General features: G+C 68.4%; 87 protein-coding genes and 2 tRNA genes. 42 read left to right on the top strand and 47 right to left on the bottom strand.

Features of this window, described 5'->3' with window-relative positions; all coding sequences use genetic code 11:
- The first annotated feature begins 207 nt into the window (after positions 1–207).
- Positions 208–711, top strand: a complete 504-nt coding sequence (mobB, locus tag G398_RS0106515; protein WP_026852998.1) for a molybdopterin-guanine dinucleotide biosynthesis protein B — start codon at positions 208–210, stop codon at positions 709–711.
- Positions 712–727: 16 nt separating this feature from the next.
- Here the strand turns inward: mobB and G398_RS0106510 are convergent, their stop codons facing one another.
- Genes G398_RS0106510 through G398_RS16755 form a run of 3 tightly spaced genes read right to left on the bottom strand, consistent with a single transcriptional unit; the run spans position 728 to position 3349 of the window.
- The gene (locus tag G398_RS0106510; protein ID WP_052571602.1) at positions 728–1516 is read right to left on the bottom strand and encodes a sulfite exporter TauE/SafE family protein; all 789 of its coding nucleotides are present in this window, start codon (positions 1514–1516) and stop codon (positions 728–730) included.
- 40 nt (positions 1517–1556) lie between these two features.
- Positions 1557–2705: an ABC transporter substrate-binding protein gene (locus G398_RS0106505; protein WP_026852996.1), complete on the bottom strand. Its 1149-nt coding sequence runs from the start codon at positions 2703–2705 to the stop codon at positions 1557–1559.
- Between the two features lie 59 nt (positions 2706–2764).
- On the bottom strand, positions 2765–3349 hold the full coding sequence (locus G398_RS16755; RefSeq protein WP_052571600.1) for a HutD/Ves family protein: 585 nt from the start codon (positions 3347–3349) through the stop codon (positions 2765–2767).
- Between the two features lie 30 nt (positions 3350–3379).
- Between G398_RS16755 and asd the strand changes: the two genes are divergently transcribed.
- The 3 genes from asd to G398_RS0106485 are packed head-to-tail and all read left to right on the top strand — an operon-like array spanning position 3380 to position 5234.
- Positions 3380–4312 carry an archaetidylserine decarboxylase gene (asd, locus tag G398_RS16750; RefSeq protein ID WP_043483981.1) on the top strand — a complete coding sequence of 311 codons (933 nt, stop codon included), beginning with the start codon at positions 3380–3382 and terminating at the stop codon, positions 4310–4312.
- A 5-nt stretch (positions 4313–4317) separates the two neighbouring features.
- Positions 4318–4983 carry an SMC-Scp complex subunit ScpB gene (scpB, locus tag G398_RS16745; RefSeq protein ID WP_245576280.1) on the top strand — a complete coding sequence of 222 codons (666 nt, stop codon included), beginning with the start codon at positions 4318–4320 and terminating at the stop codon, positions 4981–4983.
- Entirely contained in the window at positions 4980–5234 is a 255-nt protein-coding gene (locus tag G398_RS0106485; RefSeq protein ID WP_026852995.1) for a zinc ribbon domain-containing protein, read from the top strand. Before scpB ends, G398_RS0106485 begins: the two co-directional genes overlap by 4 nt.
- A 72-nt stretch (positions 5235–5306) precedes the next feature.
- Here G398_RS0106485 and G398_RS0106480 read toward each other — a convergent pair whose 3' ends face one another.
- On the bottom strand, positions 5307–5537 hold the full coding sequence (locus tag G398_RS0106480; RefSeq protein WP_026852994.1) for a hypothetical protein: 231 nt from the start codon (positions 5535–5537) through the stop codon (positions 5307–5309).
- Between the two features lie 74 nt (positions 5538–5611).
- Complete coding sequence (locus tag G398_RS19425) at positions 5612–7579, bottom strand: protein kinase domain-containing protein (protein ID WP_052571596.1); 1968 nt, start codon at positions 7577–7579, stop codon at positions 5612–5614.
- A 146-nt stretch (positions 7580–7725) separates the two neighbouring features.
- On the opposite strand from G398_RS19425, the gene rpsU reads away from it, so the two are divergent.
- Both rpsU and G398_RS0106465 read left to right on the top strand, forming a co-directional pair.
- Entirely contained in the window at positions 7726–7932 is a 207-nt protein-coding gene (gene rpsU, locus G398_RS0106470) for a 30S ribosomal protein S21 (protein ID WP_026852993.1), read from the top strand.
- A gap of 103 nt (positions 7933–8035) precedes the next feature.
- Positions 8036–10456 carry an endonuclease MutS2 gene (locus G398_RS0106465; RefSeq protein WP_026852992.1) on the top strand — a complete coding sequence of 807 codons (2421 nt, stop codon included), beginning with the start codon at positions 8036–8038 and terminating at the stop codon, positions 10454–10456.
- A gap of 62 nt (positions 10457–10518) precedes the next feature.
- Here G398_RS0106465 and G398_RS0106460 read toward each other — a convergent pair whose 3' ends face one another.
- The 5 genes from G398_RS0106460 to G398_RS0106440 form a co-directional block, all read right to left on the bottom strand.
- Positions 10519–13605, bottom strand: a complete 3087-nt coding sequence (locus tag G398_RS0106460) for a TonB-dependent receptor (protein ID WP_026852991.1) — start codon at positions 13603–13605, stop codon at positions 10519–10521.
- Between the two features lie 183 nt (positions 13606–13788).
- Positions 13789–14193: a bacteriohemerythrin gene (locus tag G398_RS0106455; protein ID WP_157492308.1), complete on the bottom strand. Its 405-nt coding sequence runs from the start codon at positions 14191–14193 to the stop codon at positions 13789–13791.
- 198 nt (positions 14194–14391) lie between these two features.
- A tRNA-Leu gene (locus tag G398_RS0106450) sits at positions 14392–14477 on the bottom strand.
- A 34-nt stretch (positions 14478–14511) separates the two neighbouring features.
- Positions 14512–16221, bottom strand: coding sequence for an NAD(+) synthase (nadE, locus tag G398_RS0106445; RefSeq protein WP_026852989.1), 1710 nt, complete (start codon positions 16219–16221; stop codon positions 14512–14514).
- Between the two features lie 20 nt (positions 16222–16241).
- On the bottom strand, positions 16242–17384 hold the full coding sequence (locus tag G398_RS0106440) for a sensor histidine kinase (RefSeq protein WP_026852988.1): 1143 nt from the start codon (positions 17382–17384) through the stop codon (positions 16242–16244).
- Positions 17385–17407: 23 nt separating this feature from the next.
- On the opposite strand from G398_RS0106440, the gene G398_RS0106435 reads away from it, so the two are divergent.
- Positions 17408–18235, top strand: coding sequence for a pyruvate, water dikinase regulatory protein (locus tag G398_RS0106435; protein WP_043484030.1), 828 nt, complete (start codon positions 17408–17410; stop codon positions 18233–18235).
- A 137-nt stretch (positions 18236–18372) separates the two neighbouring features.
- On the opposite strand, the gene pap is transcribed toward G398_RS0106435, so the two are convergent.
- The gene (gene pap, locus G398_RS0106430) at positions 18373–19848 is read right to left on the bottom strand and encodes a polyphosphate:AMP phosphotransferase (RefSeq protein ID WP_026852986.1); all 1476 of its coding nucleotides are present in this window, start codon (positions 19846–19848) and stop codon (positions 18373–18375) included.
- A gap of 88 nt (positions 19849–19936) precedes the next feature.
- Between pap and G398_RS0106425 the strand changes: the two genes are divergently transcribed.
- Positions 19937–20842: a DUF7544 domain-containing protein gene (locus tag G398_RS0106425; RefSeq protein WP_026852985.1), complete on the top strand. Its 906-nt coding sequence runs from the start codon at positions 19937–19939 to the stop codon at positions 20840–20842.
- A 241-nt stretch (positions 20843–21083) separates the two neighbouring features.
- Here G398_RS0106425 and G398_RS16735 read toward each other — a convergent pair whose 3' ends face one another.
- Positions 21084–22727, bottom strand: coding sequence for an NAD(P)/FAD-dependent oxidoreductase (locus G398_RS16735; protein WP_211229053.1), 1644 nt, complete (start codon positions 22725–22727; stop codon positions 21084–21086).
- 113 nt (positions 22728–22840) lie between these two features.
- Here G398_RS16735 and G398_RS0106415 point away from each other — a divergent pair, with 113 nt between their 5' ends.
- Complete coding sequence (locus tag G398_RS0106415) at positions 22841–23758, top strand: TIGR01777 family oxidoreductase (RefSeq protein WP_211229052.1); 918 nt, start codon at positions 22841–22843, stop codon at positions 23756–23758.
- 66 nt (positions 23759–23824) lie between these two features.
- Here G398_RS0106415 and G398_RS21900 read toward each other — a convergent pair whose 3' ends face one another.
- The 3 genes from G398_RS21900 to G398_RS0106400 all read right to left on the bottom strand — a co-directional run bounded on the left by G398_RS21900 (position 23825) and on the right by G398_RS0106400 (position 28008).
- On the bottom strand, positions 23825–27229 hold the full coding sequence (locus tag G398_RS21900) for a UvrD-helicase domain-containing protein (RefSeq protein ID WP_026852983.1): 3405 nt from the start codon (positions 27227–27229) through the stop codon (positions 23825–23827).
- Between the two features lie 9 nt (positions 27230–27238).
- Positions 27239–27613 carry a c-type cytochrome gene (locus tag G398_RS0106405; RefSeq protein WP_026852982.1) on the bottom strand — a complete coding sequence of 125 codons (375 nt, stop codon included), beginning with the start codon at positions 27611–27613 and terminating at the stop codon, positions 27239–27241.
- 65 nt (positions 27614–27678) lie between these two features.
- Positions 27679–28008, bottom strand: coding sequence for a c-type cytochrome (locus tag G398_RS0106400; RefSeq protein WP_084512112.1), 330 nt, complete (start codon positions 28006–28008; stop codon positions 27679–27681).
- 40 nt (positions 28009–28048) lie between these two features.
- Here G398_RS0106400 and G398_RS0106395 point away from each other — a divergent pair.
- Positions 28049–28134: transfer RNA gene (locus tag G398_RS0106395), tRNA-Leu, on the top strand.
- A gap of 9 nt (positions 28135–28143) precedes the next feature.
- Here G398_RS0106395 and G398_RS19415 read toward each other — a convergent pair.
- Complete coding sequence (locus tag G398_RS19415; protein WP_052571594.1) at positions 28144–28686, bottom strand: hypothetical protein; 543 nt, start codon at positions 28684–28686, stop codon at positions 28144–28146.
- A gap of 66 nt (positions 28687–28752) precedes the next feature.
- Here G398_RS19415 and G398_RS0106385 point away from each other — a divergent pair, with 66 nt between their 5' ends.
- Positions 28753–29652: an aldose 1-epimerase family protein gene (locus G398_RS0106385; protein WP_043483978.1), complete on the top strand. Its 900-nt coding sequence runs from the start codon at positions 28753–28755 to the stop codon at positions 29650–29652.
- Between the two features lie 40 nt (positions 29653–29692).
- On the opposite strand, the gene miaB is transcribed toward G398_RS0106385, so the two are convergent.
- Positions 29693–30997: a tRNA (N6-isopentenyl adenosine(37)-C2)-methylthiotransferase MiaB gene (gene miaB, locus G398_RS0106380; protein ID WP_043483975.1), complete on the bottom strand. Its 1305-nt coding sequence runs from the start codon at positions 30995–30997 to the stop codon at positions 29693–29695.
- Positions 30998–31157: 160 nt separating this feature from the next.
- Positions 31158–31784: a hypothetical protein gene (locus G398_RS0106375; RefSeq protein ID WP_026852978.1), complete on the bottom strand. Its 627-nt coding sequence runs from the start codon at positions 31782–31784 to the stop codon at positions 31158–31160.
- Between the two features lie 90 nt (positions 31785–31874).
- On the opposite strand from G398_RS0106375, the gene G398_RS19410 reads away from it, so the two are divergent.
- On the top strand, positions 31875–32744 hold the full coding sequence (locus tag G398_RS19410; protein WP_052571592.1) for a GspE/PulE/PilB domain-containing protein: 870 nt from the start codon (positions 31875–31877) through the stop codon (positions 32742–32744).
- Here the strand turns inward: G398_RS19410 and lepA are convergent.
- Positions 32741–34558, bottom strand: coding sequence for a translation elongation factor 4 (gene lepA, locus G398_RS0106365; protein ID WP_026852977.1), 1818 nt, complete (start codon positions 34556–34558; stop codon positions 32741–32743). The two genes, G398_RS19410 and lepA, sit on opposite strands and share 4 nt — an antisense overlap.
- Before the next feature lie 135 nt (positions 34559–34693).
- Here lepA and G398_RS21175 point away from each other — a divergent pair, with 135 nt between their 5' ends.
- From G398_RS21175 to G398_RS0106335, 6 genes are all read left to right on the top strand, one after another.
- A complete protein-coding gene (locus G398_RS21175) occupies positions 34694–35506 on the top strand; it encodes a response regulator (RefSeq protein WP_157492307.1) in 813 nt (270 codons plus the stop codon).
- Positions 35503–37035 (top strand): metallopeptidase domain-containing protein, encoded by a 1533-nt coding sequence (locus tag G398_RS20685; protein WP_026852975.1) that lies wholly within the window; start codon positions 35503–35505, stop codon positions 37033–37035. The genes G398_RS21175 and G398_RS20685 overlap by 4 nt, the downstream gene beginning before the upstream one ends.
- Positions 37036–37043: 8 nt before the next feature.
- Positions 37044–38402, top strand: coding sequence for a M20/M25/M40 family metallo-hydrolase (locus tag G398_RS0106350; protein WP_026852974.1), 1359 nt, complete (start codon positions 37044–37046; stop codon positions 38400–38402).
- Positions 38403–38551: 149 nt separating this feature from the next.
- Entirely contained in the window at positions 38552–40834 is a 2283-nt protein-coding gene (locus G398_RS0106345; protein ID WP_026852973.1) for a glycosyltransferase family 4 protein, read from the top strand.
- Positions 40831–42288 carry a glycoside hydrolase family 130 protein gene (locus G398_RS0106340; protein ID WP_052571590.1) on the top strand — a complete coding sequence of 486 codons (1458 nt, stop codon included), beginning with the start codon at positions 40831–40833 and terminating at the stop codon, positions 42286–42288. The genes G398_RS0106345 and G398_RS0106340 overlap by 4 nt, the downstream gene beginning before the upstream one ends.
- 26 nt (positions 42289–42314) lie before the next feature.
- Positions 42315–42500, top strand: coding sequence for a hypothetical protein (locus G398_RS0106335; protein ID WP_157492306.1), 186 nt, complete (start codon positions 42315–42317; stop codon positions 42498–42500).
- 61 nt (positions 42501–42561) lie between these two features.
- On the opposite strand, the gene G398_RS0106330 is transcribed toward G398_RS0106335, so the two are convergent.
- The 3 genes from G398_RS0106330 to G398_RS16715 form a co-directional block, all read right to left on the bottom strand.
- Positions 42562–43260, bottom strand: a complete 699-nt coding sequence (locus G398_RS0106330; RefSeq protein ID WP_026852970.1) for a hypothetical protein — start codon at positions 43258–43260, stop codon at positions 42562–42564.
- A 38-nt stretch (positions 43261–43298) separates the two neighbouring features.
- Positions 43299–46727 (bottom strand): PKD domain-containing protein, encoded by a 3429-nt coding sequence (locus G398_RS0106325; protein ID WP_245576277.1) that lies wholly within the window; start codon positions 46725–46727, stop codon positions 43299–43301.
- 450 nt (positions 46728–47177) lie between these two features.
- Positions 47178–48038: a tRNA1(Val) (adenine(37)-N6)-methyltransferase gene (locus G398_RS16715; RefSeq protein ID WP_052571588.1), complete on the bottom strand. Its 861-nt coding sequence runs from the start codon at positions 48036–48038 to the stop codon at positions 47178–47180.
- Positions 48039–48272: 234 nt separating this feature from the next.
- Here G398_RS16715 and G398_RS0106315 point away from each other — a divergent pair, with 234 nt between their 5' ends.
- Together G398_RS0106315 and G398_RS19405 are read left to right on the top strand one after the other, a co-directional pair.
- Positions 48273–50492 (top strand): RelA/SpoT family protein, encoded by a 2220-nt coding sequence (locus tag G398_RS0106315; protein ID WP_169720622.1) that lies wholly within the window; start codon positions 48273–48275, stop codon positions 50490–50492.
- A 171-nt stretch (positions 50493–50663) separates the two neighbouring features.
- On the top strand, positions 50664–51308 hold the full coding sequence (locus tag G398_RS19405; protein WP_026852967.1) for an NUDIX hydrolase: 645 nt from the start codon (positions 50664–50666) through the stop codon (positions 51306–51308).
- A gap of 4 nt (positions 51309–51312) precedes the next feature.
- Here G398_RS19405 and G398_RS16705 read toward each other — a convergent pair whose 3' ends face one another.
- From G398_RS16705 to G398_RS0106275, 7 genes are all read right to left on the bottom strand, one after another.
- Positions 51313–52959, bottom strand: a complete 1647-nt coding sequence (locus tag G398_RS16705) for a M4 family metallopeptidase (RefSeq protein ID WP_052571583.1) — start codon at positions 52957–52959, stop codon at positions 51313–51315.
- Between the two features lie 202 nt (positions 52960–53161).
- Positions 53162–53401 (bottom strand): YHS domain-containing protein, encoded by a 240-nt coding sequence (locus G398_RS21170; RefSeq protein ID WP_043483972.1) that lies wholly within the window; start codon positions 53399–53401, stop codon positions 53162–53164.
- Between the two features lie 69 nt (positions 53402–53470).
- Positions 53471–53698, bottom strand: a complete 228-nt coding sequence (locus G398_RS16695; protein ID WP_043483969.1) for a hypothetical protein — start codon at positions 53696–53698, stop codon at positions 53471–53473.
- Between the two features lie 279 nt (positions 53699–53977).
- Positions 53978–57310 carry an efflux RND transporter permease subunit gene (locus G398_RS16690; protein ID WP_052571581.1) on the bottom strand — a complete coding sequence of 1111 codons (3333 nt, stop codon included), beginning with the start codon at positions 57308–57310 and terminating at the stop codon, positions 53978–53980.
- Positions 57311–57317: 7 nt separating this feature from the next.
- On the bottom strand, positions 57318–58682 hold the full coding sequence (locus tag G398_RS16685; protein ID WP_052571580.1) for an efflux RND transporter periplasmic adaptor subunit: 1365 nt from the start codon (positions 58680–58682) through the stop codon (positions 57318–57320).
- An 11-nt stretch (positions 58683–58693) separates the two neighbouring features.
- Positions 58694–60091, bottom strand: a complete 1398-nt coding sequence (locus G398_RS0106280) for a TolC family protein (protein ID WP_026852966.1) — start codon at positions 60089–60091, stop codon at positions 58694–58696.
- Between the two features lie 69 nt (positions 60092–60160).
- On the bottom strand, positions 60161–60553 hold the full coding sequence (locus G398_RS0106275) for a hypothetical protein (RefSeq protein ID WP_026852965.1): 393 nt from the start codon (positions 60551–60553) through the stop codon (positions 60161–60163).
- 136 nt (positions 60554–60689) lie between these two features.
- Here G398_RS0106275 and G398_RS0106270 point away from each other — a divergent pair, with 136 nt between their 5' ends.
- Positions 60690–61757, top strand: coding sequence for an NAD(P)/FAD-dependent oxidoreductase (locus tag G398_RS0106270; protein ID WP_026852964.1), 1068 nt, complete (start codon positions 60690–60692; stop codon positions 61755–61757).
- Between the two features lie 146 nt (positions 61758–61903).
- Positions 61904–62695, top strand: a complete 792-nt coding sequence (locus tag G398_RS16680; RefSeq protein WP_043483967.1) for a nitrilase-related carbon-nitrogen hydrolase — start codon at positions 61904–61906, stop codon at positions 62693–62695.
- On the opposite strand, the gene G398_RS0106260 is transcribed toward G398_RS16680, so the two are convergent.
- The 6 genes from G398_RS0106260 to G398_RS0106235 form a co-directional block, all read right to left on the bottom strand.
- Complete coding sequence (locus G398_RS0106260) at positions 62684–63265, bottom strand: hypothetical protein (RefSeq protein WP_043483966.1); 582 nt, start codon at positions 63263–63265, stop codon at positions 62684–62686. The two genes, G398_RS16680 and G398_RS0106260, sit on opposite strands and share 12 nt — an antisense overlap.
- 5 nt (positions 63266–63270) lie before the next feature.
- Positions 63271–64344, bottom strand: a complete 1074-nt coding sequence (locus G398_RS16675) for an aldo/keto reductase (RefSeq protein WP_052571578.1) — start codon at positions 64342–64344, stop codon at positions 63271–63273.
- Positions 64345–64371: 27 nt separating this feature from the next.
- Entirely contained in the window at positions 64372–64785 is a 414-nt protein-coding gene (locus G398_RS0106250; protein ID WP_026852962.1) for a nucleoside 2-deoxyribosyltransferase, read from the bottom strand.
- Between the two features lie 4 nt (positions 64786–64789).
- Positions 64790–66877, bottom strand: a complete 2088-nt coding sequence (locus G398_RS0106245) for a S46 family peptidase (protein ID WP_026852961.1) — start codon at positions 66875–66877, stop codon at positions 64790–64792.
- 141 nt (positions 66878–67018) lie between these two features.
- Positions 67019–69106, bottom strand: a complete 2088-nt coding sequence (locus G398_RS0106240) for a S46 family peptidase (RefSeq protein ID WP_026852960.1) — start codon at positions 69104–69106, stop codon at positions 67019–67021.
- Between the two features lie 44 nt (positions 69107–69150).
- Positions 69151–71238, bottom strand: coding sequence for a S46 family peptidase (locus tag G398_RS0106235; protein WP_026852959.1), 2088 nt, complete (start codon positions 71236–71238; stop codon positions 69151–69153).
- Between the two features lie 198 nt (positions 71239–71436).
- Here G398_RS0106235 and G398_RS0106230 point away from each other — a divergent pair, with 198 nt between their 5' ends.
- Complete coding sequence (locus G398_RS0106230; RefSeq protein ID WP_052571577.1) at positions 71437–72261, top strand: hypothetical protein; 825 nt, start codon at positions 71437–71439, stop codon at positions 72259–72261.
- 7 nt (positions 72262–72268) lie between these two features.
- Here the strand turns inward: G398_RS0106230 and G398_RS16670 are convergent, their stop codons facing one another.
- A complete protein-coding gene (locus G398_RS16670; RefSeq protein WP_043483964.1) occupies positions 72269–74659 on the bottom strand; it encodes a TonB-dependent receptor in 2391 nt (796 codons plus the stop codon).
- Between the two features lie 144 nt (positions 74660–74803).
- Here G398_RS16670 and G398_RS16665 point away from each other — a divergent pair, with 144 nt between their 5' ends.
- The 3 genes from G398_RS16665 to G398_RS0106210 are packed head-to-tail and all read left to right on the top strand — an operon-like array spanning position 74804 to position 78558.
- On the top strand, positions 74804–76036 hold the full coding sequence (locus tag G398_RS16665; protein WP_043483962.1) for an efflux RND transporter periplasmic adaptor subunit: 1233 nt from the start codon (positions 74804–74806) through the stop codon (positions 76034–76036).
- A 9-nt stretch (positions 76037–76045) separates the two neighbouring features.
- Positions 76046–77272, top strand: a complete 1227-nt coding sequence (locus G398_RS0106215) for an ABC transporter permease (RefSeq protein ID WP_026852957.1) — start codon at positions 76046–76048, stop codon at positions 77270–77272.
- Positions 77273–77274: 2 nt separating this feature from the next.
- Positions 77275–78558 (top strand): ABC transporter permease, encoded by a 1284-nt coding sequence (locus tag G398_RS0106210; protein WP_052571575.1) that lies wholly within the window; start codon positions 77275–77277, stop codon positions 78556–78558.
- Between the two features lie 2 nt (positions 78559–78560).
- On the opposite strand, the gene G398_RS0106205 is transcribed toward G398_RS0106210, so the two are convergent.
- Complete coding sequence (locus G398_RS0106205; protein ID WP_026852955.1) at positions 78561–78959, bottom strand: OsmC family protein; 399 nt, start codon at positions 78957–78959, stop codon at positions 78561–78563.
- A 160-nt stretch (positions 78960–79119) separates the two neighbouring features.
- On the opposite strand from G398_RS0106205, the gene G398_RS0106200 reads away from it, so the two are divergent.
- On the top strand, positions 79120–80031 hold the full coding sequence (locus G398_RS0106200) for an MBL fold metallo-hydrolase (protein ID WP_043483959.1): 912 nt from the start codon (positions 79120–79122) through the stop codon (positions 80029–80031).
- A gap of 29 nt (positions 80032–80060) precedes the next feature.
- A complete protein-coding gene (locus G398_RS0106195) occupies positions 80061–80573 on the top strand; it encodes a DUF6125 family protein (RefSeq protein WP_026852953.1) in 513 nt (170 codons plus the stop codon).
- Positions 80574–80827: 254 nt separating this feature from the next.
- Here G398_RS0106195 and G398_RS0106190 read toward each other — a convergent pair whose 3' ends face one another.
- Together G398_RS0106190 and G398_RS16660 are read right to left on the bottom strand one after the other, a co-directional pair.
- Complete coding sequence (locus G398_RS0106190; RefSeq protein ID WP_026852952.1) at positions 80828–81205, bottom strand: type II toxin-antitoxin system PemK/MazF family toxin; 378 nt, start codon at positions 81203–81205, stop codon at positions 80828–80830.
- Entirely contained in the window at positions 81202–81468 is a 267-nt protein-coding gene (locus G398_RS16660) for a toxin-antitoxin system HicB family antitoxin (protein WP_043483957.1), read from the bottom strand. Before G398_RS16660 ends, G398_RS0106190 begins: the two co-directional genes overlap by 4 nt.
- A 165-nt stretch (positions 81469–81633) precedes the next feature.
- Between G398_RS16660 and G398_RS0106180 the strand changes: the two genes are divergently transcribed.
- The 8 genes from G398_RS0106180 to G398_RS19400 all read left to right on the top strand — a co-directional run bounded on the left by G398_RS0106180 (position 81634) and on the right by G398_RS19400 (position 91986).
- Positions 81634–82185: a DUF2975 domain-containing protein gene (locus G398_RS0106180; protein WP_026852951.1), complete on the top strand. Its 552-nt coding sequence runs from the start codon at positions 81634–81636 to the stop codon at positions 82183–82185.
- A 9-nt stretch (positions 82186–82194) separates the two neighbouring features.
- A complete protein-coding gene (locus G398_RS0106175) occupies positions 82195–82410 on the top strand; it encodes a helix-turn-helix domain-containing protein (RefSeq protein ID WP_026852950.1) in 216 nt (71 codons plus the stop codon).
- Between the two features lie 66 nt (positions 82411–82476).
- Complete coding sequence (locus tag G398_RS0106170) at positions 82477–83892, top strand: pyridoxal phosphate-dependent decarboxylase family protein (RefSeq protein ID WP_026852949.1); 1416 nt, start codon at positions 82477–82479, stop codon at positions 83890–83892.
- Positions 83893–84126: 234 nt separating this feature from the next.
- Positions 84127–84984, top strand: coding sequence for a glutamate 5-kinase (gene proB, locus G398_RS16655; RefSeq protein WP_084512097.1), 858 nt, complete (start codon positions 84127–84129; stop codon positions 84982–84984).
- Positions 84981–86309, top strand: coding sequence for a glutamate-5-semialdehyde dehydrogenase (locus G398_RS0106160; protein ID WP_026852948.1), 1329 nt, complete (start codon positions 84981–84983; stop codon positions 86307–86309). Before proB ends, G398_RS0106160 begins: the two co-directional genes overlap by 4 nt.
- A 122-nt stretch (positions 86310–86431) precedes the next feature.
- Positions 86432–87742: an aminotransferase class I/II-fold pyridoxal phosphate-dependent enzyme gene (locus G398_RS0106155; RefSeq protein ID WP_026852947.1), complete on the top strand. Its 1311-nt coding sequence runs from the start codon at positions 86432–86434 to the stop codon at positions 87740–87742.
- A gap of 121 nt (positions 87743–87863) precedes the next feature.
- A complete protein-coding gene (locus G398_RS0106150; RefSeq protein WP_026852946.1) occupies positions 87864–90671 on the top strand; it encodes a M20/M25/M40 family metallo-hydrolase in 2808 nt (935 codons plus the stop codon).
- A gap of 457 nt (positions 90672–91128) precedes the next feature.
- A complete protein-coding gene (locus G398_RS19400; RefSeq protein ID WP_157492304.1) occupies positions 91129–91986 on the top strand; it encodes a hypothetical protein in 858 nt (285 codons plus the stop codon).
- Here G398_RS19400 and G398_RS0106140 read toward each other — a convergent pair.
- The 4 genes from G398_RS0106140 to G398_RS0106125 form a co-directional block, all read right to left on the bottom strand.
- Positions 91964–93832 carry an aldolase/citrate lyase/malate synthase family protein gene (locus tag G398_RS0106140; RefSeq protein WP_026852944.1) on the bottom strand — a complete coding sequence of 623 codons (1869 nt, stop codon included), beginning with the start codon at positions 93830–93832 and terminating at the stop codon, positions 91964–91966. The genes G398_RS19400 and G398_RS0106140 overlap by 23 nt on opposite strands.
- A gap of 145 nt (positions 93833–93977) precedes the next feature.
- Positions 93978–95123, bottom strand: a complete 1146-nt coding sequence (locus tag G398_RS0106135; protein ID WP_026852943.1) for a glycerate kinase — start codon at positions 95121–95123, stop codon at positions 93978–93980.
- 117 nt (positions 95124–95240) lie between these two features.
- The gene (locus G398_RS0106130; RefSeq protein ID WP_026852942.1) at positions 95241–96866 is read right to left on the bottom strand and encodes an L-lactate permease; all 1626 of its coding nucleotides are present in this window, start codon (positions 96864–96866) and stop codon (positions 95241–95243) included.
- A gap of 168 nt (positions 96867–97034) precedes the next feature.
- The gene (locus G398_RS0106125) at positions 97035–100337 is read right to left on the bottom strand and encodes a S41 family peptidase (RefSeq protein WP_026852941.1); all 3303 of its coding nucleotides are present in this window, start codon (positions 100335–100337) and stop codon (positions 97035–97037) included.
- Between the two features lie 125 nt (positions 100338–100462).
- Here G398_RS0106125 and G398_RS0106120 point away from each other — a divergent pair, with 125 nt between their 5' ends.
- Positions 100463–102421, top strand: a complete 1959-nt coding sequence (locus G398_RS0106120) for a diguanylate cyclase domain-containing protein (protein ID WP_026852940.1) — start codon at positions 100463–100465, stop codon at positions 102419–102421.
- Positions 102422–102451: 30 nt separating this feature from the next.
- Here the strand turns inward: G398_RS0106120 and G398_RS0106115 are convergent, their stop codons facing one another.
- Positions 102452–103219, bottom strand: coding sequence for a hypothetical protein (locus G398_RS0106115; RefSeq protein WP_157492302.1), 768 nt, complete (start codon positions 103217–103219; stop codon positions 102452–102454).
- Positions 103220–103428: 209 nt separating this feature from the next.
- On the opposite strand from G398_RS0106115, the gene G398_RS16645 reads away from it, so the two are divergent.
- Both G398_RS16645 and G398_RS0106105 read left to right on the top strand, forming a co-directional pair.
- Positions 103429–103983 (top strand): RrF2 family transcriptional regulator, encoded by a 555-nt coding sequence (locus G398_RS16645; RefSeq protein WP_052571572.1) that lies wholly within the window; start codon positions 103429–103431, stop codon positions 103981–103983.
- Positions 103980–104702 carry an NAD-dependent epimerase/dehydratase family protein gene (locus tag G398_RS0106105; protein WP_026852938.1) on the top strand — a complete coding sequence of 241 codons (723 nt, stop codon included), beginning with the start codon at positions 103980–103982 and terminating at the stop codon, positions 104700–104702. The genes G398_RS16645 and G398_RS0106105 overlap by 4 nt, the downstream gene beginning before the upstream one ends.
- 226 nt (positions 104703–104928) lie before the next feature.
- Here G398_RS0106105 and hsdR read toward each other — a convergent pair whose 3' ends face one another.
- From hsdR to G398_RS0106095, 3 genes are read right to left on the bottom strand one after another with little or no spacing between them, the layout of a single operon-like run.
- A complete protein-coding gene (hsdR, locus tag G398_RS0106100; RefSeq protein WP_026852937.1) occupies positions 104929–107241 on the bottom strand; it encodes an EcoAI/FtnUII family type I restriction enzme subunit R in 2313 nt (770 codons plus the stop codon).
- Positions 107242–107254: 13 nt separating this feature from the next.
- A complete protein-coding gene (locus G398_RS20230; protein ID WP_084512093.1) occupies positions 107255–108463 on the bottom strand; it encodes a restriction endonuclease subunit S in 1209 nt (402 codons plus the stop codon).
- Positions 108460–109914 carry a class I SAM-dependent DNA methyltransferase gene (locus G398_RS0106095; protein WP_026852936.1) on the bottom strand — a complete coding sequence of 485 codons (1455 nt, stop codon included), beginning with the start codon at positions 109912–109914 and terminating at the stop codon, positions 108460–108462. The genes G398_RS20230 and G398_RS0106095 overlap by 4 nt, the downstream gene beginning before the upstream one ends.
- 195 nt (positions 109915–110109) lie before the next feature.
- Between G398_RS0106095 and xseA the strand changes: the two genes are divergently transcribed.
- From xseA to G398_RS20225, 3 genes are all read left to right on the top strand, one after another.
- Positions 110110–111420 carry an exodeoxyribonuclease VII large subunit gene (gene xseA, locus G398_RS16640; RefSeq protein WP_043483953.1) on the top strand — a complete coding sequence of 437 codons (1311 nt, stop codon included), beginning with the start codon at positions 110110–110112 and terminating at the stop codon, positions 111418–111420.
- 368 nt (positions 111421–111788) lie between these two features.
- Complete coding sequence (locus G398_RS0106085) at positions 111789–114551, top strand: serine/threonine-protein kinase (RefSeq protein WP_026852935.1); 2763 nt, start codon at positions 111789–111791, stop codon at positions 114549–114551.
- Between the two features lie 84 nt (positions 114552–114635).
- Positions 114636–114858 (top strand): leucine zipper domain-containing protein (locus tag G398_RS20225; RefSeq protein WP_157492301.1); only part of this gene is annotated, 223 nt, incomplete at its 3' end.

Below are 114858 nucleotides of genomic sequence, written 5' to 3'. Positions count from 1 at the left end.
AGCCCGGGGGGCTGTCGGAAGGGATCAGCCGCGTGCCAGCATTTCGTGCGGCCGGAGGGGACGCCGCGCAGCGGTGGCCCCGGAGGGAATCCCCCCCAGCTGGTCTTCCGATGCCTCGCCAGGAGCCCTCACTCGGCGCGGAGCATGGGGGATTCGAAGTCGCTGAACCACAGCCTCGACCGCGCCATCATGGAGTTGGAGGGCGGCATGAAAGTCATGGGCATCGTGGGTTGGAGCGGCAGCGGGAAGACCAGCCTGGTGGTCGAGGTGCTGCCGATCCTCCGGGGGATGGGGCTGAAGGTCTCGACCATGAAGCACGCCCATCACCGCTTCGATGTGGACAAGCCCGGGAAGGATTCCTTCCGGCACCGCGAGGCCGGGGCCTCGGAGGTCCTGGTGGTCACCTCCTCGCGCTGGGTGCTGATGCACGAGTCCCGGGAGGAGCCCGACCCCAGCATCGAGTCCCTCATCGAGCGCATGACGCCCGTGGACCTGCTGCTCATCGAAGGATTCAAGACCCACCAGCACCCCAAGCTGGAGATCCACCGCGAGTCCGAGGGCAAGCCCCTGCTCTGCACCGAAGATCCCGGCATCGTGGCCGTGGCCAGCGACCGGCCGCTGCCCGGCCTGGCGATCCCGGTGCTGGACTTGAACAACCCCGGCGCCGTGGCCGAGTTCATCCTCGCCCATGCGGGCCTGGACCGGGCCTGATCGCGCCAGGCACCCCTCAGGCCATGTAGTGCTTGTAGAAGTACCAGGCCGAGAGGATGAAGCCGATGGACACGACGCCGATGCGCACGGTCTTGCGGCCGACGCGGTGGGCCATGTGGGAGCCGAACAGGCCGCCCAGGCCCGCGGCCACCGCCATGATGCCGACGAGGGCCCACTGGACATTGCCGGGGTGGCGCAGGAACTCCATGGCCAGGAAGGCGAAGATGGCGATGCCGTTGATGCAGAGGGCCAGCAGGTTCTTGAGGCCGTTCATCTGGTGGATGTCCGTGAGGCCCAGGAGGCTCAGCGCCGCCAGCATGAGGATGCCGATGCCCGCGCCGAAGTAGCCGCCGTAGATGCCCACGATGAACTGGAAGATCATGGCGCCGACCCACCAGCCCGGGGTGCGGTCGTGGCTTCCCATCCTCTTCAGGATCTTGTTGACCGGATCGTTCAGCGCCAGCAGGATCGTGGCCACCAGGATCAGCCAGGGCACCAGGTTGTCGAAGACCTTCTGGGGCGTGACGAGCATGAGCCAGGCGCCCAGCGCGCCGCCCAGCAGGGAGGGCGGCATCAGGCGGAGGGCGAACTCCCGGATACCCACCAGATCCTCGCGGTGGCCCCAGAAGCCTCCGATGGAGCCCGGCCACAGGGCGAGCGTGCTCGTCACGTTGGCCTGCTGGCCTGTGAGGCCGATGCCCAGCAGCGAGGGGAAGGACACGAGCGTCCCTCCCCCCGCGATGGAATTGATGGCGCCGGCGGCGAAGGCCGCGGCCATGACCGTGAGCGCGTGTCCGATGTGCATCCACCTAAGATGACAGGGGCACGGTCTGACCAGAAGACCGCTACTTCCACTTGAAGGGATAGAGCGGTTTCTTCGTGGCGTACTCCGGCGGCCACACCGTCTCGTGCCTGCCGTTCTGGATCTGCTCCACCAGCATCTGGTGCTTGTTCTGGTTCATGTAACCGTTGTAGTCCACAAACCTCACGTCGCCCATGATGCCGTTCCAGTGGCCTCCGCGCAGCTCCCCGCGGAGCCGCTCGCGGTCGCCGCCCACCTTGGCCGCGGCCTCGGCCATGACCATCATCGAGGCATAGGCGTTGGCGGCGTGGTAGGGGACCTCGGACTTGCCGAACTTCGCCTTGTAGCGCGCCCCGAAGTCCTTGGCCCCGGGCCAGCTGACGTCCGTGGTCCACTGGGTGCTGGAGAACACGCCATGCGAGATGGCCTGCTCCCGGGCGAACTCCGAGGACGCGAACCCCGCGCCCGCGCCCAGGAAGGCCTGGGGCTGGAGGCCCACCTCGCGGGCCTGCCGCATGAGCAGGATGCCGTCGGCCACGTAGGACACCATGAACACGAGGTCGGGCTTTGCGGCCTTCACCTTCGCCAGCGTGGAGCGGTAGTCCGGGGAGCCGGCCTGGTAGGCCTCCTCCATCACCACCTGGATGCCCACCTGGCCTGCGTAGGCCTTGGCGGACTTCGCGCCGGAGGTGCCGAAATCGGTGTTCTCGTTCAGGATGGCCATGGTCTTCGGCTTGCCCAGCTTCTGGGCCATGGAGATGAGGATGGAGGCGTAGTCCTCGGTCGTGGCGCTGAGGCGGAAGACGTACTTCTGGTTCTGGCGGGTGATGTCCTCCTTGGAGGCCACGGGTACCAGCAGGGGCACCCTGTACTTCTCGGCCAGTTTGGACACGGCATTGGCGCAGGCGGAGCTGTAGGGGCCCACCACGGCGGCCACGCGATCGCGGGTGGCCAGCTTCTCGAAGGCGGACATGGAAACCTGGGGCTTGCCGGTGTCGTCCTCGGAGACCAGATCCACCTTGATGCCCTTCTTCTGGAGGTCCTCGATGGCCAGCTTGTAGCCATTGCTGATGTACTCGCCGATGGGCGCCTGGGTGCCCGTCACGCAATTGATGACGCCGAGCTTCACCGGCGTCTGGGCCTGCACGGCGAGTCCGAACGCCAGAAGCGAGGAGAGGATCCTCAGGTTCATGGGTGCCTCCGGGGCTGTGGTTGGGTGGCTGACACCCTACCACGTACCGGAACGGAGGTTCAGACAGGAATCAGGTCCATGCGGACCAGGGCCGCGCCGCCCAGGCCCGGCGCCAGGGCCAGATCTCCGGCGCCTCCGTCGAGGCGCAGGAGGTGCCTGGAACCCAGCTGTAAATTCAAGGCCGGCACCGCCACCGCACCCTGCGCCACGAACAGGAGGGTGGTGGCCTCGGACAGCCTGATCGTCTGGGAGGCCCCCAGGTGGACGACCTCCATGCCGCTCCGGCAGGTCCGGGGATCCACCATGAGGTTGAGGTCCGTGCAGGGCCCGTCCAGGAGGGTGGCCACGGCGGGCCAGTCGCCGGAGAACCGGAGCGGCCGGAGCGGTTCCGGAAGGGCCATCCGGCCCCGGGGGCCGAAGTCGAGGTCCATGCCCTCGCCTTCCAGCAGGAGCAGCCAGCGCTCCAGGCCGGGGAAGGCGGAGAAGGGGCCAGAGGCCGCCACCTCCGCCGAGCTGAGACGCCAGCGGAAGCCCGTCTCCAGGGTGGCGCCCGGCGGGTCCGCGGCCAGCTCCAGCGTGGTGCCCCCGCCGTTCTTCCAGGGCATGAGTCGGCCCTCGGAGGGCTTCAGGTGAGTCCAGTCCATCCACCATCCTAGGCGGGTTATCCTGTCGGGATGCATCTGTCCTGGCCCTCGCCGGCGCGCGTCGCGCTCGTCCTCGCCCTGCTCTGGGCGCTCTACGTGCTGGTCTGGACGCCGGGCCCCCCTTCCCTGAGGATGCTCGGCCTGTACCCCAAGAAGCTGGGCTCCCGCGTGGTGGGCTGGGCCGCCAGCCGCAACCTGCCCGCCGCCTGGCGCGAGCCCCTGCTGGACCGCTTCGCGGGCCACTACGGCATCGACCTGGCGGAAGCGGAACTTCCCCTCGGGGACTACCCCAGCTTCCAGGCCCTCTTCACGCGGCGCCTGAAGGCGGGCCTCCGGCCCCAGGACGGCGCTGTCCCCGGCGGCCTGAACAGCCCCGTGGACGCCCGCATCATCGCCTGCGGCCCCATCCGGTCCGGCACCGCCATCCAGGCCAAGGGGCTCCCCTATCAGGTATCCGAGTTGCTGAAGCACGAGCGGAGCGCGGACCGGTTCGAGGGCGGGCACTACCTCACGCTCTACCTCTCGCCCAGGGACTACCACCGCATCCATGTGCCCCTCGAAGGCCGGGTCAGCGCCGTCAGCCGCGTGGAGGGCGAGCTCTGGCCTGTGAACGACGCCAGCACCGGCAGCGTCCCGCGCCTCTACGAGCGCAACCGCCGGGCGGTGTGGATGGCGCTGGGCAAGGGCTCCTGCGAGGGCCTGGAGGTGGCGGCCGTGCTGGTGGGTGCCACGCACGTGGGCGGCGTGGTGATTGACGGGCGCTGGCTGGGCGGCCGCGACCTGCCGAAAGATGGGGGCTTCCCCGTGGACCTCCTCCCCTGCGCCCCCGGCGACGACCTCGGCACCTTCGAGTTCGGGTCCACCGTGGTGCTGCTCATCGGCGGGCCCAGGGCCAAGGATTGGGTGCCGCAGCGCACCGAGGGCGGCGTGAAGGTGGGACAGCGGCTGGGGGCGTACCGGTGAGCGAGATGGAGATCTTCAACCAGGACCCCCTCTGGGATGAGGGTGGCGATCTCCCCGGGGCCCTGGAGGCCCTGTTCACAGCCGCGGGCGAGGTGCTGGACCTGGCGCGCCTGCGGGAGCTCACGGGCCTGGGGGACGGCGCCCTCCAGCAGGGCATCGAGAAGCTGCAGGAGCGGCTCGGCGGTGCCAGCGGCCTGCGCCTCCTGGAGGTCGGCGGCGGCTGGCGCATGGCCACCAGCCCGCTCTACAAGGAGATGGTCGCCCGCCTGGTGACCACCACCCGCAGCGGCAAGCTCACCCCCGCCCAGATCGAGACGCTGGCCATCATCGCCTACCGCCAGCCCGTCACCATCACGGAGCTCAATGCCATCCGCGGCGTCACCAGCAGCGCCAACCAGGTGAAGAGCCTCATGGAGCGCCAGCTCATCAGTCCCGCGGGCCGCAAGCCCGTGGTGGGCCGCCCCATGACCTACGCCACCACCCAGGCCTTCCTGCTGCACTTCGGCCTGAAGAGCCTCCACGACCTGCCCCGGCTGGAGGATTTCGGCGAAGGCCGCCTGGAGGCCCAGGCCCTGACGGCCCTGGAGCCGCCCCTGCCCGAGGATGGGCTGTTCGGCGAAGGCGTGCTGGAGCCGGCGGCGGACCTGCCCGAGGAAGGGATTGAACCATGAGTCAGCCCACCACCCTCAGCCTCCAGGAGCATCCCGAGGGCCCCAGGAAGGTCGAGAGCCCCACGGGCTTCATCCTCCAGCCCTGGCAGAAGGGCTGCCTCCTGGTGGTGCTGCTCGGCGTCCTCTACCTCCGCATCTGGCGCCGGAAGCAGACCCACACCCTCGTGTGCAGCCACTGCGGGAAGAAGAACCCCCCGCACCAGAGCAACTGCCAGAAGTGCGCCGCGCCGCTGCTGAATCTGCATCGGTGAGGGCTGTCGGCTGTCAGCTGTCAGTAAAAGCAGGCCGCTCCCGACTGAGAGCTGACAGCTGAGAGCTGATAGCTAAAATTCAATATCGATCGATTCTTCGGCGAGATCGTTCTCTTCGCCCAGCACTTCGCAGGCGGCGCCGTACATCTGGAGGACGGCGGTCTTGCGGTTGCTCAGGCTGGTGAGCAGTTCCTTCACGCGCTGCACTTCCGAGGCGATGGTGTTGTTGATCTGGGACACCTCCGAGCGGCAGCGCTCGCGGGTGGTCTCGTAGAAGGCCTTCTGATCCGGGCTGAGATCCATGGGAACTCCCTGGGCATGACGAAAGGGTGCGGGAAAGCCGATCTTATCCCGATCGCGGGGCCGGGGCCACCCACTCAGGACCAGCGGGCGATGACCAGGAGGGCCACGAGGACGGCCGCGAGACCCAGGATCGCCGGCAGCATCCACCGGGGGCGCGGCGCGGTGTCCGGGAGCGGCTCGATGGGGTCCAGGGCTTCCTCGGGGTGCTCCAGGGCCTCCTGGGGCGCCGGGGCCGTCCGGATGAGGGTATCCGCCGGCAGGCCCAGGTTCCGGTGGGCGCCGCTGGAGAACGTCGTCGGCGGCGGGAACTTGGTGGCGACCAGGTGGTCCAGGTTCTCGGGCGTGGCATGGAGCAGGGCCTGCATGTATTCCGCCACGTCGTGTTCCGTGACGGGCGTGCCCAGCCGGAGCAGGTAGTCGCGCAGGTCGCGTTCCATGAAGCGGGCCGAGGGATAGCGGTGGTCCACGCCCTTCTGGAGGGCCCGGCTCACGATGGCGGCCATCTCCTTCGAGACCTTCGGATTGAGGGAGAGCAGGTCCGACACGCGGCCCAGCCGCACCTTCTCGAGAACGCCCAGCTCCGAGTCAGCCTGGAAGCAGCGCTCGCCGGTGAGCAGCTCGAACAGCACCAGGCCCAGGGAATAGAGGTCCGAGCGGTTGTCCAGAGGCTGGCCCGTGGCCTGCTCCGGGCTCATGTACAGCAGCTTCCCCTTCAGGGCCCCGGCCACCGTGTGGCTGGCCTTGCTGGCGGCCTTGGCGATGCCGAAATCCACGAGCTTGACGGCGCCCTCGGTGGAGAGGATCACGTTCTGAGGGCTGATGTCCCGGTGGACCAGCTTCAGTTCGCGGTCGTCGAAGCCCCGCTTGCGGTGGGCGTAGTCCAGCGCCGCGGCCACCTTCATCACCACGAAGGCCGCCACCTGCTCGGGGAAGGGCCGGCCGAGCTCCCGCACCTTCCGCAACAGCGTCCGGAGATCCCGGCCGTTCACGTACTCCATGGCGATGTAGTAGGAGCTGCCGGCCTTCCCCAGGTCGAAGATCTGCACGATGTTCGGATGGGTCAGCTGGGCCGCCAGCTTGGCCTCGTCGATGAACATCGTGACGAAGTCCTCGTTGTCGCTGAAGTGCGGCAGGATGCGCTTGATGGCCACGATCTTCTGGAAGCCCTGCACGCCCCGCTGCTGGGCCTTGAACAGCTCCGCCATGCCGCCGATGGCGATCTTCTCCAGCAGGAAGTAGTTCCCGTACTCCTCCAGGATCTCCGGCGCCCCGGCCGCCACCGGCTTGGCCTCCTGCTCCGGCGCCGTCCCCGGGGCCTCTGCGGGCCCGCCCGACCAGGCGAAGGGATCGTTGACTCCGGAGATGTCGCTGAGGGTGAAGTCGGAAGGCCCCAGCGGCCCCTCCGGCGTGGGAGCCGCCGCCAGAGCGGAGGCTGGGGCGGAGGCTGGGGTGGAGGCAGGAGCCGCGGCCAGGGCCGGGACCACGCGCACCAGGTTGCGGACCGGGGCCGGTTCAGGGAGGGCCTCCACCTCCTCGATCACCCGGCCGAAGATCTCCGCGGCGCTGAGGGGGGGCTGGCCGGCCGGGGGCGCAGCCAGGGGAGGCTCGGCCGGGGAAGCGGCGGGCTCCTGGCCCCCTTCCAGATCCGCCAGCAGGTCGCCGAAGATGTCCGTGGTGGTGAGCTTGGCGGATCCGGGACGGTAGCGCCGCAGGACGGCCGCGATCTCGGGATCGGGCAAGGTCCGCTCGAGGTACTCCTGCACCCCGGATCCCGACGGATCCCCGGCCTCGGGCCCCTCGACGAGCACCAGCACCGGCAGGCGGGGGTTCTGCTCCCGCAGGCGGCGGATCAGGTCGCCTTCCGCCCCGGCGGCCGCCGCGTCCAGGATCAGCAGGTCCGGATCCCGCCCCGCCTCCAGGAAGGCCCCTGTCCCCTCGTGGCGAATCCACTGGACGTCCCAGCCGTCGGCCTCCATGGCGGACACCAGTCCAGGAGTCCGCAGGGACTCACCGTCCACGATGAGCAGAAGGGGGCGCGGCATGGGGTTCCGTGAAGAAGCAGTGAGGGTCCAGGGTAGCGGGAGGCATTCCTCCTGGCCATAAGCCCTTTGGTGGAGTAGACTTTTCGTTCGGCCCGCCCCTGCCTCGCAGGTCGCGGCCAAATCCACGGGAAAGGAGGTGCATCCACATGCCTTTGGTCAAGGTCAAAGAAGACGAAACCTTCGAGTTCGCCCTTCGCCGCTTCAAGCGGAAGTGCGAGAAGTCCGGCATCCTCAGCGAGCTGAAGAAGCGCCAGCACTACGAGAAGCCCAGCACCAAGCGCAAGCGCAAGATGCTCGCCGCCCGCAAGAAGACGCTGAAGCGTCTCGCGCAGGAACGCCGCATGATCGGCTGATCCTGTCTTCGTGCCAAGCTGCGCTTTGCACGCAAAGGGCCCGCGGAAGCGGGCCCTTTTTGTTTTACTGAAGACTGAGCCCTGAGGCCTGAGGACTCCCCCCATGAACCCTGAACTCCATGCCCTCGAATTCCCCGATGCCGTGCGCCTGATCCAGTCCGGCGCCCGCACGGCGCCGGCCCGCACGGCTCTGGGCGCCATGCAGCCCTGGGACGGCCTCGCCGGGCTGCGACGGCTGCACCAGCTGGAGCTTCAGGATCTCTGGATGAAGACGCCGGACCTGCTGCCGGTCCACCCCATGGACGAGGCCCTGGACGAGCTGCTCAACCCGGCAGGCTGGCTGCAGCCGGAGCACTGGCGCCAGCTGCGGGAGGGGCTCAAGGCCATGGCCCGCCTGCTGCAGAGCCTGGCCGCCCTCCCCTGGCCCGAGGCCCGCCCGGCGCCGGCGGGCACTCACCTGGGCATCGACCGCCTCCAGGTCACGGCGGCCCTGCTGCCGGATCCCGCGCCCATCGCCGAGCGGCTGGCCAAGAGCTTCGATGCCGACGGCCGCCTGGATCCCCTGCGCATCCCGGCCCTGGCCAGCCTCCACCGCGGGCGCCAGGACGCCTTCCAGGCCGTGCAGGCCAAACTCCAGAAGCTGCTTCGGGCCACGCCAGACGCCTTCAACGAGGCCACCATCGTCGAGCGCAATGGCCGCTTCTGCCTGCCCGTACGCCAGGAGCGGCGCGGCCTCGTGCCGGGCCTGGTGCTGGACCGCAGCGGCAGCGGCGCGACCGTCTTCATCGAGCCCATGGAGGCGGTGCCCCTCAACAACGCCTTCGTGGAGGCCGACCGGGACTACGCCCAGGCCGTGCAGGCCTTCCTCCGCGACCTGCTGGCGGAGCTGCGGGGCCGCCGGGAGGACTTCACCCGCTGGCGGGACCTCCAGGCCCAGGCGGACCAGGGGATCGCCCTCCTGCGCTGGGCCGCCCTCTGCGACGGGCGCCTGCCGGAGGTGGAGACGGATCCCAAGCAGGGCCGCCTCTGCCTGCTGGAGGCCCGCCATCCCATGCTGCTGCCCGCCGTGCGCGAGGCCATGGGTCTGGAGCCGCTGCCCCACCCGGTGGTGCCCCTGAACCTGGTGCTGGAGGCGGAGAAGCCGGGCCTCGTCATCTCGGGCTCCAACACCGGCGGCAAGACCGTGGTGCTCAAGACTGTGGGCCTGCTGTCGATCCTGGCCGCCTGCGGCTGCGCCGTCCCCGCGAAGGAGGGCTCCAGCTTCCCCGCCCTGCCCAGCCTCCACGCGGACATCGGCGACCACCAGACCATCACGGGAAGCCTCTCGACCTTCAGCAGCCATGTCTTGCATCTGAAGAAGATCCTCGAAAACGTCCATGATGGCGGCCTGGTGCTGCTGGACGAGTTGGGCACGGGCACGGACCCCAAGGAGGGCGCCGCCCTGGGCATCGCCATGCTCCAGACGCTGTCCCGGCGCCGCTGCTGGATCCTCTGCTCCACCCACCTGGGCGAGATCAGCCAGTGGGCGCTGCGCCACACGCGGTTCCAGAACGCCTCCGTCCAGTTCGACGAGGACCGCCTGGCCCCCACCTACCGCCTGCTGGTGGGCCAGCCGGGCCAGAGCCGCGCCCTCACCATCGCGGCCAAGCTGGGCCTGCCCAAGGCGGTGCTGGACCACGCCGACAAGGTGCTGGGCAAGCGCGAGCAGGACTGGCGTGACTTCCTGCGGGAGCTGGAGGCGGAGCGCACGCGCCTGCTGGAGGAGGCCGAGACCCTGCGCCAGCAGACGGCCGCCGCCGAGAAGGACCGGGAGATCCTCCGCCAGCGGGAGGAGAGGCTGCGGCTCGAGCGGGAGGCCTTCCAGAAGGAATCCAAGGAGAAGGTGGCCCGGGTACTCGACTTCCTCGACCACGAGGGCAAGCGCCTGGTGAAGGAGCTGAAGGAACGGCAGAAGGCCGCCGAGGTGAACGCCGACCGCCTGGGCACCGAGGCCCACGAGCGCGTGAAGCAGCTCACCCGCCTGGCCGAGGCCGAGCTGGCCCCGCGAGGCGCCAAGCCACAGCCCGCCGTGCCCAGGGAGGTCCGGGAGGGCGGCTACGCCCGTCATCGCGGCCTGGGCGTCGAAGGCAAGGTCGTGGCCCTCAAGGGGGACCGGGCCACCCTGGAGACGCCCCAGGGTCGGCGCCTGGAGTGCCGTCTGGGCGAGCTGGAGCCCATCGGCGCCCGGGAAGTCGCGCCAAAGCCCTCGGGCAAGGTCCGCGTGCGCGCCGAAGCCCAGGACGTCGAGTCCGAGATCAACCTCATCGGCCGGGCCAGTGACGACGTGGACAGCGAGGTCTACCGCTTCGTGGAGGAGGCCCTGGCCTCCGGGCGGCGCTACGTCCGCATCGTCCACGGCCACGGCACCGGGAGGCTGAAGGCAGCGGTGCGCGAGGCCCTGCGGGGCCACCCCGGCATCGCCCGGGTGGAGGACGCCCCCCAGAACCAGGGCGGAGCCGGCGCCACGGTCATCACCCTGAAGTGAAGATACCCGCTGCATGAAGAAGGCCCCGCGAACGCGGGGCCTTCTTCATGCAGCGGGAGCGATCAGAACTTGGCGCGGACGCCCAGCTGGACCTCGCGGGTGCTGCGGTCCGGCAGGTTGATGAAGCCGAAGTCGCTCACGGGCACGAAGCCGACCGTGGTGTTGCCCTGGGTGCCGGTGGTCAGTGTGGTGCGCTGGTTGGCCCAGTTGGGCAGGTTGAAGATGTCGATGAAGGTCTGCAGCTCGAAGCGGCGGGCGATCTTGAAGTCGCGGCTCAGGCGGAGGTCCAGACTGCGGACCGAGGGCTGCCGGAACTGGTTGCGCTCGGTGTTGGGGCTGTAGTCGTTGGTGGCCCCGTCCCCGTTCAGGTCGCCGGAGTAGGAGACGCCCGTGATGGTGCGGCTGGTGTTGAAGGAGCTGTAGGGCCGCCCGGAGGTGTAGCTGAAGTTCACCGCGCCCTGGATGCCGAAGTAGACGGGGAAGTAGCCCGCGAAGACCACGCGCCAGCGGCGGTCGTTGTCACTGTAGGCGTAGGTCGCCAGGGGATCCGCGGGGTTGTTGACGTTCGACTCGGAGCTGGCGCTGGCGGTGGTGCGCTCGTTGGAGTTGTTGTCCCGGGCCTTGGACCAGGTCACGTTGGAGGTGAAGCCCCAGCCCGCCTCGGTCCGCTTGGACAGCGTGAGGATCAGCGCCTGGTACTTGCCCTCGCCATCATTGCGGCTGAGGAAGACGTCCCCGAAGCTGGTGAAGTCCAGGAGCCGGCCGTCCACCACAGCCTTGCCCGGGCGGGTGCCGCCGAAGCGGTTGGTGGGGAGTGGGTAGCCGTCGTTGTAGTAGGAGCCCGCCGGGGCGCCGGTCTGGTTCAGGTTGATGTTCACGAAGTACTGGAGGTTCTCGAACTTCGCGTACACGGCCTGGAAGCCCACGGTGTAGCCGTTGTCGTAGGCGTGCTCGACGCCCAGGGCGGCGCGCTTGGCCACGGAGAGGTCGTTCCGGGGGTCCCAGACCTGGCCCTGCTTGGAGTTGGTGTTGCCCACCGTCGAGAGCAGCGCGGGATCCAGCCGGGTGAGGGTGCTGCCCGACACACGGTTGGCGTAGGAGAGCAGGCCGGTGTTGAACAGGGCGTTGCTGGAGGCGCTGTTGGCGATCCGGTAGGTGGCGGTGGTGTTCCCGTTGCTGTTCATCGTGTTGGACACGGTGAGACTCGGGTTGGGGCTGGAGAACCAGCCGTAGCCGCCGCGGATGAGGGTCTTGCCATTGCCCTTCAGGTCGTAGGTGAAGCCGAAGCGGGGGTCGTAGGCCGTGGCGTCATTGGCCTGGTCCAGCCCGGCGAACTGCGTGTTCGGGCGCGGGTTGTCCGGCTGGTCCTCGCGGGTGGCGCGGAGGCCGAGGCTGAGGAGGAGGCGGCGGTCCAGCAGCCCCTGGTACTGGCCCTGGACATAGCCGGCGTAGAGCTTGGACTTGTAGGAGATGGCGCCGCCGTAGTTGCTGAAGGCGCCCTGGTAGACCAGCGTGTCGCCGGTGCCGACGGTGCCCGTGGCCCAGCGGCTGGCCGTGGCGTAGTTCCCGAACTGGAAGGAGCCGTTCTGGTAGCGGAAGAAGGTGTTCTTGAAGTCGAAGAACTGGAAGTCCACGCCGCCCTTCACCGTCCAGTCGCCTTGGCTCCAGGTCAGGTTGTCGATGATCTGCCAGCTGTACTCATCCAGGCCGTTGGGGAGGAAGTTGTTCTGGCCCGCCGTGAAGCCGCTGTTCACCTGGAACTCGGGCGAGGCGGTGGTGTTGGCGTAGCGGGGGCGCCGCTCGATGGCGCGCTGGATGCGGGCCTCGTTCACCAGGTTCGAGCCGAAGATGCTGTTCAGCTCGGCCACCCAGGAGAGGCCGCTGTTCTTCTCCAGGCCCTGCTGGGTCTGGCCCGTGGTGGGGGCGAAGCTGCTGGTGAAGGACGTGGTGCCGTTCTCGGACTTCCAGTCCTGGGCGTTCACGCGCAGGGTGGCCCGGTGGTTCTCGTTGATGGTCCAGTCCAGGCGGCCGAAGTAGACGGTGTTGGTGCGGTCGTTCGTGTAGCTGCGCCCGCCCTCCTGGGCCAGGGTGCGCCCGTCATTCCCCATCACCAGGCCGCCGAAGGTGCCGATGAAGGTGTTGAACGCCGCCAGGTTCGTGGAGCTGGAGGTGCCGATGGCGAAGTCCGGCGTCAGATCCTCTTTGTACTTGTAGGTCTCCACGCCCAGGAAGAAGTGCAGCTTGTCCTTGATGATGGGGCCGCCCACGTTCACATTGAACTGGGTCTGGGTGAAGTTCTTCGTGAGGGCCTTGTCCGCGTTGGTGGTCCCGCGGGGATCGTAGGGCACGGGCCGGATCTTGGCCACCAGGGACTTGGGGCGGACCTGGTAGAGGGCCGACCCGCTGAACTCGTTGGTGCCCGTCTTGGAGACGGCGTTGATCACCGCGCCCGCCGCGTTGCCGTACTGGGCGTCGAAGGCGTTGGTGATGATCTGGAGTTCCTTGATGGTGTCGGCGCCGAAGGCGAAGGGGATGCGGGTGGAGCCGCGCTGCTCGCCGAAGAAGTTCGACTGGTAGGAGGCGCCGTCGATGGTGAGGTTGTTCTGGATGCCGCGGGCGCCCTCCATGGACACGCGGTTGTTGTCGGAGTCGTAGACGGAGCCCGGCGTGAGCTGCACCAGGGCCGTGAAGTCGCGGCCGCCGGCCAGGGGGAGCGCCTCCACGAGCTTGCTGTCCACGGCGGTGACGCTGTTCACCTGGGTGGTGTCCAGGGTCTGCGCCGACGCCACGATCTCCACCATGGCCGAGGCTTCGGCCACATCGAGGTTGAAGTTCGCGATGGTGTTCTGGCCCAGGGACACCTGGACGCTGGTGTCCTTCATGGAGCGCATGCCCGGGGCGGCCACGGTGAGCTCGTAGCCGCCGACCGGCAGCAGGCCGATCTGGTACTCGCCCTGGGCATTGGTGGCGGCGGTGCGGACCAGTCCGGTCTCCCGGTTCCGCAGGGACAGGGTCGCGTTGGCGATGGCCTTGCCTCCCTTGTCCCGGATGACGCCGCGCACCGCGCCGGCGGTGGATGAGGTCTGGGCCGAGGCGACCGTGGCACAGGCCAGGGCGGTCAGCGTGAGGGTTGTCCAGCGTCGGTTCATCGTCGCTCCTGAGGCCAGAAAATTTGGCCGCCGATGGATTACGGGTCCCGGTTTATTCCGGCACGTCCGTGGCAGGGGAAGCCCAAGGATCCCCGATCAGGGGCGGGGGGCTCAAGTGCCTTTTTTACCCCGAAAGTTCCCCGGGAATCCCATTTCCCGTGACCCGGCGGTCACATCCGGGGTTCAGGCCAGGTTCCGGGCCTTCAGGAAGGTCACGAAGCCGAAGTCCCCATCGCTGATGTGGTGCTTCAGCCAGCCCTCCATGAAGGTCGGGACCATCAGGGCCAGGGCGTGGTGGCTCTCCTGGAACTTCTGCAGCAGCTCGTGGAGGCTGGTGAGCATGGAGGCGTGCTCGGCCACGTGCTGGGTCAGGTCCGGATACCCGTACCGGGCCATGAAGGACTCCTCCGTGGCGAAGTGGCGCTCGGAGTGCCGGACCAGCGTGGTCAGGAGTTCCCGGATCTCCTCGCGCTGCGCGCCGGCCTGGACGGAGTGCCTCAGCCGCTCCACCGTGGCGAAAAGCTCCTGGTGCTGCTCATCAATGAGCTGGATGCCCGTGTTGTACCGGGTGTTCCAAACGACATCCATGGCCCGGATCCTTTCCGCGATGAACAACAGAGGATCCGGACAGGGGCCGACTGGGCAGGCGATCCAGCGCTCGGATCTTCATGAAGGGGACTGACAGGCGAATGTAGGCTTCCGAGGTCCTTTGATCAAGAAGTTTGTGATCTCCATGTCGGATTCCGGCCTGTAACGGAAACAGGCCCCGAGGCGGGGCCTGTCGGTTGGTACCGGTGGTCGGGATCGAACCGACACCCCATCGCTGGGAGCGGATTTTGAGTCCGCCGCGTCTGCCATTTCGCCACACCGGCGCGAAGGCTCAGGATAGCGCGGCGGTGCGGCTTCTCACAATGCGGTAAGGGGGATCCGGCGCCCCGCTCCGAAGGCCTTGGGGCTCACCTTGAAGGCGAAGGGCAGCTGGCGGCGCTTGAACTCCGTGCGGCGCAGGAGGCCCAGGATGCGGGGCAGCGAGGCCCGGGCCTGGTCCAAGGCGGGCCCGTCCAGCAGCAGGGCGAGGTCGTCCGCCAGCCCCTCCTCCGGACGCTGGGCCTCCAGGGCCGCACCCAGGATGGCGTCCAGCTGGGCATAGGGCAGCAGGCTGGCCTCGTCTGTCTGGCCCGGCCGCAGCTCGGCCGTGGGCGGGCGCTCCACCACCCCGCGGGGCACGGCCTCGCCCAATTCCCGCGCCACGGCATAGACCCGGGCCTTGAGGCAGTCCCCCAGGGGCGCGAAGGCCCCGATGCCGTCGCCATAGAGCGTGAAGTAGCCCGTGGCCGCCTCGCTCTTGTTCCCGGTGTTCAGCACGGCCACACGGCCCGTGCCGAGGCGTTGGTGGACCTCCGGCTCCGAAGTCAGGGCCATGAGCAGGCTGCCCCGGCAGCGGCTCTGGAGGTTCTCGTCCGTGAGGCTGAAGGCCCGGCCTGGAAGCGCCTGTTCCAGCGCGGCAGTGAACCCCGCGAACGGCTCGTCGACGTTGATGTGCAGGAAGCCCATGCCGAGGTGCTGGGCCTGCTGCTCCGCCAGGCCCGAGCTCTCCCCGCTGCTGAACCGCGTGGGCAGGGCCACGCCCAGCACGCGGTCCGGGCCCAGGGCCTCCACGGCCAGGGCCGCGGCCACGGCGCTGTCGATGCCGCCGGACAGCCCCAGCACCAGGGCCTCCAGCCCCTGCTTGGCCAGGTTGTCGCGGATCCCCATCACCAGGGCCGTCCGCAGCCACGCTCCCTCCGCCACGGGCCGCCAAGCCTCGCCCGGCTTCCCCGTATCCACCAGGAGCAGGCCCTCATGGAACGGCGCACACCCCTGCCAGCGCCCGTCAGGGAGCGCCAGCCCCGATCCGCCGTCGAAGAGCAGCCAGCTTTCGGCACCCACCCGGCTGGCGTAGGCGATGGGAACCGCATGCTTCTGGGCCAGCCCCGGCAGCAGGCGGTTGCGCTGGGCGTCCTTCGAGGGGATGGCCCAGGGGGCGCTGCGATCCGGCGGCAGGTAGCTGCCCAGGCCGCTGGGGCTGGCGCTGCCATTGAGGATCAGCGTGGCCCCCGCGGCGGCCAGGTCCGCGATGGGATCCACTCCGTAGCCTACGGGGGCATTGCCCAGCTGGGGGTCCGCCCACAGGTCCTCGCAGATGGAGAGGCCGATGCGATGCCCGCGGAAGTCCACCAGGGGCTGGGGGGCCGGGTCCGGCTCGAAGTAGCGATGCTCGTCGAAGATGTCGTAGCTGGGCAGCACGCGCTTGTGGGCGCAGTGGCGGAGGGCCCCACCCTCGCACCACCAGAGCTCGTTCCAGAGGCGCCCCGAGGGCGCGGGCCGGGCGGTGCCGAAGAGCAGCGGCACGGCGCCGGAGAGGGCGGCCAGCCGATGGGACTCCCGCTCGATCCGGCGGCGCAGCCCCTGCTCCCAGAGCCGGTCCTCGGCCAGATAGCCGGGGATGGCCAGCTCCGGGGCCAGGACCAATTCCGCACCGGCCGCCACGGCCTCGGCGTAGGCCGCCTCCACCCGGCGGCCGTTGCCCTCGGGATCGCCGAGCCGGGCGTTGAGCTGGAGGAGCGCGATCTTCATGCCTTCAAGTTACCAGCGTCCTACCAGCGGACCTCCGCGCAGGTGCCCCCCTCGGGACGGCGCGTGAGGCGCAGGTCCGCCCCCTGGGCATTGAGCCACTTCAGGGCCAGGGGCAGGCCGAGCCCCGTGCCATCGGGCCGGCCGCTCTCGAAGGGCCGGAGCATGCGGATGGCCGTGTCCTCCGACAGTCCCGGCCCCTCATCCAGGATCTCGATCCGGCCGTCGGCGACCCGCACCAGGATCCGGCCGCCGAGGACCGTGGCCTGGCAGGCGTTCTCCAGAAGGTTCACCAGGGCCTGGTGGAGCAGCAGGGGATCCCCCGTGGCCTCCCCCTCGCCCTCCACGGCCAGCTGGCGGCCCTGACTCATCGGACGGCGCTTCAGCTCCCCCACGGCCTGGGCCGCGGCCTCCTCGAGGCGGAGCGGCTCCGCGGCGGGGTCCAGCGGCTTGGCCCACTGGAGGAAGCGCTGGACGAGCCGCTCCAGCTCCTCGGTCTCCTCCAGCAGTTCCTCCGCCGCCTCCCCGTGGCCGGCCCGCTTCAGCATCTGGCCCCGGCCCTTGAGCACCGCCAGACCGTTCTTCAGCTGGTGGGCCACGCCGGCGGTCATCTCGCCCAGCTCCGCGAAGCGCTCCCGCAGGTGGCGCCGGTGATCCTCCTGCTCGGCCTCGGTGACATCCTCGAACTGCACGAGCGCACCGATGCGGTCCGGAGCCTCGATGCGCTGGAGCCGCCAGCGGCGGCCCCCGGCGGAGCAGCGCCAGGCGGGGCCCGGATCCCGGCCGAGGGCCTCCCGCAGCCAAGGGAAGGGCTCCAGCACGAAGGCCGCCTCCAGGCCCACCACGCCGGGCCGCACCCCGAGCAGATCGCATCCCCGCTGGTTCAGGGCGGCCAGCCTAAGGCGCTGGTCCACCCAGAGCACGCCCGTGGGCAGCGCGTCCAGCAGGCGCTGGTGCACCGTGCGCAGCTCGCCCAGGGAGTTCGCCAGCTCGCCCCGCTCACGCAGGCTGCCGGACACCGCCGAAAGCAGCAGGGCCTCGGGATCCGCCTTGGCGCGGCGCTGCATGCGCGCCGCGCGCGCGAGCGCAACGGCCAAGCCGCCGGCGGCCACGCCCGCGGGAAGGGCCACGGCCAACCACACGATGGTACGGGAGAGCGGTTCCATCGCCCCAGGGTATGCTCATTCCCATGGACAGGCAGCCCATCTACGTGGTGTCCGGCGGCTCCGGCGAGACCGCCCACCGGATGGTGCAGGCGGCCCTCACCCAGTTCGCCAAGGGCGAGGCCTCCGCCGTGGTGCGGCGCTTCCAGAACGTCCGCTCCCAGGAGGACATGGACCGGGTGCTCCAGATGGCCGCGGAAAAGCGGGCCGTCATCATCCACACCACCGTGTCCCGGGAGATGCGGTTCTATTTGGCAGACCGCTGCGCGGAGCTCCGGCTCACCCAGGTGGACCTCTTCGGCAACCTGCTGGACACCCTGGCCCTCTACCTCCGGGAGCGCCCCGAAGAGCGCCCGGGCAGCTTCCACGCGGTGGGCGACAAGTACTTCCGCCGCATCGAGGCCATCGAGTTCGCCCTGAAGTTCGACGACGGCATCGACATGAGCGGCCTGCCGGGCGCCGACATCGTGCTGGTGGGCATCAGCCGCACCAGCAAGACACCCCTCTCCATGTACCTCGCCATGGAGGGCTACAAGGTGCTGAACGTGCCGCTGGTGCCCGGCGTCCCCCCGCCTCCCGAGCTCGACACCATCCCCCAGGGCCGGATCGTGGGCCTCACCATCCAGCCGGACCGCCTCCAGGAGATCCGGGCCTACCGGCTGAAGCGCCTGGGCGCCACGGGCAGCGCCGACAGCTACAGCGACCTGGGCCGCATCCTGGAGGAGCTGGTCTACGCCGACGAAGTGTTCAAGCAGCACCGCCGCTGGCCCATCCTCGACGTCACCGGCCGCAGCATCGAGGAGACTGCGGGCCTGGTGCTGGATCGCGTGTTCGGCAAGGAGCGGGCGGTGTGAGGAGTGGCTGTCGGCTATCAGCTGTCAGCTCTCAGTAAAAGATGCCGTCAGCTGTCGGCGTTGGGTCGGCTCTCAGCTTCTTTGGCTGACAGCTGATAGCTGAGAGCTGAGAGCTGAAAGCTGACAGCTGATAGCTCCTACAGCTCCTCCTCCAGCTTCTTCACGATCGTCCTCAGGATCTTGATCCGCCCGTAGTGCTTGTCCTCGCTCTCCACGAGGGTCCAGGGGGCGATCCCGGTGCTGGTGCGGTCGAGCATGTCGCAGATGGCGGCCTCGTAGGCGGGCCACTTCTCCCGGTTGCGCCAGTCCTCCTCGGTGATCTTGAAGCGCTTGAAGGGCGTGGTCTGGCGCTCCTCGAAGCGCCGCAGCTGCTCCTCCTGGCTGATGGAGAGCCAGAACTTGAGCAGGATGCTGCGGCTGCGCACGAGCTGGTCCTCGAAGTCGTTGATCTCGCTGTAAGCCCGCCGCCAGTCCGCCTCGGAGCAGAAGCCCTCCACCCGCTCCACCAGCACGCGCCCGTACCAGCTGCGGTCGAAGATGGCCACCTTCCCGCAACGGGGCAGGTGCCGCCAGAATCGCCAGAGATAGGGCTGGGCCCGCTCCTCCTCCGTGGGCGCGGCGATGGGGTGGATGTGGTACCGGCGGGCATCCAGGGCCTGGGTGATGCGCCGGATGCTGCCCCCCTTCCCCGCGGCGTCCACCCCCTCGAACAGCAGCACGACGGAGTGCTTCCGGAAGTTGCGGTGGCGCGTGAGCAGGTTCAGCTTCCCCTGGAGGGTGAGCAGTTCGTCCTCGTAGTCCTTCTGGTCCATCCGCTTCGTGAGGTCCAGGGCCCTGAGGATGTTCACGCCATCCAGGGCTATCGCGGGCGGAGGCGGAGGTGCCGCTGGCACCGCAGGAACGGGCTGGTCCAACCGGGCCCGCAGGCGCTCGAGAAGGATCTTCCCCACGGTGAGGCGCTGGTAGTGCGGGTCCGTGGCCTCCACCACGATCCAGGGGGCGTCCCCGGTGCTGGTGGCGCGCAGGGCCCGCTCGGACACGCGCCGGAAGGTGTCGTACATCTCGAAGTGCTTCCAGTCCTCGGGGGTCACCCTCCAGCGGGTCCGAGGATCCTTCTCCAGGCCCTTCAGCCGCTTCTTCTGCACGTCCTTGCCCAGGTGCATCCAGAACTTCAGCACCAGGGCCCCCTCCTGGATGAGCATCTGCTCGAAGCGGGCCACCCGGGCCATGTCCTGGTCGAGATCCGAAGTCTTCGTCCGCCCGTAGGCCCGCTCGAGGATGGGCCATGTGTACCAGGAGCCGTCGAAGATCCCGATCTTGCCCTTGGGCGGCAGCAGCCGCCAGTAGCGGTACATGTGGGGCCGCTCGCGCTCCTCGTCCGAGGCCTCCGCCAGGCCGTGGGTCTGGATGTGCCGCGGATCCATCCACTCGTTGAGCGTGTTGACGGTCTCGCTCTTCCCGGCCCCGTCCACCCCGGCCACGAGGATGATCACCGGGAACTTCGCCCCGGACAGGTCGTACTGGGCATCCAGCAGCGCCTCCCGCAGGATGGGAACCTCGCGGTCCCAGACCTCCTTCCCGATCCTGTGGCCGAGCTCCGCGGATTCGAACATGGTCCCTCCGGGGCGGACGCGCCTGGTTCCCGCGCGGCTGCCACGATAGCCGATTTCCGCCGGACCGGCCCTGTGGAATGATGGCGGCATGATCTCCATCACCGATCCGATCCAGCCGGCCCTGGTCCACGTGAAGCGCATCCTGTTCCGCCCCTTCTCCTGGCGGAAGTGGTTCGTGCTGGGCTTTTCCGCCTTCCTGGCCCAGCTGGGGGGCGGCGGATCCTTCAGCTACAGCGGCAACCCCTTCGAGGGCCACGCCCGCCCCGGAGCGCCGGACCTGGGCCTGGCCAAGGCCTGGATCGCCGCCCACCTTCCCCTGGTGGTCGCCGTCGGCGCCATGCTCTTCGTCCTGATGCTGGCCCTGGTGGTGCTGTTCCAGTGGCTTGGGAGCCGGGGCACGTTCATGTTCCTGGACGGCGTGGCCCGGGACCGGGCGGAAATCGTGGAGCCCTGGACGCGGTTCCGGAGCCTGGCGGACCAGTACTTCCGCTTCCGCCTCGTGCTCGTCCTCGCCTCCCTGGGCCTCGTCCTCGTCTGCGGCGGCCTGGGCCTGCTCATCGCCCTGCCGGACATCCACGCCGGGACCTTCGGGCCATCGGCCCTCGCCGCGATCCTGGGCGCCGGGAGCATCCTGGTCCTGGGCCTCCTGGTCCTCGCCGCGTTCGGCCTGCTCCTGCGGGACTTCGTCGCGCCCATCATGTACCGGCGGAACCTGGGCACCTCCGAGGCCTGGGCCATCCTGCGGCGGGAGATTCTGCCCGGAAACGCCTGGCGGTTCGTGGGGTTCTACCTGATGACCTTCCTGCTGTGGATCCCCGCCACCCTGCTGATCCTGGCCGGCTGCTGCCTCACCTGCTGCGTGGCCATCCTCCCCTACCTCAGCTCCGTGGCCTTCCTGCCCATCTTCGTCTTCTTCCGCTGCTACTCCCTGGGTTTCCTGGAGCAGTTCGGAGAGGACTGGCGGGTCATCCAAGATGCGGAGCCCGCGGCCTGATACCCAATCGCCATCAAGAATTAAGATTCACCACGGAGACACGGAACCCACGGAGGCGGCACGGAGCCCTCCGTGCAACTCTGTGATGGGCAGGCCGGAGGCCGCTTCCGGCTTCGCCGGAAGCCACAGGAGGCGCCGGGTCCGGACACGCCTGAAACGTTCCGGACCCGGCGCCTCCTGTGTGCCCATGCTCCGTGCCTCCGTGGTGGATCTTTTACGATTGAATGCAAATTGGTATGAATCAGTACTCGTTCGCCAGGTCCCCGGCCCGCACCTGCTTTTCGAAGGGCTGGAACACGGGCGCGCCCGCCCCTTGGGCGATCCACTCGGCCACGCGGATGCCGTCCACCGCCGCCGAGGTGATGCCTCCCGCGAAGCCCGCGCCCTCACCGCAGGGGTAGAGGCCCGGGTGCGAGACGGACTGGCCGTCCTCGCCCCGCAGGAGCTGGATGGGGCTGCTGGTGCGGCTCTCGATGGCCAGCAGGATGGCCTGGGCGCTGGCGAAGCCGTGGATCTTCCTGTCGAAGGTGGGGAGGGCTCCGGCCAGCTGCTCCCGCACGAAGTCCGGCAGGCAGGTGCGCAGGTCCGCCGCCACGGCGAAGGGCTTGAAGCTGGTGCGGGGCAGGCGGCCCGTGGCGCGGCCCTTGAGGAAATCCTGCACGGCCATGGCCGGTGCGCCGTAGGTCTCCCCGGCGGCCCGGAAGGCCGCCTGCTCCCACTTCCGCTGGAAGTACATGCCGCCCAGGAGGTGATCGCTGCCGAAGTCCGCCGTGTTCACCTTGGCCACGAGCCCCGAGTTGGCGAAGCCCGAGTCGCGCTTCTCGTTGCTCATGCCGTTCACCACCACGCCGCCCTCCTCGCTGCTGCACTGGATGACCTCGCCGCCGGGGCACATGCAGAAGCTGTAGGCGGCGCGGTTCAGGCCGAAGTTGCAGACCAGCTTGTAGTCGGCGGCGGGCAGAGAGGGGTGCCCGGCGCTGGGGCCGTACTGGGAGCGGTCGATGAGGTTCTGGGGGTGCTCCACCCGCACGCCCATGGCGAAGGGCTTCTGGCGCATGGCCACGCCGTGGCCGTGCAGCATCTCGAAGGTGTCCCGGGCGCTGTGGCCCGGCGCCAGCACCAGGGCCTCGCAGGGGATCTCCTCGCCGCTGGCGAGCAGGGCGGCGCGCACTCGGCCCTCACCATCGAATCGGATGTCCGCCAGCCGCGCCCGGAAGCGGTACTGCGCCCCCCGGGCCTCGGCCTCCTTGCGGATGAGTACCGTGCAGCGGCGGATGACATCCGTACCCACGTGGGGCTTGGCCAGGTAGAGGATGCGGGGATTGGCCCCGAAGCGCACGAAGGCCTCCAGCACGTAGCGGGTGGCCGGGTGGCCGATGCGCGTGGTGAGCTTGCCATCGCTGAAGGTGCCCGCCCCGCCTTCGCCGAACTGGGCGTTGGCTTCGGGATCCAGCACCGCGTCCTTCCACAGGCCCGCGATGGCCTGCACCCGCTGGCCCATGGCGGGTCCGCGCTCCAGCACGATGGGCTCGATGCCGTAGTCCAGCAGGCGCAGGGCGCAGAAGGTGCCGGCGGGGCCGCTGCCCACCACCACCACGCGGGGGCGGCGCGGTGGCTTCGCCACCGCGTAGGGCGGCGCCTCGGGCGCCGCTTCAAGCTTGAGGCCGCCGGGCATGGGCCCGAGCGCCAACGCCCGGTCGATCTCGAAGCTGATCGCCGCCAGGAAGCGGATGGCGCCCTTGTGCCGGGCGTCCAGGCTGCGGCGCTCGAGCGCAACGGCGCGGTAGTCCCTGGACGTTCCCCCCAAGGCGTGGGCCAGGGGCCTCGCCAGGTCCAGCGCCTCCTCCCCCAGGTTCAGCGGCAGGTTGGATAGCAGGTAGCGCATGGTCGCCTCGGCGGGTGGAGCCCACGGGGCTCAAAGCCAGCTTCAAGGGTACTCCGGCGGCATGAACCATGGAACCCGGATGCACGGAAGCATCGATGGTCCATAATGGCCACATGGACAGAACCGATCCCATGCGTGTGGTGGTGGCCGGTGGCACGGGCCTGGTGGGGCGCCCCCTCGTCCAGCACCTGCTCGGACTGGGCGCCCGGGTGGAGGTGCTGACCCGGAACCCCGCGGGGGCAGCCCTGGCTCCGGGCGCCAGGGCCCATCCCTGGGAGGACCTCGCGTCCCTGCTCGACGGCGCCGAGGCCGTGGTCAACCTCGTGGGCGAGGGCATCGCTGACCGGCGCTGGACCGTGGCGCGCAAGGCCGCCATCCGGGACAGCCGGATCCTGGCCACGCGCCGGCTGGTGGAAGCCATGAGGGACTGCCGCAGGCCGCCCCGCGCCCTGGTGAACGCCTCCGCCGTCGGCTACTACGGGGCCCGGGACCGGACGCCGGTGGATGAAGGCGCCGCGCCCGGGACGGGCTTCCTGCCGGACACCTGCCGCGCCTGGGAGGCGGAGGCCATGGCCGCCTCGGAGTTCGGCGTGCGCGTGGTGCGGATCCGCACCGGCGTGGTCCTGGCCCGCGAGGGGGGCGCCCTGCCGAAGATGGCCCTGCCCGTGCGCCTTTGCCTGGGATGCAGGCTGGGATCGGGCCGGCAGGGCCTCAGCTGGATCCACCTGGACGACCTCGTGGCCCTGTTCGCGGAGGCGGTCCGCGACACCGCCTGGGAGGGTCCCTTCAACGGCACGGCCCCGGGCCCCATCGACAACGCGGCCTTCACGGGCCTCCTGGCGCGACGCCTCCATCGCCCCCTGCTCCCTGTGCCGGGCCCCCTCACGGCCGCCGCCCTGAAGCTCGGGCTGGGCGAGATGGCCGATGCCCTCCTGCTCCAGGGCGCCTTCGTGGTTCCCACCCGCGCCCTGGCCCATGGCTTCACCTTCCGCCACACAGAGGCCGGAGAGGCGCTGGAGGGGCTGGTGTAGCTGGCAGCTATCAGCTATCAGCTATCGGCTGTCAGCTGTCGGCTGCCAGGTAACGGTGATTAGCGGTCAGAGGCGCTCGAGGGCGCCGAAGCGGGCCATGATGCGCTTATCGCCACCCTGGTCGAAGCGGATGGTGTAGGTCAGGCCCTCGCCCCGGCCCGAAGAGGCCAGCACCGTGCCCGCGCCGAAGCGGGCGCTCTTCACCCGCGTCCCCGCCGGGAACGCACTTGGATCTTCCGTCTCCTTTTCGGCAGGCGCAGAGCGCCTGCCGCCCTCCGACTCGGCCGGAGGAACCTCCACCTCCTTCACCCGGTCGAAGAAGCTGCGGATGCGCTGGAGTTCCGTGGCCACGGAGCTGCCACCGGCGCCCCGGGTGAAGGAGCTCCCGGGTCGCACGCCTTCGCCAGACTGGTAGATCTCCGTGCCCCACCGGATGGGGGCCGTCAGGGCTTCCGCGGGGATCTCGCGCAGGAAGCGGCTGGGCATGGAGAGCATCTCGGTGCCCATGACACGGCGGCGCCGGGCCGCGCTCAGCGTCAGGCGCCGCTGGGCCCGGGTGATGGCCACGTAGAAGAGGCGGCGCTCCTCCTCCAGGCCCTCGGGCGTTTCACGGGCGTTGCGGTTGGGGAAGACGTCCTCCTCCATGCCGATGACGAAGACATAGGGGAACTCCAGGCCCTTGGCGCAGTGGATGGTCATGAGGCTGAGCTGGGCGGATTCCTCGATCTGGTCGGCGTCCGCCGCCAGCGTGATGCGGTCCAGGAACTCCGAGAGCCGCAGGCCCAGGGACTCGGACTCGGCGGCGGCGCTGAGGAACTCCTCCAGGTTGCGGATGCGGCCCTCGGCCTCCAGCGTGGCCTCATCCTCCAGGCTCTGGAGGTAGCCGCTCTCCTGGAGCACCCACTTCACCAGGCCCGCCAGCCCCTGGGCCTCCCGTTCGGCGGCGGCCCGGTGGAACAGCTCCAGGAACTTCCCCATCTCCCGCTGGGCGCGGCCCTTCAGCTCGCCCGACCGCAGCAGCAGGGCCAGGCCTTCCAGCGCCGTGCCGCCCTCGGGGATGGCCGCCTCGATCTTCCCCAGCGTGGTGGGCCCCACGCCCCGGGTGGGCGCGTTCACGCAGCGGCGGAAGCTCACCAGGTCGAAGGGGTTCGAGATGAGCCGCAGGTACGAGATGAGGTCCTTCACTTCCTGGCGTTCGTAGAACTTCACGCCGCCCACCAGCCGGTAGGGCAGGTTCTGGGCGCGAAGCGCCTCTTCCATCTGCCGGGACTGCCAGTTGGCGCGGTAGAGCACCGCCACCTTGGCCTCGGGCTCCCGGTACCGCAGCTCCTGGATGCGCTGCACCACCCACTCCGCCTCCAGGCGCCCCTCGTCCGCCAGCTTGAAGGTGATGGTCTCCCCGTCGCCCAGGTCGGTCTTCAGGGCGCCCTTGCCCTCCACGCGCTGGGAGTTGTTGGAGATCACCTCCGACGCGGCGTCGAGGATCTTCTTCGTGGAGCGGTAGTTCTGCAGCAGCTCGATGCGCACGGCCTCGGGGAAGTCCTGCTGGAAGTCGAGGATGTTGCGGATGTCGGCGCCGCGCCAGCCGTAGATGGAGTTGTGGGTCACCAGCCCGTTGGCCACGAAGGTGTGCACGCCCTCGATGTCCAGGTCGTAGACCTCGGCCTTCAGCGGGATGCGGTCCACCTTCTCCACCACCTCCAGCTCGCCCGTACCGTCGAATAGCGCCATCCCCGGCATCACATTGCAGGCCGGGAGGAAGGGCAGGCTGCTGGTCTCGCGGCCGGGGCTCGCGCCCAGACGGGCCTGGAGGAGGATCTCAGCGTCCAGATGCTTCCGGATGCGATCGGCCATGCGCCGGATATCCCCGAACGAGGCCGCGCAGGTCTCCATGCGCCAGCTCCGGGATCCGGCCTTCGCGGGGCGCACGGACAGGCCCAGGCCTTCGAGGACGCGCCGGTCTTCCGCGCTGCGCCCCACCATGGAGATGCGGTGCATGGGCCGCCGGCCCCGGCGATCGCCGCAGAGGGTCACCGTCACCTGCCTCCGGAGGCCGTCACTGGCCTGGGCCCGGTGGTGGGGCGCCTCCACCGCCATGCCCAGGTCCCCCAGCAGCCGCTCGGCACCGGCCTGGGAATCCACGGCGGCGAACACGCGGCGGATGGCTTCGGCATCGTGGACCAGCCCCTGGGTGGATGTTCCCTTGCGAGGCACGAAGGGCAGCGTGGGGAGCTGGTACCGGAGCGACCAGATCTCCTCCTGGAGACGGGCCTCCTGCTCGCTGGCATGGGTGGACACCACCCACAGCTCGTCGGCGTGTTCCTGCCGGGCCCGCTGCAGGAATCCCACCACCGGCTTCACCTGGCCGCGGGTGTGGGTCTGGCTGGTGCCCAGGCGCCAGATTGATCCACACCCTGGGCTCCGCTTCCGCATGAGGTAGACGAAGTGCAGCTGGGGCGTGATGCCCAGCCGGTAGCCCGCGAGGTGGATGTGCTCCGGCGTGCTGGTGAGGACCCGGCCCGAGGCGGTGGTGAGGCGGATGCCCGCCCCCTGCCTCGCCCGGACGGCAGCCTTCAGGACCTTCGCGGGCCTGAAGGTCCCGCTGCCATGGGCCGCGGTGACGAGATCCCCTGGAGCCACCCTCTCGATGGGCCGTTCACGTCCATCCGCCATGAGGACCTTGGTGCCCTTGATCAGGCACTGGTCTTCATCGCCCACCACGCACAGGTTGTGGTGCCGCCGGGCCAGGTGCTGCACGAGGAGGTACTGGGCGCGGTTGGTGTCCTGGTACTCGTCCACGAGGATGAACTTGAAGCGCTCGCCGTAGGCCGCCTGCATCACGGGCTCCCGGAAGAGGCGCTCGGTGTAGAGCAGCAGGTCGTCGAAGTCGCACGCCCGGTGGTTCCGGAGGCCCTTCTGGTAGAGGTCGTAGGCGTCCAGCACCCTGCGGGTCCAGGGGTCCAGGGCCTCCTCCCGGGCCTCCTCGGGCAGCAGGCAGCGGTTCTTGAAGTCGCTGATCAGCTCCAGCACTTTCTTGGGGTGGTACTGCTTCTCCGGCAGCTTCAGCTCCGCCAGCACCTGCTTCATGAGGCTCTTCTGGTCCGCCGGATCGAAGATGACGAAGTCCCGGCCCACGGGGGTGCGCTCGCCCTCGCGGCGCAGGATGCGCGTGCAGAAGCTGTGGAAGGTGCTCACCCACATCTGCGCGGCGGGCAGGGAGACCAGGCGCTGGACGCGCTCCCGCATCTCCTCGGCCGCCTTGTTCGTGAAGGTCATGGCCAGGATGGAGCCTGGGTGGACGCCCTCCTCCTCGATGAGCCAGGCGATGCGCCGCGTGATCACCGTGGTCTTCCCCGATCCGGCGCCCGCCAGGAGGAGCAGGGGCCCGTGGGCGTGGCAGACGGCCTCGCGCTGGGCGGGGTTCAGGTTACGGAGCAGGGGGTGGTCGGACGGGTGGGACGCATCGGGCATCCCTTCATCCTATCGGCCCCCCTCCTGCTTCGGCGCGATGGCTTTGCCCTTCTCGGCCTTCCGCACCACTTCCTTCACCATGAGGGCGATGTCGGCCTCGCTCAGGCGGTCCTTGAAGGAGGGCATGACGAGCCCGAAGAAGATGCCCTTGCGGATGGTCTTCTCCATCTCCGCGTCCGTCTCCTTGGCGGCCTTCTTCGTGTCCGTGAAGTCGAAGCCGCCCAGCTTCTTCCCTTCGGCGCTGTGGGCCGAACCGTCCGGGCCGTGGCACTTCACGCAGTTCTGGGCGAAGAAGGCCCGCAGCTCGTCCACGGACTTCGCGGGGGCCTGGGCCCCCAGGCTGGCGGCGAGCAGGAGGGAGGAAAGGGTTGGGACGATCCGCATGGCCACCTCGATGGATGTTGAAACACCAGCCAGGATGGGCCACTATCTCGATCAGGCAAGATCCGTCAGCGTTTTTTGCGCCCCACCGGTGGCCGCAGCACCTCCCCCACCAGGCGCCAGGCCTCCGCCTCCGTGAGCTGCCGGCCGAAGCCCGGCATGGCCCCGCGGCCCCTGAGAATGGTGGCCACCAGCGCCGCCTCCTCCTGCCGGCCCGGGCGCCGGGGGTCCAGGAGGGACCCGCCGCCCAGCCGGGCGCCATTGGGCCCCCGGCCCGAGCCGTCGGCCCCATGGCAGGCCACGCAGCGCTCCCGGTAGAACTCGCGCAGGTCCCGCGCGGACACAGCCCGGGCGGCGCACAGGAGCGCCAGCACCGGCACCATGGAACGGATTCCCATGGCTCGACGCTACCATGGCCCCCCGCTAGGCTGGAACGGCGCGCCCGTGGCGGAATGGCAGACGCCGCGGACTTAAAATCCGCTTCCGGAAACGGAGTGCCGGTTCGAGTCCGGCCGGGCGCACCAGATCGAGGATCAGCCCTGCTCCGGCAGCAGCTTCAGCAGGGGGATGAGGATCCCGTTGAACCGCTTCCAGCCGGAGAGGTCGCCGCGGACCAGGCGGTGGACTTTCACCCAGTTGCCCTCTGCGGCGGCCTTGGGCACTTCCTTGAGCATGAAGTCGTAGGCGAGGATGCGCGCCGCCAGCGCGGGATCCAGGGCCTTCTCCGGATCCTCCACCAGGTCGGCCCCCACCAGCTTCCCGAAGCGCGCGTACTCGGCCCGGCCCCGCACGGGGATGAAGCCCCGGCCGCAGTACCTGGCCCCGTCCCCGGGCTCCGTGTTCCCCAGGGCCCGCTTGAACTCGTACATGCGGCGGAAGTAGGCGTCGCTGCCCTGCTCCCGCTCCGGTGCGAACAGGTAGCTCTCGGCGCCGATGGTGGCGATGGCGGCCACCGCCGTGGGCGTATCCAGGACCCGGAGGGCGGCCAGGGCGTCCTTCACCAGAGGCCAGTGCTTCTCCACGTTCGCCAGGGGCGCGTGGAGGGTCGACGCGATGACGTCCGCCGTGAAGGGCATGGCTGGCTCCCGGAGGAAAGCGGCAGGCTAGGCGGGCAATCTACCACGGCGGCGTTAATCTCGTGCATGGACATCCACCGATTGCACACCGGCTCGGCCGAGGCCGTCATCTCGGCGAGGGGCGCCGAGCTCCAGTCCCTGCGGCTGGGCGGCCAGGATCTGCTGTGGGACGCGGGCCCCCTTTGGCCGCGGCACGCCCCCCTGCTCTTCCCGATCGTGGGCCGCCTGGGGGACGACACCCTGCGGCTCGGGGAGCAGGCCCTCCCCATGTCCCGCCACGGCTTCGCCCGGGACCGGGACTTCACGCTGATCGAAGGCACCGCCACCACCTGCACCGCGGAGCTGCGGGACGACGAGGCCACCCGCGCCGCCTATCCCTTCCCCTTCGTGCTGCGGGTGGCCTACACCCTGAGCTCGGGCTCCCTGCGCATGGACCTCGCCCTGAACAACCCCGGGAAGGCACCCCTGCCCGCCAGCCTGGGGCTCCATCCCGCCTTCCGCTGGCCCCTGGCGCCGGACCGGCCCAAGGCCGCGCACCGCCTCACCTTCGGGGCCGGGGAACCCGGGCCCCTCCGGCGCCTCACTGCGGAGGGCCTGCTTGATCCGAATCCACGTCCCAGCCCCATCCAGGATCGGGTGCTGCCCCTGGACGAAGGCTTGTTCTCCGAGGATGCCCTGATCTTCCTGGAACCGCGGAGCCGGAGCCTGCGCTTCGAAACCGAAGACGGGTCGGCCCTGACGCTGCGCTGGGAGGGCTTCCCCCACCTGGGGATCTGGGCCAAGCCGGATCCAGGCCCCTCGTTCCTGTGCATCGAGCCCTGGGAGGGACATGCGGACCCGGCGGACTGGCAGGGCGACTTCACGGACAAGCCCGGTGCCTTCCTGCTCGCGCCCGGCGTCACCCGCCGCTGGAACCTCACGATTTCTTTGGATGGCTCTCAGCTGCCAGCTGTCAGCTCTCAGTAAAAGAAGGTCTCGGCCCAACTTGGCTGATAGCTGACAGCTCTCAAGCCAGCTCCGCCCCCAGGAAGTGCGGGCTGGCCTGCGTGATCCGTGCCTTCACCAGCTCGCCGAAGGGCAGCTCGCGGCCGGGGCCGGCGGCCAGGTGGACGGTCTTCCACTCGCCGCTGCGGGCCAGCCACCAGCCCTGCTCGGTGGGGCCGTGGGTCTCGATGCGCACGGGGATCTCGCGGCCCAGGAAGCGCAGGTTGCTGGCCAGGGTCAGCTCGGTCTGGCGCTTCTGGAGGCGGGCCAGGCGCTCGGACTTCTGGGCCATGGGCAGATCGTCCTTGAGGCGCAGCGACGGCGTGCCCGGGCGGGGCGAGTAGATGAAGCTGAAGGAGGCGTCGAAGGCGGCCTCGTCCAGCACCTTCATCGTGCCTTCGAAATCCTCCTCGGTCTCGCCGGGGAAGCCCACGATGAAGTCCGTGCTGAGGCAGATCCGCGCGCGCGCCTCGCCCAGGTAGCCCAGGCGTTCCAGGTAGTCGGCGACGGTGTACTCGCGCAGCATGCGGCGCAGGATGCGGTCGCTGCCGCTCTGAAGGGGCAGGTGCAGAAAGGGCGCGACCTTGGGATTGGTGGCCAGCACCCGCGCCAGCTCCTTCGTGAAGTTCATGGGATGGCTGGTGGTGAAGCGGATCCACTCCAGGCCCTCCACTTCGGAGACGCGCTCCAGCAGCTCCGCGAAGGTGCAGCCGCCGGCGTAGCTGTTCACGTTCTGGCCCAGCAGTTCCACCTCGCGGTAGCCGCGTTCCACCAGGCCGCGAACCTCGGCCACCACGTCCACGAAGGGGCGGTGCCGCTCGGCGCCCCGGGTGGTGGGCACGATGCAGTAGGTGCAGGCGTGGTTGCAGCCCTCGGTGATGGTGACGAGCGCCTTGGCGGTGTCGCGGCGGCGAGCCACCGAGGGCGGGAAGAGGTGGTTGTCCGGGTATTCGCCCGTGTCCATGACGCAGGCCTTGCCGGCCCGGGCTTCGGCCACCAGGCGCGGCAGCTGCCGGAGGGCCATGGTGCCCAGCACGAAGTCGATGTGGGGGGCCCGCTTGAAGAGGGCGGCCTGCTCCTGCTGGGCCAGGCAGCCCGTGACGCCCACCAGCAAGGGGCGCCGCTGCTTCTCCTCCCGCAGGCGGCCCAGCTCCGAGTAGACCTTGTGCACGGCCTTCTCACGGATGGAGCAGGTGTTCAGCAGCACCAGGTCGGCGTCCTCCGTCGCGTCCACCGCCTCGAAGCCCTCCGCCGACAGCAGCCCCGACAGCTTCTCACCGTCGTGGTCGTTCATCTGGCAGCCCCAGGTCTCGATGTGGAATTTCATCGCACCATCCAAACCTTCAATTTTAAAGGCGTATGGACAGGATTAACAGGACCTGGTTGTCAGCCACGCTCAGCCCGATGTTCGCAAGATGAAAAGCTAGAAGCCGGAGATGACGGAGAAAAGGCTGCGGGTCCGCCTCCGCGGGAGAAGGCGGCTGGCCTCAGGGTTCCGGCCGGATGGGGGAGTCGCTGGAGTGATCGGGGAGGCGGACGCAGAGGCATGTTTCCGTGCGCTCGACGGTGAGGTCGAGCCGCCCTGCCACGTCACGGAGCCAGTGTCCGGCGAGGCTGCGGGGGGCGTCCGCCGGCGCCTCGGCCTCCAGGGCGGAGGGGAGCGAGGCATCCGTGTGCCAGCGCACCAGAAGGGCCCCGGATTCCGCTTCGGCCTCGATCCACAGGGGGCCGGGCGCGGCCCAGGGGAGCACCTGCCGCGTGAAGGCCACGATCCAGTCCTGGAACAACGGCGCGGGCCAGGGGACCTGTCCCGCACCCGCATCCACCAGCTCGACCGGACAGCGGAAGAGCGCGCCCGCCGCATCGAGCCGGGCCCTCAGGCCGGCCTCCCAGTCCGTCCAGGGGATGGGCTCCGAATAGGGGAGCCGCCCCAGGGCGAGCGCCCGGGCCATGGCGATGAGGGTCCTGCCCTCCTCGAGGAGGGTCTCCATGCGCGCGTGGTGCTGCGAGTCCGGGGAAGGAGACGGGTCGCCAAGGTCCACCACCCCCTGGAGGCCTGTCAGGAGATTGTTGAAATCGTGCAGGGCCGCGCGCCAGAGATCCTCGGAATCCATGCCTCCCCCGGGGCCCACAAAAACCTTGAATGACGTTACCTTGGGGGCCACCCTTCTGCATCACCGAAAGATCTGACCCAGGGATCCTCCATGCGGCAACCGATCAAGCGGCTGGGCGAACTGCTCGTGGAATCGGGCCTCATCACCGCCCCCCAGCTGCAGAGCGCCATCACCCACCAGAAGATCGCCCGGGGCCGCCTGGGCAGCAACCTGGTGGCCCTCGGCTACATCTCCGAGGAGGTCCTCATGGATTTCCTCAGCCATCAGACCGGCGTGCCGCAGATGGATGTCCGGAACCTGGAGGTGCCGCCCGAGGTGCTCAGGCTGGTGCCCTTCCGTCTGGCGGACCAGTTCACGGTGCTCCCCGTCTCGGTCAAGGAGCCCAAGTCGCTGGTGCTGGCCATGTCCGACCCCTCGGACCTGAACGCCGTGGACAGCGCGCGCTTCGCCTCGGGCCTGCACATCCAGCCGGTGGTGGCCTCCCACAGCGCCCTCCGCAAGGCCATCGGGGATCTGTACCGCGGCCTGGATGCCCCGGCCCCCGCCGGGACCGTGACGGTGGACGTGGGCGCCGACCACCTGGAAGGCGAGGCCCTGCCGGTCACCTTCGCCCTCGATCCCCTGCCTGTGCCCACCCGCGGCCTCGCCGCGGACCCCGCCTATCCGCCGGATCCCTTCTTCGGCCATGCCGGACCGCTCGAGGAAGATGCGTCCTCCCTGGACCCCTTCCGCTTCTTCGACCCGCAGGAGGAGCCCCGCTCCACCGCGCCGGACCTCATCGTCGGCCAGACCCTGCGCGACACAGTTCCCCCCGTGGAGAGCTACCAGACCCGGGCCCTCGTGCTCGGCCTGATCCGCCTCTTCCAGCGCCGGGGCATCCTGGGCGAGGACGAACTCCCCCGCCTGCTCGCCAACCTGGTCGAGTCCGGCGAGATCCGGAACTCCGGCAAAGACAGTTAGCTTTCGACTTTCAGGATGGCCAGGAAGGCCTCCTGCGGAATCTCCACGTTGCCGATGGCCTTCATCCGCTTCTTGCCCTCCTTCTGCTTATTGAGGAGCTTCTTCTTGCGGCTGATGTCGCCGCCGTAGCACTTGGCGAGCACGTCCTTGCGGCGGGCCTTCACATTGGTGCGGGCGATGATCTTGCTGCCGATGGCGGCCTGCACCGCCACATCGAAGAGCTGCTGGGGGATCACTTCCTTCATGCGCTGGCAGAGCGCCAGGCCCAGGGTCTGGCTCTTGCTGCGGTGCACCAAGATGGAGAGGGCGTCCACCGCCTCGCCGTTCACCAGGATGTCCATCTTCACCAGGTCCGACTCGGTGTAGTGCTTCATGTGGTAGTCGAAGCTGGCGTAGCCCTTGGAGATGGACTTCAGCTTGTCGTAGAAGTCCAGCACCACCTCGTTCAGGGGCAGCTCGTAGACGAGCATCACGCGGTCCTGGCTCACGTATTCGAGCTTCTGCTGGATGCCGCGGCGCTCCTCGCAGAGCTTCAGCAGGCCGCCCACGAAGTCCGTGCGGGTGAGGATGGTGGCCTCGATGATGGGCTCCTCGATCTTCGCGATCTTCTGGAGGGGCGGCAGCTTCGAGGGGTTGTCCACGGCGGTCTCGCTGCCGTCCGTCAGGTGCACGTGGTAGCGCACGCTGGGGGCCGTGGTGATGAGGTCCAGGTCGAACTCGCGCTCCAGGCGCTCCTGCACGATCTCCATGTGCAGCAGGCCCAGGAAGCCGCAGCGGAAGCCGAAGCCCAGGGCCGTGGAGGTCTCCGGCTCGTAGGTGAAGCTGCTGTCGTTCAGCCGCAGCTTGTCCATGGCGTTGCGGAGATCCTCGAAGTCGTCGCTGGAGGTGGGGAAGATGCCCGCGAAGACCACGGGCTGGATCTCCTTGAAGCCCTTGAGCATCTCGGTGGCCGGCTTGGTGGTGTTGGTCACGGCATGGGTGATGGTGTCGCCCACCTTCACGTCCACCAGCGACTTGATGCTGGCCACCAGGTAGCCCACCTCGCCCACGGACAGCGACTCCTGCTTGTCCATCTTGGGGTCGAAGATGCCGATCTCATCCACCCGGTGCTCGCTGCCCGTGGACATGAACCGGATCTGGTCGCCGGCCTTCAGCGTGCCGTTGACCACGCGGATGAGGTTCACGATGCCGCGGTAGGCGTCGTAGTAGCAGTCGAAGACCAGGGCCTGGAGCGGCGCGGCCGGATCACCCTGGGGGGGCGGGATGCACTTGACGATCTGTTCGAGCACCTGGTCGCAGTTCTCGCCGGTCTTGGCGCTCACGTTCACCGCGTGGGCCGTGTCCACCAGGCCGATGACGGTGTCGATCTGCTCCAGCACGCGCTCGGGATCGGCGCTGGGCAGGTCGGTCTTGTTCAGGACGGGGAACACCTCCAGCCCGTTTTCCAGGGCCAGGTAGGTGTTGGCGAGCGTCTGGGCCTCCACGCCCTGGGTGGCGTCCACCACCAGGATGGCGCCCTCGCAGGCGGCGAGACTGCGGCTCACCTCGTAGGTGAAGTCCACGTGGCCCGGCGTGTCGATGAGGTTCAGGGTGTAGGTCTGGCCGTCGAGCGCCAGGTATTTCAGCGTCACCGCGTGGGCCTTGATGGTGATGCCCCGCTCGCGCTCCAGGTCCATGTCGTCGAGGATCTGGGCCTGCATGTCGCGCTGGGCCACGGTCTTCGTCAGCTCGAGCAGGCGGTCCGCCAGCGTCGACTTGCCATGGTCGATGTGCGCAACAATCGAGAAATTGCGGATGAGACTGGGATGGGCCACTGAGGAACCTCGAACTGGCCATTGTACTGTTGGAAACCTTTGCTGTCTGCGGGGTTTTACCTACCGGCGCCTCAAGCCAGGGTTGATCGGCGCCGATGGGGTCTTTAACCTCGAGCAAGAGAGGAAGGAGTCCGCTTGTCCCACTTCGCTTCTCCCATGACCATCCTGATGGTGGAGGACAACGCCCTGCAGCGGCGCATGCTGGAGGCGCAGCTCCAGCCGCTGGGACACCACCTCGCCGTGGCCTCCAACGGCGCCGAGGCGCTGGCCCGCCTCCGGTCGCAGGAGCCCCGGCCCGACATGGTGATCATGGATGGGGTCATGCCCTCCGTGGATGGGTTCAGGGCCTGCGAGGCCATCAAGGCCGATCCCGCCACGGCGGACATCCCCGTGCTGCTGCTGACGGCCCTCAGCCGGGATGCCAAGGACCGGGGGTATGCCGCGGGGGCCGACGACTTCATCCGCAAGCCCGCCAACACCCTGCTGCTCCAGGTGCGTGTGCAGACCCACCTCCGCATCCGGGCCCTGTCGCTCCGCGCCGGCTCGCTGCCGCCGGTCCGCCCGAAGGTGCTGGTGGTCTCCGCCGACCCCGTGGTGCTCACCCAGGTCCAGAACCACTTCGGCAAGGACCAGGCGGTCTACCTGGAGGCCCAGGGCGAAGCCCGGGCCCGGGCCCAGATCCTCGCCCATCGCCCGGACCTCCTGGTGCTCGACACCGAGCTGGCCGAGGGCAGCGCCCAGAGCCTGGCCGTGGCCCTGCACCAGTCCCAGGACCAGGAGGACCTCCCCATCCTCCTGCTGCACGAGACGGGAGAGCTGGAGACCTGGTCCCGCCTGCAGGAGCCGGTGTCCGATGCCCTGGAGAAGCCCCTGGTGGCCCAGGAGACGCGCCGCCGCGTGGCCCTGCTGGCCCGGCTCGCCCAGCTCCAGAAGTTCGGCCGGGCATGAAGGCACGTCTCCACCGGTCCACGGGCGCCACCTTCGGACTCCTCCTGGCCCTGGCGGCCTCCGCCGGCCCCGTGGAGGGACGCGTCACCGACGGCCGCCGGGGCCTGGCCGGCGTGCGGGTCTACCCGGACCGACTGCCGCGCGTCTCCCCCGCCGCGGACCCGCCCCTGGCCGTGACCGATGCGGAGGGACGCTTCCACCTGGACCTGGATCCCGCCGACACGGTGCTGGCCGTGGAGAAGGACGGCTGGCGCCGCGATCTGGTGCCCGCCGCCGAGTGGCGCGGCGACATCGCCCTCAGCCCCGAGCCCCGGTTCCGCAGGGAAGCGGTCTTCATCGTCCGCCTCGACTTCACCGATGAGCGGTCGAAGCTGCCGGACGGCGCCCTGCGCGAGCTGATCTTCTCCCGCCGGCCCGGCGTGGCCAGCGCGGCGAACTACCTGTACGAGGTCAGCAAGGGCGCCATCGCGCTCGTGGAAGGCCGCTTCCTCAAGCTGCGCAGCGCCGAGCACCCGGCGCCGCGGACCGACGCCCACAAGCTGGGCATGGCCGAGTGGGTGGTGGAGCGGCTGCAGGGTGAGACGCTGGGCGAGTGCGACCGCCTGGACAACCGCACCGGCGCCCTCCGCCCCGACGGCAAGCCCGATCACCTGTGGATCATCACGCCTGGCCGGCCCCAGACGCTGACGGCGGACGAGGCGGACCTCAAGGCCGTGAGCCTGCTGCTGCCCCTGCCCTGGGACCGGACCCGCCGCTGGCCCCTGATCTTCATGACCGAGGAGGGCCCCCTCGGGAATATCGTCCACGAGGCCTTCCACGCCATGGGCGAGCACCGGGTGGACGACCTCTACCTGGACTGCGGCGATCCCCTCACCGCGGGCATCTGGGACCTCATGGACGCGGGCCAGTACCGCGGCTGGGACCGCTCCCACCCCGGGGAGGGCCCCTGGGTCGAGGACACGGGCTACAGCCCCTCCCACCCCTCGGCCTGGGTGCGTTCGGAGCTTTGGTACCGGGGCCACTTCCGGGACCAGGTGCGCCGCCTCGCCGTGAAGGGCCGGAGCTGGGAGGGCTGGATCGCCCCGGTCTCCCGGGCGCCTGGCGCGGATCCCCAGTGGGTGACTCTGCCCGACCCCCGGAAGAAGGGCCGCTTCTTCAGCCTGGAGGTACGACGCCCCTGGGGCTTCGAACGCGGCCGCGTGGGCGGGCGCTTCGGCCCCGGCCACGAAGGCCTGGTGGTGGCCACCGTCGACCCGGCACTCTTGAGCCCCGATGATCCCAGGGGTCCCGTGCGGGTGGTGGACGCCCACCCCGGCAGCCCCGAGCCGCCCAAGCCCCGCTTCCCCTGTGGGCGCTGGGAGCTGGATGACGCCGCCTTCAACCTGGGACCCGGGGAGAACCCCAAGGGCCGCAGCGGGCCGCTGACATGGGAAGTGCTCGAGACCGACGCCAGCGGCCGCATGCGGGTCCGGGTGGACCTGGCTCGGCCCTTGGCAAAAAAATCTCCCAGGAATCAATCTGCCAAGTAAGATGAGGCATGAAATCCACCCGATGCCTCCTCCTCCTGGCCGCCACCTGCCTGGGCGCCCAGACCACTCCCCGGGCCACCGCTGAGCGCCTCCGCACCGAGGCCTTCCGCACCCATGGCGCCTACGCTGACCTGGCCTGGCTCTGCGATCACATCGGCCCCCGTCTCAGCGGCTCTCCCCAGCTGGACCAGGCCATCGCCTGGGCCCAGGGCCGCCTGAAAGCCGCGGGCCTGGTCAACGTCCACGCGGAGCCGGCCATGGTGCCCCACTGGGTGCGCGGCCGAGAATCCGCGGAGCTGCTGCTGCCGGCGCCGCAGCGGGTGAACCTCCTGGGCCTGGGCGGCAGCGTGGGCACGCCTGAAGGCGGCCTCACGGCGGACGTGGTGGTGGTGGGCTCCTTTGACGAGCTCGACAAGCTGGGCGCGGCCGTGAAGGGGAAGATCGTCCTCTTCGACGTGCCCTTCAAGGGCTACGGCCACACGGTGGTCTACCGGCACGACGGCGCGGCGAAGGCCGCGAAGTACGGCGCCGTGGCGGCCCTGGTGCGCTCCGTGGGCCCCGTGAGCCTGGATACGCCCCACACCGGCGCCATGGACTATGACCCCGCCTATCCGAAGATCCCCACCGCCGCCGTGACCATCGAGGCCTCCGCCCAGATGCGGCGCATGCAGGACCGGGGCGAGCGCATCCGCATGAAGCTGGAGATGGGCGCCAAGACCCTTCCCGACGCCCCCTCCGCGAACGTGGTCGCCGAGATCCGCGGCACGGAGAAGCCCGAGGAGGTGGTCATCCTCAGCGGCCACCTGGACAGCTGGGACGTGGGCCAGGGCGCCCAGGATGACGGGGCCGGCACGGTCACCGCCATGGAGGCGGCCCGCCTCATCCAGGCCCTGGGGCTCAAGCCCCGCCGCACCCTCCGCGTGGTGCTGTGGACCAACGAGGAGAACGGCCTCCGCGGCGGCAAGGCCTACCGCGACGCCCACCGCGCCGAGCTCGGGAAGATCGTCGCCGCCTTCGAGACGGATTCCGGGAGCGAGCGCATCAAGGCGTTCAGCCTGGATCTCCGGAAGGCCTCACCGGAGGCCAAAGCGGGCGCCTTGGCCTCCTTGAAAAAGCTGGGGGGTGTGCTGGAGCCCTTCGGGTCGATCGACCTGCGGCTGGGGGGATCGGGCGCCGATGTGAGCCCCATGGTGGCCGAAGGCGTGCCGGGCATCGGCGTGGGCCACGCCGCCACCCACTACTTCGACGTGCACCACACCCACGCCGACACCCTCGACAAGGTGGACCCGGACGACCTCGCCTACAACGCCGCCACCCTGGCCAGCTTCGCCTACGCCCTGGCCCAGTCGGACATGAGATTCCAGTAGCCTCATTCCGCCGCGGGCCCTGGCCCGGGGTCCGCCCGATCACAGCCTCCCTCCAGCCCAGGAGATGGTGTTGCCACGCTGGTGGTAACCTCAGTCCTTCACAACTGGGCGCGCTGCGACGTGTTGCAGCGAATGAGGGAGATTCATCGATGGACTCCGCCCTGCCAGATCGCATGGCCTTTCTGGGTGGCTTTCTGCCCCGGCTCTGCGGAATCGCCACATTCACGCACGACCTGTGCGAGGCCGTGGCGGCCGCGGCCCCCGGTTCCCAATGTTTCGCGGGCGCTGTGAACGACCGCATCGAGGGCTATGACTACCCGGACCGAGTGCGCTTCGAACTGGATGAGAAGGATCTGGATTCGTACCGGCGCGCAGCGGATTTCCTGAATTTCAACAATGCAGACATCCTCTGCGTCCAGCACGAGTTCGGCATCTTCGGAGGGGCGGCCGGAAGCCACCTGCTGGCCCTGCTCCGGGAAGTGCGGATGCCGGTGGTCACCACCCTGCACACGATCCTGCGTGACCCGAGCCCGGCGCAGAGGAGTGTGATGGAGGAACTGATCCGCCGCAGCAGCCGCCTGGTGGTCATGGCCGAAAAGGGCGCGGAGATCCTGCGCGATACCTACGCGGTGCCAGAGGCCAAGGTGGACCTCATCCCCCACGGCATCCCGGACATTCCCTTCATCGACTCAGGCTTCTACAAGTCCCAGCTCGGCGTGGAAGGCCGCATGGTCCTGCTCACCTTCGGCCTGCTCGGGCCGGGAAAGGGCATCGAATACGCCATCGAGGCGCTGCCGGAGATCGTGAAGCGGCATCCGAACGTGGTCTATCTTGTGCTGGGTGCCACCCATCCCCATCTCGTCGCCCGCGAAGGCGAGAGCTACCGCCTGAGCCTCGAACGGCTGGCGGAGGATCGCGGCGTCAAGGAGCACGTGATCTTCTACAACCGCTTCGTGTCCCTGGATGACCTCAAAGAGTTCATCGGCGCCACCGACATCTACCTCACCCCCTACCTCAACGAGGCGCAGATCACCTCAGGCACCCTGGCCTACGTCTTCGGCGCCGGCAAGGCGGTGGTCTCCACACCCTACTGGCACGCGCAGGAGCTGCTCGCCGGAGGCCGCGGCATCCTGGTGCCCTTCCGGGATCCACAGGCCATTGCCGAAGGCGTGTGCGCCTACCTCGACGACCCGGTACGCCTGAAGGCGACGCGAGACGGGGCCTACCGGCTGGGACGCGCGATGATCTGGCCCGCAGTGGCAGAGCGGTTCATCGAATCCTTCCAGCGCGCCCGCTCCGAACGGAGGGCCGCCCCCCGCTCGGCCTTCGCCGGTTGGACCCTCGCCAGCCGCCCCTACGAGCTTCCTCCGCTCCGGCTCGATCACATCGTTCGCATGAGCGACGGCACGGGCATGCTCCAGCACGCCACCTTCAACGTGCCGAACTTCCATGAAGGCTATTGCACGGACGACAACGCGAGGGCCTTCATCCTGTGCAACCTGCTGGATGAATCCGGAGGCCACCCCCCATCTGAAGGTCTCGACCGCCTGGCCACGAGCTACCTGGCCTTCCTCGCGGCCGCCTTCAACCCCGGAATCGGCCGCTTCAGGAACTTCATGAGCCACGGGCGGCAATGGCTGGAGGAATCCGGCAGCGAGGACAGCCACGCGCGCGCCCTCTGGGCCACGGGCACCGGCGCGGGCCGTTCCCGCAACCCAGGCCATCAACGCCTTTCATTCCAGCTCTTCGAACGCGGCCTGCCCGCGGTGGGAGCCTTTTCGTCCCCCCGGGCCTGGGCGTTCACCCTGCTGGGCCTCCACGAATTCCTGCGGTCCTTCCCGGCTCATTCCCAGGCGCAGATCCTGCAGGAGGCCCTGATGACCCGGCTCGTCGGCCTCTGGAAAGAGTGCGCCACCGAGAACTGGCCCTGGTTCGAACCCAGCGCCACCTACGATAACGGCCGGCTCTGCCAGGCCCTGCTCCTCAGCGGCCAGGATCTGGGCCACCTCGAGGCGCAGGAGATCGCGCTCAAGTCCCTGGGTTGGCTGATCTCCATCCAGAAGACCCAGGCGGGCCACTTCCGCCCCATCGGGAGCAACGGTTTCTACGTGAACGGCGGTGTCCATGCCTACTTCGATCAGCAACCCTTGGAGGCCCAATCCATGGTTTCCGCCTGCCTGGCGGCCTTCCACGCCACCCGGGAGGATCTCTGGCTGCGCGAGGCGAAGCGGGCCTTCGAGTGGTTCCTGGGCCGCAACGACCTGGGCCTGCCGCTGTACGACTCCCACAGCGGGGGGTGCAGCGATGGGTTGCACCCGGATCGGATCAGCGAGAACCAGGGCGCAGAATCCACCCTGGCCTTCCACTTGGCCCTCGCCGAAATGAACGTCGCCGAACACGCCTTCGAATCTGCGCCTGGCCGGACCTCATGACGACCATTCCGTTCCGCCGCCACGATGTGGCATTCACGCCCCAGAGCGCACGGGTCATCATCCGCCCCTTCATCCCCTCCAGCGCGCACCGGATCACCACCATCCTGGGACGGGCGCTTGCCTTGAGCGAGGAGGAGACCACGCATGATCTGGCGTCCATGCTGATGGACTTCAGCTCCAGGCACCTCGACATCGAAACGCCTCTGCTGGCGAATTTCGAGAGGGTGCTGCCCCACATTTTCACGCACCGGCCCCTCACCCATGCACGCAAGCTCCTCATCGGCGCCCTGTTCTCGGGAGAGTACGCGCTCGAATCCGCGGCCCTGTTCAATCCCTCCATCGTCCCGCATCCCGACCAGGAGGGCGTACCCACAGGGGCCCTGCGGTTCATCCTCAGCCTGCGGGCCACGGGCGAAGGGCACGTCTCCTCCATCGAGTTCCGGACCGGCCTCATCGACTCGGATGGGAACCTCCGCATGGACCCCGTCTCGCCCTTCGTGGCGTTGCCGGACCTCAACCCCAATCCCAGCCACAAGAAGCTGCCCTTCATCGTCAAGCTGCACGAAATGGGCTTCGAGAACGGGCACGCGTCCATGGTGATGGATGCCCTCGGGGAGACCTTCACCCGGAGCGATCTGAACCAGTGCGTCCACCGCATCCGGCGCGAAACCCGGCCCCTCACCCAGGACCTCAGCAACACGCTCCGCTGCATCCAGTGGCTGGCTGATTCCAACTACGAGATCCACTTCCCCTCCAAACTCGCCATGAGCGAGCGGATCATCTTCCCCGTCTCCACGAACGAGAGTCACGGCATCGAGGACGCGCGGTTCGTCCGCTTCGTCGAGGACGACGGCTCGGCGATGTACTACGCCACCTACACGGCCTACAACGGACACGCCATCCTGCCCCAGCTCATCGAGACCAGGGATTTCCTCCATTTCCGCATCCTCACGCTGAATGGCACGGCCGTGCAGAACAAGGGCATGGCCCTCTTCCCCCGGCGGATCGATGGCAGCTATGCGATGCTGTCCCGGCAGGATGACGAGAACCTCTTCATCATGTTCTCGGACAACCCCCATCACTGGAGCGATTCGACCGTGCTCCTCCGACCTGCCGAGATGTGGGAATCCGTGAAGATCGGCAATTGCGGATCACCCATCGAGACCGAGGCCGGCTGGCTGGTACTCACCCATGGTGTCGGCCCCATGCGCAAATACTGCATCGGGGCCGCCCTGCTTGATCTGCACGATCCGACGAAAGTCATCGGCCGTCTGCGGGAGCCCTTGCTCATACCCGAGGGCCCGGGGCGGGAAGGGTACGTGCCCAACGTCGTCTACAGCTGCGGAGCCCTCCTGCACGGCCGCGACCTCGTCCTCCCCTATGCCATGAGCGACCGGGCCTCGACCATCGTGAGCGTCCCTCTGGATGACCTGCTCGCCGCGCTGCAGGGCTGAACGCGCCCCTCACAGCCGACGTGGTGGTGGGTTCCTTCGACGAGCTCGACAAGCTGAGCGCGGCCGTGAAGGGGAAGATTGCCCTCTTCGAAGTGCACCACACCCACGCCGACAGCTTCGACTGGGTGGACCCGGACGACCTCGCCGACAACGCCGCCACCCTGGCCAGCTTCGCCTACGCCCTGGCCCAGTCGGACGTGAGCTTCCGGTAGCACGGGACGGGGCGGAAACCGCCTATGTGGACGGTTTCCGCCCTGTCCTTCCGGCTGTGTATCAGAACCTGACCCCCACGTAGACAGAGGCGTTCCAGCGCGGCGCCATGGACTTCAGCATCGTGTTGTCGTGGATGCCGTCAGTCAGCAGCTGGATGCCGTCCTGGCTGGTGTTCTTCAGCGCTCCGGAGACGTCCGCGCCGACATAGGGGGCCCATCCGCTCCGGGTCGGGAACGAGATGTCTGCGCTGATCCGCGCCCAGGGGCGCCAGAAGGTCACGCTCTGGGAGGCAGGATAGGAAGACAGGACACCGCCATTGATGGCATAAGTCGTGCCATCCACCTTCAGATTCTCTCCCCTCCCTTCCAGGTGGAAACCCAACTCGAAGGAAGAGGAGGGGCGCAGCGAATAGCCGACCCCGAGGGACCACCATGAATAACGGAGATCCACATGGGTGTTGTCCACCAGGGTCCCGCCACCCGCAGCGTTGAGCTGGAACTTGGATTTCTGGGGGAAGCGTCCGGCGAATTCCAAATCCCAGTTCGGTGCCTCCGGAAAGGCCAGGAGGCAACGGAGGCCTACGCCAACCTGCTCCTTGGCCTTGTCCTCAAACGTGAAGCCGCCGACGCTGGCCAGATCATAGGCATGGAAAGAGGTCGAATCGACGAAGACCTGGACCTTGGCCGTCCCACCGTCGGTGGACTGGGCGAACATCAGGGCCGGCGCGAAAAGACAGCCGAATAGGAACGATTTCCTCACGGATCCTCCAGAGAGACGTGAATGGGAAAGGGATGGTTTCAAGGGGCGACCTGAGTCAGGGCGCTGTTCACCACCACGATGTCCCAGGGGTAGTTGAAGACGATCTTGTGTCCGTAGGTGACATCACCGGAGATGGGCTTGATCGTCACATTCGGCGTGGCGGTCTTCACTGCCTCGATCCAGTCGGTGCGGTTCAGGGGCCGCTCGGGCGAATTGACGCTCCGGTTCGTGTGGATGGATTTCACGGCGAACACGGTGATGATCGCGGTGCCGCTCGTCGGACGCAGTTCCAGCGGGAGATCGAACCAGCAGTAGCCCGGGCCGGCCTTGTCGCCGGCCTGGTAGGTGCTGGCGCCCGATGGCAGGAAAGTCCTCGAATCCGTCAGGACCGGGTCGCTGATCGACTGAGTGGCCGGATAGCCGGCCGCCAGCATGAAGTCCTGGGTCAGGCCGTTGGCCTGGACGTCCACCACCCAGAAGTCCGGAGGCACCACGTTGCCGCTGGCATCCTTCGTGGGATTGAACCAGGTGATGCGGTATCCGCCCGAGGTCTGCCCGTTGAGGGCGCCCTGTGCGTCGCGGCCCCGCTTGTCCACCACGAGGGAGATGGGGGGCGTGAATCCCCAGGCACTCAGGGCATCTCCCGTGGCGGAAGCCCCGCTGAAGGTCGTCGGGAACTGGCCGGAGCTGTCGGCCTGCCAGGTCCGGCTGATGACCGATCCGCCAGCCGCGGAGTAGAAGGGTGTGAAGGCGGTCCAGTAGAAGTGGCCCACACCCTGGGTGGAGGGCGCGGTCCCGATTCCGACCGGGGCCATGGAGGCATCGAAGGTGGTGTAGCCGTTCGCCGTCAGGTCGATCCTGCTGTTGTCCGGGCTGATCGAGGTGGTGTTCTTCGGCCAGAGGGCGGGCGCAGCGTAGATGAATCCCTTGAAAACAGACAGGTCCGAAGCTGTGTCGGTCGAACCCAGCGAGGTGCGGTTCAGGATGAAGGGACGCGCCCAGACCCGGGACCAGAGGTAGTCCGCGTAGGAGAGGGTGCTCAGGGTTCCGTTGAATGCCCCGGTGAGGGCCTTGTCCGGAATCCGGTCAGGATCGTTGGAATCGAAGGGGATGGCGAATCCAGTGATGCCGCCCTGAAGCGGAGTCGTCCCCTGGGATCCGTTCACGATGGCGTTCATGAAAGTCCCCGCCGCCGCGTTCTCCTTGGCGCCCATGCCGACCGTCAGGCCCAGGTCGTTGAAGGCGTTGGCCCCAGCATTGAAATCGTAGGGATCCGTCGAACTGGCTGGCACTCGGAAGGCCTGAAGGGACGTGATCGAATAGGCATCCGAAGGCTTGGTGATGGGAGAGTACTTGGGGTAGTCGACGATGAACCCCATGTCCCCGGGAGCCCCGGGGGATGTGTTGAAACCTTGGGCTTTTGGCGCCACCGTCGCATCGGTCCAGGTCTTGGCGAAGAGGGTCCACTCGCTGAACTCCTGGTAGGCGGGGATCCCGCTGAAGCCGAAGGCCAGGTTGGAGTTCTGGGTCCACTGGATGCTGCCTGTGGGATCATTCCCCGGGACGGAAAGGCGGTCCATCCAGCGGGTGTTGGGAGCCACCGGGGAGATCCCGCCGGCCATGTTCGAATCGAACAATCCGGAAGTCTGGATGTTCCCGAGCATCCGGCGCTGCCCGACCGACGAGGCCTCGGTCCCGAACCCCTGGGCCGTCACGATGCGCAGGGTCGGGTCCCAGGGGCCCGTGGCAGAACCCGGATTCCCGAATCCGAAACTCGATCCGGTGCCGATGGAAGTCCCGAGCGAGGTGTCCGCGAAGGCGCCCGTGGGTGCATTGGGGATCCGCAGCAGGTAGCCATGGGTGTCAGGCCCGAAGGTGGGGATCTTGACGTAGAAGGGGAGGTTCGATCGGACGGGAATCTGCACCACCGCCCGGTTGGCCTGGTCCTTCACGGCGATGGAGGTGAACTGGCCATCCTGGAACACCTGGATCAGGGCGCCGAACCCATTGGCGGGCAGGGTCGCGGGGGTGAAGATGTCAGATCCGCTCTCGGGCTTCTGCCGGTAGAGGAAACTCAGGTTGAAGTTCTGGGTGTGAGCACCGTCGACGACCACCCACTTTTGATAGGTCTTCGGTGCCGGCGGAGCGATGTTACCGGGAGTTCCCGTCGAAGAGGCCCGGTTCAGGCTGTCCGTGACCGTCAGCGTGGCGAGGTAGGCGATGGTCTGCCCGGCAGTCCCCGGATAGACGATGGTCGGAGGAGTCTGGGAGCTGGAGCTGGACGGAACGCCGCCAGGGAAACTCCAGGCATAGGTCACAGTGCCCCCGCTGGCCGGCGGAGTGGCGGAGCCGCTGAAGGCCAGGCTCCCGCCCGCGGGAATGACCACGAGGTCGGGGCTCGTGCTGGTGGCGGGATTGTAGAGGCCCGTCGTGGTGTTCGTGGGCAAGTCCGTCTGACTCGGGAGCGTTCCGCTGGCCTGAGGAGAGGAGATGACGGCCACGGGATAGGTGTTGTAGGTGACCGTGAAGGTCCGGGTCTGGGCCGGAGCGACCCCACTCCGGTTGTCCTGGGCCGTGATGGTGACGACGGCATCCTTGGAGGTCGTGGTGAAGGTGTCCGCGTAGACGTGGGTCAGGCTGACGGAAGCGCCGGACATCGTTCCGCTCGTGGCGGCACCGGTATCCGCGGCCATCCCATCACCCCAGTCCACGGAGTAGGACACAGGATCCCCGTCCAGGTCCGTCAGCGTGAACCCCAGGGAGGCCTTCACGCTGGAGTAGACCGCCGTGGTCGGAGCCGCGGGCGAGGTCACAGTGATCGTGGGTGCAGTGTTCGGCCCCGTGGTGACGAGGGTGACCGCCGGACCGCTGACGGAGGCGCTGGAAATGCCCAGCGAATTGGTCACCACGACGCTTGGCGTGGCCGTGCGGCTGCTGCCAATGGTGCCGGGGAGGTACTGGACCGTGATGGTGTACTTGCCGCCGCCATCACTCGTAGTGCTGACGACCGAGGCTCCCGCGACCGGATCCCCCGGCTTGAAGACGATGCCCGAGGTGGCAACCGCGCCTCCGCTGGCATCCACCACCTGGATCTGGAAGGACTGGGACACCGTGCCCGTATTCGCCACCTGCAGCGAGACAGGAGCCGCGGGAGACAGGAAGGTGACTGTCAATGGAGAAGCCTGTCCGCCCACGGTCACGGTCTTGGTGAACCAGCTGCTTGCCTGGCCGTGGGTATCCACCGCCTGGACCCTGACGGACACCGTTCCCCCCTTGGTGGGATCGAGCGTGCCGCTGTTGAACTTGTGGGCCACAGTCGCCGAAGACCCGCTCACCTGCGCGGAGCCGTCTCCGAAATCCCAGGTATAGCTGGCCACGCTGTCACCAATATCCGGGTCGGAAGCGCTGGCGGTGAAGGAATAGCTCGAGTATGGATTCAGTGGCACGTCATTGGGCGAATAGGCCATAGCCGTGATGGCTGGAGGGTTGTTTTGGACCTGGCCGGAGCCGGGTGTGACCGAGCCCCCGCCACCACCGCCACAACCTGCCAAGAGTGCTGCAGTTGCGAGGATTGCCACTGAGTGAAAAAACCCTCGACCAGACATAGAGAACCTCCAAACAACAAGGGGGCGCTAATGAGCCACAGGTGGTGCGCGTGTAACGACCCAAGCAACTCCAAGCTGGATTTCCGATGCTGTTGATTGGATATCGAATCATCTCCAGCGTCAAGCTGGATCCGGCCTAAAGCTTTTAGTTGTGTGTTCGTTAATATCGAGTCTCATTATTTAAATAATTTAGTGTCGTGCTATGGGTGTCGTCACCACAATTAATAAATAAACGCACGCTTAAAGTGATTTAACCATGCAAGACCTGCTTGGTTCGAGCTCCAGAAGAATATCCCGGGCGTCGCGGGTACCTCACAGCCCCGGCGGAAACCCCACGGCCAGTCTCAGGCGGGCGATGGCCGGATCCACGCTGCCGTCGGCCCGGCGGATGAGGATGGGGGGCTCGATTTCGGGGCACTCGGCCCGGAGCCCGAACTCGGCGGGGTAGTCCTGGCGCCGCCCGGCGGCGAAGACGTCCAGACCGTAGGGCTCGTCGGCCTTGAAGACGATCTCGCGCCGATGGAGGCAGAGCAGGCCGGCCTCCCGCAGGGCCGCCAGGGCGCGCTCGCGCTGGTCGTTGGGGAAGACGCAGGCGAAGATCCCCCCCGGGGCCAGAAGCCGGGCCGCGGCCTGGGCGTAGTCCGCGATGCTGCCCCGGACCTCCAGGCGGGCCGGCACGGACTGGGGGTGCGCCGCCGGCAGGCGGTGGCCCTCGGGCCAGTAGGGCGGCGTGCCCGTCACCAGGTCGAAGGGCGGTTCGCCCTCGAACAGGGCGGGATCGCGGAGGTCGCCCAGCCGCGGGAAGATGCGGCCCTCCTGGCCGTTGTAGCGGATGCTCTTCCGGGCCAGGCGCAGGCTCTCCTCCTGGGCCTCCACCGTGTGGACCACGGCGCCGGGGCAGCGCCAGGCGGTCACGAGGGCCACGCTCCCGATGCCCGAGCCCAGATCCGCGATCCGGCCGGGACGGGGACACCAGGTGGTGCCGTACCAGGCCGTCACCAGGTCGTCCACACTGAAGCGATTGCCCTTCTCCAGCTGGAAGATCCGCCAGTGGCCGCAGAGGCCGTCCAGCGTTTCGCCCGGCTCCAGGCCCACCCCGCCCGGCGGCACGGGCCCGGGCCGGACCCAGCCCTTGTAGCTGGCGGCGTCATTTGAGAGGGATCGGCGCGGCATTCTCCGAGTGTGTGGCAGATGCCGAACCGAATTCAAATCAAGACAACCACACTCGCCGAGGGCCGCAGAGAAAGCGGAGATCACGGAGCAGCGCCCCCGTGCTGGATTCCTCTGCATCCTCCGGGACCTCGTCCCTTCTCGGCGAGTGTTTTTCGTTTCGTAGTCCCTTCCCCCCTGTTTCCCGCACTTCCATCTGGCGCCTAGACAGCCCCTGCGCGACACTCAACCATGGCCGTGCCTGGGAAAACCCTGGAGCCCATCCTCCGCGAGGGGGAGGGATTGGCCTGCGGGGGGGATGCCTGCCTGACCCTGGATGGGGCCTTCGACCGGGTGAAGGCCGCCTTCATCCAGCACCATCCCAAGGGGGACGTGGCCTTGCTCCGCCGAGCCTATACCGTGGGACGGGACATGCACGCCACCCAGCTCCGGAAGAGCGGCGAACCCTACTTCTTCCACCCCCTGGCCGTGGCCCAGAGCCTGGCGGACTGGCGGCTGGACGCGGCCAGCGTGGCCTGCGGCCTCCTCCACGACGTGGTCGAAGACACGCTCATGACCCTGCCCCAGGTGAAGGCCCAGTTCGGGGACGAGATCGGCGAGATCGTGGACGGCCTCACGAAGATGAGCAAGCTGGCCTTCACGGACAAGCACCTGCTCAACGCCGAGAACGTCCGCAAGCTGCTGGTGGCCATGGGCAAGGATGTGCGCGTGCTGCTGGTGAAGCTGGCGGACCGCCTCCACAACATGAAGACGCTGGACGTCATGGAGGAGGAGAAGCGGCGGCGCATCTCCCGCGAGACCCTGGAGCTCTACGCCCCCCTGGCCAACCGGCTGGGCATGGGCGTGGTGCGCCTGGAGCTGGAGGACCTGGCCTTCCGCCAGCTGGAGCCCGAGCAGTACGCGGAGCTGAAGAACGCCGTGGAGACCAAGCGCGCCAAGCTCGCCGCCACCATCCAGGAAATCCACGGCTCGCTCCAGGCCATCCTGCGCCAGCAGGGCATCAACGCCCACGTCACCGGCCGGGTCAAGCACCTCTACGGCATCTGGAAGAAGATGGGCGCCCAGGCCAAGGGCTTCGACGACATCCACGACTGGCTGGCCTACCGCATCATCTGCCCCGACCGCGCCAGCTGCTATACGGCCCTGGGCCTGGTGCACGGCCTCTACCGGCCCGTGCCCGGCAAGTTCAAGGACTACATCAGCCTGCCCAAGGAGAACGGCTACCAGAGCATCCACACCACGGTGCTCATGAGCTCCGGCGACATCTTCGAGGTGCAGATCCGCACGGAGGAGATGCATCTCCACGCCGAGGCCGGTATCGCCAGCCACTGGACCTACAAGGACGGCCGCATCGCCAACCGCATGGAGATCAACCAGGTGGCCTTCCTGCGCCGCATGGTGGAGCTGCACCAGGACGCCCAGGACAGCCGAGACCTCGTGGCCAACCTGCGCGGCGAGCTGACCTTCAACCGCATCCAGGTCTTCACGCCCAAGGGCGACCTCCGCAGCCTCGTGGAAGGCAGCACGCCCGTGGACTTCGCCTACGCCATCCACACCCAGGTGGGCCACCGCTGCGTGGGCGCCAAGGTGAACGGGCGCATGGTGCCACTCAAGCACGTGCTCCAGAACGGCGACCGCGTGGAGATCCTCACCCGGCCCGACCACAAGCCCAGCCGCGACTGGCTGGGCTTCGTCAAGTCCGCCGGCGCCAAGAGCCGCATCCAGGCCTTCATCCGCGAGGAGGAGCGCGCCCACGCCATCACGCTGGGGCGGGAACGGCTGGAACGCGAGGCCCGCGCCCTGGGCGTGCGCCTGGACGACCCCGAGTCGCACGCCAAGCTGGAGGCCCGCCTGGCGGAGCTGAAGCTGGCCAACTGGGACGCGGCCCACGCCGCCCTGGGCTTCGGCCGCATCACGGTCCACAAGCTGATCGAGCCCCTGATCCCCGAGCCCGAGCGAGCCCGGCCCAAGGAGAACACCTCCAACCTTATGGACTCCGTGGTGGTGGGCGACACGGCGGGCATCCTCTACGCCCTGGCCGCCTGCTGCAAGCCCATCTGGGGCGACGAGGTGGTGGGCTACATCACCCGCACCCGGGGCACGGCCATCCACCGGGCCGACTGCCCCCAGCTGAACACGGCCACCCTGCACCCCGAGCGCCGGGTGAACGTGGCCTGGGGCAAGCACGGGACCGAGCTGTACGACACCGAGATCGCCCTCACCACCGAGGACCGGCCCGGCATGGTGGCCGCCATCTCCGAGGGCATCCAGCGCGTGGGCATCAACGTGCAGCGCTTCCACGGCTCGGCCACGGAGGAGGGCGCCGGCCTCTTCCACATCGCCCTGCGCGTGCGCGATCGGGCCCATCTGGTGGAGCTCATGGCGGGCCTGCGCCGCATCCGCGGCGTCTACACCGTGGAGCGCGTGAAGGGCTCGGTGTTCGGAAAGGTGAAATAGGCCGTTCCATACCAGGCATCAAGGATCTCCACGAAGGACACGAATGAAGACCGAAGGCCACCAAGAAAAACGCATCGGTTTGGCCTCCCCGCCTACGGATCCAGGCATTTCTTCGTGCCCTATTAAATTCTTCGTGCCCTTCGTGGAGGTTTTTTCAGGGAGGGCAACAGCATGACCGCCTGGCGCCCCCCCGACGAAGCCCCGCCCATCCCCTGGGCCCGCATCGGTGAGAGCCTGCGGCGGCCGCAGCTCGGACCGAATCCGCACATGATCAGCTCCCGCATCCCCGAGGATTCCCGCCGGGCGGCCGTGGGCGTGATCCTCTGGGGCGACGCGGAGGGGGCCCGCAAGCTGGTGCTGGCCCAGCGCGGCTACGGCGCGCCCCACCACGCGGGGGAGATCGCCTTCCCCGGGGGCATGGTGGAAGCCCGAGACCGGGACCTGCCCACCACCGCCCGCCGGGAGGTGGCCGAGGAGATCGGCGTCACCGAGGGCCTCTGGGAGCTGGGCTGCTTCCCGGACGGCGTGGCCAAGGCCCGCGTGCGCTTCACCCCCGTCTTCTTCCGCTGGGAGGCCCCGGTGCCCCGCTTCCAGCGCCTGGACCACGAGCTGGAGCAGGTGCTCATGCTCCCCCTGGCGCCCCTCATGGAGGCGCCCTGGACCATCGAGCGGCTGGAGCGGCAGGGCCTGGCCCTGGACGTGCCCCGGCTCGAGCTGCCCCAGGCCCCGCTCTGGGGCGCCACAGCCTTCATCCTGAAGGCGTGGCTGGATGTCCTGGAGGCCTGTGCGGATCCCCGGGGGGCCGCACAGACCTGAGGGCCTATTTCACGTTCACCGCCAGCCAGGCCGTGTTCACGGTGGCGTATTCCGTGGAGCCCGCGCCGTAGAGGTCCGCCGCGGCGTTCAGGGTGGCGACCCGGGCCCCGGCGTAGTTCGTCCGCTTGGTCATGTAGGTGGTGAGGGCGCGGTACCAGATGCGGCCGGCCTTGTCGTTGCCGATGCCCGTGATGCTGGTGACGCCGTTGGTCATGGGCGAGCCCAGGTTGTCGCTGAAGCTGTCCACCTGGCTGCCGTGGGCCAGCAGGAAGAAGAAGTGGTTGGCCACGCCGGAGCTGTAGTGCACGTCCAGCCGCCCGATGGTGCTGCTGTAGAAGTCCGGGCTGCGTCCGTCGCGGCTGGGTTTGTACATCCAGCGCAGGGCCTCATTCGGGTAGGCGTGGCCCCAGCTGTTCTCGAACAGCTTGTAGTTGGCGGTGATGGGGCCCGGCCCCGCCGTGCTTGGGATGAAGCTGCCGGTGCTGTTGTTCAGGGTGTAGAACTCCACCAGGGTGCCGAAGATGTCCGAGTTGGCCTCGTTGAGGCCACCCGACTCCTTCCGGTAGACGAGGTTGGCCGTGGCGGCGCAGACGCCGTGGCTCATCTCGTGGCCGGCCGTGTCCAGATCCGCCTCGCCCACGGAGCCGCCCACCTGGCCGTCCCCGTAGGTCATGCAGAAGCAGCTGTCGGACCAGAACGCGTTGTCGTACTGGCTGCTGTAGTGCATGCGGCTGAAAGTGGCGGTGCCTGCGTCGTCGATGCCGTTCCGGCTGAACACGTTCAGGTAGAAGTCCCAGGTGGCCTGCATGCCCCGGTGCCCGTCCACACCCGCGGTCTGGGCGTTGGCACCCATGCCCGGCGTCCCGTCGTACTGGAGCCCGTCGCCCCAGGCGTTGTCCGCGTCGGTGAAGATCGTGCCGGCACCCGAAGTGCCGTTGAGCAGGTTGGTGGTGACATTGTTGCCGAACCGGCCGCTGGTGCCCCGGGTGGTGTCCCGCAGCTCGTAGCCGGTGCCGGTGCCGTTGGTGGAGAGGCTCACGGTCCCGTACCACTGGGACGCCCCGGTGCCCGTCGCTCCGGCGGTGTGGAGGGTGTCCCAGCTCTCCAGGATGCGGCCGGTGTGGGCGTCCACCAGGAAGTCCGTGTGCTTCGTCTCGCCGGCGCCGTTCTCCAGCTCCGTGTGGACGTGGTAGGCCAGGGCGGCCCGGGCGCGGCCGGGCCCTTCGGGATCCAGGCTGGCAATGACCAGCTCCGCCGAGGGCTCATGGGCGTAGGCGCCGCGGGGGGCCAGGGCCCCATGGGCGGCCGCCAGGGCCTCGGCCTTCCCCACGATGGGCTCCACCGATAGGGCCAGCCCCCGCACCAGGTCATCGGTGACCGCGCGCACCCGGCCGTTCCGGAAGTGGACGATGGCCTCGCCCTCGAGCACGGGGACGCCCTTGTAGGTCTGGTCCAGGCGGACGTGGTCTTCGCCCAGGGCATCGGCGCTGCGGCCCCGGAAGGCCAGCCCCAGGTCCGGGCCGAGGCCCATCTCGAAGGCGCGGGCCAGGAGGTGGCCCCGGGCCTCGCGGGCCAGGGCGTCGGTGCGGGCCTGATCCGGGGGCGCGGCCAGCAGGAAGGCGGGGAGGAGGAAGGGGACCACGGAGCGCATGGGACCTCCAGGCGAGAGGAGGGTCGGGTGCCCGACCGACCTGGGGTCAAGATGCTACTCCCAGCTGTTAAGTTGTGTTAATTTTTCGACCCCATTTCCATGACATTGATAATTATTCCATTCATGGGGGTTGTATATCATGCAAAATTCCGGGAGCGCCCAGGCGCTCCCGGAATTTCGGACGGATGGATGGGGAGTGCGGCTACTTCTTCTCGGCCTTCACGGAGCCATCCTTGTCCAGATACTTGTCCGGATCCTTCTGGAGGGCCTCCCCGCAGTACTTGCTGCACACGCGGTACTCCCGTCCGCGCACGGCGACGGTGGCGGACTTGGCGTCCACGGTCATCTTGCAGACCGGGTCCTTGGTGTTGGTGGCGGGCTTGGCCTTCCCGGCGGCGGGAGCGGCGAGGACGGCGAGGGTGAGCAGGGCGGCGGGGAGCATGGGACCTCCGGTCCAGAGGCCCCAGTCTAGCCGCATCCTGGCCGGGGCCAGGATGCGGCCCGGGCCGGGCTACTTCTTCGCGTTCTTGGGCGTGCCGTCCTTCTCCAGGTACTTGTCGGGGTTCTTCAGCAGCGTGGCATCGCAGCCCGCACAGCAGAGACGGTATTCCTGGCCCCGGACGACCACGGTCTTGGACTTCTCGGAGACCTTGCCGCCCAGGACGGGGCACTTGGTGTTGGTGGCGGGCTTGGCCTGGGGGCTGGCGGTCATGGCCAGGGTCAGCAGGAGGTTGAGCATGGGGAGATCCTTGTTCGGGTGACGGCCCGTTCGAGAGCGGCGGAACCTGGGCCGTGCGCGGGGCCGCCGAGGGGGAAGTGGATGGGATGGAAGGCGGAGCCTCCCCAAAGGCCGGCGCCGGCTGGACCCTGAACCCTCCAGAACAGGGCTTCGCCGGCGCCGGTGGCGCCCCGCGGGACGCCACTCCTCCCGCCCGGTCCCGGCATCAGGAGCGCGATGCCGGAAGCCTGGGCAGGGGAGGGAGTCGGACATGGGAAGCTGGAACGCACGTTCATGGGTTCAGGCCGGCTGCGGTGCGGGCTCGGGCGTGGCATCGGGCGTGATGGGCCCCTCCACGACCTCCCTGCGCTTCCAGAGGTAGTAGATGGAGGGGTAGACCAGCAGCTCCAGGAGGAAGCTGGTGGCCAGGCCCCCCACCATGGGCGCGGCGATGCGCTTCATGACGTCGGCGCCGGTGCCGGTGCTCCACATGATGGGCAGCAGGCCCATGAAGGCCGCGAAGACCGTCATGGCCTTGGGCCGCACGCGCTTCACGGCCCCGTGGATGATGGCTTCCACCAGGTCGCCGGTGGTGTTCAGGCGGCCCTCCCGTTTCGCCTCGTCGTGGCTGAGGTCCAGGAAGAGCAGCATGAACACGCCCGTTTCGGCGTCCAGGCCCATGAGGGCGATGAGGCCCACCCACACGGCGATGCTCATGTTGTAGCCCAGGGCCCAGAGCAGCCAGAAGGCGCCGATGGCGCTGAAGGGCACGGCCAGCATCACCACGGAGGCCTTGAAGGCGCTCTTGGTGTTGGCGTAGAGCAGCCCGAAGATCAGCACCAGCGTGATGGGCAGGATGATCTTCAGCCGCTCCTTCACGCGGATCATGTTCTCGTACTGCCCCGACCAGGTGAGGCTGTAGCCCGCGGGCAGCTTGAGCTCCTTCTCCACGGCGGCCTTGGCGTGCTGGACGTAGGTGCCCACGTCGAACTTGGAGGTGTCGAAGTCCACCAGCACGTAGCCGTTCATCTGGCCGTTCTCGTCGCGGATCATGGCGGGGCCGTTGGCCCACGTGAGCTCCGCGATCTCCTCCATGGGGATCATGGCGCCGCTGGGCGTGGGGATGAGCACGCGGTTCAGGGCGCCGGGATTCTCGCGGAAGTCCCGGGCGTAGCGCACGTTCACGGGGTAGCGGGCCCGGCCGTCGAAGACCGTGCTCTGGTTGTCGCCGCCGATGGCGGTCATCACCAGCATGTTGGCCTGCTCTACGCTGAGCCCGTAGCGGGCCAGCTGCTCCCTCTTGAGCACGAAGTCCAGGAAGTAGCCCTGGGCGGTGCGCTCGGCGAAGGCGCTGCGGGTGCCGGGCACGTTCGCCAGGATGCGCTCGGCGTCCACGGCCACCTTCTCGATGGTGGCCAGGTCCGCGCCGTTGATCTTGAGGCCCACGGGCGTGCGGATGCCCGTGGAGAGCATGTCCTGGCGGGCCTTGATGGGCATGGTCCAGGCATTGGGGATGGCCGGGAGCCGCACCACGCGGTCCAGGTCCGCCACGATCTCCTCCTCGGTGATCCGGTCCCGCCAGAGGGGGCGCAGGATGGACTTCAGGAAGTCCGGCGCCCAGGAGCTGAACCAGCGGGGCTTCTCGCGCCACTGCTCCTCGGGTTTGAGGACGATCACCGTCTCCATCATGGAGAAGGGGGCCGGATCCGTGGCGGTGTCCGCCCGGCCGGCCTTGCCGAAGACGCGGTCCACCTCCGGCACCGTGCGGATGAGGCGGTCCTGCACCTGCAGGATGCGCTGGGCCTCGGTCTGGCTGAGCCCCGGAAGGGTCGAGGGCATGTAGAGGATCGTGCCTTCGTTGAGGGGCGGCATGAACTCGCTGCCCAGGCTCATGAAGGCCGGGATGGTGGCCGCCACCGCCAGCACGGCCACGGCGATGGTCGCCTTGGCGTGCTTCACCACGAAGCGGCAGGGCCCCTCGTAGATCCGGTGGAGGAAGACGCTGATGGGGTGCTTCTCCTCGGCGTAGTACTTGCCCACCGCGACCTGGGTGAAGGTCCAGGCCAGCCACTTGGGCTTGAACTGGAAAGGCTCCACCCGCGCGAAGAGCATGCGCATGGCGGGATCCAGCGTCAGGGCCAGGATGGCGGCGATGGCCATGGCGAGATTCTTGGAATAGGCCAGGGGCTTGAAGAGCCGGCCCTCCTGGTCCACCAGGGTGAAGATGGGCATGAAGCTCACCGCCACCACCAGCAGGGAGAAGAACACGGAGGGCCCCACCTCCATCAGGGCCTCCAGCCGCACGTGATGGAAGTCTCCCGGTTTCCCCGCCTCGATCCATTTCTCGATCTTCTTGTAGGCGTTCTCCACCTCCACGATGGCGCCGTCCACCAGCACGCCGATGGAGATGGCGATGCCCGCCAGGCTCATGAGGTTGGCGTTCTGGCCGATGCCGTACATCGGGATGAAGGCCAGGGCCACGCTCACGGGGATGGTGATGATGGGCACCAGGGCCGACGGCACGTGCCACAGGAAGATCAGGATGATGATGGAGACGACGATCATCTCCTCGATGAGCTTGTGCTTCACGGTCTTGATGGCGTTGTGGATCAGCTCGGAGCGGTCGTAGACCGTGATGACGTCCACGCCCTCCGGCAGGCCCTGCTTCAGCTCGCCGATGCGGGCCTTCACGCGCTCGATGACGTTGAGGGCGTTCTCGCCCTGGCGCATGACCACGATGCCGCCCACCACGTCGCCCTGGCCGTCCAGGTCCGCGAGGCCCCGGCGCATCTCGGGCCCCAGGGTCACGGTGGCCACGTCGCCCAGCCGCACGGGGGTGCCGTTCTCGGCCTTGAGCACCGCCTGCTCCAGGTCCTTGGTGGCCTTCACGTAGCCCCGGCCCCGGACCATGTACTCGCGGCCGCTGTACTCCACCAAGCGGCCACCCACTTCGGCGTTGGCCCCCTTCACCGCCCCGATGACGGACTCGATGGGGATCCGGTAGGCCGCCAGCTTGTTGGGATCCACCTGGACCTGGAACTGCCGGGCCTGGCCGCCCACGGTGGCCACCTCGGCCACGCCAGGCGTGCTCTGGATGCCGTAGCGGAGGAACCAGTCCTGCATGGACCGCAGCTCATCCGAGCTGTGCTTCCCGCTGCGGTCCACCAGCGCGTACTGATAGACCCAGCCCACAGACGTGGCGTCCGGGCCGAGGGAGGTCTGCACCCCCGGCGGCAGGTTGGCGGTGATCTTGGAGAGGTACTCCATCACCCGGCTTCGGGCCCAGTAGATGTCCGTGCCGTCCTCGAAGATCACGTAGACGTAGGAGAAGCCGAAGTCGGAGAGGCCGCGCACGGCCTTCACCTTCGGGGCCCCCAGCAGGCTGGTGACGATGGGGTAGGTGACCTGGTCCTCGACGATGTCGGGGCTCCGGTCCCACTTGCTGTAGACGATGACCTGGGTGTCACTGAGGTCCGGCAGGGCGTCCAGGGGGATGTTCCGCATGGTCCAGAAGGACATGGCCAGCAGGACGGCGGAGGCTGCGATGACCAGCCAGCGGTTCTCCGCGGAGAAGCGGATGATGCGCTGGAGGAAGGTCGGGTGCTCGGGATCGTAGGCCGTGGTTCCGCTCATCTCGGCCTCAGTGCTGGTGGCCGGACGGGGCCGGCTGCGGGGCCCCCTTCGGGGCCTCAGAGGTGGCGCTCTTCTCGCTCATGTGGGCCAGGGCGGCCTTGAGGCGGGACTCGGAATCCACCAGGAAGTTGGCGCGGACGACGACCTCATCTCCCGCGGCCAGACCCGATCGGATCTCCACCTTCTCGCCCACGGTGGCGCCCGTGGTGACTTCCCGGGGTTCGAACTTGCCGTCCCCCAGGGCGACGAAGACCACCTTGGTGGTACCTGCGTCCAGCACCGCGTCCAGGGGAATGACCAGCCCCTTGCGGCCCTGGCCGCGGACCACCACGTCCCCGAACATCTCGGGCTTCAGGATCCCGCCGGGGTTGGGGAACTCCACGCGGGCCCGGGCGGTGCGGGTCTTGGGATCCATGACGGGATCCACGAAGGCGATGCGCCCCTTGAAGGTCCTCCCAGGCGCCGCCTGGACGGTCAGCTCGGCGGGCAGGCCCACCTTCACCCGGCTCAGCTCGGCCTCGTAGATGTCCGCCAGCACCCAGACGCGGCTCAGGTCCGTGATCTCGAAGGGGATGTCCGCCGGCGTGAGCCGCGCGCCCTCCACCACGTTCTTGACGGTCACGATGCCCGAGATGGGGCTGCGGAGCGTGAGGGACTTCTGGACGTCGCCGGTCTTCTCCAGCCGGTCGATGGTTTCCGGCGGCACGTCCCAAAGCAGGAGCCGCCGCTTGGCCGCCTCCAGGAGCTCGCCGCCCGACTGCTGGAGCGAGCCGCTGCTGAGGGCCTTCTGGGTCTTCAGGGCCAGCAGGTACTCCCGCTGGGCGCTGACGAACTCGGGCGCGTAGAGGCTGAACAGGGGCTGGCCCTTGGCCACGGGCTTGCCCACGAAGTCCACGAAGAGCCTCTCCACGAAGCCCTCCACCTTCACGTTCACCTTGCGGACGCGGGTCTCGTCGATGGCCACGCGGCCCAGGGCCCGCAGCTCGCCGCTGACGGTCCCCTCCGCGACCTTCTCCGTCCGCAGGCCGATGAGCTGCTGGCGCTCATGGTCGATCTTCACGGTGGCGTGGCCCTCCACGCTGGCGGAAGCCGCTTCCTGCCCGTCCATGGGCACCAGGTCCATGCCGCAGATGGGGCAGGTCCCCGGATGGTCCTGGATGATCTGCGGGTGCATGGGGCACTGGTACATCTGCTTCTTGGGCGCGGAGGCCGAGGCAGCGGCCTCCGCGCCGTGGTCGTGTTTCGGGGCGGGCCGCAGCAGCAGGGTGCCGCCCGCTCCTGCGACGAGACCCAGGGTCACCAGGCCGAGGGTGCGGAGGCGGGAGGCGCGGGACGGGGCCGGATGGCCGAAGGTGGGTTGTTCGAGGCTCATGGTGGAATCTCCTACATCTTCATGGCGGCGGGACCGCTGTCCTGGGCCGGGCCCGGGGTCTTGGCGGTGGATTTCGATGCGGAAGGCGCGGCGGCGCCAGCGGCGAGGCTGGCGGAAGCGAGGGAGCCGCCGTTGATGGGGGCCGTGGGGCCCAGGGCGGCCTCGTCCAGGGCGATGTGCTGGGCCTGGAGCTGGGCCAGGGTCTGCAGGTAGGCCCCCTGGTCGCCCACCCAGCCATTGAGGGCTTCGAGAGCGCCGAGGAAGGGCGCGCGGCCGGCCTCGTACTGGGCCAGGGCCGCCTTGAAGTTGGCCTCGCTCTGCACCAGCAGGCCCTCGCGGTAGAGATCCCGGGTGCGGCGCAGGGTGTCGATCTGGATGGCGCGCTCCTCCGTGCGCTGGCGGAGCAGGGTGCGCACCGAGTCCACCTCGGCGCCCTGCCCGAGCTTGTGGTGCTCATGCTCGGCGATGGCGCGCTGCTGCTTGTGGCGGCCGTAGATCGGCAGGGAGATGCTCACGCCCACCTGCCACATGGGATCCAGGCTGCCCCGGGGCATGATGCCGGCGGTGACGGCGAAGTCGGGCCGGCGGTCCAGCTTCGCGAGGTCCAGCAGCTTCTCGGTCTGCCGCACGCTGGCCCGGGCACCGGCCAGCTCGGGGCTGCGCGCCTCCACCTGCTCGGGCGTGAGGCTGGCGGGCTCGGGCAGGTCCGCCAGGGCGGCGGTGGTGGGGATGGGATCGGCCGGGTCATGCTGGCGAAGGCGGTTCAGGCCCGCCAGGGCCGATCGCTCCTCGGCGTCCAGGGACCAGGCCGCCTGCTTGAGGCGCGTGAGCTCGAGCTGGGCCCGCAGCAGGTCGCCCTGGCTGCCCTGCCCCACCTCGTAGCGGGTGCGGGCCAGGCGCTCGGTCTGCTCCAGGAAGACGGACTGCTGGGCCAGCAGCTCCTTCTGGCCGCGCACCAGCAGGAGGGCGGCGTAGCCTCGCCGCACGTCGGCCTCCAGGCTCATCTTCACGCGGCTGAGGGAGGCCTCGGACACACCGACGCCGGCGGCGGCCACCTCCTTCCGCAGGCCGCGCTTGCCCGGCCAGGGGAAGGGCTGGGTGAAGGCCACGCTGTAGTAGCTGGTCTCCATCTTGCCGATCATCAGCTCCTTGAAGCCGTCGTTCTGGATGCCCAGCGAGAGGCTGGGATCCGGCAGCACGCCGGCCTGGGGGATGCGCTCCTGGTCCATGCGTACGGCCGCATCGGCCTTCCGGATGTCGGGATGCTTTCCGAGGGCCTCGGCCAGCAGGGAGTCCAGGACGGGGTCGGCCGTGGGGGCCGGTGCCGCTGGAGGGGTGTGGTGGGGGGCCTGGGCCAGGGCCGGCGCGGCGAGCACCAGGGCCGAGGCCAGGCGCAGCAGCGTGCGCATGGGGATCTCCGGAAACGGGAAAGAGGAACAGCCCGCCCGCGGGCAGGCAGAATGTCGCTCAGTCCCGGATCAGATCCGGAAGGTGCCCAGATGCGCCAGGTGTCGGCCCAGGTCCGGGTCGCGCCCGCCCCGGGCACGGAGGGCCAGGGTTTCCGCTTCGGCGGAGGCCGCCCGGGCCCAGCCGGCCGGCTCGGGCCGGGGCTCGGTCCGGCGCTCGCCCTGCTCCGCTTCACGGACGGCCTGGGCGGCAACGGTCTGGCGCTCGGTGCAGGCGCCTCGCTGGGGGGCGCGGTTGCTGTCCGGCTTCGGGCAGGGGCAGGTGTCCTCCATGCCGCCGGGCATGGCGCCGCAGCAGCACTCGTGGGGCTGGGCCGCCGTCCGGCCTTCCGCCAGCGCCCAGTCCCCGCCCACGCCGCCCAGGAGCAGCGCGACAGCCAGGATGGCGCGCAGGATCGTCCGCACGGAGAGACCTCCGACTTCCCCATCATAGGACTTCCACCCATGTGGCAACACGAAAAGGTTGACGGCCATCACAGGAGCGGACCTTCCGCCGGGGATGGAATCGGGGCCCGGCGCGCATCGGCGCTAGGATGAGGGCATGGGCACGGTTGAGACGGCGGAGGTTGCGATCATCGGCGGCGGCATCGCCGGCCTGAGCCTCGCGTTCCACCTGGCCCGGGCCGGCCAGCGCGGCATCGTCCTGCTGGACCGGGAGGACCAGCCCGGCACCTACGCCAGCGGCCATAACGCCGCGGTGTGCCGCGCCCTCACGGGCCGCGACGAGCACACGGCCCTGACCGTGGAAGGGCGGCGGCGCCTGGCGGAAGCCGGCCTGATGGCCGCCGGCGGCGGGCTGCTCGTCAGCGCGGAAGCCGGCCCCCTGGGCGCCTTCGAGGCCGAGGCCGCCCGCCACGGCGTGGAGGTCCATCGCGGCCCGGGCATCCCCCTGCCCGGCCTGCTGGCCGCGGAGCACCTGGCCATCCCCGGCGACGGCGTCATCGATGCCGCGGGTCTGCTGCAGGCCTGCGCCGAAGGCGCGCGGACCGGGGGCGCGGACCTGCGCTTCGGCTGCGCCGTGGCGGGCATTCGCCCCACGGCGGACGGCTTCGACCTCGATACGGACCGCGGTCCCCTCCGCACGAAGGCCCTGGCCATCGCCGCCGGCGCCTGGGCAGGAGAGCTCGGCGCCCAGGCCGGTTCGCGGATCGCCTTCACGCCCCTGCGGCGCTCCCTCGTGTGGAGCGGCGCCGCCCATCCCCAGCGGGATCCCTGGGCCTGGTGGGTGGACCGGCCCTTCTACCTGCGCCCCGAAAGCGGCGGCGTCCTCATGTGCCCCTGCGAGGAGGTGGCCGTGCCCCTGCCCCAGCGCGGACGCCAGCCGGACACGGACCCCGGGGTGCTCGACGGCCTCTACGCAAGCCTGCGCGAGCTGGCCCCGGAGCTGGCGGAGCGCCCCGTCACTCGGTACTGGACCGGCCTGCGCACCTTCTCGCCGGACCGCCGCTTCGTCATCGGCTGGGACCCCTGGAACCCGCGCCTCTTCTGGTCCGCCGGCCTCGGCGGCCACGGCATGACCAGCGGCCTCGCCGTCGGCCAGCTCGCCGCCGACAGCTTCCTGCGCAAGACCACCGCCGGGCCGCTGGATCCGGGCAGGTTCAAGGACTGATCCAAAGGACCAAGGATCACCACCAAGACACCAAGACACCAAGGCACCAAGAACTGAACAAGAAAAAGACTTTGTCTTTCTTGGTGTCTTGGTGTCTTGGTGGTTTGCTTTTTCTTTCGCGGCTCCTCGCCTTCTAGGGTGTCCCCATGACCACGCTTCGCGTCGCCCTCGTCCAGCAGGACACGGTCTGGCAGGACCCGGCCGCGAACCTCGCGCGCGCCCGCGGCTTCGCGGAGGCGGCGGCGCGGGCGGGGGCGCGGGTGGCGGTGTTCCCGGAGCTGTTCGCCCTGGGCTTCACCATGGCGCCGGAGCCCTTCGCCGAATCCATCCCGGGCCCCACCACCAAGGCCGTGGCGGCGCTGTCCCGCGAATTCGGCCTCTACCTCGTGGGCTCCTGCGTGGAGGCCCACGCGCCGCACCCCCGCAACGCCGCCTTCGTCACCGGGCCGGACGGTGCGCTGATCGCCGCCTACCGCAAGATCCACCCCTTCTCCTACGGCGAGGAGCACCAGCACTACAGCGGCGGCGAGGACTGCCCCCTCTTCGAGGTCGACGGCATCCCCTGCGGCCTCCAGATCTGCTACGACCTGCGCTTCCCCGAGCCCTTCCGGGCCCTGGCCGCGAAGGGCGCCGAAGTGGTCTTCGTCCCCGCCAACTGGCCCGTGCGCCGCATCGGCGCCTGGTCCATCCTGCTGGCCGCCCGCGCCATCGAGAACCAGATGGCCGTGTGCGGCGTCAACCGCGTGGGGCGGGATGCGCTGGGGCTCGACTACCCTGGCGCCTCCGCCCTCCACGATGCGTTCGGAGAAGTGATTGCGAAGGGGGATGCCGCCGCAGGCCTGGTCATCGGCGACCTCGACCTGATCCAGCTCCGCGCCTGGCGGGCGCGGTTCCCGGCGCTCAGCGACCGGCGGCCGGAGGTGTATTCAGCGTTGTGATGGCCCGTGCCTCCGTGAGGCCAGCACCGCGCAGGTTGCATTGAGGATGAACACATAGGCCACGAAGGCCGTATGTTCGAACGTATGGGTCTGGACCGACAGGAGGCTGATCCCGAAGCCGAAGGCGCTGATCGCGTAGGCGATCCAGCTCTCGGAATGGGGGTGGCGATAGGATTTGATGAGAGTCGGCAGGCCCGCCAGCATGTCCGCCAGCAACGAGAACAGGATGGCCAGGTTCGGCTTGTCGGTCATGGCCCAGAGCACGAGGCCGAGGATCGCCGCGGCCATCAGGTAGTAGTCGCGCGGCTCGCTCTTCCAATAGGCGTTCTTGTTGAAGAAGGATGCGGCGACGATCAGCAGCGGTGTGAAGCCGGCGGAAAATGACGCCCATGAGAGTCCTTCGACGCCCTGCGCCCGCTGCGCCACGAAGATGACCATGGGGAAGATCCCCCAGAGCAGCCACGTGATGCGGTTGGGCTGGGCCTTGCCGGCAATGGTTTCGTACAGGTAGTAGAAGCCGCCGAGCGAGCCGATGACGGCCCCGATGATCGCGCATGAGTCAGGAAGCATGCCCTTCACTTTCCCGGATTTGCAGGCGCATCTCGCTTGAACCACTGGGCCTGCCCGTAGACGGGCTTCACCTTCTGCTCCAGCGCCTCCAGCTGGGGAGCGTTCAGCGGCAGGAAGTCCCGGGCGATGCGGATGTTCTCTTCAAGCTGGGCGACGTTGTCCACGCCGATGATGACGGTGCTCACGGGGTGGCTGAGGGTATAGCGCATGGCCTCCTGCATGGTGAGGGTGCCGGGGCGGTCGTGCTTGGCGGCGCCGCGCTGCTGGGCGGGCGGGGGCGGCTGGACGCCGGCCAGGATGCGCCCGCGGGCCGGGATCTTCATGCCGATGATGCCCATCTCCCTCTCCACGGCCAGGGGCAGGAGGGTCTTCTTGAAGGGCAGGTGCCAGGTGTCGGCGGCGTTGAAGGCCATGAGCACGGTGTCGAAGGGGAAGCGGCGGATGGCCTCGGCCAGCACATCCGGATCCGTGTGCCCGCTGAGGCCCAGGAAGCGCACCAGCTTCTGCTCCTTCGCTTTCTGGAAGGCCTCCAGGGCGCCGCCCTTCGCGCAGACGCGCGCCACATCCTCCATCGTGCTCATGGCATGCAGCTGCCAGAGATCCACGTGGTCGGTCTGCAGCAGCTTCAGGGAGGTCTCCAGCAGGCGCAGGGAGCCGTCCGCCGTGCGGTCGTGGGTCTTGGTGGCGAGGAAGGCCTCAGCGCGGCGGCGCTTCATCACCTTCCCGAAGTACTGCTCGCTCCACCGTGCCTCACCGCCGTAGCGGGCGGAGGTATCGCAGTAGTTCACGCCCAGGTCCAGGGCCCGCTCGATGAGCGGCACGGCCACGGCCTCGTTGTTGGGCTTCTCGATGGCCGCCTGGCCGCCCAGGCTGAAGAGGCCCACCTTGAGCCCCGTGCGGCCCAGGTTGCGGGTGGGCATGGCCGCAGCGGTGGCGGGGTTGAAGGGCGCCTTCGGCGAGGGGTACATGCCCACGGGTTCGACGCCCTCGATGGCGCCGAGCCGGGTGGCGACCAGGCCCGCGGCCGCGGCCACGCCCAGCTTGAACAGGTCACGTCGGGTGGTGCCGGCCTCGGCCATGGCGTCCTCCGGGAGATGGCTGCGTGATTATCGCGCCAGGAAGGTCTCCAGGTGCGCCAGGGCTTCGTCGACGGCCCCGTAGGTCCGGAAGGCGACACCCTCCTGGCGGATGCCCGTGAGCATCTTGCTCACGCGGACGCCCTCCCGGGCCAGACACAGCACGGGCTTGCGGCGCTCCAGGGCATAGGCGATCTCGAAGCCCACGCCGTGGGAGGGCGTGCTGACCTCGGCGATGACCGCATCGGCGGCCCGGAGCCAGGCCGTGTCGCGTTCGAACACGGCCTCTGGGGACAGCCCGCCGTCGGCGGCCATGGCCGATTCCGCCGCCAGGTGCGCCGTCAGCACGCGGTGGCCCAGGGCCTCCATGCGGGCCACGAGAGCCGCCACCACGGGCTGGTCCTGGCGGCCACCGGTGAGGGAGCAGGAGAGGTACAGGTCCATGGGGCTATTTCCCCACCAGTTCGTCCGCCAGAGGGCCGGCGTCCATGATCTTCCGCAGGGCCTCCAGGATGGCGCGGCCGTCGGTGGCGACGGCGCGCTTGGTGTCGGGGTCGTAGACGTAGTAGCCGCCCTGCCCTTCGAACACGCTGTCGAAGTTGATGCCCACGAACTCGCCCTTCACGTTCACCACGGGGCTGCCGCTGTTGCCACCCACGGTGTCGCAGGCGTAGATGAAGTTGAACGGGGTCGCCAGGTCCAGCTTCGACTGCCGCTTGAGCCAGCGCTCCGGCAGGGTCCACGCCCCGTGCTCCGAAGCGGCGGCATTGCCGCCCCAGCCCAGGTGCCGGTCGTACATGCCCATGAAGGTGGTGAAGGGCTGGGCCAGGGTGCCGGTGCCGTTGGCGTAGGTCGCCACGGGGCCGTAGCCCAGGCGCAGGGTGAAGGTGGCGTCCGGATAGACGGCCCGGCCGAAGGCCTTGAAGCGGGCCTCGGCAATACGGCCGCCATGCTCGTTGAAGATGCTGGTGACCTCCTCCTCCATCCGCCGCTGGATGGCGCGGCTGAAGGGATCGAACTGCTTCGCCAGGAGGATCATGGGATCCGTGCTGGCCTCCAGCGCCGCGCGGCCGCCCTCGGCCAGGCGCCGGCGCTCGGCGGGATCGTCCAGCTTCGTCCCGTCCACGGCGGCCTTGGCCACCGCTTCGGGGGACCGGCCGCCCAGGACAGCCTTCACGAAGGGATGATCCGCGCCCAGTTCCTCCCTCGCCGCCTCCAGGCCGGCGGCGAGCAGGGCGAGGTCGATGGGTTTCTGCACGGGCCGGGGCGAGAGGAGCTGCGCGGTGGTGGCTTTGAGGTTCCCGTCGCTGAACTCGCTGATCCTCGCGGCGGACGGCCTGGCCGTCTCCTCCGCGAGCCACACCAGCGTGAGCGCGTGACGCAGAGAGGCCACCCGGCCGGTCAGAGTCCCCCGGCCTGCGCCCAGGTAGGTGGTTTCGCGGAGGAGGGCCTGCTGGCCTGCCACGGCCTGGGCCACGCGGTCCCAGCTGCCGCCCACGCGGGCCTGCAGGGCCGGATCCTTCGCCACGGCTGCCTTCAAGGCCGCCTCGGCGACCTCCACTTTCTTCAGGTTCTCGGCCTTGGCGAGACCCAGGAGCTGGCCGCTGAGGCGCTTGTGGCCGTTCTCGATGCCGTAGATGACCTCCGCGGCGAGCCGGCGGGCTTCCGGCGACGTGGCGGAAAAGGCCTGGAGGGCCTTCTTCTGGCGCTCCAGGGAGCGCAGCTGGAATGGGATGCCGATGTCCCGGGCGTAGACCATCTGGGCGCAGGTCTGCTGGCGGAAGGTGGTGCCCGGGTGCCCGGAGATGAAGGTCAGCTCGCCCATGGCCACGCCCTTCGCGCTGAAGGGCAGGAAGGCTTCCGGCCGGTAGGGCTTCCCGTCCTCGTAGACGCGGAAGAGGGCGAAGTCCAGGTTGTGGCGGGGATAGGTGTAGTTGTCCGGATCGCCGCCGAAGGCCGCCACCTGGAGCTCCGGGGCCGCGGCCAGCCGCACGTCGGTGAACTTCCGGTAGCGGTAGAGCCAGTACTCGCCGCCCTGGTAGAGGGTGACGGGCTCGCAGGTGAGGCCGGTCTTCGCCTCTTCGGTCCGGCGGAGCTCCGCCAGGGCGTTGAGCCGCGCCGCCAGGACCTCCTGGTCCGCCATGCCGGGCTTCACGGCGCCATTCACGCGCTCCGTCACGTCCTTCATGGAGACGAGCATCATCAGCTCCAGGCCCGGCACCCGGATCTCCTGGCTCTTCCGGGCGGCGGTGAAGCCGTTCTTCACCAGATCGGCCTGGGCGCTGGAGATCTGGGCGATGGCGCCCCGGCCCACGTGGTGGTTGGTCACCACCAGGCCGTCACGGCTCACGAAGGCCCCCGTGCCTCCGGGAAAGCGCACCGTGGCCAGCTGCAGGTGCTTCAGCCAGGCGGCATCCAGGTCCACGCCGTACTTCGCCTTGATCTGCTTCACGGGGATGTTGTCGAAGGTCCACATGCCCTCGTCCGCGCGCAGCGCAGGCAGGGCGAGCAGAAGGGCGAGGGCGGAGAGGCGCATGGGCGGTCCTTACAGAAAAGCAGAAACCACGAAGACAGGAGATTTCATTCCGCCTCGCGCATCGCCATCGGCGATGCCGAGAAGACCACGAAAGAGTTACTGGTTTTCTTCGTGGTCTTCCCGTCTTCGTGGTGAAAATCTCTACTTGCCGGTCAGCTCCGCGGCGAGATGGGGCGCGTCGTAGACCTTCACGAGGGCCTCCAGGATGGCCCGGGCGTCCACGGAGACGCTGCGGTTCACCTTCTCGTCGTAGAAGTAGCGGCCGGCGTTGCCCTCGATGTTGCCGTCGAAGAGCAGGCCCACCAGCTCGCCCTTGCGGTTCACCACCGGGCTGCCTGAGTTGCCGCCGGTGGTGTCCACGGCATGGGAGAAGTTGAGGGGCGTGCGCAGGTCCAGCTTGCCCATGCGGTCCAGCCAGCGCTGGGGGAGCATCCACTCACCGCCGAAGGCGTGGGCCTCGTTGCCGCCCCAGCCGAAGTGGCGGTCGTAGAGGCCGGCCCAGGTGGTGAAGGGCTGCTGGAGGGTGCCGTTGGCGGGATAGGTGGCCACGGCGCCGTAGGTGATGCGGAGCGTGCCCGTGGCGTCCGGCGGCAGGGTCTTGCCGTAGACGGCGAAGCGGGCCTTGGCGATGCGGGCGCCGTGCTCCTCGAAGATGGCCTTCACCTCGTCCTGCTTCTTGCGGAGGCCCAGCAGGATGGGCTCCAGCTTGCGGGCCAGGACGATCATGGGGTCGGCGCTCGCGGCCACGGCCTTCTGCCCGCCCTCGACCAGGGTCTTGCGCACGGCGGGATCGTTCAGCTTCGTGCCTTCCACGGCGGCCTTGGCCACCTCGGCGGGCGCCTTGCCGCTCAGTACGGCGACGATGTAGGGATGCTGCGGACCCAGCTCGCGGCGGGCATCCTCCAGGCCCCGCGTGAAGAGGAGGGTCTCCAGTTCGGGACTGGGCGCCTGCCCCATCATGCCCATGGCCGGGCCGGAGAGGCGCGCCTTCAGGGTCTTGAGGCCGCCCTCTGAGCGGTACTCCGTCAGGCGCTTCTCCACGGGAAGCTCCTGCTGCTCGGCCAGGCGCACCAGGGCCAGGGCCTGGCCCAGGGTCGCGGAGCGGGCCGCGCCGACGTACTGGGCCTCCTTGAGGCCAGCCTTCTGGAGCTGGATGGCCTGCTCGACGCGCGCCCAGCTCTTCCCGGTGCTGACCGCCAGCTTGGGATCCTTGGCCACGGCGGCCTTCAGGGCCTTCTCCGCATCCTCAATGCGCTTCATGGCCGCGGCGTCCTTGAGGCCCATGAGGGAGCCCTCGTTGGCCTTGGCGCCGTTGTTGACTCCCAGGATCAGGGTCTGGACCTGGCGGGCGTGCTCGGCGTCCTGCTTGCCGTACTCCTCCAGGAGGGCGCGGGTGCGGTCGGCATTGCGCAGGTAGGCGGGGATGCCGAAGTCGCGGTCGTACTTCATCTGGGCGAAGGTCTGGAGGCGGCTGGTGCGGCCCGGGTGGCCCACCACGAAGGTGAGGTCGCCGGCCTTCAGGCCCTCGGTGCTCCAAGTGAGGTGGTGGGGGGGATGGTAGGGCTTGTCGTTCTCGTAGACGCGGACCATGGAGAAGTCCAGGTCGTGGCGGGGGTAGGTGAAGTTGTCGTAGTCGCCGCCGAAGGCCGCCACGGCGATCTCGGGCGCAGCGACGAGGCGGATGTCCTTGAAGACCTTGAAGCCGTACATCCAGGTCTCACCGCCCTGGTAGAGGTTCACCACGTCGTAGGTGAGTCCGGTCTTCTTCTCCAGGTCGGCCTTGAGGGCATCCAGTTCCTTGGCGCGGGCCTCGGCGGCCTGCTTCTCGGTGAGGCCGGGCTTCACGGCCTTGGCCACGCGTTCGGTCACGTTCTCCATGGCCATGAGCGTGCGGTAGGTGAGGCCCGGGATCTTGATCTCCTGGTCGCGGCTCTGGGCCACGAAGCCGTTCTTCACCAGGTCGCGGTCCTTGCTGGACAGGCGCGCGATGGAGCCCCGGGTGCAGTGGTGGTTGGTGAGCACCAGGCCATCGGCGCTCACGAAGGAGCCGGTGCAGCCGCCCAGGGTGAGGGTGGACAGGCGGACATGGTCGATCCAGGCCTGGCCGGGCTCGAAGGCGTACTTCTCCTTGAGCTGCCTCAGGGGCAGGTTGTCGAAGGTCCACATACCCTCCTCGGCCCGGAGGGCGGGCAGGGCGAGGATGAGCGCGAGGGCGGAGAGGCGGCGCATGGGGGCTCCAGAGTTCGTGGTCTTTCTGTCTTCGTGGTGAAGAATCACTTGCCAGTCAGCTCGGCCACCAGCGCGGAGGCGCCGTAGACCTTGTCCAGGGCATGCAGGATGGCCCGGGCGTCCACGGAGACGCCCCGGTTCGCCTTGCCGTCATAGAAGTAGTTGCCCGGCAGCATATCGATGTCGCCGTCGAAGATGAGGCCCACCAGCTCGCACTTGCGGTCCACCACGGGCGAGCCGGAGTTGCCACCGATGATGTCCACCTTGTGCACGAAGTTGAAGGGCATGGCCGGGTTGACGGCGCCGCGCTTGTCGAGCCAGCGCTGGGGAAGGGCCCAGGCTCCGCCATGGGCCGCGGCGGCGTTGCCGCCCCAGCCGTCGTGGCGGTCGTAGAGGCCGCCGAAGGTGGTGAAGGGCTGGATCAGCGTGCCGTTGGCCGGGTATTCCTCCACGGGCCCGTAGGTCAGGCGCAGCGTGAAGGTCGCGTCCGGGTAGGTGCCCTTGCCGTAGACCGCGAAGCGGGCCCGGGCGATGCGGGCGCCGTGCTCGGTGATCACGCTCTGGACCTGCTCCTGCTGCTGCCTCCGGATGGCCCGGGACAGGGGGTCCAACCGCTTCGCCAGGAGGATCATGGGATCCCGGCTCTTGTCGATGGCGCGCTTCCCGCCGGCCAGCAGGGCCTTGCGGACTTCGGGATCGTTCAGCTTCGAGCCGGTGACGGCGGTCCGGGCCACTTCCGCCGCGGGCCGCCCCCCCAGCATGGCCTGGACATAGGGATGGTTCTCCCCCAATTCCGCCGCGGCGGCCTCCAGGCCCCGGGTGAACATGAAGATCTCCTGCTCGGGGTAGAAGGGCGACTGGATGCCGAGACGGGCCTTGGCCGACTTGAGGTTCGCGTCGCTGTATTCGGGCAGGCGCTTCTCGCTGGGGAGACGCTCCTCATCCGCAATGCGCACCAGGGCCAATGCGTGGCCCAGAAGCGCGGAATGGGCCGTTCCCACGTTCTGGGTCTCCGTGGCCAGGCGCTCGGCCACCTTCACGGCAGCCTCGATCTTCGCCCAGCAGGGCCCCGCCTCCGCCGAGAGCTTGGGGTCCGCGGCGACCTTCGCCCTCAAGTCCCTCTCCGCGGCCTCGATGCGGGCCATGGCCTCCCGGTTCTTCAGGCCCGACCAGTAGCCGTTGACAGCCTTGAGGCCGTTCTCCACGCCGAAGATCTGGGTGCCGACCTGGCGGGCGGCCTCGGGGGAGGTCTTCCCGTACTCGACCAGGGCGTCCCGCTTCCGCTCCATGGCCTTGAGGCGGAGGGGGATGGCCACATCGCGGGAGTAGATCATCTGGGCCAGGGTGTCCTGGCGGTTCGTGCGGCCCGGATGGCCCGCCACGAACGTCAGGTCGCCGGCCTTCAGCCCCGTCTGGGTCCAGTGCAGGTAGTCCTTCGGGTGGTAGGGCCTGCCATGCTCGTAGACCCGGAACACCGCGAAATCGAGGTTGTGGCGCGGGTAGGTGAAGTTGTCGTAGTCCCCGCCGAAGAAGGCGATCTGCTGCTCGGGGGCGAAGACCAGGCGCACGTCCGTGTGCTTCCTGTAGCTGTAGATCCAGTGCTCGCCGCCCTGGTAGAGGGTGACGTGCTCGCAGGTGAGGCCCGTCTTCTCCTGCATCTCCTTCTTGATCCGCTCGATCTCGGCCTCCCGGAGCTTCAGGGCCTCCGAGTCGCCGGCGCCCGGCTTCACCGCCGCCGCCAGGCGGTCCGTGATGTCGTCCATGGCCACGAGGGTCAGCAGCTCCAGCCCCGGCACCTTGATCTCATGCTCCCGGCTGGCCGCGGCGAACCCGTTCTTCACGTAGTCGTGGTCCTTGTCGCTGACCCGCTGGATCCAGCCGCGGCCCACATGGTGGTTGGTGAGCACCAGGCCATCCCGGCTGACGAAGGACCCCGATCCCCCGGGGAAGCGCAGGGCGGAGAGGCGCACGTGGTCCAGCCAGGCCCGGTCCGGGGCCCAGCCGTAGGCGGCCTGGATCTTCTTCGCCGGCAGCCCGTCGAAGGTCCACATGCCCTCCTCCGCACGCGCCGGCGCGGCGGCCAGGGCGAGGGCGAGCAAGGGAAGCGACAGGCGCCGGACTCGGAACGACATGAGCTCTCCAAGAAACCAGGGGGGAACAGCCATCGTAACACTACATATCTGAGGCGGGCCTGGGCCCAGGCCTTGAGCCGGGTTCCTGCGGAGTCGAATAGACTGCCTGAAGGCCCATGGTCCCCCGCTCCGTGACGGAAATCACTTATCAACCTCTTGGTCTTGAATAACTAATTCTTGAGACTCAGTATCACAATCATGATGACACCGACCTCCTCCCCCCTCCACCGTCTCCTTCCGGCGCTCCTGCTCGCCACCTCCCTGGCGGCCCAGGAAAAGAAGGAAGGCCCCATCCAGGACAACTCCTTCCTCGTGGAGGAGGCCTACAACCAGGAAACGGGCGTGGTGCAGCACATCAGCACCTTCACCCGCTACCAGGAGACCAAGGACTGGATCTACACCTTCACCCAGGAATGGCCCGTCTTCAGCCAGAAGAACCAGTTCAGCTTCACCCTGCCCTGGCAACGGCTGGACGCCTCCCCCGACCGCAAGCAGGCCTTCGGCGACGTGGCCCTGAACTGGCGCTACCAGCTGGTGGGCGACGGCGAGGCCCCGGTGGCCTTCGCGCCGCGCCTCAGCGTGCTGCTGCCCACCGGCGACGAGAAGACCGGCTACGGCAAGGGCGCCACCGGGTACCAGGTGAACCTCCCTGTCAGCTTCACCCTGGGCGGGTCCTTCGTGGGCCACTTCAATGCCGGCGGCACCCTCACGCCCCGGGCCCGGAACACGGACGGCGACCGTGCCACCACCCGCGACTACATGCTGGGCCAGAGCTTCATCTGGCTGGCCAATCCCCGCTTCAACGTGATGCTGGAGTACATCTACACCAACGCCGAGGTCATCACCGGCCCAGGCCAAACCCAGCGCCAGGGAGCCGCGTACCTCAACCCCGGCATCCGCTGGGCCTACAACTTCCCCAGCGGCCTCCAGATCGTCCCGGGCATCGCGATGCCCATCGGCGTGGGCGCCAGCCGCGGCGAGAAGGCCATCTTCCTCTATCTGAGCTTCGAACACCCCTTCTGAAGATGCCTCAGAACTTCCACTTCACCCGCCCCGCCAGCGTGCGGGGCGGGATGACGTGGGTGCCGCCAAAAGTGCTGAGGAAGTTGTAGAGACCCTTCTCGTCCGTGGCGTTCAGCAGGTCCACGCCGAGGGCCAGGCGGCGCTTGCCCGCCAGCTTCCACTCCTGGCCCAGGCTCAGGTTCCAGGTCGTGCGCGGCTTGATGCGCCAGGTGCCCTCGGAATCCCGGCGGACGTACTGCGCGCCGAAATCGTAGTCGGGGTTCCCGGCCACGGAGGCGGGATCGCCGGCCACCAGGCCCGAGTCGTAGCGACCGGACACCTGGGCGGTGAAGCCCTCGTGCTCGTAGACCACGCCAGCCTGGGCGCTGAGCTTCTGGTCGTGGTCGATGAGGAAGCGCTCCCCCGGCGCCGCCTCGGGCGCCTCCAGCTGCAGGCCGCCCACCAGGGGCGCCTGGAAGATGGCCCGGGTGCGCCCCAGGCTCAGGTAGGCGGACCAGCCCTTCACGGGCACCAGGTCCAGGCGCAGGTTGGCGCCGCGGAACAGGCCCCGGTCCGCCCCCACGGGGAACAGCACGCCGGTGTTCAGGAACTGGGCGTTGTCGCCGGCGTTGCGGCTGCGCTTCTCCCAGTACTCGAGCATGATCCGTCCGGCCTTGCCCAGCTGCTGCTCCACGCCGTAGGTGTAGGAGTGCTGCCGCTCCGGGCGCAGGGGCTGGCGGGGGGTGCCCGCATAGGGCCCCAGGTCCCAGGCCTGCTGGGAGAGCGACAACGCCAGGTTCTCGTGCTCCCGGAGGATCATCAGCCGGTCGTAGGAGGCCCGGAACACGGTGCCCGTGGCCTGGACGTGGTAGCTCAGGCCCAGGCGGGGCTGGAGGAGGCTGTCCGAGATGTCCTCCACCCGGTAGCTGTCGTGGCGCAGGCCCAGGGCCATGAAGAAGGAGCCCAGGTGAATGTCGTTCTGGACATAGGCCGAGGTGAGGGTGGGCTGGATGCGGGCGTCGAAGCGGAAGATGTGGCCGCCGCCCGCGGGGGTGTAGGGGTACAGGCGGTCCCCCGGCGCCGCCAGGCTGTCATCAGTGATGGCGAAGCGGAAGTCCTCCTGGATGGGGAAGGCGATGCGCTGCACGCCCACCTTGAGCAGGTTCTCCTTGCCCCAGCGCTGGGTGAAGGCCACCTGGACGCCCAGGTTGTCGAGGCTGCGGTCCTGCTTCACCCAGTAGGGGAAGTCCCGGGCCCCGGCGCCGGTGAACCCCTCCGCCAGGTCCGCCGTGGGCTTCAGCCGCGCCTGGGAGCCCCGGTAGAAGAGCGAGGCGTCGAGGCTCTGGCGATCGCTGAAGAGGTGGGTCCAGGCCAGGCTCAGGTTCGCATCGGACGTGGTGGCCCGCTGGTCCTGGCCCAGGGCTTCCTGGGAGGCCAGGTTGGCCACGTCGCGCTCGGTGCGGCCGCCGGACACGGAGAGACGCAGGGTGTCCTGGCCGCCCAGGATCCAGTCGAAGCGGGAGAAGACGCGGCCCGTCTTCCCATGGTTGTGGAGGTTCTCGAAGTTGACGGGGTCGAGGAAGCGGTCGCTCTCGCTGGCGGCCCCGCTCACGAACCAGCCGAAGGTGTCCGTCCCACCCCGGGCGTTCAGACCGCCCTCGAAGGTGCGGGACCGGGAGGCCCCCAGGGAGACTTCGCCCTCGAAGCCATCCGGCGTGCCCAGACCCGACTTGGTGGTGAGGTTCACCACCACCACGGGCTTGCCGCCGTATTCCGCCGAGATGCCGCCGGTGATGACCTCCAGGCTCTCCACCTGGGAGGGATCCAGGCTGTTACTGAAGGTGGCGTGCATCTGGTCGCTGACCGGGATGCCGTCCACCACGTAGGTCATCTGGCCGTGGCTGCCCCGGAAGTGGAAGCGGCCGTTCTCGTCGGCGATGAAGCCCGGCGTGGCGAGCAGGATGCTCTCCATGGCCCGGCTCTGCACGGGGGCCGGGGCGCGCTCGATGGTGGTCTTGTCGATGTCGAGGTGCGTGCTGGGGTGGTCCTCCACCAGCCGCAGGTCCTCCTCCACCACCACCGTGGCGCCCTCGGGCTTCAGGGGCACGGTGATCTGCTGGGGCAGCGGACTGTGCACGGTCACGTCCAGGTGGCCCGGCAGCAGGCCCGGGGCCTGGGCATCCAGGTGGTACCCGTTGAAGGGCACGTTCAGGAAGGCGAAGGCCCCCTTGGCGTCGCTGCGCACCCGCTGCCGGTAGCCGGATACGGGGTTGGAGAGGCTCAGGGTGGCTCCCGGCACGGGCCGGCCCTGGTCGTCCGTCACCCGGCCCGTGAGGGTGCCGCTGCCGGCGGCCGCGGCGAACACGGGGCCCGCCGCCAGGAAGGCGAGGATGATGGGGCTGGACGCACGGTGGGCCAAGGGAGCCTCCAGATGAAATCATTTTCTAATTACCCTTGAGGGTCAATGGAAATTGTTTTTATTTGTGACCTCCTGGGCCACTAAACCCCTGGTCCATCTGCGCGAAGATTGAGATGCGATCAGCCCGTTCGGGAGGCCTTTGACATGAAGCGGAAGCAGATGTGGATCCTCGGCGGAGGTCTGGCGGTCTTCGTGATCGCCGGCCTGAGCATCGCCGGCATGCGGGACAAGGGCATCGCCATCCAGGTGGCCACCGTGGCCCGGGAGAACCTGCAGGCGAAGGTGAGCGCCAACGGCAAGATCCAGGCGGTGACGAAGGCCGACATCTCCGCGAGCATCATGGGCCAGGTGACCCGCCTGGCGGTCAAGGAGGGCGACCGGGTCCACAAGGGCCAGTTCCTCATGGAGATCGATCCCCGCAGCGCCCGGGCCAACACCGAGGCCATGCAGGCCAGCCTGCACGCCGCCCAGTCGGACCTGGCCTCCGCCACAGCCAACCTCGCCCAGGCCAAGTCGGATTTCGAGCGGGCCAAGGCCAACCGGACCGCCGGCATCATCTCCGCGGCGGACTTCGAGCGGGCCAAGACGGGCTTCGAGACGGCCCAGGCCGCCCAGGAGACCGCCCGCCGCCGTGCGGAGCAGGCCAAGGCCAACGTGAGCCAATCCCACGTGGGCCTCGGGTTCTCCACCATCTCCGCGCCCATGGATGGCGTGGTCACCGCGCGGCGCATCGAGCTGGGGGAGACCGCCGTCCCGGGCATCCAGAACCAGCCCGGCACCGTCCTGCTCACCGTTTCGGACATGAGCAAGGTCGAGGCGGAGATGGAAGTGGACGAGGCCTCCATCCCCACCGTGAAGCAGGGCCAGGAAGCGCAGATCCGCATCGACGCCTACCCCAACCAGGTCTTCCAGGGCCAGGTCACGGAGGTGGGCGGCAGCCCCATCCTGAAGACCAGCGTGAACGACGCCACCAAGTTCAAGGTCAAGGTGTGGATCAAGGATCCGCCCCTCACCATCAAGCCCGGCCTCTCCGCCCAGGCGGACATCTTCACCGGCAGCCGCGACCAGGCTCTGGCCATCCCCTTCCAGGCCCTCGTCATGCGCGAGATCAAGCTCAAGCCCGGGGAAACCCACAAACCTGGCGCCCCCCGCGAAGAGGAAGGCGTGTTCCTGATGGAATCCGGCAAGGCCAAGTTCGTGGCCGTGAAGACGGGCCTCATGGGCGACCTGTCCGTGGAGGTGCTCTCGGGCCTCAAGGGCGGCGAGACCCTCATCACCGGCCCCAACCGGGCCCTGCGCGACCTCAAGGGCGGCGAGGCCGTGCGGGTGGAGAAGGCGAAGAAGAAGGACAAGGACAAAGACGAGGCCAAGTCCTGAGGCCGGACCATGAACCCCACTGAACTCTTCCGCGCCTCCCTGAGGGCGATCCGGGCGCACACCCTGCGCAGCTTCCTCACGCTGCTGGGCGTCATCATCGGCGTGGCGACCATCGTGGCGGTGGTGGGCGTGATCTCCGGCCTGAACACCTACGTGAAGGAGAAGATCATCGTCCTGGCGCCGGACGTCTACGTCGTCCAGAAGTTCGGGATCATCCGGAGCCGGCGGGAGTTCATCGACGCCCTCAAGCGGCCGCCCATCACCTGGCACGAATACGAGCGGCTCTCCAGCGGCATCCTCAAGGAGTCCTCCCAGATCTCCGCCGCCGCGGGCAACTCCATGCCCGTGCACAGCGGGGACCGCCACCTGGACAACATCGCCGTCATCGGCATCACACCCAACTTCGCCGACCTGTTCAACCTGGAGTTCGAGGCGGGGCGCTTCTTCACCGAGAACGAGGACCAGGGCGCCCTGAACGTCGCCGTCATCGGGGCCAACACCCGCGAGGAGCTGTTCCCCCACCTGGATCCCGTGGGCCGCACGATCCTGATCCGCGGCCTGCCCTTCCGCGTCATCGGGCTCATGCCCAAGCAGGGCCGGAGCATCGGCTTCAACCAGGACGGGCGGATTTACATCCCCCTCCAGGTCTACCGGAAGAACTTCATGACCTCCAACGAGAGCCTGGAGCTGCAGATCAAGGCCCGCAACGGCGTGGAAGGGCTGGACGCCTCCATGGACGAGGTGCGGGCCCTGTTCCGCGCCATGCGGCACACGAGCTTCCGCAGCCCGGATCCCTTCGGCATCCTCACCCAGGAGAGCCTCCAGGAGCTCTGGAAGACCATCAGCAGCGCCGCCTTCATCCTGCTGATGCTCATCTCCAGTGTGAGCCTCGGCGTGGGCGGCATCGTGATCATGAACATCATGCTGGTGAGCGTGGTCGAACGGACCCAGGAGATCGGCGTCCGCATGGCCCTGGGGGCCCGGAAGCGCGACATCCGGTACCAGTTCCTCCTGGAGGCGGCCCTCCTGTCCGCCGCCGGGGGCGTGGTGGGCGTGCTGGTGGGCTCCCTGGGAGCCTTCACCGTCCGGGCCGTGGCGGACTTCCCCGCCCAGATCACGCCGGGCATCGTCCTCACGGGGATCCTCCTCAGCACCCTGGTGGGCCTGGCGGCCGGGTTCCTGCCCGCCTACCGCGCCTCCAACCTCGTCGTCATCGACGCGATCCGGGCGGAGTGACCATGGCCAGCCGCAAAGCCGGATTCCGGGGCATCGGCAGCGAGAACGTCAAGTTCGCCCTGCGGGCCATGGTGGCCCAGAAGCTGCGGAGCTTCCTCACGCTGCTGGGCATCGTGGCGGGCGTGGCCACGGTCATCGCCATGGTGAGCTTCGTCTCGGGCTTCAACGATGCGGTCACCGACAGCTTCTCCAGCTTCGGCACCACCCTCGTGCAGTTCCAGAAGTACGAGCCCCGCTTCGGCGGCGGTCGTCTGCCCGAGGACCAGAAGCGCCGCCGCGACCTCACCATCGAGGACGCGGAGGCCCTCAAGCAGACGGCCACCCTCGCCGCCGCCGTGTCCCAGGAGCGCTACCTCTTCGGCAACGACGCAGCCAACCTCAGCATCAAGACTCCCGAGGGCCAGGAGGGCAACAACCCCACCTTCCTGGGTACCAACCCCGACTATGCGCCCTCGAACAACTCCTTCATCCAGGACGGCCGCTTCCTCGTGGATGCGGACGTGGTCCACAGCGCCCGCACCTGCGTGCTCGGACCCATGACCGCCGAGGCCCTCTTCGGCAAGCGGGACCCCATCGGCCGCACGGTCCTGGTGAACGGCGTGGCCTTCAGCGTCATCGGGCTCCTGGAGAAGAAGGGCAGCTTCCTGGGTGGCGATGCGGACAACATCCTGATCATCCCCATCAGCACCTTCGACGAGATGTTCCCCCAGGTGAAGAACGGCGGCGGGGACACCATCCACATCGCCACGGTGCCCAAGGATCCGAAGCGGATGTACGACATGATGGACCAGGAGGTGGCCATCCTCCGGGCCCGCCGAGGGCTGCGGGCCAACCAGCCCAACGACTTCGCCATCTTCACCAGCGAGGCCCAGCTCAAGACCTTCCAGCAGATCACCGGCGGCATCGCCGGCGCCATGGTCCTCATCGCCGCCATCGCGCTGCTCGTGGGCGGCGTGGGCGTCATGAACATCATGCTGGTGAGCGTCACCGAGCGCACCCGGGAGATCGGCGTGCGCAAGGCCCTGGGCGCCACCCGCAGGGACATCGCCATGCAGTTCCTGGTGGAGGCCATCAGCCTCACGGGCGTGGGCGGCGCCGTGGGCATCGCCGTGGGCCTGGGCATCGCCATGCTGGTGCGCCTGGCCTTCGAGTTCCCGGCGGCCGCCCCCATCTGGAGCATCGTCCTCGGCTTCGGCGTCAGCACGGCGGTGGGGCTGATCTTCGGGCTGTGGCCGGCCTTGAAAGCCGCGAAGCAGGATCCGATCGAGGCCCTCCGCTACGAGTAGCCTCAGCCCTCCACCACGGTCTTCACGCTGAACGCCGGGGGATGCTCGATGTGCTTCTTCACGGTGCACTGGCTGGCGGTGCGCACGAGGGCCTCGTGGTACTTCTCCGGGAAGCTGGGCGGCACCAGGATCTCCAGCTCCACCCGGCCCACCATGCCGGTGGCGGGGTCGGGCACGGTCCGCTGGACCAGCCGGATGCCTTCGGTCGGCAGGTCCCGCTGGCGGCAGAAGTTCAGGACGTAGATGCCGGCGCAAGTGGCCAGGGAGGCCTGGAACAGGGCGAAGGGGCTGGGCGCGGACCCTTCGCCGCCCCCCTGGACGGGCTGGTCCGTCTTCACCGTGTAGGGTCCGAAGTGCGCGTCCACCCGCGCGCCACCCGGAAAATCAATGACCATCTCCATACCCTGCTCCCTGTTGCACCTGACTCTGACGGTGCTACAATATTCTAACATAATCAAACAGGATTATCAATCATTCCCCCTGGAAGGTGGCTGGCCGCACCCCTGAATGACACGGGCCCTCCGCTGCACGACCATGGACCGAAGATCCCCGGAGCCCCTCATGAGCAAAGCTGACACGCAAGGACCGGTGACGCTGCTGGACCTGAAGTTCCAGGCTGAGCGCACGGTGGCGGCCTTCCTCATCCGCACCTCCGAGGGGCCCGTCCTCGTGGAGACGGGGCCGGAGTCCCTCTACGACCACCTCCGCGAGGCCGTGGAGGGCGAGGGTTTCGCCTTGGAGGACATCCGGCACGTCTTCGTCACGCACATCCACCTGGATCACGGCGGCGCGGCCTGGCGGCTGGCGCGCCACGGCGCGAAGATCCACGTCCACCCCAAGGGGGCCCGCCACCTCCAGGATCCGTCGAAGCTGCTGGACTCGGCCCGGCGCATCTACGGCGACGCCATGGACCGCCTGTGGGGCCGGCTCGAACCCATCGCCGCGGACCGCATCGTGCCCATGGAGGACGGCGAGACGGCGCGCCACGGTGATGTGTCCATCCATGCGATCCACGCCCCGGGCCACGCCATCCACGAGATCACCTACCGCCTGGAGGACGGCCTCTTCACGGGCGACGTGGGCGGCATCCGCATCGGGCACGGCCCCACCATCCCGCCCTGCCCGCCTCCGGACATCGACCTGGAGGCCTGGCGGGTGTCCATCCGGCGCCTGCGAGCCACCCGGCCCGCCTTCATCTTCCCCACCCACTTCGGCATCAAGCGCGACGGCGAGGCCCACTTCGACTCTCTGGAGGAGAACCTCCACCGCATCGCCGAGTGGGTGCGCCAGCAGCTCGCGGCCGGCACCACCGAGGAGGCCATGGTGCCCCGCTTCCAGGCCTTCCTGAACGGCCTGCTGGCGGGGTGCGGGCTGGATGAGCAGGCCATCGGAGACTACGAGATCGCCGACCCCGCCTTCATGAGCGTCTATGGCCTGGCCCGCTACTGGCGGAAGAAGGAAGCCGGCGCCTGATCGCTGCCCGGCCAATGGAGGAATCAGCCATGAATCCCTACGAGACCATGAGCCGCGAGGACCTGCTCCGGGCCCTCGAGATGTTCGCCAAGAACTGGCTGGCCCACGACGGCTGCTGGTTCCTGGCAGCCGAGGGGCGCGACGGCATGGAGGCGGCCATCGAGCTGGACGCCCTGGCCTGGAAGCGCTTCGCCCAGGCCGAGGCCAAGCGGATCATGGAGGCCTTCGACGTGCCCGCCGGCGGCGGCCTGGAGGCCCTCCGCAAGGCCCTGGACCACCGCATGTACGCCTTCATCAATGAGCAGCACGCCGAGTGGTCCGAGGACCGGGACGAGCTGACCTTCGTCATGGACCGCTGCCGCGTGCAGGAGACGCGCCGACGGAAGGGCCTGCCGGACTTCCCCTGCCGCCCCGTGGGGGAGGTGGAGTTCAACGCCTTCGCCCACACCGTGGATCCCCGCATCGAGGTAAATTGCCGCCACTGCCCGCCGGACACCCCCGAGGGCGCCACCTGCGCCTGGCGGTTCCGGCTGAAGGGGTGATATCAATTTGCATTCGATCGTTAAAGATCCACCACGGAGGCACGGAGCATGGGCACACAGGAGGCGCTGGGTCCGGAACGCTTGGGGCGTGTCCGACCCGGCGCCTCCTGTGGCTTCCGGCGCAGCCGGAAGCGGCCTCCGGCCTGCCCATCACGGAGTCGCACGGAGGCCTCCGTGCCGCCCCCGTGGGTTCTGTGTCTCCGTGGTGAATCTTAATTGTTGCTGGTGATTGGGTATGAGGCGCCCCTCAGGGCTCACGGGCCCGAGGGATCTCCCAGCTCGAGAACGCCTGCCAGGGCCACGGCCAGAGCCCTCATCTGGGCGGGCGTGGCCTTTCCGAGGCGCTTGGCCAGCCGCGCCTTGTCGACCGTGAAGACCTGGGTGGCGTTGGCCCAGGAATCAGCCGGAAGACCGTTCTCCTTTCCCCGGGGGATGGGGACATAGAAGGCATAGGCCCGTTGCTGGGTGGTCAGGGGCACGACGATCGTGGTGCGAGCGCCGGCCGCATGGTTGCCGAGATCGGACTGAATGATGAGGCCCGGCCGGAAGCCACCCTGCTCCGAACCCCGCCGGGGATTCCAGTCCAGCAGCCAGATCTCGCCCCGGCTGCACCGCGGAAGGTCGCCGTTCACTTCGGCTTCCGGGCCCGATAGCTGCGCCGCCGGGGTTCCGCCGCCAGCTCGGCTTGGGCCTCGAAGGCATAGGCCACATCCTGGGCCTCGGCGTCCTTCCCGTAGGCCGCCCAGTCCGCCGCCAGCTTGCGCCGGGCTGCGGCCGCCTGCTCCCGCCGCAGCAACTCGGCCACCCACCCATTCACGCTCATGGCATGGGCCTCCGCCGCCTCCCGCAGGAAGCGCCCGAGATCGTCGTCGAGGCGGAGCGTGGTGCTGAACATGACATCATCCTTTGAAGTCATTTTATGATTCCATTTTTAGAAAGCAAGCCAGCTTGCCATTTTAGTCAGAACATATCGTTGATCGAAAATATTTTATTGTTTATCGATATTTTTATATTGACTTTCGATTCACCGAAAGCAGACTTCCCCGCAAGGAGATTTCCCATGAACCGTACCCAGCGCCTCAGCCGTGTCTCGCGCCACTACGCCTCGGTGGTCTTCTGGCTGTGCCTCATCTGCCTGATCCTCTCCCCTGGCCTGCTCTTCCTCAATGGATTCGCTCTGGACGTCGCCAATCACCACTTGCGGATGCTGGATGTAGATGGGCTCCGCTTCAGCACCGGCCATGTGGGGTGGATGCTCAGAACCATGGTCGGAGCCTGGGTCGCCAGCGGCTTCACCGTGGCCATCCTGTCCCTGGGCACCCTGATCCGGCTGCTGCATCAGTTCGAGCAGGGAACCGCCTTTTCCCCGGAGAGCGCCCATCTGGTGCGCTTCCTGGGCTGGATCCAGGTGGCCGCGGCTCTCGCCGGATTCCTGTTGTACGGGGGGCTGGCATTCGTCACCAAGGCCCTGACCGCCCAGACCATCCACCCGTGGTGGGTTGCAGGCAGCTCCTCCCTGAACGACCTGTTCTTCGGGGGCGTCATGCTGTTGGTCGCCTACGTGCTGGAGGAGGGCTTCCGCCTGAAGACCGAACAAGACCTGGTCATCTGAGCCGTCCCCATGCCCATCATCGTGACCCTCGACGTGGTACTCGCCCAGCGCAAGCTGAAGCTGGGCGACTTGGCCGAGCGCGTGGACCTGACGCCTGCCAACCTGTCCATTCTCAAAACCGGCAAGGCCAAGGCCATCCGGTTTTCCACCCTGGAAGCTCTCTGCCGCGAGCTGGACTGCCAGCCCGGAGACCTCATCCGTTACGAGCCAGAACCGGACCGATGAGCCCCTCTTTCCCGTTCTTCACATAACCGGATCGCGCAGCGATCCGGTTCCCGCCAAACTGGAACCATGGACGCCCAAGAATTCCGCCGCCTCGGATACCAGCTCGTGGACTGGATCGCGGACTACCGCGAAGGCCTCGAGCGCCTGCCGGTCATGAGCCGGGTGCAGCCCGGCGACATCCGCGCCGCCTTCCCGGACCATCCGCCCCTGCACGGGGGCCGCGTGGCCCAGGCCCTGGCGGCCCTGGAGCGGGACGTGCTGCCGGGCATCACCCACTGGAACCATCCATCCTTTTTCGCCTACTTTCCCAGCAACACCAGTTACAGCTCGATCCTCGGCGACCTTGCCGCCTCGGGCCTGGGGGCCCAGGGCATGAGCTGGCAGACCAGCCCCGCCGCCACCGAAGTCGAAGAGGTCGTCATGGACTGGCTGCGCCAGATGGTGGGCCTCAGCCCGGCCTTCACCGGCGTCATCCACGACACCGCCAGCACCGCCACCTTCACGGCCCTGCTCTGCGCCCGGGAGAAGGTATCGGACTACGCCCAGAACACCGAAGGCCTCCAGAGCGGCGAAGCGCCCCTGGTGGTCTACGCCTCGGACCAGTGCCACAGCTCCATCGAGAAGGCCGCCCTCCTGGCGGGCTTCGGCCGCAGCTACCTCCGCCTCATTCCCACGGACGAGAACCATGCCATCCGCCTGGACCTGCTCCAGGCCGCCATCGAGAAGGATGTGGAGATCGGCCTCCGCCCCTGCGCCCTCGTGGGTGCCGTGGGCACCACGGCCACCACGGCGCTGGATCCCCTGCCCGCCCTGGCGGACCTGGCGCAGAAGCACGGGATGTGGCTCCACGTGGACGCGGCCATGGCCGGCACGGCCATGGTGCTGCCCGAGTGCCGCTGGATGTGGGAGGGCATCGAGCGGGCCGACAGCCTGGTGTTCAACCCCCACAAGTGGATGGGCGTGGGCTTCGACCTCAGCGCCTACTACGTACGCGATCCCCAGCACCTCATCCGCGTCATGAGCACCAACCCCAGCTACCTACGCACGGCCCAGGACGGCCAGGTGAGCAACTTCCGCGACTGGCACATCCAGCTGGGCCGCCGCTTCCGGGCCCTCAAGCTCTGGTTCTACCTGATGGATGTGGGGGTCGAGGGGCTCCAATTCCGCCTCCGGCGGGACTTGGAGAATACGAGCTGGCTGAAGGAGCAGGTGGACGCCGCGGCCGACTGGGAGCGCCTGGCGCCCGTGCCCCTCCAGACCCTCTGTCTGCGGCACCTCAGGCCCGGCCTGGACGAGGCCGGGCTGGCCCAGCACAACCTGGAGATCGCCCGCCGCATCAACGAAGGCGGCCAGGCCTACCTCACGCCCTCCCTGCTGAAGGGGACCCAGATCCTCCGGGTGAGCATCGGCGCGGAGGCCACCGAGCGGCGGCACGTGGAGGCCCTCTGGAAGGCCCTGAAGCAGGCGGCAGCCGAGGCCTGAAGGGGGCTCGAGCGCGAGGAGCCTTTCGTACTCAGCCTTTTCCCGTTGCGTCCCTCCCCCCGCCAGGGCACACTTGGCGCACCATGATTCCTGTCGCGACCATCAACCCTCGCCCTAGCCAGCCCACCTCCGGTGTGCCGGCAGGAGGGGATTGAGCCAGTCGTCAGGACGCTCCGCTCACATCCGCCCCCGGGTCGCACACCGACCCGGGGGTTTTTCTTTGGACAGGCCCCCATGACCCCCAGCTCCAGAACCGTCCCGGACCACGCGCGGCGCGCCCGCCTCTCCGCGGCCCGGCGCATCGTCATCAAGCTCGGCACCCAGGTCGTGGTGGACACCGAAGGCCGGCCGGCCCTGAGCCGCCTGTACGGCCTGATGGAGACCGTGGCGGCCCTCCGCCGCCGGGGCGGCCAGCCCGTGCTGGTCTCCTCCGGCGCCGTGGGCCTCGGGGCCCGGCAGCTGGGCATCCGGCCCGAGGGGCTCTCCCAGAAGCAAGCCTGCGCGGCGGCCGGGCAGGGCCAGCTCATGTCCCTCTACCAGGAGGGCTTCGCCCGCATGGGCCACTGCGCGGCGCAGGTGCTCCTGACGGAGGACGACTTCGCGGATCCCCTCCGCCATGCCAACCTCCGGCGGACCCTGGACACCCTGCTGGCGCTGGGGGCCATCCCGGTCCTCAACGAGAACGACACCGTCTCCACCCTGGAGCTGGAACGGCCCTCGCCCGGCCGGAGGCCCATCTTCAGTGACAACGACCACCTCTCGGCCCTGGTGGCCACGCACCTGGAGGCCGACCTCCTGGTGCTCCTCTCGGACGTGACCGCCCTGCACACGCGCAACCCGGGCCTGCATGCGGACGCCGAGCCCCTGGCGGAGGTCCCCTTCGGGACCGATCCTCAGGCCAGGTTCGAGGGCACCTCGGGCCGGGGGCGGGGGGGCATGGTCAGCAAGGTGGAGGCGGCGCGGGCCGCGGCACGGGCCGGGGTGCCCGTGGTGCTGGCCTCGGGCCTCGCCATCGGCATCCTCGACCAGATCCTCGCGGGGGATCCCGTGGGGACCCTCTTCCTCGCCGCACCCAAGGGAGCCCGGCCATGAGCGACGCGACCCTCAGCCCCCTCCAGATCCAGGCCATGGCCCAGGCGGCCCGGGAAGCCTCCCGCCACCTGGCCACCACGCCCGGCACGCGCCGCTCGGCGGTGCTCGTCGGGCTGGCGGATCTCCTGGAAGCCCAGATACCCGCCCTCCTCGCGGCCAATGCCGAGGATGTCGCCGCCGCCGGGGATAGCCTGCCTCCCGCCACGCTCCAGCGCCTCAGGCTGGATGAGGCCAAGGTCGCGGCCATGGCCCAGGGCGTTCGGGCCGTGGCGGCCCTGCCGGATCCCCTCCACCGGGTCCAGCTGCACCGCCAGCTGGACGAGGGACTGGAGCTCACCCGCGTGGCCTGCCCCCTGGGCGTGCTCTGCGTGGTGTTCGAGGCGCGGCCGGATGCCCTGATCCAGATCAGCGCCCTCGCCCTCAAGAGCGGCAACGCCGTGCTGCTCAAAGGCGGCCGCGAGGCCGCGCGCTCCAACGCCGCGCTGCTGGCCGCCGTGCGGCGGGCGTTGGCGGAGGAGGGCCTGCCGGAGGACGCGGTCCAGGGCCTGCCGGATCGCGAGGCCGTGGCGGCTCTGCTGCAGCGCCCGGACCTGGTGGACCTGGTGATCCCCCGGGGCTCCCGGGAGCTGGTGCTGAGCCTCCAGGCCGCGACCCGCATCCCCGTGCTGGGCCATGCGGACGGCATCTGCCACATGTACCTCGACGCCGCGGCGGACACCGGCATGGCCGTGGCCCTGGTGCGCGACGCCAAGCTGCAGTACCCCGCCGCCTGCAACGCGGTGGAGACGGTCCTCATCCACCGCCGCGCCGCGGCCCGGCTGCTGCCGGCCCTGGCGGCAGACCTGGCCCCGCGCGGCGTGGAGCTGCGCGGCTGCGCCGCCTGCCGGGAACTCGAACCCGGCCTGGGCGTGGCCACGGAGGCAGACTGGGACGCGGAGTACGGCGCCCCCATCCTGGCCCTGAAGGTCGTGGAGGATCTCGACGGGGCCCTGGCCCACATCCGCGCCCACGGCAGCGGGCACACGGAAGCCATCGTGACGGAGGATCCCCGGGCCGCGGCGCGGTTCCTGGCGGAGGTGGACGCCGCCGGGGTGTTCCACAACGCCTCCACCCGCTTCGCCGACGGCTTCCGCTACGGCTTCGGCGCCGAGGTGGGCATCAGCACCGGCCGGATCCACGCCCGGGGCCCCGTGGGACTGGAGGGCCTGCTCAGCTACCGCTACCTCCTCCTGGGCCACGGCCACCGGGTGGAGGACTACTCGGGGTCCGCCGCCCGGCCCTTCCGGCACCGAGATTTGGGTGGGGATCTGGGCGCCGGGCTATAAACATCAATTATTGATACATAAGACTCTATAACTTTGAACCGAGGCTCCGGGATGGTAGCCTTGACCCACGTTCGTCGCTCCTGGATCGCCGCAGGGGCGACTTTTTCGTATCGGGAGGACCCATGGCCGTCTTGCTCTCCCCTGAAACGCCCGCCTTCGCCGTGCCGGAGGCCAACCTCGTTCCGGTGAGCGGCCACCTGAAAGACCTGGCGCCGATTCCCGCCTCCCGCATGTTCCTCATCAACAAGTCCCTGAAGGTCTTCAAGGAGAAGCAGCCCGGCGTGCCGACCTACGACGCCAGCCAGGGTGACGGCGGCGCCTCGCTGCCCGGCGTGCCCGCGGAGCTGCTGGACCGCGCCTTCCAGATGCAGAAGGAGCACGGCACCGCCTACGACATGCCCTACGGCACGGACGCCTACCGCAAGGTGGTGGCCGAGCAGTACTGGAAGTTCGCGCCGGACACGGGCTGGGGCCCGGCCAACGTCATCGGCACCCAGGGCGGTCGCGACGGCCTCCAGAAGGCCTACCAGGCCATGCTGGCCCTGGGCCACGGCCGCCAGGGCGACGTGGTGGTGGTGAGCCGCGTGCCCTGGATCAGCTACAACTGGGGCCCCTACGGCATCGGCGCCAACGTGATGTGGGCACCCGGCCGGCCTGAAGAAGGCTGGGCCTACAGCGAGGACGGCATCCGCGCCTGCGTGGCCGAGGCGGCGAAGCACGGCCGCAAGATCGCGGGCCTGGTCATCACCTGCCCCGACAACCCCACGGGCCAGACCATCACCATGGAACGCCAGATCGCCCTGGCCCGCACGGCCCTGGAGGCGGGCGTGGCCTACGTCCTGTTCGACTGGATGTACCACGCCGTGGGCGACGGCGAGCCCAACGACGTGAACGTGCTGCTGCGCGCCTTCGAGCCGGAGCTGCGCAAGCGCCTGATGATCCTCGACGGCCTCACCAAGAGCCTGGGCGCCTCCAACATCCGCAACTGCCACCTGCTGGCCGACGCGGACGTGGTCAAGACCATCGTGGCCCAGGCCTCGCACACGGTCATGCCCTCCTTCTTCAGCCTGGCCGTGGCCATGGCCGCCTACGAGAAGGGCCTCCAGAAGGCCGCCGCGCCCATCATCGAGCCCACCCGCGCCAGCCGCGCCTGGCTGCGCGAGTTCCTGAAGAAGCAGGGTCTCACCCACATCATCGGCCAGGGCTACTACGCCTTCATCAAGGTGTCGGATTCCTTCAAGGCCAAGGGCTGGACCGACTCCGAGCCCATGGGCCAGTACCTGGCGGAGGAGCACGGCGTGGCCGTGGTGCCCGGCGCCTTCTTCAGCCCCTATGGCGCCGAGTGGATCCGCTTCTCCTACGCCACCCCGCCCGACCGCACCCAGGGCGCCGCCGAGCGGCTCCTGGCGGCGCTGAAGTCGCTCCAGAGCTGAAAAAGATCACCACCAAGACACCAAGGCACCAAGAAAGACAAAAACCCAATCTTTTGCAGTTCTTGGTGTCTTGGTGCCTTGGTGGTTCGCAGTTTCGTATTTCGTGGATTCCGGAGCACCTGTGTTCGACCTGAACGCTTTCGTCGAGAAGTTCCAGCTGGCCCGCAAAACGGCGCTGGAGACACGCCCCGGGGGCGGCCTCTGCGGGCTGGAGCTGGAGTGGAACCTGGTGGATCCCCAGTTCCGCCCGCTGCTGACCGTGGGCACGGGTCCGGACCGCATGTCCTTCGTGGACCACCTGCGCACGAAGGTGCTGGCTCCCTGGACGGGCGAGTACCACCAGCTCGAGGTCTTCCACTGGATGATCGAGTGGGTCACCCGGCCCTACCACACGCCCCGGGGCGCGGTGTACGAAGGCCGCCTCCTGGAGGCCGCCCTCATCAACGCCCTCTACAAGGCCGGTCGCGCCTTCGGGGAGCCCCTGCATTACTGGCACGGCAACCTGCTCGTGCTGCCTGAGATCGGACCCGACTGCGTGCCCGAGTCCTGGCACCTGGCCAAGCGGCGCTACCTCCAGCGCTGCGTCGAGATGTACGGCACCGAGCTGGCCACGGCCGGCACCCACTGCAACCTGAGCCTGCCCGAGCCCATGCTGGCCTGGGACTTCATGCACCTGCCCGCCTCCCAGCGGGGGGACCACCACCTGGACGGCTACAAGAACCAGGTCTACATCACCGGCACGCGGCTCATGCGGGCCTTCGCCTCGCTCTTCATCGCCACCAGCGCCAGCACGCCCCTCCAGGCTTCCGAGGAGAACGGCAAGCCCGTCGTCCGGCTCACGCCCTACGAGTCCGTGCGCAACCTCACCTTCCCGAACCCGCCCGCCCTCGACGTGCCGGACCTGAACCGCAGCCACGCCGACTACCTGCGCCTGTCCTACGACCTGGTGCGGCGCGGCGTGCGCTTCGGCAACAACAACTGGATCCCCGTGCGCGCCCGGTCCCAGGCCGAGCCCGTGGAGCGCCTCATCCAGGTCACCAGCGACCAGCTGCACGACATCTACGCCCGGGGCCTCTTCGCCGCCGGCGAGACCCGCAACGTGGAGGACATGGCCGCGCAGATCGAGCGGCAGAACCTCTTCGCCCGCATCGACCTGCCCATGGCCCGCGTGGAGGTGCGCACCGACGACCCCGGCCACGAGCTGGCCCTGGACGTGGCCAACCTCACCCTCAAGCACCTGCTGCTGCTCCGCTTCTACGCGGATCCCGACTTCGCCCGCGGCTTCCGCTACGACGCCGAGGACATCACCCGCGCCCGGCGCAACGAGGAGTTGGCGGCCAAGGAGGGCCTGAACGCCGTCATCGAGGATCCCCTCACGGCCAAGCCCGTGGCCATGCGCGTCTTCCTGGCCTGGACCCTCAACCAGCTGCGCCCCATGGCCGAGGCCCTGGGCCTCTGGGACGACCTCCAACCCCTGCAGGCCATGGTCGAGGGCGCCCCCAGCACAGCGGAGAAGATCCGCCAGCGGCTGAAGGCCAAGCTCGGCACCTCGGACATCGTGCCCCCGGCCCTGCTCGTGGAGCTGGCCGAGGCCCGGAAGGCCCAGGTCCGCGACGAGGTGGAGAGCATCACCGGCCGCCTGGCCGACCTCGGCGCCGAGCAGGACAAGCTCAAGGACTTCATCGAGCACGCCCGCGACGAGGTGCATCTGGATCCGCGGGCCCCCGTGCGCTTCCGCCCCCGGCCCGCGGCCGTGGTGGAGGGCACCTACGCGACCAAGACCGCCGAGGTGCTGGCCGTGTCCCAGCGCCTCATCCGCATCCCCAGCGTCACCGCCTGCCCCGAGGAGCGCATGCCGGAGATCCACCGGGCGGCCACCTACATCTACGACTACCTGCGCAACCACGGCGTGCCCGTGCGCTACTTCAACCAGGCCGCCTTCCCGGCCGTGCTGGCCCACTTCCCCGGCGGCGAGCAGGCCCCGGCCATGCTGTGCGGCCACTTCGACGTGGTGGAGCCCGAGCCCGACGACAGCCAGTTCGAGCCGAAGATCGATGGCGACTACCTCTGGGGCCGCGGGGCCGCGGACATGAAGACCGTGCTCTCCACCTACCTGGTGTGGATGAAGGACACCTTCAAGAAGGGCGCCCCCTACCCGCCCGTGAGCCTGCTCATGCTGGGCAACGAGGAGAACGGCGAGCTGGAGCCCATGGGCACGCCCCACGTGCTGAAGCAACTGAAAGAGGAGTCGGGCTACGAGCCCTCCTTCTTCGTGGCCGGCGAGCGCACCGGCGAGAAGGGCACCGAATTGTGGGGCGAGGTCTGCACCCAGAACCGCGGCGTCCTGCGCTTCGAGCTGGTGGCCAAGGGCACCCGCGGGCACAGCGGCCTGGCCGGCGGCGCCGACCTCACCGAGCGCCTCCTGGGCGCCCGCGAGGCCCTGCGCGAGCTGTTCGCCAAGCGCCTCACCCTGAAATCCGCCGACGGCTGGCAGTCCCTGGCCCGCTTCGCCTACATCCAGGTGGGCACGCCGGGGATCTTCAACATCACGCCGGACCGGGGCGCCCTGGGGGCCGAGATCCGCCCCATCCCCCAGGACGACATCTCCGGCCTGCGCGCCGACATCGAGGCCCTGGCCGCGGAGCGGGAGCTGGAGTTCGTGCCCTCCGCCTGGGAGCCCGGCGTGGCCTGCGACCCGGAGAACCCCTACCTCAAGGCCCTGCTGGCGGGCATCGAGGCCGCCGGCGGCGAGGTCCGCCTCGGCCGCAAGGGCGCCGGCACCTCCGCCCGCTTCGCCCCCGGGGGCCAGGGCGTGGTCTGGGGCCAGACCGGCATCGGCCCCCACGCTGCCGGCGAGCGCCACTTCATTCCCAGCATCGATCCCTACTACCGGGCCCTGGAGGCCTTCGCAGACCGGCTGAAGGCCTGAACCCAGGCCTGACTGCCGGTAGGGCCAGAGCTCGTGCCGAAGGTCACTGTCAAAACAACTTCATGGCGTCACCATCGTGGCTGGGTTTCCGTGTGAAGGTCTGATCTTCCGGAAACCCGGGAGCGTTCCTGATGAGTCATGTCCCGAGCCGGCCGGAAGCTGCCCGCGCGAACCGCCGCGCCCCCGGCGCGCTGATCCCGGTCTGCGGGTGGTGCGGGAAAGTCCGCGACGAGGCGGGGTCCTGGATCCCCGCAGAGCAGAACCTCCCGAACCTCACGGGCAGGATCCTCACGCACGGCGTATGCCCGGATTGTGCCAGGAAGCTCTTTCCCCGCCGCAGGACGGCGGCCTGAAGGTGCACCTTTTTCACTGACGGCACATCGTGCCGGGCATGAATATTCCTGCTCATCAAGGTTGTAGTCCGGGGACCAATCTGTCGATCATGAGGCAGGAGAACGTGTTCCCTCGCCTTGGTGGCGTCGCCGTTCCCGAAGGCATCCGCATGATCCGCAGGCTGAGCCAGCTCGTGTCCAGGCTGTTCCCCCTGGACGATTCATCCCCCATGGAGATCGGCCTGTTCCGGAAGACATGCCTGGCCACGGCGTTCTTGTCGCTGTTCATCGTCATCCCGGCCAACTACCTCCAGGGCCTTCCCCTCCGGTTGAACCTCGCCCTGCTGATCTTCAGCGTTCTGGCCTATGTGCTGTACCGGGCCTCCATGCGCGGCGTGCATGCGATGAACACCTTCGTGGGACTCGTGGTGCTGCTGCTCGACTTCAGCTGGTTCATGAACGCGGGTTCACATGGCAGCATCGGCATGTTCATGTTCAGCGGAGTCCTGGTGCTGAACATCTTCTTCCAGAGCCTGGCCCGGTGGCTGTACCTGGTGGCATTCATCCTGAACGGACTCGCGCTGCTGTGGCTGGAGCGCGTGTTTCCGGCCCTCGTCGTCCCCTACTTCAGCCCGCTCGACCGCCAGTGGGATCTCATGACGAGCTTCGTGGTGAGCACCTTCGCGTGCATCCTCGTCGTCCGGATCGTGCTGGCTGCCTACAACCGAGAGCGCGAGGGGCTCAAGCACACGAACGCACAGCTCGAGCAGGCCCTGGCCGAGATCCGGACCCTCCAGGGCCTGCTGCCCATTTGCAGCTGGTGCAAGAAGATCCGGGACGACGAGGGACTGTGGACCCAGGTGGAGGACTACGTGGCGAAGCACACGGACGCATCCTTCACCCACGGCATGTGCCCTGAGTGCGCCAAGACCCACTTTCCCGGCAAGGAGGACCAGGTTCTCAGAAGTCCAGGTTCTCCGTGATCCGGGTGCCGTCTTTCCCGAACGTCTCGAGGAAGGTGGCGATGCGCTTCTCGGCCTCGGCCAGGCGCTCCACGCCGAGGTTCAGGTTCAGCAGGTCCACGTACCAGGGCGCCTTCACGGGGCTGTTCACGTAGGCCTGGACGATGGCCCGGGCCACGGGAAGGGTGGTGTCCTTGGAGTCATCGTGGACATCGCGGTTGCCGGCCTTGCGGAGCTTGGCGTACTCCTCGTCCAGCAGACGGGCGAAGAGGCCCGGCGTCAGCGGGTCGCCCACGGCCGTGCCCGTGGCGGCGTCGGCCTCGGTGAAGACCGCGCCCTTGTGCAGCCACTCCCAGAGGATGGAGAGGCGGATCTCGCCCGTGGCCATGTCCTCCATGAGGTAGAGCACGTCGTCGTTGCCGAAGAAGTCCGCCGGCTTGAGGGCCGCGGCCTGAAAGCCCCGCAGGAAGGCGTTGCCGTACTGGAGGGCCACGGAGAGGAGGTCGCGGGCCCCGGCGATGGTGCGGGGCGCAGGCTCCAGCCGCATGAGCCCGGCGGCGTCCTCGGGGCCGTAGGTGAGGGCCGGGAAGGCGCGGCCCATCTGGTTCTCCTGGCCCACCTTCTCCCAGACGGGACGCACGATGTGGACCATCTTCCAGTGGGCCACCCACTTGCCCGAGGCGCCCTCGCGCTGCTCGCGCTCGGCGCCGGCGACGGCCCGCTTCATGCTGGCGGTGACGCCCGCCTCGGATCCCACGGGGATGTTGGGCTCCATGCCACCCTGCCACAGGGCGAAGCGGCCGTTCCGGTCCGGGGTGTTCATGGCCCGGCGCACCCGGTCCTCGTAGGTCCGCATGTAGCCGTAGGTCATGGTGATGGCGCTGATGTCGGGGTTCACGAAGGCCTTGTCCCAGGCCAGGGCGTCCGAGACGCTGTTGATGTAGTCCCAGCGGCCCGTGTTGAAGCCCACGAAGTGGGGCGCCAGCGCCGCGCGGATCTCCATGAGCTGGAAGCACTGCTCCAGCTGCTCCACCAGCACGTAGCACTTGATGGTGCCCACCTCCAGGCCCAGGTGCTCCTCCAGGGCCACCAGCATGGCGTTGAAGAGGGCCGCGTCCTCGGCGGTCTGGGTCTTGGGCAGGTAGAGCACGATGCTGCGGCCCGCGGCGCGGAGCCGTTCGTGGTTGTTCACCACGTAGAGCGCCATGTCCGCGATGGAGGCGGAGAAGCCGTGACTGTTCCGGCGGAGGTGGCGGTCCTCCAGGTGCAGGCCCCGCACGCGGTAGATGACCGTGGTGAAGTCCAGCTGCTTGCGCCAGTCCTCGATGATGGGGCGGCCGAAGAAGCCTTTGGCCCACTGGTTCATCTCGCGGCTGACCTCCTCGGCCACTGCGAGGAACAGCGGATCCCGGGCGAGGGCCAGCTTGAGGTTGCGGTGGTTGTCCAGAGACATGGTGTCCACCTGGCCCAGGGCGTCCTCGCCGTCGAACATCCAGCCGTCAGCGCCGGAGAGCAGGGCGTAGGCCACGTTGCGGATGCCCGAGCGGGTGTCGGAGCGCGGCTTGGTGGCCGGTCCTGTACCCTGGATCCACTGGCGCTGGAGGTCCGGCGGGATCACGGCGCCGTCGAAGTTGCCGGCGCGGGCGTCCGCCACCGTGAACGGCTTGCCGGGAACCTTCGAGGCGGGATCCAGGAAGCCGATGCGTTCAGCGGCTCCGGCGCGCTGCTTCCGCCGGACCAGGCGCGCGGCCATGCGCTCCCGGCGCTGGTCGTCCAGGGGCGCCAGGGCCTCCAGGGCGCGCAGGACCTCGGGCGTGTAGACATCGGGGTAGGCGGACAGGACGGCGTCGCGGAATTCGAGGGTCATGGTCGGTCTCCATGGGGGAAACGGCACGGACGGATGCATCCATTCTGGCGGATCGGGGGGTGCTTCCACCGGAAGCGGGGCTTGTCAAACAGGTGTGCGTGTCAATCGCATGTCAATCACAGCGTCCCTGGCTGTCAATCGAGGTTCATCGCCGCAGGGCCATGCCCACCTTCACCAGGCGGAAGGCCCGGGCAGCGGCGGCTTCGACGAGCGCGGCGCCCTGGCCCATGCAGTCCTCCAGGGTCATGGGCTGGGGCACCGTGGTGGCCAGGGCGTCGATGCCGTGGCCCAGCACATCGTCCGCCCCGTCGCCCAGGCCCCCGGCGATGCAGACCACGGGCACGCCGTGCCGCTTGGCCACCGCCGCCACGCCCACGGGCGCCTTGCCCATGGCCGTCTGGAAGTCCGTGCGGCCCTCCCCGGTGACGACCAGGTCCGCGCGCTGGGCCAGGGCCTCGAAGCCCGTGGTCTCCAGGACGATGGACACGCCGGGGCGCAGGCTGGCGGGCGTGAAGAAAAGCAGGCCCGCCCCCAGGCCGCCGGCGGCGCCGGCGCCCGGCAGCAGGGCGATGTCGCGGCCCGTGGCCGTCTGGGCCACGCTCGCGAAGACGCCGAGGGCCGCGTCGAGTTCCCGCACCATCTCGGGCGTCGCGCCTTTCTGGGGCCCGTAGACGGCGGAGGCGCCCCGGGGGCCGCAGAGCGGGTTGTCCACATCGCAGGCCACCAGGACGCTGGCCTCGGCGAGGCGGGGGTCCAGGCCAGAGAGGTCGATGCGGGTCAGACGGGCCAGAGCCGCGCCACCCTCGGGCAGGTCGCGCCCTTCGGCATCCAGGAAGCGCGCGCCCAGGGCCCGGGCCATGCCCGTGCCGCCGTCGTTGGTGGCGCTGCCGCCGATGCCGATGACGAGCTTGCGCAGGCCGGCGTCGAGGGCCGCCTTCATCAGCTCGCCGGTGCCGAAGGTGCTGGTGATGCGGGGATCCCGGCGGTCCTTGGGCACCAGGGGCAGGCCCGAGGCCGAGGCCATCTCGATGAAAGCGGTGCCGCCGTCGCCGGAGATGCCCCAGTGGGCCCGCACGGGCTCGCCCAGGGGCCCGCGGACGTCCGAGTGCATGAGGCGTCCGCCCGTGGCGGCCACCAGGGCTTCCACGGTGCCCTCACCGCCGTCCGCGATGGGGACCTTGGTCACCTCCGCTTCGGGGAAAACCGCATGGATGCCCCGCTCCATGGCTTCCGCCACGCCCAGGGCCGACACACTCCCCTTGAAGGAATCCGGAGCCACGATGATGCGCATGGATCAATCCTCATTCATTCAGGAAAATCTTCACCACCAAGACACCAAGACACCAAGAACTGCTTTTTTTCTTTTCTTGGTGCCTTGGTGTCTTGGTGGTGATCTTTACGCTTCAGCTCAGGGAACGAGCCCGGGGGCCATGAACGCGAAGGCGAAGACCATGAGGCCCAGCAGGATCACGTAGGGGATCGTGTACTTGATCGTCTGGCGCATGATCAGGCCTTCCTTCCCGGCCAGGCCCACGGCGGTGGCGGCGATGACGATGCTCTGGGGCGAGATCATCTTGCCGGCGGAGGCTCCGGCGCTGCCGGCGGAGGCCATGAGGATGTCCGAGAGGCCCATGCCCTGGGCGGTGAGCTTCTGCAGGTTGCCGAAGAGGGCGTTGGCGGAGGTGTTGCTACCGGTGAGGAACACGCCCAGGGTGCCGAACAGGGGGCTCAGGAAGGGGTACACGTGCTTGCTCACCAGGGCCACGATGCCGTTGGCCATGGTGGCCACCATGGAGATCTGCTTGGTGGCGAGGTCGCCCACCACGGCCAGCTTGGTCTTGGGGTCCACGATGGGCAGGGCCATGTTCATCACTTCGGCGATGGCGAGGATGCTGGCCACCGCGATGAAGGAGGGGATCATCTGCTTGAAGGTCCTGCCGAACTGCTCGCCCATCACGCCGTAGCTGATGCCCATGAAGGGGAAGGCGATGAGGCCGGCGATGAGCATGATGGTGCCGGGGCTCTGGAGCCAGGTGAACGCATAGAGCTTGCCGGGGTTGTAGATCTGGGCCTTGACGACCACCCAGCTCCAGCCCGCCGCCGCGCCGCTGAAGAGGGGCTTGGTCTTGGGCAGGTTCACGGCGATGACGAGCACCGCCAGCAGCAGGTAGGGCAGCCAGGAGAGGAAGAGCTCCTTGGGATGGAACTCGCGCCGCTCCCCGGTGGCCGGAGCCTCACCCTCGAAGAGCCAGGGCTGGGCGTGCTTCTGGAAGTTCAGGTAGATGGCCGTGGCCACGAGGCAGACGAGGCCGGCCAGCACGGAGGTGAGGTCCGCGCCGATGAAGTTGGAGACGAGGAACTCGGTGATGGCGAAGCTGAGGCCGGAGACCAGGATGGTGCCCAGGGCGCCCTTCAGGCCCTTGGACTTGGACATGGCGTAGACCGTGGCGAAGGCCATGATCAGCGCCAGGGGCGCCATGAAGCGGCCCGTCATCTGGGAGAGCTTCATCACGTCCAGGCCCGTGGTCTTGGCGAGGGTCACCGTGGGGATGGCGAGGGAGCCGAAGGGCACGGGGCCCGTGTTGGCCACGAGGCACACCAGGGCGGCCATCATGGGGTTGTAGCCCAGGCCGATGAGGATGCTGGCGGGGATGGCCACGGGGGCGCCGAAGCCGCAGATGCCTTCGAGGAAGGCGCCGAAGCCGAAGGCGATGAGGAGGGCCTGGGCCCGGCGGTCCACGGTGAGGTTCGCCATGGCGCCCTGCATCTTGTCCATCCAGCCCGTGGCCTTCAGCACGTTGTAGACCACCAGCGCGCCGAAGGGGATGTACATGATGGGGAAGATGCCCGTGAGGCCGCCCTGGAAGGCCGCCAGCACCGTCGTCTTGGCAGGGAAGTGGAAGGCCAGGATCGCCGCGAGGATCGTCACCAGCAGGGCGATGGGCGCCACCTTCGCCGCCGGTTTCATCAGCAGCGGGATGCCGATGAGCAGAACGATGAGGGGCAGCGTGGCTGCGAGGATGCTCAAAAACATTGTCGACCTCCGAATCGGTTGCCAAACAGTATCTGGGGTCGGTCTGACCACCAAGCCAAAACCTTTTTTTGGACACAAGGGCCTGAATCCCATGGACCCAGGCCCTTGCAATGTCACGCCTCGAAATGGATTTTATCGGCTCGAATTGTCGTGGTCGGACCACCAGACCTATTTGGTTTTCACGGGATCCGCAGGCCGTTTCGGCAGGTGCATGGGCTTCTCGGCCATGCGCTTCAGCACCTCCTGCACGCCCCGCTCCAACTGGCGGTCGTGACCCTCCAGCAGGGAGGCCGGATCGTTCTCCACCTCGATGTCAGGCGTCACGCCCTCGCCTTCGATGATCCACTCGCCCGTGGGGGCGTTGGTGCCGGACTGGGGCACGAAGACGCTGCCGCCGTCGATGAGCGGTGAGTTGCCGCCGCCCACGACGCCGCCCCAGGTGCGCTTGCCGATGAGGGGCCCGAGGCCTGCGAAGCGGAAGTGGTAGGGGAAGATGTCGCCGTCGCTGGCGCTGGTCTCGCTGGTGAGCGCCACCATGGGCCCGTGGAACACAGTGGAGGGGTAGGTCGTGGGGTGCTCGCCCGCATAGCCGAAGCGGGTGCCCAGCAGCTTCTTGCCCAGCCGTCCCAGGATCATCTGGCTGATGTTGCCGCCGCCGTTGGCGCGGACATCCACCACCAGGCCCTCCTTGCGGATCTGGGGGTAGTACCACTTGATGAACTCGTAGAGGCCGGGGGCGCCCATGTCGGGGATGTGGAGGTAGCCCACCTTGCCGCCGCTGAGCTTGTCCACGGTCTCCTTGGAGCGCAGCACGAAGTCCAGGTAGCGCAGGCTGGCCTCGCTCTGGATGGGCTGGTAGGTCGCCTGCCGCGCGCCCTCGAAGCTGGGCCTGGCGTTCAGGGTGAGCGTCACCGGGTAGGTCTTGTTCCGCAGCAGCCGGTAGGGGCAGTCATCGGCCTTCAGCTCCGCGCCGTCGATGGCCAGGATGTAGTCGCCCTCGCGGGCGTCCACGCCGGGCTCGGTCAGCGGGCTGCGGTACTTGGGCTCCTCGTTGTGGCCCCGGTAGATGCGGGCCAGCTTGTAGCGGCCGGCCTTCTCGTCCAGCTCGAAGCGGGCGCCGGGCAGGCCCACCTTGGCGCGCTCGGGCAGGAACTGGTCGCCGCCCTCGGTGTAGGTGTGGCCGATGTTCAGCTCGGAGATGAGCTCGGTGAGGACATAGGTCAGGTCCGAGCGGTGGGTCACATGCTGCAGCCAGGGGCGGTACTGCTCGCGCAGGGCCTTCCAGTCGTAGCCGTGCATGTTCTTCACGTAGAAGAAGTCGCGGAAGCGCCGCCAGGTCTCGTCGTAGACCTCGCGCCACTCTTCCGCGGGGATGCGGTCCACGTAGAGGTCTTTGGTGGAGACTGTCTTCTTCTCCGCGGCCTTGGGCTTGGCGTCGAGGAGCTGGTACGAGGCCGCGGGCCCCTGCCCGGCCCGGGCCAGGAGCTTGGCGCCGTCCTGGCTCAGCGTCCAGCCCTGTACCTCCGGCAGCAGCTCGCTCTCCTGGCGCTTCTTCAGGTCGAAGATCCAGAGGCTGCTCCCGCCGGGGCGCCGGCCATTGGCCTCGCCGTACACGAAAGGCTGGTTCTTGCTGTAGAGCAGGAAGCCCTTCACGGCCTCCAGGCCGCCCAGGTTGTCCGCGGGCACCGGCACGCGCACGCCCCGCTGCTCGAAGCCGTCGAAGTCGATGCGGACCGGGGCCGGGGCCTTGGCCTCCTCGGGCTTCTTCCCGCCCTCCTCCTTCTTCTCGGGCGCGGGCTTCTCGGGTGCTGCGCCCACTTCGTCGCTCTCCGGCGGGAAGGGATGGGCCACGTCCTTGCGCAGGGTGTAGGCCACGAGGTCCGTGTTGCGGTTGCCCGCGTAGTCGAACTCCAGGTTGCTGATCTGGGGCGCGTAGTCGCGGCGGCTGAGGGCGTAGAGGTACCTGCCTTCGGGGTCCCAGGTGGGCTCGGTGGCGGTGAACAGCTCGCCGGTGAGGCGGTGGAGCTGCTGGTCCGCCAGGCCCCACACCTGGAGGCTGCGCGTGCCGTTCAGGTTGGCCAGGGAGAAGGCCAGGAACTGGCCGTCCGGCGACCAGGCCAGGTCGCCCACCCGGGCGAAGGGATCCTTGGCGGCCTTCGCGAGCTTCTTGTCGGCCGCGCCGAGGACGTAGACCACACCGTCCTTGTCCGTGAAGGCCAGGTGCTTGCCATCCGGGGCCCAGACGAGGTTGTTGAGCTGGCCCACCAGGCCGCTGGTGAGGGCCTCGGGCCTGCCCTTGCCATCCTGGGCCACGAGGTAGACCTGGTCCTCGCCGCTCAAGTCGGAGATGAAGGCGATGGTCTTGCCGTCCGGCGACCAGCGGGCCAGGCGGTCGTGGGCGCCGGAGCTGTTCGTGAGGTTGCGCACGGGCCCCTTCTCGATGGGCACGGTGAACACCTCGCCCCGGGCCACGAAGAGAGCGCGCTCGCCCTTGGGCGAAAGGGCGAAGCCCTCGATGTTCTTCTCCACGCTGATGCGGGAGGGCCGCGAGGCGCCGCCGTCCGTGGGCACGGTGATGGAAAGGCCCCTGTCGCTGCCGTCCTTCACGTTGAACACATGCAATTCGCCGTTCAGCTCGTAGACGATGCGGGACTGGCGGTCGCTGGAGGGCCAGCGCACATCCCAGGTCTTCTGGAAGGTGAGCTGCTTCACGGCGTCCGTGGCCGGGTCCACCGAGTACAGGTTCAGGGTGCCGCCGCGGTCCGAGGCGAAGTAGACCTTGTCGCCGATCCACATGGGATCGCGCTCCGTGCGCGGACTGGCGGCCACCTTCTTCTGCTGCTTCGTGGCCAGGTCGAAGACGTAGAGGTCCTGCGCCCAGCCGCCCTGGTAGCGCTTCCAGTGGCGGAAGTCCCGGAACATGGGCGCGTAGGCGAGGCGCTTGCCATCCGGCGAGAAGGTGCCGGGGCCCGCTGTGGGCATGGGCAGCTTCTGGGGCAGGCCGCCCTTGAAGCTCACGGTGTAGAGGGCCGTGCGGCTCAGCACCCCGTCGGCATCGCTGGCGGCGCGGAACAGCACGCTGGAGCCGTCCGGCGTCCAGCCCACCACCTGGTGGTCGTAGCCGCCCCGCGGCGGCAGGGGTCCCGCCGCCGGATCGAAGGTGAGCTGGCGGGGGATGCCGCCCTCGCTGGGCATGACGTAGACCTGCTCGTCGCCGTCGTACTGGCCCGTGAAGGCGATCCACTTCCCGTCGGGGCTGAACTTCGCGAACAGCTCCAGGCCCGGGTGCGCCGTCAGCCGCATGGCCGTGCCGCCCGCGGCCGGGGCGCTCCAGAGATCGCCGCCGTGGGTGAACACCACCTTGTCCCCGTGGATGTCCGGGAAGCGCAGCAGCTTCGTCTGGGCCTGGGCCGTGCCCGCCAGGGCGAGGGCCAGGGCCAGCCTGGAGAGGAGGAAGGGTCGTCCGGGCATCGGTTCACCTCGTGGGGAGTTGGAAGTATTGTATTACGATGTAAAATACCAGGACCAACCCCCTTCCTCACGGTTGGAATTCATTGAACCCTCCCGCTTGGCCAATGGATCGTGCAGGGACAGTCATGCGCACCTTGAGAATCCGGTTCCCCGAGCCCTCGACCTTCATCAAGTGGGCGGGCGGAATCATCCTGGCCTTCAACCTGGCCGTCATCGCCGCCTCCATCTGGCTCCTGGCCCAGAACCGGCGCCACTACCAGGAACGGGCCGAAGTCCAGACCCACAACCTGGCGGAAGTGGTCGAGGAGAACATCGCCTCCACCCTGGAGCGGATCGACCTCGCGGTCCTGGCACTGGTCGACGAAGCCGAACACGATCCCGACGGGCCGCGGCTGGAGGCATTCGCCCGGAATCAGCTGAGGCGGGCCGGGGTCCTCGACGGCCTGAGCCTCACCGATGGCCAGGGCAGGCTCCTGGCGGGCACGAAGCTGAGCTTTCGCGGGGAGGATCCGGTGGGCCGGGCCTTCGCCCTTCTCGCCAAGCAGGAAGCGGCCCCCCGGCTCCTGCTTTCCTCCCCCATCCAGATGGGCTCAGACGGCGCCTGGCACCTCCTGCTGGCCCGGAGTTGGGAGCGCCCCGGCGAAGCGGCCGGCGGCCTCGCCATCGCGATCCTCCCGTTGAAACGGTTCAACCAGGACCTGGCCCAGGTGGATGTCGGCCCCCTCGGCACCGTATCGCTCCGGGCCAACGACTTCAGCCTCCTCGCCCGGCACCCGGCCCAGAACGGCCCGGACCTGGCGATCGGAAACCGGGACTTCACGGGCCCCTACCTCGCAGCGGCCCGGTCGGAAAAGCCCTCGGTCCAGTTTTCCACCCAGTCCCTGCTCGACGAGGAGCGGCGCACCTACACCCTGCTGCGCATGGACTCCTACCCCCTGCTGCTGCTGGTGGGCCTCGCCGAGCGGGACTACCTCCAGCCCTGGCGCCACCAGGCAGCCCTGGCTGCCTTCGCCGTCCTGGTGACGGTGGGCTTCTCCCTCGCCCTGGGCTGGCAGGCGCGATCGGCCTGGCTCCGCCACCTCGATGCCCAGGCCGCCCTCGAGGCGAAAAAAGAAAAATACCGCCTACTGGCCGCGAACACCACGGCCGTGATCTGGACCCTGGATCCCGAAGGCCGCCCCACCTACGTCAGTCCCTCCATCCTGCGCCAGCGCGGCTGGACGCCGGAGGAGTTCCTGGCCCTCCCGTCCTCCAGCCGGGCCCTCACGGATCATTCCATCCGGCAGATCCTCGAGCGGGTCACCGGTGCGCGGAACCTCGCTCCGGGTTCCCAGCCCTTCGAACATGACCTCTTCGAAGCGACCGTGGCCTGCAAGGATGGACGGGAGATCCAGGTGGAGGCGCAGTGGCGCATCGTCTGGAGCGAGGAGGGGCGCCTCCTCGGCTTCCAGGGGGTCACCCGCGATGTCACGGAGCGGAACCGGCTGGAAGCCGAGCGGGAGGCCTACATCGCGGAGCTGAAGGACCTGAAGGACCGGCTCGAGCACATGGCCCAGCACGATCCCCTCACGGGCCTCCCCAACCGCGCCCTCTTCAAGGATCGCCTGGAACAGGCCCTGGTCCAGGCGCAGCGGAGGCAGAGCCGCTTCGCCGTGCTCTACATGGACCTGGACAGGTTCAAGGCCGTGAACGACGCGCACGGGCATGAGGCCGGGGATGCCCTTCTGGTGGCGGTCGCCCAGCGGCTCTCGGCCTGCCTCCGCCAGGCCGACACCCTGGCCAGGCTCGGCGGGGATGAGTTCGCGGCGGTGCTGCTCGATGTCCAGGACCACGAGAGCGTCCTGCGGGTCGCGGAAGCCATGGTGGCGGCCGTGGGCCGCCCCTTCGAGCTGGGGCCGCTCACCTGCACCATCGGCCTCTCCCTGGGCATCGCGATGTACCCGGCGGACGGGGCCTCGGCGCCGACCCTCCAGTCCGCCGCGGACCAGGCCATGTACACGGTCAAGCAGTCCGGGCGTAACGGCTTCCGGTTCGCGCAGGCCGCCCCCGGTGGCCAGGGGACGACGCCGCCCGGCGAGACCTGACTCCCGACCGGCGCCCCAGCAGGCGTGACCTCAGGGCCCGACCAGCTGCAGCTCGGCGGCGAACTGGCCGGCGGCACCGGTGGCCTGAACTTCCAGCCGCACCGGCGAGTAGCTGAAGTCGAAGAAGGCCAATCCGGAATAGGCTCGGGCCGCCTGGCCGGTGGGCGTGTAGGCCACGTTCACGCGGAAGGCATTCTTGGCGGGATCCACGGCGGTCAGCGTGCCGCTCAGGGTGCCGAAGACGTCTGATCCGCTCAGGGCCCCGGTGGAAGTGAGTCGGCCGCTGATGGGGTAGCCCGAGCTGGTCATGGTGGATGTGTAGGTTCCAGCCACGTTCGCCATGATGACGGGCGAGGCGTACTTGGCTCCGGCGTTGTAGGCGAAGGCGAAGGTCCCGCTGTCGTAGGCGCTCGTGTAGCTGCCCGACAGGGTGGTGCTGGCGATCCCCGATCCGCTGAGGGAGAACGCGGTGGAGGTGGTATTGCCGGGGAAGACGTACCCGTACGGGGCGTACAGGGTGCCCGAGCCTGTGGCGGCGTTGCCGCTGGCCGCCACTGTTCCCACCGCCTGGATGCCGTTGGAGGCCACGTAGCGCATCTCCCCGGAGGACAGCACCAGGGCCGTGGCCGTCACCGTCGCGCCCGTGGTGGACCGCAGCGTGCCCGTCCAGGGCCCCTCGAAGGCACCGGCGGAGGGCGGCGGTGCGGGTGCGGGCGCGGGAGTGCTGCTGCCGCCGCCCCCGCCCCCGCAAGCGAGGAGGGCCGATAGGCCGGCGACCGGAAGAAGGGACGACTTCATGTTCATGGGGCTCCGCCGTGGAGAAGAGAATGATGACCCGGAGATCAAGCATGATCACCCTACACCCGGACAATGGACAGAGTCTGTCCACCTGGGCGGTTCTCTGGTTTTCCGGCGAGACCAGGCCGACCACCAGGAACAGCGCTGGATCCAGAAAGGCCTTGACGAACAGGGGCGTTCGATCAAACTAGCACTCGTGAGGTGTCAGTATGACGTCAGCGCTGTACGGGGCCGGGGCCGAATATGCCCTTCACTCACTGCTGATCCTCGCTTCCCGGAAAGAGCCCGTCAGCGTCCGGGACCTGGCGAGGTACCAGAAACTTCCCGAGCGCTTTCTCGCCAAGATCTTCTCCCGCCTCAAAGCATCGCGGATCGTCCTGGGAACCGAGGGCATCTCCGGCGGCTTCACCCTGGCCCGGCCTGCGGAACACATCCCCGTCCTCGAGGTGCTCGAGGCAGTGGACCCGGAGCGCGCCCTCTTCGCCTGCGCCGAGATCCGCCAGAACTGCGCCCTGTTCGAGGAACGCACGCCCGGGTGGGCCATCGCAGGCTCCTGCCGGATCCACGCCTTCATGCAGGAGGCCGAACGGAAGCTGAAGGAGGTGCTGGCGTCGAAGACCATCGCCGACCTCGCCTGCGAGCTGAGCTGCAAGACACCGAAGACCTTCGCAGACGAAACCGCAGAGTGGTTCCAGACCCAGCGGCGCGCGCGCCGCGGGGCCCAATCCGATCCAGACCACAACCCCAAAGGAGTCCAGTCATGAGCAAGAACGTGTTCGTCGCGGGTGCGACCGGGGCCATCGGACGCAGCCTCTGCCGGCTGCTGGTGCAGGACGGCTGGAAGGTCACGGGCACCACCCGATCCCAGGCCAAGGTGGGCCTGCTGCGCGAGCTGGGCGTGGCCCCGGTGGTGGTGGATGTGTTCGATGCCGCGGCCCTGCGGGAGGCCGTGGTGAAGGCCCAGCCGGAGGTCGTCGTCCACCAGCTCACGGATCTGCCGCCGGCGCTGGAGCCCGCGCTGATGACCGAGGCCCTGGTGCGCAACGCGCGCCTGCGCGAGGTCGGCACCGGCAACCTGGTGGCCGCGGCGGTGGCCGCCGGCGCCAAGCGGATGATCGCCCAGAGCCTTGGCTTCGTCTACGCGGCCGGGCCCGTGCCCTACCGCGAGGACGCGCCGTTGCTGCTGGACGTCCCCGACTACCTGGAGACCGTGCAGGCCGTGCTGAGCCTCGAACGGCAGGTCCTGGCCGCGCCCCTGGCCGGCATCGTGCTGCGCTACGGCAAGCTGTACGGCCCGGGCACCGGCTTCGACACCGCGCCCGAAGGCAGCCCCCTGCATGTGGACGACGCCGCCGACGCCGCGCGCCGCGCCATGACCGCAGGCGAGCCCGGCATCTACAACATCACCGAGGACGACGGCGTGGCCTCCATCGCCAAAGCCAAGGCCGCCTTCGGCTGGGTGCCGGGGTTCCGGCTGGCCTAGCCGGGCCAGGTAAGACCCCGACCCGCTCGCCGGTCTCAGGCCCCCAACGCCCTGGGGCCGGCACCAGCGGGGGCCCTCGGAAGTGTCCACGCGGCTGAGCATGCCGAGGTTCGTGAGCAGGTCCAGATGGGGTGAGCCACCCAGCGGGTTGGAGGCCTATGAAGTGGGCTCAGCAGTGGGAAATGTGCAGAATGACGGGCCAGAGCCGATTCGACCTGTCACCTGATCAAACAGCAGAATCGTATAGATACCGCTGGAAGTCCGTGAACGCATCCCTGATCTCCTCCACGCTTCCCAGGTCCGCCACGGCATCGGAAATGGCGTCGTGATACTTCAGCTTGAGCAGGGGCGAGAGCTTCTCCTGGTCGAGTTCGTCCACGCCCTGCTTCACATACTGGGCCAGGACGAACTCCAGGAAGGCACGCTTCTTGTCGGAGTAGCTGTCGTGGATGAGGACCTTGGCCTGGTTGGCACGGGCCTCGCGGGTCCGAGGGCTCAGGGCGAAGGCGACATAGGCCAGCACATCGAACAGGTCACTGTTCTCGGCCTCGATGATCCGCTGCATCTCGGCCATGGTGTCCCGGCCATAGCCCTGGTCGGAGAGCCCCGCCAGGAGGGCCTTCCGGGTGTCGGGCTTGCTCCAGATGGCCCTCAGCTCGGCCTCGTTCTTGAAGAAGGCTGGCAGGGCCCCGAACAGGTTCTCCAGGAACTGCGCCGCCGACATGGGCCGCCCGTCCGCGCTCCAGAAGGTGGTGGACAGCATGTGCTGGATGGTCCGTTCCTTCCCGTCCGCCAACTTGATGCGGGTCTTTTGCTTCCGTTCAGGCTCCTCCCCCTCGGGCTTGGGATCGGGGGCCGCCCGTTCCACCCGCCGCGATGGGCCTTCTCCATCTTCAGTTTCAAGCTCCTCGGGTTCCCCGTCCCACTCCGGATCGCTGAAGTGATGGTGGGCCTGCACGAAGTCGTAGATGGTGAAGTAGTCCTTACCCTCGAAAAGCCGGGTGCCCCGCCCGATGATCTGCTTGAACTCGATCATGGAGTTCACGGGACGCATGAGGACGATGTTGCGGACATTCCGCGCATCCACCCCGGTCGATAGCTTCTGGGAGGTGGTCAGGATGGTGGGGATGGTCTTCTCGTTGTCCTGGAAGTCGCGCAAGTACTGCTCACCCAAGGCCCCATCGTTGGCCGTGACCCGGACGCAGTAGAGGGGGTTGGTGCTGCGGCTCACCTGGTTGATGAGGTCGCGCACAGCCAGGGCGTGGGGTTGGCTGGCACAGAACACCAGGGTCTTTTCATCCTGGTGGATCAGGTCCATGAAGAGCCGCACCCGATAGTCTTCGCGCTCCTTGATCTCGATGATCCGGTTGAAGTCCGACTCGGTGTAGCGCTTCCCTTCTTCGGCCACCCCTTCCAGCAGGATGTCGTCCGGGGTGTAGACATATTCATCCAGCGTGGTGCTGATCTGCTTCACCTTGAAGGGCGTCAGGAAGCCATCGTTGATGCCTTCCTTCAAGGAATAGACGAACACCGGCTCCCCGAAGTAGGCGTAGGTGTCCACATTGTCCGTGCGCTTGGGCGTGGCGGTGAGGCCCAGCTTCACGGCCGGAGTGAAGTAGTCGAGGATGCTCCGCCAGGTGCTCTCGTCCTTGGCCCCGCCCCGGTGGCATTCGTCGATCACGATGAAGTCGAAGAAGTCGGGCGGATACTCCCCGAAATAGGGCGTGTCACCGGCGCCGCTCATGAAGGTCTGGAAGATGGTGAAGAAGATGCTGCCGTTCTTTGGGACCTTGCCCTTCTTGCGGATCTCATCGGGGGCGATGCGGACCAGCGCGTCCTCCGGGAAGGCCGAGAAGGCGTTGTAGGCCTGGTTCGCCAGGATGTTCCGGTCCGCCAGGAAGAGGATGCGGGGTCGCCGGGTGGGTTCCCCGCTGAGGCTCCACCGGCTCTGGAAGAGTTTCCAGGCGATCTGGAAGGCGATGAAGGTCTTGCCCGTGCCGGTGGCCAGGGTGAGTAGGAGGCGGTCCTTCCCGGCTGCGATGGCTTCCAGGACCCGCTGGACCGCGATGTCCTGGTAGTAGCGGCCCGGGTGGGAGCCGCCCTTGTCCTCGAAGGGCACGGCGGCGAAGCGGTCTCGCCAGGCATTCGCTTCGGCATAGGTCCAGTCCCAGAGTTCATCGGGGCTGGGGAAGGCGGGCACATCCCCTTCCTGCCCCAGGGCCATGTCCATGCCGTAGATGGCCTGCCCATTGGTGGCGTAGGTGAATCGGACGGCCAGCTTGGCGGCGTAGCTCTTGGCCTGGCCCACGCCTTCCGTATAAGGCTTGTCCCAGGCTTTGGCCTCCACCACGGCCAGCTTGGTGTTGCGATAGACCAGTACATAGTCCGCGATCTCGGCCTTGGCCCGCTTGCCGCCACCCTGGAGCCGCCCCTGGGTGATGCCGTATTCCCGCAGGATGCGGCTGCCCTCAACCACACCCCACCCTGCCGCTTTCAATGTGGGGTCGATGTGCTCGGCGCGGGTTTCGGCTTCGTTCAAGGTCTTAGCCCTGTCACAAGTCGCCGTTGAAGGCACGGTGGAGGAGGGACTGCTTTAAATCTCCCAGGGTTTCTATTTTTTGTTGATAAAGGGTTTCAAGGCGTTCAATTTCAGTAAACATTGAGTCAATACTCTCGACAGCCTTGGACTGTTCTTCCAATGAAGGAAGTGGGACTCTAATTTCCTTCAATACCTTCACAGAGGCTACATTTTGAATTGCAGCACCACCAGAATATTCACTCAATGCATTCTGGAAACCTTCACTTGTCATCCAATATTTCAGGTATGAATTCAAGACACTAGGCATAGGTGATAGCTTCAACAATGCTTGGTTGATAATCCCCTTTCGAATTCCTTTTGGCACGATTGCCACGCGCCCCATCGTCCCAGAACAACTCATAATGAGTTCGCCTGGGTGAAGTTCAAATCGTTTCATTTCATTGAATTTTGCCTCGCCAACGAAGTACCTGACCTCATCGAACTGATCATAAATTGCATGCTGTTGTTCATAGACGGCATAACCATCCGAGACGAAATTGGATTTCGTGAGGCTTCCACCAAATGGGCCTCTGACAAATTCACATAATTCCCCAAGTTGCAAATCTTCCGAAACGGGAGACAAACGAGAGAACATGGAACGCACATGACCTTCGAAAACCTCATGGGCATTCTGAAGATTTTTCTCGGCGTTGGACTTGGCTGTGGCTATGTTCTCTAAGGCTTCATCAAGGATAGTGACTATGCGCCGTTGCTCAGAGTGATTTTGGGGATACCGAATTGGGACACGGTTGATGTCCTGCTGATTAACACTAGCTTGGTTCACCGATTGCTTACATCTGGTCCGCCAGTAGCCCATTTCAAAAAGATGTTTGAGGTACATATTCAGAAAACCCGAAGCAACCTCAGGCTTTGGGCGCATCAGTAGGAGATTGACGCCGTGGTAGACATCCTCATCAATATCAAAGGTGGCAGTCTTCCCGACATGGATTGCACTATTGATATGACTAAAGAGAATGTCACCCTTCTCTAGGCGATACTTCTTCCTATCGGCTTCACTCAGCGATGCGTAGCCAACACGGCTCATGTCGAATGTGGCCGCTGCAATTGATTCAATGCGAGATATTTTTTGGCCCTGACCACTCTTGTCCTGCTTACAATTCACGCCATTTTTTAGCACGGCCAACACATCACCAAGGGTGGCTATCTTCCATCCTTCCTTCACAACAACCCCCGGATGGTTGCCAGCACATCAGCACTCTCCGCATCTAGGGCCGCGATCTCGTCCAGGATGTCCTCGGGACTGCGCAGCGCGATTTCCTCTCCTCCATTAGGGTTCTTCGTGGACAGATCGAGGGTGGCCTTATCGATGTCTTTGATATCCACTGACCAGGACTTGGAGGAATCAGCCTGGGTCTTCTGCAAGGCCAGGAACTCGGCCAGGTCCTCATCGTTCAGGGGGTTGGTCTTCCCCATGTTTCGGCCCGGCTGAAGCTGGTAGTACCAGACCTTCTGGGTGGGCACGCCCTTCTCGAAGAACAGCACCACCGTCTTCACGCCCGCGCCCTGGAAGGTGCCGCCGGGGCAATCCAGGATCGTGTGGAGGTTGCACTCCTCCAGCAGCTTCTTCCGCAGGGACACCGAGGCATTGTCCGTGTTGCTGAGGAAGGTGTTCTTGATGACGATGCCCGCCCGGCCCCCGGCCTTCAGGCTCTTGATGAAGTGCTGGAGGAACAGGTAGGCCGTCTCGCCCGTGCGGATGGGGAAGTTCTGCTGGACCTCCTGGCGCTCCTTGCCCCCGAAGGGCGGATTGGCCAGCACGATGTCGTAGCGGTCCTTCTCCTGGATGTCGGCGAGGTTCTCGGCCAGGGTGTTCGTGTGGATGATGTTGGGGGCCTCGATGCCGTGCAGGATCATGTTCATGATCCCGATGACATAGGCCAGGCTCTTCTTCTCCTTGCCGTAGAAGGTGCGCTTCTGGAGGGTGGTCAGATCCGCAGTGGTGAGCCCGTGTTTCTTCTTCAGGAACTCGAAGGACTCGCAGAGGAAGCCCGCCGACCCCAGGGCTGGATCGTAGATGCGCTCCCCGATCTTCGGCTGCACCACCTGGATGATGGCCCGGATGAGGGGCCGGGGCGTGTAGTACTCGCCGCCGTTGCGCCCGGCGTTGCCCATGTTCTTGATCTTCGCTTCGTAGAGGTGGGAGAGTTCGTGCTTCTCCTTCTGGGAGTGGAACCGCAGCTCGTCCACCAGGTCGATGACCTCGCGCAAGTTATAGCCGCTCTGGATGCGGTTCTTGATCTCCCCGAAGATCTCCCCGATCTTGTATTCCGTGGTGTTCGGCCCGCTGGCCTTCTGTTTGAAGGCGTGCAGGTAGGGGAAGAGCTTCAGGTTCACGAAGTCGCGCAGGTCGTCGCCGGTCAGGGCGGCGTTATGATCCAGCTTCCCATCCCTGCCCTTCGGCGCGGCCCAGGTTCCCCAGCGATAGGGCTTGTCGAGGATGAAGGCGTAGGCCTTCCCTTCCAGGGCCGCCTCAGTGGCCTTGTCCTGCTCCAGGGCATCGAGATACTTCAGGAACAGCAGCCAGGAGGACTGCTCCGTGTAGTCCAGCTCGCTGGTACACCCCGCGTCCTTGCGCAGGATGTCGTCGATGTTCTTGAAGGTCTGCTCAAACATGGGGCGGTTCACTCCAGGGGCGGAAGCGAGATGTAGCAAGGCGCTGAGTGCATCCGGCGGTAAGAAGAACCTACCAGGGGCGGAATTGATTGGGCGCTTGGTCACGGTATCGATTGTTTCTGGCCCCCTTGGTTACATCGCGTCCATTGAGCCGCCCGGCCTTAGCAGGAACGGTGCCTATGCGATCATGGCTGCATGGACGCCCCTCTCTCCGTCAAGCGGCTGCTGGAGCAGGTCAAGGCCCGGCTGGAGCCGCCGTTCTCGGCGGTGTGCGTGGTGGGGGAGGTGTCGAACTTCAGGGGCTCGGGCAGGCACTGGTACTTCACGCTGAAGGAGGAGGGCGCGGCGCTGTCCTGCGCGGTGTGGGCCAGCCAGCAGCGGTTCCTCCAGCACAAGCCGGCGGACGGGCAGCGGGTGGTGCTCAAGGGCAGCCTGAACCTCTACGTGGCGGGCGGGACGATCACGCTGGCCGTGACGCACTGCGAGCCCGCGGGCGTGGGCGACCTGCAGGCGCGGCTGCGGGCGCTGGAGGCGGATCTGCGCGCCCAGGGGCTCTTCGACCGGCCCAAGCGCCCCCTGCCCCGCTTTCCGAAGCGGCTCGGCATCGTGGCGGCCCTGGGCGGCGCGGCGCTGCGCGATGTGCTGCAGGTGACGGCCCGCCGCGCGCCGGGCATCGACCTGCTCATCGCGCCCGCGGCGGCCCAGGGCGAGCGGTGCGTGCCCGAAACCCTGCTGGCGATCCAGGAGCTGCAGGATCCCCACTGGGGCTGTGAGGCCCTGCTGCTGGTGCGGGGCGGCGGCAGCCTGGAGGACCTCTGGGCCTTCAACGATCCCGAGCTGGTGCGGGCTGTGGCGGAGTGCCGCATCCCCGTCATCACCGGCGTGGGCCACGAGATCGACACCACGCTGGTGGACCTGGCCGCGGACCGCCGCGCCGCCACGCCCAGCCAGGCCGCGGAGCTGGCCACGCCGGACCGCGCGGCCCTGGGCGCGGAGCTGCGGCGGCGGGTGGAAGCCCTGACGGCCAGGACCGCTTGGCGCCTGCGTGGCCTGGAGACCACGCTGAACCTGCTGGCGGACCACGGCCTGCAGCGGGCTGAGCCCCTGGCGCCGCCGATGGCCCGCCTGGCGGCCCTGGGCCAGCGCCTGGCCCTGGCCCACCCCAGCCGCGGCCTGGATGCGGCGGGGGCGCGGCTGTCCCTCCTGCGCCACCGCCTGGGCCAGGCCGCGGGCCGCGCCGCCGGCGAGCTGGACCTCCCCCGGGTGCGGGAGGCGCAGCGCCGCCTGGCCCCGGCGGCTCTGCGGGGCCTCCAGGTCCGCGACCAGCGGCTGGCGGTGCTGACGGAGCGGCTGCGGGGCCTGGATCCCGCCGGGCCCCTCCAGCGGGGCTTCGTGCTGGCCCTGGATGCCGAGGGGCGCCCGGTGACCACGGCCTCGGCCCAGCCTGCGGGAGCCTCCCTGCGCCTGCGCTGGCGCGACGGCGAGCGGAAGGCCCGGCTGGAGTAGGCCTGGAAAGCCGGCCCATGATCGGCAAGCCCCAGCCTGATCGTGAAGGTCAAGAGACTCCACGAAGGACACGAAGGGGCAGGCCAAGGCACGAAGGCAGTCCCCCCGTCCGGCCCAGGACATCCAGGCCTTCGGCCCCCGGGCGCGCGCTGCGCGACCGGCTTTGCGGGCGGCGGTCTCGGGCGGCTTCCAGAGGTCGCCACGGCCGCCGCCCGCAAAGGGATGTCGCGGTGGGTCGAGGGCCATTCGTGCTCTTTTCATGCCCGGAAGGGTATCTTCGTGCCCTTCGTGGTGATCTTTCCAGGGTGTCCGGAGCGCGCCCAGGGCCCGGCCGCGTGATACCGTAAAAAAAAATTGCCGGTGCCATGATGTCCAATGAACCCATTGCCGAGCCCGCGCCCTTCCACCGGAGGCGGATCCTGGAGCCGGGCACCGAGATCGGGCGCTTCCGGGTGGAGGCCCTGCTGGGCACCGGCGGCATGGGCGAGGTGTACCAGGTCTGGGATCCCACCCTGGAGCGCAGCGTGGCCCTCAAGTCCCTGAGGACGGGCCCGGACCGCGAAGCCACGGCGCCAGAGCGCTTCCGCCGGGAGGCCCTGGCCCTGGCCCAGCTCAACCACCCGAACGTCTGCCAGGTGCACGACTGGATGGAGAACGCCAGCGGCACCTACATCGCCATGGAGCTCATCGAGGGCCGGACCCTGGACCAGGTGGCCCCGGAGCTCGATGTGGCGGGAAAGCTCCAGGTGATCAGCGGCGTGGCCCAGGCCCTGGAGGCCGCGCACCGGAAGGGGATCATCCACCGCGACCTGAAGCCCGGGAACATCATGGTGGCCCAGGGCCACGGGCGGAAGCTCCAGGTGAAGGTGCTCGACTTCGGCCTGGCGCGGCTGGCGGACTCCACCCGGGCCCCCATCTCCGGCGAATATCCGCGCACCACGCTCTCGAACGTGCCAACCCCGGCCACCCTCAAGGCCCTGGAGGAGGCGGGCCGGGCGAAGGAGGGGGCCCCCTGCGAGGAGCCCTCCGGCAACCGCACCTGGGACAAGCTCACCCAGGCGGGGACGTTCATGGGGAGCCCAAGCTACGCCTCCCCGGAGCAGATCCAGGGCCAGGCCGCGGGCTCCTCCAGCGACATCTTCTCCCTGGGCATCCTCGCCTGGGAGCTGCTCGCGGGGGAGCACCCCTTCCCCGGGGAGGGGCGGGCGCGCATGGTGGCCATCGTGCAGGGCAACCACCGGGACCTGAAGGTGCGCGGCCTGCCGTCGGGGGTCTCGGAGCTGCTGCTCTCCATGCTGGAGGCCCACCCCTTCAAGCGTCCCACCGCCGGGCAGGTGGCCCGGCGCCTCGCCCACCTGCTGCGCCCCCGCAGCGCCCTGCGCTGGGTGGCCGCCTCGATCCTCGGCGCCCTCGCGCTGGCGGCGGGCCTGAACTGGTTCAGCTCCCGGGGCATCATCGCGGATCTCGTCCGCGAGCATCCGGCGCGGCTGGCGATCCTGCCCTTCGCCAACACCACGGGGGATCCCCGGCTTGATTCCATGGTGCAGAGGATCCTCCCCGAGCTGATCGAAGGCTCCCTCCGCGGCCTGCCCCGGCTGGCGCCCATCGACGGGAGCTACCTGGGCCGGGCCCGGACGGCGCTGCACCTGCCGGCCCAGGGACCGCTCGGCCCCAGTGATGAGGCCAGCCTCGTCGCGGCCCTCGGCGCCCAGGTCATCCTGCGGGGTACCCTGGCCCGCGGTGATGGCGGCACCCTGGTGCTGACCTACGAGCTGCGCGATGCCAGCGGCAAGGTGCGCAGGTCCGGGACTGCCGCGGAGAAGGGCGGAAGCCCGGCGGTCTCGCTGCCCATCGCCCGCAAGGTCGTCTCGGATCTCATGAAGGCCGTGGACCCGCTGTCCTCCATGTCCAGGCTGGTGCTGCCGGTTATGCCGGAGGAGGCCATCGAGGCCTATGCCCGCGCCACGGAGCTCATGGACAAGGGCGCGTTCAAGGAGGCGGCGCCCGCCTTCCAGGCCGCCGCCATGAAGGCCCCGGGCCTCACTCCCGCCATCCTGGGCTACGCCCAGTGCCTCAGCCGCCTGGCGGACGCGCCCCCCGAGCCCGTGTTCCACTGGGCCCGCTGGTCCGCCCGCGCCCAGGGCGACCGGGTCCACGAGATGAAGGCGCTCCACCACCTGGCCATCCGCTACGGGGACCGGGGCCTGTGGGAGGCCGCGGAGCTGTCCGGGCAGCAGGCCCTGGACCTGGCGCAGGCCATGGGAGAGGCGGGCTTCGAGGCCGGCATCCGCGCCACCCGCGGCGTGAACTTCCAGCGCCAGCACAAGCCGGCGGAGGCGGAGGCCGAATACCAGAAGGCCCTGGCCCTGTACCAGCAGGTGGGCGACCGGCTCAACGCCACGCGGTCCCTCAACAACCTCGCGGTGATGGAGAAGGAGCACGGCCACCTGAAGGAGGCCGAGGCCCGCTACCAGAGCGCCCTCCAGACCGTGCGCGCCTATGGCGACCGCTGGGGCGAGTCCTTCATCACCAACAACCTGGGGGACCTGGCCCTGGCCCAGGAGGGCGGGCTGGACCGCGCCGAGGCCTTCTTCCGCAAGGCCCAGTCCCTGCGCGAGGCCATCGGCGACCAGAACGGCCTCGTCTACACCATCATGGGCCTGGCCAGCGTGGCCCAGGCCCGAGGCGAGTTGGACCGCGCGGAGATGCTGGAGCGCCAGTGCCTCGAGCAGGCCCGCAGGACCCAGCTCAAGCCCATGGAGGCCACCGCCCTCTACAACCTGGGGGAGATCAGCCGCGATGCCGGGCGCTACGAGGCCGCCCGCGGGTTCTACCGGCAGTCCATGGCCCTCCACCAGGAGCTCAAGGACACCCTCATGGAGACCCACTGCGTGGCGGCCGAGGCCGAGTGCATGGCCCGGGAGGGGCGGCGGGGCATGGCCCGCGCCCTGCTGGACCGCAGCCGCGCCCTCTCCACCGAGGAGACGCCCTACATCCTCCGCGCCCAGGCCTGGCTGGCCCGCAGCGAGGGCCGGGCAGACGACGCGAAGCTGCTCTTCGCCAAGGCCCTCGACGGGGCCCGCATCCACGCGCCGGAGATCGTCCGCGAGCTGAAGGCCGCGCTGCGCTAGCTGTAACTGCCAAGGAGGTTGTTCATCCGGGTTGAGCTGGGAAGCTGTTGTTACCACACAGCGGCTTTCGCAGAGGCAACCCGGATGAACCTCCACAGTTCAGCAAAGACCTGTCCACGAAGTCGAGCGTTATTGATCCGGCGTGTCCGGTGCCTGGGAATGACCGTCCAGGCAGCGGCCCAGGCGGCGGGGATCAGCGTCCGGACTGCCTACAAATGGCTGGCCCGATTCAGGAAGGAGGGCCGGTCTGGGTTGGATGACCGCTCCAGCCGGCCTTTGCGCGCCCCGACCCGCACCGAGGCAGCCG

Origin of the sequence: Geothrix fermentans DSM 14018 (assembly GCF_000428885.1) — a bacterium.
GTDB lineage: Bacteria > Acidobacteriota > Holophagae > Holophagales > Holophagaceae > Geothrix > Geothrix fermentans.
The sequence above is the reverse complement of the archived record's forward strand: the minus strand, read 5'-3'. Positions and strand labels throughout refer to the sequence as shown.

Coding starts and splice junctions, on each gene's coding strand:
- mobB (WP_026852998.1), top strand. CDS start 208: ATGAAAGTCATGGGCATCGTGGGTTGGAGCGGCAGCGGGAAGACCAGC.
- G398_RS0106510 (WP_052571602.1), bottom strand. CDS start 1,516: ATGCACATCGGACACGCGCTCACGGTCATGGCCGCGGCCTTCGCCGCC.
- G398_RS0106505 (WP_026852996.1), bottom strand. CDS start 2,705: ATGAACCTGAGGATCCTCTCCTCGCTTCTGGCGTTCGGACTCGCCGTG.
- G398_RS16755 (WP_052571600.1), bottom strand. CDS start 3,349: ATGGACTGGACTCACCTGAAGCCCTCCGAGGGCCGACTCATGCCCTGG.
- asd (WP_043483981.1), top strand. CDS start 3,380: ATGCATCTGTCCTGGCCCTCGCCGGCGCGCGTCGCGCTCGTCCTCGCC.
- scpB (WP_245576280.1), top strand. CDS start 4,318: ATGGAGATCTTCAACCAGGACCCCCTCTGGGATGAGGGTGGCGATCTC.
- G398_RS0106485 (WP_026852995.1), top strand. CDS start 4,980: ATGAGTCAGCCCACCACCCTCAGCCTCCAGGAGCATCCCGAGGGCCCC.
- G398_RS0106480 (WP_026852994.1), bottom strand. CDS start 5,537: ATGGATCTCAGCCCGGATCAGAAGGCCTTCTACGAGACCACCCGCGAG.
- G398_RS19425 (WP_052571596.1), bottom strand. CDS start 7,579: ATGCCGCGCCCCCTTCTGCTCATCGTGGACGGTGAGTCCCTGCGGACT.
- rpsU (WP_026852993.1), top strand. CDS start 7,726: ATGCCTTTGGTCAAGGTCAAAGAAGACGAAACCTTCGAGTTCGCCCTT.
- G398_RS0106465 (WP_026852992.1), top strand. CDS start 8,036: ATGAACCCTGAACTCCATGCCCTCGAATTCCCCGATGCCGTGCGCCTG.
- G398_RS0106460 (WP_026852991.1), bottom strand. CDS start 13,605: ATGAACCGACGCTGGACAACCCTCACGCTGACCGCCCTGGCCTGTGCC.
- G398_RS0106455 (WP_157492308.1), bottom strand. CDS start 14,193: ATGGATGTCGTTTGGAACACCCGGTACAACACGGGCATCCAGCTCATT.
- nadE (WP_026852989.1), bottom strand. CDS start 16,221: ATGAAGATCGCGCTCCTCCAGCTCAACGCCCGGCTCGGCGATCCCGAG.
- G398_RS0106440 (WP_026852988.1), bottom strand. CDS start 17,384: ATGGAACCGCTCTCCCGTACCATCGTGTGGTTGGCCGTGGCCCTTCCC.
- G398_RS0106435 (WP_043484030.1), top strand. CDS start 17,408: ATGGACAGGCAGCCCATCTACGTGGTGTCCGGCGGCTCCGGCGAGACC.
- pap (WP_026852986.1), bottom strand. CDS start 19,848: ATGTTCGAATCCGCGGAGCTCGGCCACAGGATCGGGAAGGAGGTCTGG.
- G398_RS0106425 (WP_026852985.1), top strand. CDS start 19,937: ATGATCTCCATCACCGATCCGATCCAGCCGGCCCTGGTCCACGTGAAG.
- G398_RS16735 (WP_211229053.1), bottom strand. CDS start 22,727: ATGCGCTACCTGCTATCCAACCTGCCGCTGAACCTGGGGGAGGAGGCG.
- G398_RS0106415 (WP_211229052.1), top strand. CDS start 22,841: ATGGACAGAACCGATCCCATGCGTGTGGTGGTGGCCGGTGGCACGGGC.
- G398_RS21900 (WP_026852983.1), bottom strand. CDS start 27,229: ATGCCCGATGCGTCCCACCCGTCCGACCACCCCCTGCTCCGTAACCTG.
- G398_RS0106405 (WP_026852982.1), bottom strand. CDS start 27,613: ATGCGGATCGTCCCAACCCTTTCCTCCCTCCTGCTCGCCGCCAGCCTG.
- G398_RS0106400 (WP_084512112.1), bottom strand. CDS start 28,008: ATGGGAATCCGTTCCATGGTGCCGGTGCTGGCGCTCCTGTGCGCCGCC.
- G398_RS19415 (WP_052571594.1), bottom strand. CDS start 28,686: ATGCCCTTCACGGCGGACGTCATCGCGTCGACCCTCCACGCGCCCCTG.
- G398_RS0106385 (WP_043483978.1), top strand. CDS start 28,753: ATGGACATCCACCGATTGCACACCGGCTCGGCCGAGGCCGTCATCTCG.
- miaB (WP_043483975.1), bottom strand. CDS start 30,997: ATGAAATTCCACATCGAGACCTGGGGCTGCCAGATGAACGACCACGAC.
- G398_RS0106375 (WP_026852978.1), bottom strand. CDS start 31,784: ATGGATTCCGAGGATCTCTGGCGCGCGGCCCTGCACGATTTCAACAAT.
- G398_RS19410 (WP_052571592.1), top strand. CDS start 31,875: ATGCGGCAACCGATCAAGCGGCTGGGCGAACTGCTCGTGGAATCGGGC.
- G398_RS20685 (WP_026852975.1), top strand. CDS start 35,503: ATGAAGGCACGTCTCCACCGGTCCACGGGCGCCACCTTCGGACTCCTC.
- G398_RS0106350 (WP_026852974.1), top strand. CDS start 37,044: ATGAAATCCACCCGATGCCTCCTCCTCCTGGCCGCCACCTGCCTGGGC.
- G398_RS0106345 (WP_026852973.1), top strand. CDS start 38,552: ATGGACTCCGCCCTGCCAGATCGCATGGCCTTTCTGGGTGGCTTTCTG.
- G398_RS0106340 (WP_052571590.1), top strand. CDS start 40,831: ATGACGACCATTCCGTTCCGCCGCCACGATGTGGCATTCACGCCCCAG.
- G398_RS0106325 (WP_245576277.1), bottom strand. CDS start 46,727: ATGGCCTATTCGCCCAATGACGTGCCACTGAATCCATACTCGAGCTAT.
- G398_RS16715 (WP_052571588.1), bottom strand. CDS start 48,038: ATGCCGCGCCGATCCCTCTCAAATGACGCCGCCAGCTACAAGGGCTGG.
- G398_RS19405 (WP_026852967.1), top strand. CDS start 50,664: ATGACCGCCTGGCGCCCCCCCGACGAAGCCCCGCCCATCCCCTGGGCC.
- G398_RS16705 (WP_052571583.1), bottom strand. CDS start 52,959: ATGCGCTCCGTGGTCCCCTTCCTCCTCCCCGCCTTCCTGCTGGCCGCG.
- G398_RS21170 (WP_043483972.1), bottom strand. CDS start 53,401: ATGCTCCCCGCCGCCCTGCTCACCCTCGCCGTCCTCGCCGCTCCCGCC.
- G398_RS16695 (WP_043483969.1), bottom strand. CDS start 53,698: ATGCTCAACCTCCTGCTGACCCTGGCCATGACCGCCAGCCCCCAGGCC.
- G398_RS16690 (WP_052571581.1), bottom strand. CDS start 57,310: ATGAGCGGAACCACGGCCTACGATCCCGAGCACCCGACCTTCCTCCAG.
- G398_RS16685 (WP_052571580.1), bottom strand. CDS start 58,682: ATGAGCCTCGAACAACCCACCTTCGGCCATCCGGCCCCGTCCCGCGCC.
- G398_RS0106280 (WP_026852966.1), bottom strand. CDS start 60,091: ATGCGCACGCTGCTGCGCCTGGCCTCGGCCCTGGTGCTCGCCGCGCCG.
- G398_RS0106270 (WP_026852964.1), top strand. CDS start 60,690: ATGGGCACGGTTGAGACGGCGGAGGTTGCGATCATCGGCGGCGGCATC.
- G398_RS16680 (WP_043483967.1), top strand. CDS start 61,904: ATGACCACGCTTCGCGTCGCCCTCGTCCAGCAGGACACGGTCTGGCAG.
- G398_RS0106260 (WP_043483966.1), bottom strand. CDS start 63,265: ATGCTTCCTGACTCATGCGCGATCATCGGGGCCGTCATCGGCTCGCTC.
- G398_RS16675 (WP_052571578.1), bottom strand. CDS start 64,344: ATGGCCGAGGCCGGCACCACCCGACGTGACCTGTTCAAGCTGGGCGTG.
- G398_RS0106250 (WP_026852962.1), bottom strand. CDS start 64,785: ATGGACCTGTACCTCTCCTGCTCCCTCACCGGTGGCCGCCAGGACCAG.
- G398_RS0106245 (WP_026852961.1), bottom strand. CDS start 66,877: ATGCGCCTCTCCGCCCTCGCCCTTCTGCTCGCCCTGCCTGCGCTGCGC.
- G398_RS0106240 (WP_026852960.1), bottom strand. CDS start 69,106: ATGCGCCGCCTCTCCGCCCTCGCGCTCATCCTCGCCCTGCCCGCCCTC.
- G398_RS0106235 (WP_026852959.1), bottom strand. CDS start 71,238: ATGTCGTTCCGAGTCCGGCGCCTGTCGCTTCCCTTGCTCGCCCTCGCC.
- G398_RS0106230 (WP_052571577.1), top strand. CDS start 71,437: ATGATGACACCGACCTCCTCCCCCCTCCACCGTCTCCTTCCGGCGCTC.
- G398_RS16665 (WP_043483962.1), top strand. CDS start 74,804: ATGAAGCGGAAGCAGATGTGGATCCTCGGCGGAGGTCTGGCGGTCTTC.
- G398_RS0106215 (WP_026852957.1), top strand. CDS start 76,046: ATGAACCCCACTGAACTCTTCCGCGCCTCCCTGAGGGCGATCCGGGCG.
- G398_RS0106210 (WP_052571575.1), top strand. CDS start 77,275: ATGGCCAGCCGCAAAGCCGGATTCCGGGGCATCGGCAGCGAGAACGTC.
- G398_RS0106205 (WP_026852955.1), bottom strand. CDS start 78,959: ATGGAGATGGTCATTGATTTTCCGGGTGGCGCGCGGGTGGACGCGCAC.
- G398_RS0106200 (WP_043483959.1), top strand. CDS start 79,120: ATGAGCAAAGCTGACACGCAAGGACCGGTGACGCTGCTGGACCTGAAG.
- G398_RS0106195 (WP_026852953.1), top strand. CDS start 80,061: ATGAATCCCTACGAGACCATGAGCCGCGAGGACCTGCTCCGGGCCCTC.
- G398_RS16660 (WP_043483957.1), bottom strand. CDS start 81,468: ATGTTCAGCACCACGCTCCGCCTCGACGACGATCTCGGGCGCTTCCTG.
- G398_RS0106180 (WP_026852951.1), top strand. CDS start 81,634: ATGAACCGTACCCAGCGCCTCAGCCGTGTCTCGCGCCACTACGCCTCG.
- G398_RS0106175 (WP_026852950.1), top strand. CDS start 82,195: ATGCCCATCATCGTGACCCTCGACGTGGTACTCGCCCAGCGCAAGCTG.
- G398_RS0106170 (WP_026852949.1), top strand. CDS start 82,477: ATGGACGCCCAAGAATTCCGCCGCCTCGGATACCAGCTCGTGGACTGG.
- proB (WP_084512097.1), top strand. CDS start 84,127: ATGACCCCCAGCTCCAGAACCGTCCCGGACCACGCGCGGCGCGCCCGC.
- G398_RS0106160 (WP_026852948.1), top strand. CDS start 84,981: ATGAGCGACGCGACCCTCAGCCCCCTCCAGATCCAGGCCATGGCCCAG.
- G398_RS0106155 (WP_026852947.1), top strand. CDS start 86,432: ATGGCCGTCTTGCTCTCCCCTGAAACGCCCGCCTTCGCCGTGCCGGAG.
- G398_RS0106140 (WP_026852944.1), bottom strand. CDS start 93,832: ATGACCCTCGAATTCCGCGACGCCGTCCTGTCCGCCTACCCCGATGTC.
- G398_RS0106135 (WP_026852943.1), bottom strand. CDS start 95,123: ATGCGCATCATCGTGGCTCCGGATTCCTTCAAGGGGAGTGTGTCGGCC.
- G398_RS0106130 (WP_026852942.1), bottom strand. CDS start 96,866: ATGTTTTTGAGCATCCTCGCAGCCACGCTGCCCCTCATCGTTCTGCTC.
- G398_RS0106125 (WP_026852941.1), bottom strand. CDS start 100,337: ATGCCCGGACGACCCTTCCTCCTCTCCAGGCTGGCCCTGGCCCTCGCC.
- G398_RS0106120 (WP_026852940.1), top strand. CDS start 100,463: ATGCGCACCTTGAGAATCCGGTTCCCCGAGCCCTCGACCTTCATCAAG.
- G398_RS0106115 (WP_157492302.1), bottom strand. CDS start 103,219: ATGAAGTCGTCCCTTCTTCCGGTCGCCGGCCTATCGGCCCTCCTCGCT.
- G398_RS16645 (WP_052571572.1), top strand. CDS start 103,429: ATGACGTCAGCGCTGTACGGGGCCGGGGCCGAATATGCCCTTCACTCA.
- G398_RS0106105 (WP_026852938.1), top strand. CDS start 103,980: ATGAGCAAGAACGTGTTCGTCGCGGGTGCGACCGGGGCCATCGGACGC.
- G398_RS0106095 (WP_026852936.1), bottom strand. CDS start 109,914: ATGTTTGAGCAGACCTTCAAGAACATCGACGACATCCTGCGCAAGGAC.
- xseA (WP_043483953.1), top strand. CDS start 110,110: ATGGACGCCCCTCTCTCCGTCAAGCGGCTGCTGGAGCAGGTCAAGGCC.
- G398_RS0106085 (WP_026852935.1), top strand. CDS start 111,789: ATGTCCAATGAACCCATTGCCGAGCCCGCGCCCTTCCACCGGAGGCGG.